The sequence below is a fragment of the Pseudoxanthomonas sp. PXM01 genome (assembly GCF_014851815.1).
GTDB lineage: Bacteria > Pseudomonadota > Gammaproteobacteria > Xanthomonadales > Xanthomonadaceae > Pseudoxanthomonas_A.
The window spans coordinates 397,384-512,726 of record NZ_JACVAJ010000001.1; the positions used below are offsets into that span (position 1 = coordinate 397,384).

Sequence of the window (115,343 nt, forward strand, 5' to 3'; positions counted from 1 at the left end):
CCGGCAGCCTGGTCACCAGCCTGCTCAGCACACTGGACCTGCACGTGGTGAACGGATCGCCCGAAGTGACGCTGCTCGGCTTGCCCATCCTTCCCCCGGGATTGCTCACGCCGATCCTCCACTCGGTCCTCACGGTGGTGGAAACCACCCTGCGCGGTGTGTCCAACGCGGTCCTGCAGCCGGTGTTCAACCTGCTGCTGCGCGACCTGACCGACAACCTGCTGGGCCTGCTCGGCATCCGTATCGGCAATGCGGTGTTCACCGTCGAAGGCGTCGCACGCTCGTGCGCGGCGACACTCACGCTGACCAAGGTGCTGCAGCCCGCGGCCGACCCCGGCCGCTTCACCCTTGCCATTACGCAAGGCGCGACACCGGTGGCGAGTGCGAACAACGTCGGCAACGGGGGTGCCACCGCACCTGCGGTCACCACGCCGGGACTCAGCTACACGTTGGCCGAAACCGCCGGCACCGGGACGCAGCTCGACCGCTACACCACCACCTGGGCCTGCCTGGACCAGGACGGCACGGCGGTCAGCTCGGGTACCGGCACCAGCTTCACGCTGAGCGCGCCCGCCACCAGTGCCACGGCGGTGGCGATCACGTGTGCCGTCACCAATACGCGCGCCCTGCGCTCGGATGTCTCGGTCGCCAAGACCGACAGCCAGGCGAGCTACACGCCGGGAGGAACCAGCACCTACGTCATCACCGTATCCAATGCCGGCCCCGATGCGGCCAGCGGCGTGGCCGTCAGCGATGCGCTGCCGGCCGGCATGCGGCTTTCAGGCCCATGGAGCTGCGCGGCGACCGGCAGCGGGAGCTGTCCCGCCAGCGGCGGCGCCGCCGGCGATGCCGCCGTGAACCTGAGCGTCAACGTCGATGCGGCGGGCACCGCCACGATCACGGTCCCCGTCGTCTACAGCGCCGATCCCGCGGCGTACTGATCCGGAACGCCGCCCCTTTCTCCGCGAGGCACCGCATGGACGAGACCGCCGCGACTCCCGCACACCCTGCCCTCCGCCCGCTGCTGCGCAGCGTGGCGCTCGGCATCGTGCTGGCCGCGGCGGCGCCGGCGTTCGCGCAGAACTACCCCGGCAGCCTGGGCAACAGCGCCACCGCCACACCGCCCGGCGGCGTGACCGATCCGGAGCCCGGCAACAACACCGGCACCGACACGAACACGCTGGCGGCCATCACCGGACTGAGCGTGCAGAAGACCGTCACCAGTGGCGCGACCGTCGGCAACGGCGGCACGGTGAGCTACCGCATCGACGTGGGGAACGCCGGTCCCTCGGCTGCGCTCGGCGCCACGCTCAGCGACATCGTGCCCCCCCAACTGACGTCGGTGGCCTGGACGTGCACTGCCAGTGCAGGCTCCAGCTGCAGCGCGGCGAACGGCACGGGCAATGTGGTGCTGACCCTCGGCCTGGCGGCGGGCGGCAGCGTCGTGGTGCAGATCACCGGTGTCGCGCCGACGCTGACGCCGGCGACGATCGGGGCGAACACGGTGACGATCACGCCGCCGCCCGGCACCAGCGATCCCACGCCCGGCGACAACACCGCGACCACGCCGACGGTTCCGGTGATACCGCGCACGCTGCTCGCCTTCGCCGATTCGGCCGGTCCCGTCGACGGCACGCCCGGGCAGCCGAACGTCGTCAACGTGCTGGCCAACGACACCCTCAACGGCGTCGCGGTGGCGCCGGGCCAGGTGGTGCTGACGTCCTCCGCGACGGCGCCGCTGACGATCAACACCGACGGCACCGTCGATGTTGCGCCGGGGACGCCGACCGGCACCTACACCGGCAGCTACCAGATCTGCGAGACCGCCGATCCCGGCAATTGCGCCACCGCACAGGTGACCGTGTCGGTGAATGCGAGCGCCACGGTGGATGCCATCGACGACGTGCTGCCGCCGCGTGCCAGCGGCACCACGGGCGCGGCCTTCAACGTGCTGGCGAACGACACCATCAACGGTGCGCCGGCCGCTGGCCTGGTCACCCTGACCGCCGACAACACCGGGCCGTTGCAGATCGCCGCCGATGGCAGCGTCACGCTCGCCGCGGGCACAGCAGCGGGCGTCTACAGCACGACCTACCGGATCTGCGAACCCGCCCTGCCCTCCAACTGCGATACCGCCAGCGCGAGCGTGCAGATCCTCGCGCCCCTCGACGCGGCCGACGACAGCCTCGGGCCCGTCAACGGCAGCACGGGCGCCGTCGCGGTGGCGAACGTGCTGGACAACGACAGCGCGGGCGGCAGCACCCCGCCCGCCGCCGGCGTGGTCACGCTGTCCGGCGGCAGCACGGCGCAGATCGTGTTCGATGCCGATGGCCGCGTCACGGTCCCGCCGGGTACCACGGCCGGCACGTACAGCGCTTCGTACACGCTGTGCTATGCCGATGCACCGACGGTCTGCGACAGCGCAACCGTGCAGCTCACCGTGGTGACGCCGGGCGCACTCGTCGCCAATCCCGACAGCTACAGCGGCGTGAACGGCAGCGTCGGCGCGGCCAATGTCGGCAACGTGCTCGGCAACGACACCCTCAACGGGGCTGGCATCACCGCAGGACAGGTCGTGCTGACGCCGGCCGTTGCGGGTCCGGTCACCATCGGCACCGATGGCGTGGTCGCGGTGGCCGCCGGCACGCCTGCGGGCACCTACACGCCCGGTTACCAGATCTGCGAAACCGCCGTGCCCGACAACTGCGCCACGGCCACCGCCACCGTCGTGGTGGCGACGATAGCGGCATCGCCGGACACCCTCGGACCGGCGCTGCCCGGCACCGTGGCCGGCAACGTGATCGCCAACGATTTCGTCGATGGCATACCGGCCAGCGATGCGACGGTCACCGTCACCCAGACCGCCGGCGCGCCCGGCTTCACGCTTGCGTCCGATGGCAGCGCAACCATCGCGCCGGGCACAGCGGCCGGCACGCTGACCGGCAGCTACCAGGTCTGCCAGGTCGCCGTGCCTGCGATCTGCGACACCGCCAGTATCAGCATCACCGTCGCCGCCGGCACGCTCATCGCCGCCGACGACACGCTGGGTCCCGTCAACGGCGTGAGCGGCGGCACCGCCACCGGCAACGTGCTGGCCAACGACACGCTCAACGGTGTCGCGGTCAGCGTGGGCCAGATCATCCTGACGCCGGCCAGTACCGGACCGGTCACCGTCGCCACCGATGGCAGCGTCAGCATCGCGCCCGACACGCCGGCTGGCACGTACCTTGCCGGCTACCAGATCTGCGAAGCACTGAACCCCGCCACCTGCGACAGCGCACAGGTGAGCGTCGAGGTCACCACGCTGGTCGCCAACGACGACAATCTCGGCCCGGTCAATGGCGACACCGGCGGCGTCGCCGGCAACGTGCTGACGAACGACCAGCTCGACGGCGTTCCGCCCGGGTCCACGCAGGTGGTGTTGACGCCGACCAACAGCGGCCCGCTGACCATCGCTGCCGACGGCACCGTGCTTGTCGCCGCCGGCACGCCCGCGGGCACCTACGTCGCCAGCTACCAGATCTGCCAGGCCGCCTCGCCATCGGTGTGCAACGGCGCCAGCGTGTCGGTCGTGGTTGTCGTCAACGCGGCGCTCAACGCGGTGGACGACGCGTTCGGTCCGGTCGATGGCACCGCCGGCAATGCCAATCTCGGCAACGTGCTGGCCAACGACACGGTGGATGGCGCCGTGCTGGCGCCGGGCAGCGTCACCCTGATCAACCAGAGCAGTGCGCCCATCGTCATCGCCGGCGACGGCACCGTGTCCGTGCCCGCCGGCACGGCGGCCGGTCTCTACGGCGGCAGCTACCAGATCTGCGAAATCGCCAACCCGTCCAATTGCGATGTCGCCACACTGACCGTCAACGTGCGTGTCGCTGCGGCGCTCGCTGCCAACGACGATGGTCCGCTGCTCGTCAACGGCACCACGGGTACCGCGGATGCGGGCAACGTGCTGACCAACGACACGTTCAATGGGGCGGCGATCGTGGCCGGAAACGTCACCGTCATCAGTGCGGCCAGCGCGCCGGTCACCATCGCCGGCGATGGCACGCTCGGCGTGGCCGCCAATGCGGTGCCGGGCACATATGCCGCGGGCTACCGGATCTGCGAGGTCGCGGCGCCGGACAACTGCGATACCGCGATAGCCACCGTGCGCGTGTCGACGATGGGTGCGATCGATGACACGCTGGGTCCTGCCGGTCCGGGCGGTGTGGCCGGCAATGTGCTGGCGAACGACGTCGTCGACGGCGCGCCCGCGACAGCGGCGACGGTCACGCTCACCCAGACGGGCGGTGCGCCCGGGTTCACCCTTGCCGCCGACGGCAGCATCACCATCGCGCCGAATACGCCGGCCGGCACGCTGTCCGGCAGCTACCAGGCGTGCCAGGTCGCGCAGCCGACGATCTGCGACACCGCGACCGTCAGCGTCAATGTCGGTGCCGCCGCGCTGGCCGCCAACGACGACGCGCTGGGCCCGGTCGATGGCACCACCGGAGGCACGGTGGCGGGCAACGTGCTCGCCAACGACACGCTCGACGGAGGCGCCGTGGCCGCTGGCCAGGTCGTGCTGACGCCCACCAATGTGGGGCCTGTGAGCATCGCCAGCGACGGCAGCATCACCGTGGCGGCAGGGACGCCTGCAGGTTCCTACGTTGCCGGCTACCAACTGTGCGAAACACTCAACCCCACCAACTGCGATACCGCCCAGGTCGTCATCGCGGTGACCACGCTGATGGCCAACGACGACGCGCTGGGCCCGGTCAATGGTGGCCTGGGGGGCGTAGCCGGGAACGTATTGACCAACGACCGGTTGGATGGCGCGCCGTTCGCCGCGGGCGCGGTCGTACTGACGCCCACCAGCAACGGGCCGCTGACGATCGGCGCCGACGGTACGGTGACCCTCGCCGCCGGCACCGCGGCAGGCACCTACACCGCCAGCTACCAGATCTGCCAGACGGCGCAGCCGTCGGTCTGCGATGGCGCCAGCGTGTCGGTCACCGTCACCGTCAATGCGGTGATCAACGCGGTGGACGATCTGCTGGGCCCGGTCGATGGCATGACCGGCAACGCCAATGTCGGCAACGTGCTGACCAACGACACGCTGGACGGGGTGGCGCTGGCGCCCGGCATCGTCACTTTGGTCAGTTCCCCGAGTGCACCGCTCGTTGTCGCGGCCGACGGCACGGTCTCGGTGCCGGCAGGCACCGCCGCCGGCGTCTACAACGGCAACTACCGCATCTGCGAAACCGCCAACCCCGGCAACTGCGATACCGCGGCGCTGACCGTCGTGGTGTCCTCGCTGGTGGCGAACGACGACACGCTCGGGCCCGTGGCGCCGGGTGCGTCGGCCGGCAATGTACTGGCGAACGATCTCGTCGACGGCGTCACCGCCACCTCCGCCACCGTCATCCTCACCCAGACCGGTGGCGCCCCCGGCTTCACCATCGCCTCCGATGGCACGGTGACCATCGCGCCCGGTACATCGGCCGGCACGCTCACGGGCGCTTACCAGGCCTGTCAGGTCGCGCAACCGACCATCTGCGATACGGCCACCATCAACATCACCGTCAGCGCCGGCAGCGTAGCCGCCAACGACGACACGCTCGGCCCCGTCGACGGCGTGACCGGTGGTGCGGTTACGGGCAACGTGCTGGCCAACGACACGGTGAACGGTGTCGCCGTGAGTGCCGGCCAGATCGTGCTGACACCGTCCAGTGCGGGACCGGTGACGATCGCGGCCGACGGCAGTGTCGTGCTCGCCGCGGGCACGTCCGCCGGCGCGTACGTCGCTTCCTATCAACTGTGCGAAGCCGTGAACCCGGGCAACTGCGACACCGCGCAGGTGACCGTCGCCGTCACCACGCTGGTGGCCGGCGACGACGCGCTGGGTCCGGTCAATGGCAGCCTCGGTGGCGTGGCGGGCAACGTGCTGACCAACGACCGCCTCAATGACGCACCGTTCGCCGCCAGTGCCGTCGTGCTGACGCCGGGCAACAGCGGCCCGTTGACCATCGCCATCGATGGCAGCGTCAGCGTCGCGGCCGGCACCACGCCCGGCACCTACACCGCCAGCTACCAGATCTGCGAAGCCGCACAACCGGCAATCTGTGATGGCGCCAGCGTGTCGGTGACGGTCGCCGGCAATGCGGCCATCAACGCGGTGGACGATGCGTTCGGTCCGGCCGATGGCACGACCGGCAACGGCAATCTCGGCAACGTGCTCGCCAACGACACGCTGGATGGCGTGACGGTCACGACCGGCAACGTCACCCTGACCAGCACCGTGGTTGCCCCGCTGTCGATCTCGCCCACCGGCGTGGTGGCGATCGCGCCGAATACCGCCGCCGGCGTCTACAGTGGCAGCTACCAGATCTGCGAAACCTCCAATCCGACCAACTGCGATGCCGCGTCGATCGCCGTCGTGGTGTCGTCGCTGGCCGCGAACGACGACATGCTGGGTCCGGTCCTGCCGGGCGCACCGGCGGGCAACGTGCTGGCGAACGACCTCAATGACGGCGTACCTGCCACACCGGCGACCGTCGTCCTCACCCAGACCGGCGGCGCGCCCGGCTTCACCGTCGCACCCGACGGCAGCGTGACCATCGCCCCGAACACGCCGGCTGGCACGCTCACCGGTGGCTACCGGATCTGCCAGGTCGCGCAGCCCACGATCTGCGACACCGCCACCGTCAGCATCACCGTCGGTGTCGGCACGCTGGCCGCCAACAACGACGCACTGGGTCCGGTCGATGGCATCACCGGCGGCACGGTCGGCGGCAACGTCCTCGCCAACGACACGCTCAACGGCAACGCGGTGACCGCGGGCCAGGTCGTACTGACGCCGATCAATGCGGGACCGGTCACGATCGCCAGCGACGGCAGCGTCAGTCTCGCGCTGAACACCGCGGCAGGCAGCTACCTTGCCGGCTACCAGCTGTGCGAAACCCTCAATCCGAGCCATTGCGTCACCGCCCAGGTGACGGTGGCGGTGGCCACGCTGGTCGCGGATGACGACGTGCTCGGCCCCGTCAGCGGCAATGCCGGTGGCGTGGGCGGCAACGTGCTGACCAACGATCGCCTCAACGGGGCGCCGTTCGCCGCGGGCGCTGTCGTGCTGACCCCCGTCAACAATGGCCCGTTGACCATTGGCGCCGACGGCACCGTCATAGTGGCGGCCGGCACGCCCGCCGGCACCTACAGCGCCAGCTACCAAATCTGCCAGGCCGCATGGTCGTCGCTCTGCAACGGCGCCAGCGTGTCGGTCACTGTCGCCGTCAACGCCGTGATCAATGCGGTGGACGACGCGTTCGGTCCCGTCGATGGTGCGACCGGCAGTGCCAGTCTCGGCAACGTACTGGCCAACGACACACGCGATGGCGCGACTGTCGTGGCGGGCAGCGTCACGCTGACCAGCACCACCGCCGCACCGCTCGCACTCGCCAGCGACGGCACCCTGTCCGTGCCGGCGGGCACGGCCGCCGGTGTCTACAGCGGCAGCTACCAGATCTGCGACATCGCCAACCCCGCCAACTGCGACGGTGCGACGCTGACCGTCGTGGTGTCGTCGCTGGCGGCGAATGACGACACGCTCGGCCCCGTTGCACCCGGCGCGTCGGCGGGCAGTGTGCTCGCGAACGACGTCGTCAACGGCGCCCCGGCCACCTCCGCCACGGTGACGCTCACCCAGACCGGCGGCGCACCCGGTTTCACCCTCGCCCCGAGCGGTGTCGTGACCGTCGCACCGAACACACCGGCCGGCACGCTGACCGGCAGCTACCAGGCCTGCCAGATCGCGCAGCCGACGATCTGCGACACCGCCACCATCAGCATCACCGTCAGCGTCAGCCCGCTGCTCGCCAACGACGACACGCTGGGTCCGGTCGAAGGCATGACCGGTGGCGCGGTCGCCGGCAACGTGCTGGCCAACGACACGCTCAACGGTGCCGCCGTCAGTGCCGGCCAGGTCGTGCTGACGCCGTCCAATGCAGGACCGGTCACGATCGCACCCGATGGCAGTGTGAGCATCGCCACGAACACACCCGCCGGCTCCTACGTCGCCGGCTACCAGCTGTGCGAAACGGTAAACCCCGCCAACTGCGATACCGCGCAGGTGATCATCACGGTCACCACCCTGGTCGCCGACGACGACGCGCTGGGTCCGGTCAACGGCGGCCTGGGGGGCGTGGCCGGCAACGTGCTGACCAACGACCGCCTCGACGGCACGCCATTCGCCGCCGGTGCGGTGGTGCTGACACCGACGAACAGCGGCCCGTTGACCATCGCCCCCGATGGAGCCGTGACCGTTGCGGCCGGCACCGCCGCCGGTACCTACGCCGCCAGCTACCAGATCTGCAACGCGGCCTGGCCGTCGATCTGCGACAGCGCCAGCGTGTCGGTCACCGTCGTCGCCAGCGCGGCGATCAATGCGGTGGACGACGTGTTCGGCCCCGTCGACGGCACGCCCGGCAGCGCCAACCTCGGCAACGTGCTCGGCAACGACACGGTGGACGGCGCACCGATCAACATCGCGGCCTTCACGCTGGTGAGCACCGCCGCATCGCCGTTGTCGATTTCCCCCGCCGGCGTGGCGGCACTCTCTCCCAATGCCCCCGCCGGCACCTATACCGCCACCTACACGCTGTGCGATGCGGGTGACACGAGCAACTGCGACACCGCCACCGTCACCGTGCAGGTCGTACGCGTGGATGCGCAGAACGACAGCTTCAGCCTGGCCAGCGGAACGGCCGGGGGCGTGGTCGGCAACGTGCTCAGCAACGACGCGCTCAACGGCGGTACCCCGAACGTGGTCACCGCCTTCTGGGGAGGACTGTTCGACAGTCACCTCAGCATCGAGCCCAACGGCGACCTGCGCGTGCTCGCGGGCACGCCGGCCGGCACCTATGCAGGCAACTACACCGTCTGCGTACGCAACGCACCGTCGATCTGCGACGCCGCCACGGTGACCGTGACCGTGGCGAGCGGCCCCAGCAGCCTGGCCGCGGCGAACGATACCGGCAGCGTGGACGGTCGCAGCGGTGGTGTGGCCGTGGCCAACGTGCTGGCGAACGACAGCCTGGGTGGCACGGCACCGACCACGGCGCAGGTGGCGCTGTCGGTCGTCACGCCACCGGCCAACCCCGGCATCGTGCTCGACCTCGCCAACGGTGCGGTGACGGTGGCCGCGGGAACGCCGGCTGGCAACTACTCGTTGCGCTACCGCGCCTGCGAACAGGCCGAGCCTGCGAACTGCGTCGAGGCGCTGGCGATCGTCGCGGTCACCGCGGTCGCGATCGACGCCATCAACGATTCCGCCGGTCCGGTCGACAGCGGAACGCCATCGGTGGTGAACGTGCTGACGAACGACACGCTCGCTGGTACGCCGGTGGCGACGGGTCAGGTGAGCTTGTCGGTGGTCACCGCCTCCCCGGCGCTGATCCTGCACGCCGACGGCCAGGTGGACGTCGTCGCGGGCACGGTGGCGGGCAGCTACAGCGCCACCTATCGGATCTGCGAAGTGCTGAATCCCGCCAACTGCGACCAGGCTACCGTGACGATAGGTGTTGCCGTCACCGCGATCGATGCCGTCGACGACGCCGCGCCGGCACCGATCGCCTCCGGGACAGGCGGCCAGGCCATCGCCAACGTCACCGCCAACGACACGCTGGGCGGCGTCGCGGTGTCGTTGAACCAGGTACTGCTGACGCAGGTGTCCAGCACGCAGGCGAACGTGCAGCTCAACGTCGCCACCGGCGCGGTCACCGTCGCGCCGCGCACGCCTGGCGGCACCTACACGCTGGTTTACCGGCTGTGCGAACGGCTCAATGTCGGCAATTGCGATGAGGCCACGGCGACGGTGACCGTCGCCCTGCCCAGCCTGGATGCGGTGGACGATGCGCCGGCGCCGGTGCCAGGCGGGAATGCGGTGCAGGACATCGTCAACGTGCTGGGCAACGATCTCTACGACGGCGCTCCCGTGCTGCCCGACCGCGTGATCCTGGCGCCGGTGACCGCAGGCCCGCTCAGCCTGCAGGCCGATGGTACCGTCGATGTCGCCGCCGGCACGCCGGGCGGCACCTACACGCTGGTCTACACGCTATGCGACGCGCTGACACCCAGCCACTGCGACAGCGCGACGGTCACGGTCGTGGTGCTCGCGACGACGCTGGTGACCGCCGACGATGCCGGGCAGACGCCGCAGGGCGAAGCCGTGGTGATCGCCGTACTGGCCAACGACACCTTCGCCGGTATCGCGGCCGATCCCACGCTCGTCGTCGTGACGGTGCCGCAGGCTCCGGCCAACGGCACTGTGGTGGTGCAGCCCGACGGCAGCCTGCGCTACACGCCGGCGCAGTACTACAGCGGACAGGACAGCTTCACGTACAGCGTGTGCGAAGCGGCGGCGCCCGACAACTGCGCCACCGGCACGGTGACCGTCACCGTCCTGCCGAACACCGTGACGGCCGTGGACGATCAGGTCAGCACGCGTACTCGGACCACCCTCATCGCCGTGCTGGACAACGACACGGTCAGCCACGCGCCCTTGAATCCGGCCTCACTGTCGGTGGTCCGCGCGCCGGCACATGGCGAAGCGAGCTGCGCGCAGGGAACCTGCACCTACACTGCCTCGGCCGGCTTCAGCGGGCAGGACCGCTTCGGCTATCGCGTCTGCGATGTGTCCGTGCCGAATGCGGTCTGCGCGGAGGCCGACGTGGTGATCGACGTGGAAGCCGCGCCGGCCGTGCTGCGCGTGGCCAAGACCGCGGTGCAGCGTACGGCCAAGGTCGGCGACATCGTCCGCTACACGATCGTCATCGACAATGTCGGCGAGGTCGATGCGCAGCAGGTATCGCTGGTCGACAGCCTGCCGCCCGGCTTCGCGGTCGTCGCGGGATCGATCCAGGTCGGCGATGCCGATGCCAGTGGCGCGCCGGCCATCGCCAGACCGTTCCGCATCGACGCACTCGACATCCCGGTCGGTCAACGCGCCACGATCGGCTATGCGCTGCGCGTCGGCGCCGGCGTTGGTCCCGGCGTGCATACCAACCGCGCCGTGATGCGCGATGCCGACGGCGCCACGATCAGCAACGAAGCCACCGCTGACGTGCAGGTCGTGGGCGATCCGCTGCTGGAAGACAGCCTGATCATCGGCACCGTCTTCCACGATGTCGATGGCGACGGCACGCAGGACCCGGGCGAACGCGGCCTGGCAGGCGTGCGCGTGGTGTCGGTGGAAGGCCTGGTCACCGAAACCGACCCCTACGGCCGCTTCCACATCACCGGCATCAGCGGCGGCCGCTGGGCGCGTGGGCGCAACTTCCTGCTGAAGGTGGACGTTGCCACCCTGCCCCCGGGCGCGCGCTTCACCACCGAGAATCCGCGCGTCCTGCGCATCACCCCTGGCGTACCGGTGCGCTTCGACTTCGGCGTGCAGGCGCCGATGCCACCCCCACGGGAGGTGCCGTCCGGTGGCGCCGCCTGTCCCGACGGCCAATGCGGAGGGCCCTGACCATGCGCGCCTCTCCGTTGATGATCGCCGTCGGCGTTGCCCTGCTGCATACGGCATTCGCCTCGCATGCGCAGCCGGTGCAAGCGCCGCCCGATACGCCCGCCGTCGCCACCCCGGGCGCGCCGGATCCCGCCTTCCAGGGACCGGCCGGCAGCCTGGGCCGTTTCGTCGTCGACCTGCCGCAGGGCGGCACGCTGTGGGCAATCGAAGATCCCACGCTCGGCGAACCTGTGCTCAACGTGCAGGCCGCTTCCATGGTGCCGTTCGAGGACGGCCGCATCACCCAGCCGGTGCGCTTCCACGGCTACAGCAACTACGCCGCGTTCTACGACCGCCTGGAAGTGCGCGTCTATCGCGGCACCGACCTCGACCGCGTGCGTCCGGTCGCGACCTTCGAGCTGCCGGTCGGCGCAGTGACGCAGGCGCAATGGGACGGCGTGCTGCCAGACGAGCTGCGCCCGCAGGTCGGCGACACGCTGCAGTACGTGGCGCGCGCCCATGCGGCGGATGGCAGTTTCGACGAGACCGCGGCGCAGATCATCCAACTGGTGACACCGGCCGACCATGCGCGCGGCGTGCAGGTGCTGCGCGACCAGTTGCAGCGCGAGCGTAACGACACCGTCGACACGCTGGGCGCCGAATCGCTGCAGGTCAGCGATTCCATCTACGGCACCAGCAACCTGCGCCTGCGCAACATCCCGGTGTACGGCTCGCGCGTGCGCATCCTCGGCCAGCAGATCCCGTCGACGATGCAGGTCACCATCGACGGCCAGGTCTTCCCGATCGACCAGGAGCGCAAGTTCGTCGCCGAATTCCTGCAGCCGGTCGGTTCGCACCGCTACGCCGTCAAGGTCACGGACGGCAAGGACGTCGTGGCCGAGACCGCACTCGATGTCGACGTCACCGGGCGCTACGTCTTCGTCACCGCGCTGGCGGACCTGACGTTGACGCGCAACGAGGCCAGTGGTTCCACCGACGCGCTGGCCGACGACATCCAGCGCGACGACGGTTTCCTCAGCGAAGGCCGGCTGGCGTTCTACGCCAAGGGCAAGTGGCGCGGCAAGTACCTGGTCACCGCGCAGGCCGATACCTACGAGAGCGAACTGGGCAACCTGTTCGATGGCTTCTTCGATGCGCAGCCGTACGACATCTTCCGCCGCCTCGATCCGGACCAGTACTACCCCGTGTACGGCGACGACTCGCGCACGTACCGCGACGTCGACAGCCAGGGCAAGCTGTACGTGCGCGCGGAATGGGACCAGAACCGCGCCGTGTGGGGCAACTTCCTCACCGGTTTCGACGGCACCGAGTACGCGCAGTATCCGCGTGCGTTGTATGGCGCCGCGCTGGACTGGCGCTCGCGCGCCGCGACGTCGCTCGGCGATCCGCGCAGCCTGCTGAAGGTGTTCGGTTCCGAGGCGCAGACCGCGATGGGCCATACCGAATTCCTCGGCACCGGCGGCAGCCTGTACTACCTGCGCCATACCGACGTGCTGCCAGGCTCGGAACAGGTGGTGCTGGAAGTCCGCGACCCCACCACCGGGCGCGTCGAGACGCGGGTCAACCTGCAGTCCGGCGTCGACTATGAGATGGACGACCTGCAGGGCCGCCTGCTGCTGACGCGTCCGCTGAGCCAGATCACCCGCGAGAACGTGCGCACGCTGACCCGGGACGCCCCGCTGGACGGGTGGCGGCACCTGCTGCTGGTCGACTACGAATACGTCCCCGCCGGTTTCGATGGCGACGACACCACCATCGGCCTGCGCGGTCGGCACTGGTTCGGCGACCACCTCGCCGTGGGCGGCACCTACGTCGACGAGAACCGCGGCGGCGACGACTATTCGCTGCGTGCCGCCGACGTGACGCTGCAGGCCGGTCGTGGCACCTACGTGCGGGTGGAGAATAGCCGCACGGAGGCGACGGTGGCACCGGTGTTCTACTCGGACAACGGCGGCCTGAGTTTCGTGCAGCGCAATCCGGCGACCGACGCGCGCTCCGGCACGGCGCGCCTGATCGAGGCGCGCGCCAACCTGCAGGAACTGGGCTGGACCGAGAACGAGTGGTCGATGGGCGCATGGCGGCGCGAGGTCGATGCGGGCTTCTCGATCAGCCGGCAGGATTCGGGCCAAGCCATCGAGGAGTACGGCGCGGAATTCCTCGGCTACCTCAACAAGAACTTCAGCCTCTACGGCCGCTACACGCATGCCGAACGCGGCGCGAACACGCTGGAGCAGACCCAGCTGACCGCCGACTGGCAGATCACGCCCGACGGTCGCCTTGGCGGCGAAGTGCGGCAACTGTCCGAAGAAGTCTCGGGCGTCGGCATCGACGCCACCTTGCTGGCGCTGAGCTACCGGCAGCGGATCGGCGCGACGTGGGAACTGTACGGCGTCGGCCAGTACACGCTGGACGATGATGGCGGACGCTACGAACGCAACGACCTGCTGACGCTCGGCGGCAAGTACCTGTTCGGCGACCGCTCCAGCGTGGGCCTGGAGGCGAGCAGCGGCAGCCGCGGCCAGGGCGCGAAGGTGGACGGCGAGTACCGCTTCGGTCCCGACCACACCGTGTACGGCGCCTACAGCTACAGCACCGACCGCACCACGCGCGACGCGCTGTTCGACCGCAGCCTGCAGACCGGCTGGACACTGGGCCAGCGCTGGCAGCTCAACTCGCAGGTCAACGTCTACAACGAGAGCCAGTTCATCCAGGAGCGCCGGCGCGGCAGCGAAGGGCTGGTGCATACGCTGGGCATGGACTTCCGCCCTGCCCCGTCATGGAATCTCGGCTTCACCGTCATGGACGGCACGCTGGACACGAGCACCGGCCGCGTCGACCGCCGCGCCTACAGCGTGAGTGGCGGCCGCACCGATGCGCGCACCGACTGGTCGAGCAAGCTGGAGTACCGGCACGACAGCGGCGCCGAGCAGCGCGAGCAGTGGGTCACCACGCATCGCCTGCTCCATCGCGTCAACGAGGACTGGCGCATCGCGCTGCGGGCGAACTATGCCGATACGCAGGACGACCTGAATCCCGCCGCCGGTGCGAAGCTGGCCGAGGCCAGCCTCGGATTCGCCTGGCGCCCGCACGACAGCACGCGCTGGGCGGCATTCGGCAAGTACACCTACCTCTACGACCGCATCTCCGCCGGGCAGATCGATGCCGACCAGTACGACCAGCGCTCGCACGTGCTGTCGCTGGAAGGTACCTGGCAGATGGCGGACCGCTGGCAGATGGCGGGCAAGCTCGCCGGCCGCTGGGGCGAGTACCGGCTGGGCCGAGGCGAGGGCGTCTGGCTGGACAGCCGGACCGATTTCGCCGCGCTGCAGCTGCGCTACCACCTGATCCGTCGCTGGGACGCGCTGGCCGAACACCGCTGGCTGCGCGTGCGCGACGGCGGCGACCGCAGCGGCTGGCTGGTCGGCGTGGACCGCCAGATCAGCGACCATTTCAAGGTCGGCGTGGGCTACAACTTCACCGACTTCAGCGGCGACCTGACCCAGCTCGACTACGACTACCAGGGCTGGTTCCTCAACATCGCCGGCTACTACTGACGACCCTGCCGGCTCACGGGGTCGTGAGCCGCTCCGGATGGCTGTAGACCACATGCCGTCCTTCGCGCAGGAAGCCCACCAACGTGAGTCCGCATCCCAGCGCCAGGTCGACGGCCAGTGCGGTAGGCGCCGATATCGCGGCCAACAATGGCATGCCGGCCATCGCCGCCTTCGCGACCATCTCGTAGCTCGCACGACTGGTCACCAGCGCGAAACCCGACGTCACGTCGACGCTTTCGTGCAGCATCGCACCGATCAGCTTGTCCAGCGCGTTGTGGCGGCCCACATCCTCGCGGACCAGCATCAGCGTGCCGTCCACGCTTGCCCATGCCGCGGCGTGGATGGCACCGGTGGCCGCATTCAAGGGCTGACGCTGTTCCAGCTGCGCGAGTGCGATGGCCAACGCCGACGATGCGATAAGGCTCCCGTTCGCCACCGCCTCCGGTTGCCTGACCACATCCTCCAGGGCGCGGTTGCCGCAGATACCGCAACCGCTGCGACCGGGCAGCCATCGGTCGGCACGCACCGGCAGCGGATCGCGTGTCCGGATGTCGATCCGGATGCCTTCAAGCAAGGTCTCCACCGTCACGGACAGCAGGCCTTCGCCGGCCACACCGAGCTCGGTCAGCGCGAAACCGCGGGCGAAGTCGGCCAGATCGCACGGCGAGCCCATCATCACCGCGAGCGGCTCGCCGTTGCCATGGACGGCGAGCGGTACTTCTTCGGCCAGATGATCCTGCCGCGGCGTGGATACGCCACCGGTGACGTCGACGACCTCGCGTCGCGCCACGCCTTCGATGCGATCAGTCGGCATGCGCATCCGCAACGGACAGCTTGCGCACCCGCACCGGGATGGACTTGTAGGCGGGCGTACCCGATTGCGGATCGTGGCTGTCCAGCGGCACCAGCCGGTTGCCTTCCGGGTAGTACATCGCGGCCGATCCGCGCGGCAGGTCGTACTCGACCGCGATGAAGCCCGAGATCGCGCGCGACGGCGCACCGTCGGCGACATGCGATGCCACCTCGATCCGGTCGCCGTGCTGCAGTCCCCGCGACTGCATGTCCTCGCGATTGAGGAACACCACGTCGCGACGTCCACTGACCCCGCGGTAGCGGTCGTCGAAACCGTAGATGGTGGTGTTGTACTGGTCGTGCGAACGGATCGTGGTCAACGTCAGCAGGTCCCTGCGCCCCGTGTCGGGATCCTCACCAACACCGGGCGCCACCAGGAAGCGCGCCTTCCTGCCCGGGCCCCAGTCGCGTTCGGACGCACCGATGTAGAGCCGGAATCCGCCCGGCTCGCGGACGCGGCGGTTGAAGTCACTGAACATCGGGAACACCGCTTCGATGTCGTCGCGGATGCGGTCGTAGTCGCCGACCAGGCCATCCCAATCCACCTTCGTCTGCGGCAACGTCGCCTTCGCGATGCCGGCAACGATGGCGGGTTCGGACAGCAGGTGCTCCGATGCCGGCGGCAGGCCGCCCTGCGAGGCGTGCACCATCGACATTGAATCCTCCACCGTCACCGATTGCAGTCCACTGGCCTGCACGTCGCGCTCGGTACGCCCCAGGCAGGGCAGCAGGAAGGCCTGCTTCGCCGGAATCAGGTGCGAGCGGTTCAACTTGGTCGCGATATGCACCGCAAGGTCGAGCGTGCGCATCGCGGGAATCGTGGTCTCGGGGTCCGGCATCGCGACGGCGAGGTTGCCGCCCATGCATACGAGCGCCCGCGAGCGGCCGTCGCGGATGGCGCGTACCGCTTCCACCGCGTCGTGACCATGCGTCAGCGGGAACTCGAAGCCGTAGCGCTGCTTGATGGCATCGACCAGCGCCTGCGTCGGCTTTTCGGTGATGCCGACGGTGCGGTCGCCCTGCACGTTGGAATGCCCACGGATCGGCGCGATGCCGGCGCCGGGCTTGCCGACGTTCCCGCGCAGCAGCATCAGGTTGGCCATCTGCTGCACGTTCTGCGTGCCGCGCCGGTGCTGGGTCATGCCCATGCCGTAGCAGAGGATCACCCGTTCCGCCTTCGCATAGAGCGCCGCGGCCGCGGCGATGTCCTCGCGCGACAGGCCGGAGTGTTCGACGATCTCGTCCCACGACGTGCGCGCCAGATCCTCGCGCAAGCCATCGAGGCCCTCCGTGTGCTCGGCGATGAAGGCATGGTCGAGCACGCCGGCGCCACCGGCGGCGAGATCGTCCGCATCGGCCTGCAGCAGCCACTTCATCATGCCTTTCAGCAAGGCCAGGTCGCCGCCGATCTTCACCTGGTAGTAGGTCTGCGCGATCGGCGTGGCGGTATTGGTCAGCATCTCCGCCGGGTGCTGCGGCGAGGTGAAGCGCTCCAACCCGCGCTCACGCAGCGGGTTCACCGCCACGATGGGCACGCCGCGCTTCGATACCTCGCGGAGCGTGGACAGCATGCGTGGGTGGTTGGTGCCCGGGTTATGGCCGAAGCTGAAGAGTGCATCGCAGTGCGCGAAGTCGTCCAGCGTCACCGTGCCCTTGCCCACACCGATGGATGCCGGCAGGCCGACACTGGTGGCCTCGTGGCACATGTTCGAGCAGTCGGGAAAGTTGTTGGTGCCGTACTCGCGCACCATCAGCTGGTAGAGGAAGGCGGCCTCGTTCGACGTTCGCCCGGAGGTGTAGAACTCGGCCATGTCGGGATGCGGCAACGCGCGCAACGCATCGCCGATACGCGCGAAGGCATCCTCCCAACTGATCGGCACATAGCGGTCCGCATCGGCGTCGTAGGCCATCGGATGCGTTAGGCGGCCTTCGTCCTCGAGTGCGTGGTCGCTCCACTCCCACAGTTCCGCCAGCGTGTGTCCGGCAAAGAATTCGGGCGTCGCCCGCTTGCCGGTCGCCTCCCACGACACCGCCTTGGCGCCGTTCTCGCAGAACTCGAAGGACGAGGTGTGCTTCGGATCGGGCCAGGCGCAGCCCGGACAATCGAAACCGGTCGGCTGGTTGACGCGGCGCAGGGCCGAGGTCTCGCGGCCGACGGCCATCTGGCTCTTCACCGCCCGCGCGACGGCAGCAAGCGCACCCCAGCCACCGGCAGCGCCTTCGTACTCGTCGATGCCCGGAATCTTGCGCTCAGTCATCGGAACATCCCGTCGTTGCATGCCATCGCCGATACCGCAGCAGGATACCCGATGGCATCGCGCAACACGCGCGACAAGCGCCTGCAGCGCATGTGAACCGGTCGCTCAGCATCGGGTTGCTAGCATGCGGAACGTCCTCGACCCGGTATCGATCCCGCCTCGTGCTCCGAATCGTGCTTCCCATCACCGCCCTGCTCGCCAGTGTCGCCCTGTTGCTGGGCGGCAACGGACTGCTGGGCACGCTGCTGGCGATGCGCAGCCAGGCCGAGGGATGGGGCGAACGGACGACCGGGCTGGTGATGTCGGGCTATTTCGTCGGCTTCTTCCTCGGCACGTTCACGGCGCCGCCATTGATCCGCCGTGTCGGCCATATCCGTGCGTTCGCCTTCCATGCCGCGCTGGCCGCTGCCGCGGTACTGGTGTATCCCCTGTGGATGGAGCCGGTGGGCTGGATGCTGCTGCGCGTGGTGACCGGCATGGCGCTGGTGGGCCTGTGCACGGTGATCGAGAGCTGGCTGAACGCGCAGGCCGCACCGGAGCATCGCAGCCGCGTGTTCGGCGTGTACATGGTGGTGTCGCTGCTGGCGCTGGCCGCTGGCCAGTTGCTGCTGGATCTGCAACCTCCCCGCAGCGCGGTGCTGTTCAGCGTGGTGGCGATCCTGTTCGCGCTGGCGATCCTGCCGGTGAGCGCCACCCGTCTGGTGCCGCCGGTGATGACGGTGGCGCCGAAGATCCATCTGCTGCAGATCTGCCGCGTCGCACCGAGTGCCGCGGCGGGCGCCGTGCTTGCCGGACTGGCGCTGGGCGCGTTCTGGGGCATGGGCGCGGTGTACGCCGCCTCGCTCGGCCTCGACCGGGCCGGGATCGGCACGTTCATGGCGGTCACCATCGTAGGCGGTGCCGCGTTGCAGCTGCCGATCGGCCGTCTCTCCGATCGTGGCGACCGGCGCAGCACGCTGGCCCTGGTCGCGGCGGCCGGTGCGGCTACCGCGCTGCTCGCGCTGCGTTTCGATGCGCAGGCGCATGCCCTGTTCTTCCTGTTCGGTGGACTGGCGTTCGCGCTGTATCCGCTGGCCGTCGCGCACCTGCTGGATCGCCTGCCGGCGGAGCAGTTGCTGGCCGGTTGCAGTGCGCTGCTGCTGCTCAACGGCATCGGTGCCGCCATCGGTCCTGCCGTGGCGGGTGCGCTGATGCAGTGGTCAGGTCCCTCGGCGCTGCCGCTGTTCTTCGCCGGCACGCTGGGCGTGCTGGCGTTGGTGGCGGGCGGCCGTCGCCTGTTCAAGGTGCGGGAGCTGCTGCATGCGGGCAGGTTCCATCCAATGCTCCGCACCACGCCGGCCGCACTGGAGATGCTGCCCGAGATTCCCGATGCGCCCGAGGCCAGGCCACACGATTCACGGGTGAATTGATCCCGATCAATGCGGCAGCAGGACGCGCGCCCTAGCCTGTGCGCCATGGGCATCGTCTCTCCCTCCCCGCTGTTCGATGCGGACCTGCTGCGGCGCTACGACACGCCGGGACCGCGCTATACCTCCTACCCGACGGCACCCCAGTTCAGTGCGGGATTCGGTGCCGAGCAACTGCGCGACCATGCCGCCGCCACCAACCGTCGGGAACATGCCCGCCCGTTGTCGCTGTACGTGCACGTGCCGTTCTGCACCAGCCCCTGCTTCTACTGCGGCTGCAACCGGGTGATCACGCGCGACAAGGCGCGCGGCGAGCTTTATCTGGACTACCTGTACCGCGAGATCGCGCGCATGGCGCCCCTGTTCGACAGCGGACGTCCGGTGGTGCAGCTGCACTTCGGTGGCGGCACGCCCAACTTCCTGACGCCGGCGCAGATCGCGGATTGCGTGGCGGAGCTGCGCAGCCAGTTCAGCTTCTCCACCGACGGCACCATGGACTTCTCCATCGAGCTGGATCCACGCTTCGTCACGCCCGCTGACATCGGCGAACTGGCGCGCGTGGGCTTCAACCGTGCCAGCCTGGGCGTGCAGGATTTCGATCCCAAGGTGCAGAAGGCCGTCAACCGGGTGCAGAGCGTGGACGAGACGCTCGCCATCGTTGCCGCGTGCCGCGACCACGGCATGCGCTCGGTCAATATCGATCTGATCTACGGCCTGCCGAAGCAGACGCGTGCCGGGTTCGAACGCACCCTGGACATCGTGGTCGGCGCGCGTCCCGACCGGATCGCGGTGTACAGCTACGCGCATCTGCCGCAACTGTTCAAACCGCAGCAGCGGATCGCGGCCGACGACCTTCCCGCGCCGGAAGAGAAGCTCGCGCTGCTGCAATGCGCGATCGAACGTCTGGTGGCTGCCGGCTATGTCTACATCGGCATGGATCACTTCGCGCTGCCGGACGACGACCTGGCGCGTGCGCAGGAGCGCGGTGGCCTGCACCGGAACTTCATGGGCTACACGACGCACGCGGAGAGCGACCTGCTCGGTTTCGGTGTCAGCGCCATCAGCCACATCGGCGACAGCTTCAGCCAGAATCCACGCGACATCGCCAGTTGGGAGCGCGCCATCGACGATGGCCGGCTGCCGGTCTGGCGCGGAATGCCGCTGGAGCGCGACGACGTGCTGCGGGCGGAGGTGATCCAGGAACTCATGTGCCACGGGCGACTCGACTTCGCGCGCATCGGCAAGCGCTTCGACATCGAATTCGCGGAGTACTTCGCCGACGCCCTGCCCCGGCTGCACGCGCTGGCCGACGATGGCCTGCTCACCTTCACGCGGGTCGGCTTCCAGGCCACGCCGAAAGGCCGGCTGCTGCTGCGCGTGATCGCCATGTGCTTCGACCGCTACCTGCCCGCGACGCCTGCCCCGGACGCACCCCGGTTCTCGCGGACCGTCTGATCGAGGGCCGTCAGCGGCAGGCCTCGTTGACGCGGTCATCGAGCTTCCGGCTCGTCGCGAAGTCGCGCTTCAGGCCCAGGCGGGCGTAGGCCTGCTCGCGCGACTTCTTCGCGCGCGCGCACGCGACCGGATCCTTGTGGAGTGAAATCACGGCGCCCTGCACGGCCCGTTGCCGGCGTCCGGTGCTGCGCGTTGCCGCGCGCGGGCGCCCCTCCCCTTTCGCCGTTCGTGGCGCAGGTGCGGGCGTAGCACGCGCGGCAGGCGGCGATGGTGCCACCGGATAATCACGAACCCATTCGGTGCGCTGCGTGGGCGCGCAGGGCGTCGACTGGTAGGACGACTGGCCATCGGGGCCCGCGCATTTGTGGATGGCGCCGCTGCCCCAGGCGGGCGAATGAGGCAGGCAGAGGACGCAGGCCAGCACGATGCACCAGGCGGTCGGGGATGGATTCGGCATGAGCGGCTCCTGCGGGAAGTCGCCTGCAGCATCCGGCCGTGGTCCACCGCGGGGTATCGGCGCATCCCGCAGCAGGCCGTCGGGATTCGTCCCGCTTTCACCGGCCCGTCACCGCTCACCCTGCATGAAGGCGGACATTCCCCAAGGAATGCTTCCATGGCGACGGCCTATCTTTACCTCAATGCCCTGGTCTACCTGCTGCTCGCCGCCTGGTGCGCGGTCGCACCGGCGCGCACCGCGGCCGCGGTGGGCTATACCTCGCTCAGCCGCTCCGGGCAGGTGGAATACCTGACGATCTACGGCGGCCTGCAACTGGGGCTGGCCATCCTGTTCGCCTGGTTCGCGTGGAGCCAGCAGATGCGCACGGGCCTGGTGCTGGCCGTCGCGCTGTACGTCCCGATCGTGCTTTTCCGCAGCATCGGCCTGGTTCGCTGGTGGCCGGTGGAGACCACCACGCTGGTGCTGGCCGCGGTCGAATGGCTGATGCTGGCGGTGGCCCTGTGGCTGTGGTGGCAGGGACGGCCCGGCTGACACGCCGTGGTCAGAAGTTGATCGGCACGCGCGCGGTGAACGTCATGTCGGGCGTGTCGCGGGTGATGCCCACGCCCAGCGCCACGTTGAGCGACATGCGGTCGCTGAAGCGGTAGGTGCCACCCAGCAGCAGCGTGCCCAGGGTGGTTCGCACGGCACCCGCGACGTCCTCGCCGTTCTGCTTGGTCTTGTCGACGATGCTGGTGTCGTAGCCGATGCTGATGGCCGCTTTCTCGTTGAGCGCCAGGCCCATGCCAAGGTTGAAGCCGAGGATGTCGCCGGCCTTGATGTCGCCGAGGAATTCGGTCTGGCCGCCCAGCACGCGCCGCGATACATCGCTGCGCTTGAAGTTGTGCAGGTAGCTGAGGCTGCCGAAAAACACGACCGGATCGGACGGGTACAGCCAGGTGATGCCGGGCTGTACCGCGTTGAAGCCGCTGCCGGTGGGCAGGTCCAGCGGCAGGCCGGTGCCGGTGGTATTGGCGACGCAGCGGGTCACGCAGTCGGTGGTCACGTCGAACAGGTCGCGGCCCGTGCGGCTCTTGTAGCGCAGCCAGCCGATGTAGAACGGTTTGTCGGCACCGCCGCGGTTGAGCTGGTAGCGGCCGGTCAGTTCCACGTCGCCCAGGCCGCTGCCGCGCGCATTGAACACACGGTCCTGCGCGGAGCCGGTAAAGATCTCGCGGCTGACCGTATCGCTGTGGATGTAGACGTAGGGCAGCTTGGCTTCCACTTCCATGCGCCGGTTGACGCCGTAGCGCCCGGTCAGCGTGGCGACGGCGGTGGTGGTCTTGACCTGGCGTACATCGATCAGGCCGATCAGGATCGCCGGAATGATGGTGTAGCCCACCAGCGCCACCCGGTCGTTCGCCGAATAGCCGTACTGGATGGCCGGCTCCACCACCAGCTTGCCCTTGGGCGTCAGCACGCCGGGCTGGTCGAAGATCTGCGCCACCTCCGGCGGCCGTGAGTCGCTCTCCGGCGCTTGCCCCACGCGCTGCGGCGCCTGTGCATCGCCGGACGTGGTCTGCACCTGCGCACCCTGCGGACTGCGTGCCGGCGCAGCGGCCTGTGCCACCTGCGCGCCGGTGTCGTAGGCAGGCGAAGTGCCGCCCGTCTCTGGTGTGGAACCCGGCGCCGGTGCGGGACCGACGACGATGTAGGTAGGCGAACCCGCAGGCGCATCGCGGAATGTCGGCGCCTGGTTCAACGAGGGCACGATGACCGGCGCGGGCGCGCCGCGCGCACGCGCGTTGGCCAGGATCTCGTCGTTCAGCGCGTTCTGCAGGCTGAAGATCTGCTGCTCCTGCGCCTGCATCAGCTCGCGCATCTGCTGCAGGCGCTGGGTCTGCTCGTTGAGCTGCCGCTGCAGGGCATCCAACCGCGCATCAGCCGTGATCTCGTACGGCTGGGTCGGCACCGGGGGGGCCTGCGTCGCCGGCAGCGGGACATCCTGCGCCCTCGCCTGCCCGGCCTGCACGCCCAGTCCGACCGCCAGTGCCAGCGGTGCGACCTCGATCAGAGACGTCCCTTTCATGATGTTCCCCTTGTCGTGTGCGATGGTCGCGGTGGACGGCGCGAGACGCGCGTCAGGGCCCGCCCGGCGAGCGGATCAGCGCATCGGTGAGCGCGCTGCCGGCATTGAGGTTCTGGTATGCGCCCAGCGTGTCGACGTCTACGTCGATGCGGGTGACGGTGCGGATGTCCTGGCCGTCGAGGGTGTTCTGGATCACCAGTCCGCCGGCGACCTGGGCGGGATCGAAGCGGTTGCCGTCGCCGATCTGCACGACGAGCCCGCGATTGAATTCGGCCAGCGCCTGCGCCTGTTCCGGTGTGATGCGCGCCACGTCCGGGATCTGCACCGCGATGCGCGCGGTCAGTTCGCCATTGAGCAGGACGACGCGTTCGATGCCGAACGACAGCATCATGCCGGTCGGCATCTGGAAGCCGCCGCGCATCTGCGCCAGCCGTGCAGGGTCCACGGGCTGCCAGTCGCCGCCGAGGTCGCCGCCGTGCCCACGCGCACCCACCGGTGCCAGCAGGATGGCGAGCAGGAGTGCCATGCGTCGTGGCGCGCGTCGTTTCCCGTCCATGTCAGATGTCTCCCGGACCGCGCCTGGGCACGGTGATGTTGCGCAGGCCATCGCGCTGGATTCCCATGTCGAGCGGCGCCGGGGGTGCGGTCTTCCAGTCGCTGGCCTGGTTGAAGCGGGCGCGTTCGCGCCGGTTGTGCACGACGAACAGCACCCGGTTGTCCCACAACGTCTCGAAGCGCGAACGCGGCATCGCGCGCGTGCCGCGGGCCGGATCGCCCAGCAGCACGCGGCCGTCGCGCAGGCCTTTCACCACCACGAAATGCCGGTAGCCGCGGTCGTTGAGCAGGACGATGGCGGGCACGCCCTCTTCCTGCAGCTTGTCGAGCGGCAGCTCGAAACCGTCGGCTTCGTAGCCCTTCGAGCGCAGGTAGCGCCGCATGTCCAGCAGCGAGAACCCTTCCTTGCGGATGCGTGCCTGGTCGCCGTTGTTGTACATCTGCACGAACACGTCGACCTCGCTGACGGGATGTCCGTACTGGTGCGTCAGCAGCGTCGCGGTGGCCGCCGAGCCGCAGCTGAAGTCGTACTGCTGCGGCAGCGTGGTCTTGAAGCGGGCTTCCTTGAGACTGGTCAGCCGCACGCTGTAGGCACCGCCGGGCACGCGCAGGTCGCTGGTCGCGGCCGACGCGCCCCCCAACCCGGCGAACGCGCAGGCCAGTGCGGCGTAGACGGGCCAACGCCAGCGTCGCGTGCCGCGTTTCATTGCGTACCGCCGGCGAAATCGACGGTCACGATCATCGCGTTCTGGATCAGCACGTTGCTGCCGGTGTTCTGGATCACCGTGTTGATGCCGCTGGCGTTGTTGAATGCGCCGTCGGCGATGCTGTTCGACCCGCTGGTGATGTGGTGGGCGGTGTTGTCGTCGACGGAGCCGTCGACATCGATCAGGTTTTCCGTCTGGCTGGCGTCGCCGCCGCGCATCGTCGACAGCCGCCCCATCGCGACGGGGTGCCCGAGCTCGCTGACTGCCGCGACGGGCACGTCCGGCGCCGGCCTGGCGACGGCCGGAGGTGGCACGTCGACCGGTGCGGCGGTGTCCTGCGCCGCTGCGCCGAACGCGACGGCGAACATTCCCCAGGTTGCGAAGCGCAGCCTGGCCTGCTGGTGCGTAAGCATGGTCGGTCTCCTTCGACATGCGTCCGCCGCGCGGCCATGCGGTGTCCCGCGTCCTGCAGGACACCGTCGCCCACGCGGAACGTCCCGGCGGTGGAGCCGGGACGTCTGCGGAGCGCTTATGGGCCTACGGTCAGGTTCGCCTGGACAGTGATGCCCTGCTGGATCAGCGAGGCCATGCCGCTGTTCTGCGCGGCCACCATGATGCCGGCGGCGGACTGGCCGACGCTCGTCATGTTGTTGGACATGTCGAACGTGCCGGCATCGACCGCCACGGAACCACCTGCACCGCCCGCACCGCCGGTCGCGCCGTTGCCGACGCCGCCGTTGCCGTCGCCGCCCATGCCGTCGCCGCCATTGCCCACGCCGCCTGCGCCGCCGGTCGCACCGACCGCGCCACTGGCGCCGTTGCCGGCCGTGGCGTCGCCATTGCTCGCGCTGGACGAGGCACTGCCGTTGGTGGCATCGCCGTTGCTGGCATCGCCACCGGCACCGCCGTTGCCTGCGGTCGCCGTCACGCTGCCGCCTGCACCGCCCCAGCCGTTGCCGGCACCGCCGGTCGCGGTCGCGTCGCCGCCCGTGCCGGAACCTGCACCGCCCGTACCGGAACCGTCGCCACCGGTGCCCGTGCCGTCGCCGGAGGTGCCCGCGCCTGCCGTTGCAGTACTGGCCCCGCCGGTCGCGGTGGCATCACCGGACGTGCCGGCCCCACCCGTCGCCGTGCCGTCGCCACTGGTGCCGTCGCCGGCGCCGCGTTCGCGCACGTTGCCGCTGCCTGCACCGGCATCGCCGCCGGATGCACCTGCCATCGCGCCACTGTCGCCGCTGACGCTGCCGGCGTCGCCGCCGGACGCACCGCTGGCGCCGTCACCGTCACCACCCCAGCCGCCGGCATCGCCGCCGCGGCCACGACCGTTGCCGGCGGTCGCGTTGCCGTCCGCGCCCCAGCCACTGCCGTCGCCGCCGTTCGCGCCGCGGGTGTCGTCGGCATTGCCACCGCGTCCACCGTTGCCGGCCGTCGCGTCGCCGATGCTGGCGCTGCCATTGGACGAGTCGCCCGCGGTCGCATCGCCGATGCTGGCGCTGCCGCCGCTGCCGCCGTCGCCACCTGCGCCTCCGTTGCCGCCATCGCCGCCACTGCCGCTGCCGCCACCGGCCTCGCCGCCGTAGCCGTCGCCGCCGTAGCCGGCACCGCCGCGGCCACCGCTTCCGCCATTGGCATTGCCCCAGTTCTGGGCGACGTTGCCGATGTCGTGCACGGTCACGCCGGACACCGAACCGATCAGCTTGGTTTCGGCCACCGCCTTGCTCTGGTTGAACGAGTTGGAGAACGTCGAGGTCGCCGTGCTGCCGTTGTTCGCGGCCGTGGAGCCATAGCCTTCCGCATTGGCACGCCCGCGGTTGTCGCGGTTGTCGCCATCGTAGGAACGGTTGTCGCTGTTGTCCGAATTGTCCGAGTTGTCCGAGTTGTCGCTGTTGTCGGAGTTGTCGGTGTTCGTGCTGTTGTTGCTCATATCCGCAGCGAGATTGACCAGGATGTCATCGCCGGTCCCGTTCTCGGTGTTGGTCTGCTGGGCGAAGGCCTGTCCCGTCATGCCGAGCGCCAGCAGTACCGCCGACGCGATCAGAGTCTTGCGTGTGCACATGTTGAGTCTCCTTGTGGCCGCTCCGGAGCCCAGGGGAAGCCCCTAAAAAGCGACGCGGGTCACACTTGCACACGATTCGTTAGCGCGTTCCGGCACCCAGGTTAAAAAAACATTAGCGGCACGACCGTCTGTCCGCAGGCAAACCGGGACCGTCAGACATGGGCGCGCCTTGGCCGGCGTGGGATCCGGTCATCGTTCCGGCAATCGGCCGTCACCAGGCCGCGGCGCGGATCGTGCCTGCGGTGCGCGCGCCCAGCCATACCAGCAGCAGGCCCAGCACAAGCGTCACGACGAGATAGCCGAAGGCGGCACCCTGCCGCTCCGACCGCGCGAACATCAGGCACTCGACCATCAGCGCCGAGTAAGTGGTCAGCGCGCCCAGCACGCCGACAACGAGGAACGCCCGCCAGTACAGCGCCGACGGCCCACGTCCTTCCAGCCAGATCGCAAGGAAACCTGCGGCGAACGAACCGATCATGTTCACCGCGAACGTGCCCCAGGGAAATCCCGTGCCCAGCTGGCGCAGCAGTACGCCGCCCAACCAGAACCGCGCCGCGGCGCCGAGTGCGCCACCGGCCATCACCAGCATCAGTTGCTGCCACCACACCCAGGCCTGTACCGGCATGCGTCGCGCCTCGTCTTCGGACTCAGTCGTCGCGACCGGCCTGCTGGCGCGCCTGCCGGCGTGCGTCGCGCAGACGATCGAGTTTTTCCTTCAGCTTGATTTCCAGCCCGCGTTCGACCGGCTGGTAGTACACCCGCTCGCCCATCGCATCGGGGAACGCGGTCTGGTCCAGCGCGATCCCGCCTTCGGCGTCGTGGTCATACTGGTAGCCCGTGCCATAGCCCAGCGACTTCATCAGCTTGGTCGGCGCACTGCGCAGGTGCATCGGCACGTCCTGCGTCCCATGCTCGCGCACGTCGGCCTTGGCAGCGTTAAAGGCCATGTAGCCTGCGTTCGACTTGGCGGTGCTGGCCAGGTAGATCACCAGTTGCGCCAGCGCCAGATCGCCCTCGGGACTGCCCAGCCTGTCATAGGTGTCCCAGGCATCGATCGCCATCTGCAGGGCGCGCGGGTCGGCCAGGCCGATGTCTTCCACCGCCATCCGCGTCATCCGTCGTGCGAGATAGGCCGGGTCGCAGCCGCCGTCCAGCATGCGCGCCAGCCAATACACCGCGCCATCGGGGTTCGAACTGCGCACCGACTTGTGCAACGCCGAGATCTGGTCGTAGAACTGCTCGCCGCCCTTGTCGAAGCGGCGCGTACGGTCGGCCAGCACCTGCGCCAGCGTCTGCGGGGTGATGCGTCCCCCTTCGTCGGCCGCGAGCTCCGCCGCGATCTCCAGCAAGGTCAGGCCACGGCGCACGTCGCCGTCGGCGGCGGTGGCGATCTCCAGCAGAGCCGCGTCGTCGACCTCCAGCGCCAGTTCGCCCAGCCCGCGCTCGGTATCCGCAAGCGCCATACGCAGTGCGTGGCGGATGTCGTCCGGCGATACGGCTTCCATCACGTGCACGCGGCAGCGCGACAGCAACGCGGAGTTCAATTCGAAGGATGGATTTTCGGTGGTCGCGCCGACGAACAGGATGGTGCCGCGCTCGATATGCGGCAGGAAGGCGTCCTGTTGCGCCTTGTTGAACCGGTGCACTTCGTCGACGAACAGCACCGTGCGACGCCCGCCTGCGAACCGCTGCGCCGCCTCCGCCAGCACCTGGCGGACCTCGGGCAGGCCCGACAGTACGGCCGAGATCGCCTTGAATTCGGCATCGGCATAGCGCGCCAGCAGCAGCGAAAGCGTGGTCTTCCCGCAGCCCGGCGGGCCCCAGAGGATCATCGAATGCACATGGCCGGACTCGACCGCGCGGCGCAGCGCGCTGCCCGGCGCCAGCAGGCGCCGTTGCCCGACCATCTCGTCCAGGGTGCGCGGACGCATGCGCTCGGCCAGCGGCCGCAGCGCATCGGTATCCGTGCTCAGCAGGTCGACCTGCGGTTCAAGAGGGGTACGTGTCCTAGCCACGCGTCATTGTAACGTCGTGGCCCACCGGGTCCCGCTCAGTGGCCCGGTCAGGGGCCGCCCACCACATCCACGCCCTTCGCGGGCGCGTACTTGAAGGTGCCGCCGGCGAACGCCGGGTTGCGCTTCCAGCCGCTGAAGCTGATCTCGGTGCGCTGGCCGACCGCGTCCTTCACTTCCATCTTCACCAGCGTGCCGCCGGAGAAGGCGAGCCGCGCGGTCTGGAAGCTGGCATCGCCTTCCTGCTTGGGCGTCAGGGTGAGCCACTGCACGCCACCCTGCCCCGCGGCTTCGGCCACATTGAACTGCTGGTCGAGCTTGCCCGGATCGATCAGTGCCGCGAGCGGGCTGTTCTCTTCTTCGATGCCCTGCTCGCGCACCGTGGCCTGCTGGAGGTCCGGATCGTAGACCCACACCTTCTTGCCATCGGCAACGATCAGCTGCTCGTACGGCTTGTTGTATTCCCAGCGGAACAGGCGCGGCGCCGACAGCGCGACCCGACCGTTCGAGGTTTCCTTCAGCTTGCCACCACCGTCGTAGACCTTCTGGGTGAACTGGCCATCCAGGCCCTTCAGGCCGGTGGTGAAGGTCTTCAGCTCGTCTCGCGCGCCGGCGAGGGCCGTGGTGGCGAACAAGGCGGTGGCGAGGACGGCGTAGCGTGCAGTGCGGAGCATGGTGCGTTCCGGGATAAGGGACGTTGGACGGAGTGTGCCGGGATGAAACTGAACAGGCTGCCGACCGCGGACGGCGGACGGCACGTCGTTCAGTCAGCGCGGCGGTGGCGGAGCCAGCACCTGGCGGTCGCCGTTGTGTTCGGGCGGCGTCACTACGCCGGCGGCTTCCATCGCCTCGATCAGGCGTGCCGCGCGGTTGTAGCCGATCTTCAGTCGTCGCTGCACGCCGGAGATCGAGGCACGACGGCTCTCTGTGACGATCTTCACCGCCTCGTCGTACAGCGGATCGGACTCGTCGCCACCGCCGCCGCCCGATTCCGGCAGGCCGGTCGGGCCCACGACGATGCCATCGCCCATGGTCTGGATTTCTTCCAGCACGCCCTCGATGTAATCGGCGCTGCCGCTGGCCTTGAGATGCTCGACCACGCGGTGGACTTCCTCGTCGCTGACGAACGCGCCATGGATGCGCTCGGGCATCGCGGTGCCCGGCGGCAGGTACAGCATGTCGCCGTGGCCCAGCAGTGTTTCCGCACCGGACTGGTCGAGGATGGTGCGGGAGTCGATCTTGGAGCTGACTTGGAATGCGATGCGCGTCGGGATGTTCGCTTTGATCAGGCCGGTGATGACGTCCACCGACGGACGCTGCGTGGCCAGGATCAGGTGGATGCCGGCCGCACGCGCCTTCTGCGCCAGGCGGGCAATCAGTTCCTCGACCTTCTTGCCGACGATCATCATCATGTCGGCGAATTCGTCGATGAAGATGACGATGAAGGGCATTGGCTCGAGCGGGCGCGGCGCTTCGGCCAGGTCCGGATTCGGCTTGAACAACGGATCCATCAAGGGTTGGCCCGCGTCCTGCGCGTCCTTCACCTTCTTGTTGAAGCCGGCCAGGTTGCGCACGCCCACCGCGCTCATCAGCTTGTAGCGGCGCTCCATCTCCGCCACGCACCAGCGCAGGCCGTTGGCGGCCTCCTTCATGTCGGTGACCACCGGCGCCAGCAGGTGCGGAATCCCCTGGTAGACGCTGAGCTCCAGCATCTTCGGGTCGATCATCAGCATGCGCAGGTCTTTCGGCGAGGCCTTGTACAGCAGGCTCAGCACCATCGCGTTGACGGCGACGGACTTGCCAGAGCCGGTGGTACCGGCGACCAGCAGGTGCGGCATGCGGGCCAGGTCCGCCACGGTGGGACGGCCGGCGATGTCCTTGCCCAGCGCCAGCGTCAGCACGCTGCCGGACTTGTCGTATTCCTTCGACCGCAGCAGCTCGGAGAGGAAGATCATCTCGCGGCTGGTGTTCGGGATTTCCAAGCCGATCACCGACTTGCCGGGAATCACGTCGACCACGCGCACGGACTTCACCGACAACCCGCGGGCGATGTCCTTGTCCAGCGAGCTGATCTGGCTGACCTTGACGCCGGGCGCAGGCTCCATTTCGAAGCGGGTGATGACTGGGCCCGGATAGGCGCCAACCACCTGCACATCGATGCGGAAGTCCTTGAGCTTGAACTCGATCTGCCGAGACAGCGTCTCGAGTGTTTCCTCGGAGTAGCCCTTGGTCTGCGGTTTGGGGTCGTCCAGCAACGAGAGCGGCGGCAGGCCGGATTCGTCACCCCCGGTGCCGTGGAACAGCGGGATCTGCTGCTCGCGTTTCGCGCGTTCGCTCTTCTCGACCACTGCTGGGGCGGGCGGCTCGATCTTCACCGGCTCACGCTTGGCGCGCGCGACGGCGTCGGTCTTGCGGACGACCTCGCGCTCCTCGCGCATCGCCCGGGTCTGCTGCCATTCGTTGGCCTGCTGGCTGCCGCGGCGGAACAGGTCGGGCAGCATCAAAACGTACTTGCCGATGCGCTCCATCACCGCGAACCACGACAGGCCGGTCGCCAGCGTTACCGAGGTCAGGAACAGCACCAGCAGGAACAGGTTGCCGCCCAGTCCGCCAAACAGCTTCAGCAGCGACTTGCCCACCAGCGTGCCGAGGATGCCGCCTGCGCCCGCAGAGAAATGTTCGGCCGGTACGCCGCGCAGGTGCAGCAGGCCTGTCGCAGAAATCAGGAAACCCACCATGCCGATCAGGCGCAACGCCGGCCCGAGGTCGGCCTCGCCGTCGCCATCGGTATCCATGCCGAACAGCGCGATCCAGGCGACCGCACCCAGGATCAGCGGCAGCAGGAATGCCACATAGCCGAACAGCCACAGCAGCATGTCGGCGAGGTAGGCGCCCGCCAGTCCCCCCATGTTGTGGACCGGTGCGGTCAGGCTGCCCGACTGCGACCAGCTGGGATCCTGCGGCGAGAAGGTAAAAAGGCTGGCCAGCAGATACAGCAGCAACGGCGCGATCGCGATCAGCGCGAGATCGCGCCACAGGCGTTGCCGGCGCGGATTCGGCGGCGATGCCTGCTTGCGTGCGGCCGCGGCGCCGCCCTTGGATTTGCCGTTGTCCGGGAGCTGCTTCGCCACCTTTGGACCAGACCTTAGGAAATTTCTGTTAGTGATTGATAGTAAACGAATCGTGCGTCCCGCAACAGCGGGGCACGCGTACCGACACAAGGGATCGCCAAAGGCCGGATAGCAAAAACGCCGCGCGGTCGCGCAGCGTCTTCGTCTGATCGGTCCAGGGTCCGGCCTGCATCACCGCTTTCCATCTGAGCGCCTTGATTCGCCGGATACGCAACGCCACTCTATGTGCCTGCGGACGATGCACGACTGCGTCATTGCCTGCCCGATCACCACCTTTTCGCGAGTATACATGAGCACTTCGAAGCACTGCCGCCTGTTGATCCTGGGCTCCGGCCCCGCCGGCTGGACCGCGGCCGTCTACGCCGCCCGCGCCAACCTCAAGCCCGTCGTGGTCACCGGTCTGCAACAGGGTGGACAGCTGATGACCACCACCGAAGTGGACAATTGGCCCGGCGATGCCCACGGCCTGATGGGTCCGGACCTGATGGCGCGCATGCAGGCGCACGCGGAACGCTTCGAGACCGAGGTGATCTTCGACCACATTCACACCGCCGACCTGTCCAAGCGTCCGTTCAAACTGATCGGCGACAGCGGCGAGTACACCGCCGACGCCCTGATCATCGCCACCGGCGCCACGGCGAAGTACCTGGGCCTGGAATCGGAAGAGAAGTTCAAGGGCCGCGGCGTGTCCGCCTGCGCCACCTGCGACGGCTTCTTCTACCGCGACCAGGACGTGGCAGTGATCGGCGGCGGCAACACCGCGGTCGAAGAGGCGCTGTACCTGTCGAACATCGCCCGCAAGGTCTACCTGGTGCATCGCCGCGACACGCTGCGCGCCGAAAAGATCATGCAGGACAAGCTGTTCGCCAAGATCCAGGCCGGCAAGATCGAACCGGTGTGGCACCACACCGTCGACGAGGTGCTGGGCAACGATGCCGGCGTTACCGGGATCCGGGTGAAGTCGGTGCAGGACGGCAGCACGCGCGACATCGACGTGCACGGCTTCTTCGTGGCCATCGGACATACGCCGAATACCGGTCTGTTCGAAGGCCAGCTGGACATGAGCAATGGTTACCTGAAGATCCGTTCCGGCATCGAGGGCAATGCCACCTCCACCACCATTCCCGGCGTGTTCGCGGCCGGCGACGTGACCGACCAGCATTACCGCCAGGCCATCACGTCGGCCGGCTTCGGCTGCATGGCGGCCCTGGACGCTGAGCGGTTCCTGGACAAGGAGGGCTGATCCTCACGGCGCCGTATCGCCAGGGATGGACAAGCTGCTGATCAAGCAATGCCTGTTCTACGGTAGCTGGCTGGTCTGGCCGTTCATCGCCTGGCTGGCCTGGCGGCTGCGGCAGCGCCGTGGCCGCACGCTGGTCGTCCTGCTGCTGGCAGGTTGCCTGCTGTTCGCGTGGGCACGCTTCGTCGAACCGCAGCGCATCCGGGTGCAGGAGACCGTACTGGCCGGCACCGGCGCACAGGCACGACTGGTGTTGATCAGCGACATCCACCTGGGTGTGTACAAGGACAGCGCTTACCTGCAGCGGCTGGTAGACCGGATCAACACGCTGCCGGCCGACGCGGTGGTGATCGCGGGCGACTTCACCTACGAGCCCGACGGCGCGTCGCTGGCGCGCCTGTTCGCGCCGTTGGCTGGCCTGCATGTTCCGGTCTATGCAGTACTGGGCAACCATGATCAGCAGGCGCCCGGTCCCGATATCGACACCGAACTGCGGGCCGCATTGGCGCAGCTCGGTGTCGGCGTGATCGAGGGGGACGTCGTCCGGGTTCGTGGATTCCGCCTCGCCGGACTCGGCGACCGCTGGGCGGGCCGGGACGATCCGGCCTTCCTGGCGTACGCTCCCTCCCCGATGCCCACCCTCGTGCTGACCCATAACCCGGACAGCGCGATCAATCTTGGGCCGGAATCGGCGTTGGTGCTGGCCGGTCACACGCACGGCGGGCAGATCCGGATTCCCTGGCTGTACCGTCATGTGATCCCGAGCCGGTATGGCTTCGACCGTGGCGAACAGGTCCTGACCACGCCGCGGGGACGCGTCCGCGTCTACACCACGGTTGGCACGGGCGAAATTGGCCTGCCGATGCGGTTGTTCAATCCACCCACCATCGACGTGCTGGAGCTGCGTCCGTAGCATCTGCATCGATGGTCGACGTCCGTTTCCTTCCTTCGCTCGCCGAGGTGCCCGCGTCTGTCTGGGACGCGCTGCACGACGGGCGCAACCCCTTCGTTTCGCACGCGTTCCTGCATGGGCTCGAGGTCCACGGCTGCCTGCGCGAAGACTGGGGCTGGACGCCTCACCACGCCACGCTGTGGGAGAACGGCCAGCTACTCGCCGCAGCACCTGGCTACCTGAAGGACAACTCGCACGGCGAATTCGTGTTCGATCACGCGTGGGCGCACGCGTACGCGCAGCACGGGTTCGACTACTACCCGAAATGGCTGGGCGCCGTGCCCTACTCCCCCGTCACCGGCCCGCGTCTGCTCGCCCGGAATGACGCGACACGCGAAGCGTTGCTTGCCGCGATACGAGAAGAGGCGGGACGGCTCGATCTGTCGTCCGCACACGTCAATTTTCCCCTGCCCGCCGAGGATGCCGCGTTCCCCGGTGCCTGGCTCCCGCGCATCGACGTGCAGTACCACTGGCGCAATCCGGGGCACTGGTCCGACTTCGCCAGCTTCCTGGCCGACTTCGACCACAAGCACCGCAAGAACATCCGCCAGGAGCGGGCCAAGGTGCAGCGCGCAGGCGTTTCGTTTCGCGTGGTGCATGGCGATGAGGCCAGCGAGGCGGACCTGCGGGCCATGTTCGGCTTTTACCTGCAGACCTTTCATGACTATGGCAATTCACCGGCACTTACGCTGACCTTCCTTCAGCATCTGGCCGCCACCCTTCCGCGCAGCCTGGTGATGTTCCTGGCGGATCATGATGGGCGCCCCGTCGCCGGCGCCCTGTGCCTCCGAGGCCCCGACACGTTGTATGGCCGTTACTGGGGCGCCACGGCCAGCATTCCCGGCCTCCACTTCGAGACGTGCTACTACCAGGGCATCGACTACTGTCTGCGCGAAGGGCTGACCGTGTTCGAGCCGGGCGCACAGGGCGAGCACAAGATCGCACGCGGCTTCCTGCCGGCGGTCGTGCACTCGCGGCACTGGATCGCCCGTCCCGACTTCGCCGCCGCCCTCGCCCGCTGGTGCGCGGAAGATGCGCTGGCGGTGCGTCGCTACGCCCGGACCCTGGAGACACAAACACCCTTCAAGCATCGAGGGTGAGATCCGGCAATCTGTGCCGGCAGCGAGCGCTTACAATCCGGGCATGCGCCAACGGCCGTTTGTCCTGTCCTCCGACCCTCACGCGCCGTTCCCGCCAGCCGCCAGCGCCATGCGTGATCCGGATGGCCTGCTGGCGATCGGTGGCGATCTTTCGTTGCCGCGTCTGCTCAACGCCTACCGGCACGGCATCTTTCCGTGGTTCTCGCCCGGCCAGCCCCCGCTGTGGTGGTCGCCTGACCCGCGGATGGTGTTCCATACCGATGGCGTGCGCCTGTCCTCACGTTTCCGTCGCGCCCTCAGGCACAGCACCTGGCAGGTCCGCACGGATACCTGTTTTGATCAGGTCATCACCGCGTGCGCGCATGCGCCGCGCCCCGGACAGCACGGCACGTGGATCACGTCCGGCATGCGGCAGGCCTACCTTGATCTGCATCGGCAGGGACATGCCCACTCGGTAGAGGTGTTCGACGGTGACGCGCTGGTGGGCGGTATCTACGGGGTCGCGATCGGCCGGATGTTCTTTGGCGAAAGCATGTTCAGCAGTCGCTCCGGGGGGTCAAAAATTGCGCTTGCGGCCTTGGCGTCGCGCCTGCACGACTGGGGATGGCCGTTGATCGATGCCCAAGTGGAAAACGATCACCTCCACTCTCTGGGGGGACGCCTGATGCCGCGCGAGGCCTTCCTCGAGCGGGTCGCCGAGCTGGTGGATCAGCCCGCGCCGGAAGACGGCTGGGTCGAACGATTCGGCCTGCTGCCGGCTTCCGCGTTGTCGCAACCCTCGGTCTCATAACGGAATTTTTGCACCGGGGACGCAGCTGGCGTACAATGCCCGGCTTCATGGCACCCGCCATCCCTCGCGGCACACACAGGTCTACATGTCGAAAGACGATTCCATTGAATTCGAAGGCACCGTTGCCGAAACGCTGCCCAACACCATGTTCCGGGTCAAGCTGGAGAACGGGCACGAAATCATCGCCCACATCTCCGGCCGCATGCGCAAGAACTACATCCGCATCCTGACCGGCGACAAGGTGAAGGTCGAAATGACCCCGTACGACCTCACCAAGGGTCGAATCACCTACCGCATGAAGTAATTGTGGTAAGTAATTGATTGAAAAGCGGCCAATGGCCGCTTTTCGCGTTCTTGGAGAACGCGTGTCCTCCATGACCATCGACACCCGGCCGGTCGTCATGCGGACTTCAGGCAGATTCCACGTGATGGCGACGCCTTCAGCATGGCGCAGCGTCCACTCCGGGCGCGGACCCAGAAGAGAGCCGCCATGAACTCCCGTCGTCCTACCCCCCTGATGTTCGCGCTGGCATTGGCCATCGCTCCGAGCGCCGCATTCGCTGGCGAAGCCATCACCGATTGCGTCGATCTCGGCGATGACCAGGAAATCGTGCGTGCCGCTGGCGGACAGCAGTTTTTCCTCCGCAACGGCAGCGATCACTATCGCGTCGCCTTCCAGCACAGCTGCGACTCGATCCTGATGACGCCCCGGGTCGACATCAGCACGGGTGGCCAGGCCAATCGCCTGTGCGCCGCCGATACCCGCGTGAAGACCACCCGCGACACCTGCCGGGTGGCGTCGGTGGAGACCATGACAGCCGAGGAGTTCGCCAAGCGGAAGAAGCGCTCGTCACGCTGATCGCCTGCAACGAAAAGGCGGCCATGGGCCGCCTTTTCTTTTCTACCCGTTCTGTTCCTGCACCCGGGTCGTCATGACACGGTGGCGGGCAGCAACCGCTCCGGCTCCGCCTGCGCATCGACAACCAGTTCGCCGTCGCGTACGTCGATGCTGACCCGGCCGCCGTTGACCAGCTTGCCGAACAGCAGTTCGTCGGCGAGCGGACGTTTGACCTTGTCCTGGATCAGACGCGCCATCGGACGCGCACCCATCAACGGGTCGAAACCGTGCTGTGCCAGCCAGTCGCGCGCCGTCGGGGTCGCCGACAGGCTGACGTGCTTCTCCTGCAGCAGCATTTCCAGTTCGATGACGAACTTGTCCACCACCCGCAGGATGTGGTCGAAGCCCAGCCCCTGGAACTGCACGATGGCATCCAGCCGGTTGCGGAACTCCGGGGTGAAGCTGCGGCGGATCACTTCCATCGCGTCCGTCGAATGATCCTGCTGAGTGAAGCCAATGGTGCGGCGCGATGCCTGCGCTGCGCCGGCGTTCGTGGTCATCACCAGGATGACGTTCTTGAAATTCGCCTCGCGGCCGTTGGTATCCGTCAGCACGCCGCGGTCCATGACCTGCAGCAGGATATTGAAGATGTCCGGGTGCGCCTTCTCCACTTCGTCCAGCAGCAGCACGCAGTGCGGTGTCTTGACGATCTTCTCGGTCAGCAGGCCACCCTGGTCAAAACCGACATAGCCCGGAGGCGCGCCGATCAGTCGGCTGACCGAATGCGGCTCCATGTACTCGGACATGTCGAAGCGCACCAGTTCGATGCCCAGTTGCAGCGCCAGTTGCTTGGTCACCTCGGTCTTGCCGACGCCGGTGGGGCCGGCGAACAGGAAGTTGCCGATCGGCTTTTCCGGATTGGCCAGGCCGCTGCGCGCCAGCTTGATCGACGACGCCAGCGTCTCGATCGCCGGATCCTGCCCGAAGATCACCATCTTCAGGTTGCGCTCCAGGTGCTGCAGCACGTCCTTGTCGGACGAGGACACCTGCTTGGCCGGGATGCGCGCCATCTTGGCCACGATGGTCTCGATCTCCTCGACGTCGATCAGCTCCTTGCGCGTGCCTTCCGGCAACAGGCGCTGGCGGGCACCCGCCTCGTCGATGACGTCGATGGCCTTGTCGGGCAGCAGGCGGTCGCCGATGTGCTTGACCGACAGGTCGACGGCCGCCTGGAGGGCGTCGTCGGCGTAGGTCACGCCGTGGTGCGATTCGTACTTGGGCTTCAGGCCCTGCAGGATCTCGTAGGTCTCGCCCACGGTCGGCTCGACGATGTCGATCTTCTGGAAGCGGCGCGCCAATGCACGGTCCTTCTCGAAAATGCCGCGGTACTCCTGGAACGTGGTCGAACCGATGCAACGCAGGTCACCCGACGCCAGCGCCGGCTTGATCAGGTTCGACGCATCCATCGTGCCGCCACTGGCCGACCCGGCGCCGATGATGGTGTGGATCTCGTCGACGAACAGGATGGCGCCCGGGATCTTCTTGATCGCCGCCAGAACGCCCTTCAGGCGCTTCTCGAAATCGCCGCGGTATTTGGTGCCCGCGACCAGCGCGCCGAGGTCCAGCGAGTAGATGACGGCGTCCAACAGGACATCCGGCACCTCGCCCTCGACGATGCGCTTGGCCAGGCCCTCGGCCAGCGCGGTCTTGCCGACGCCGGCTTCGCCGACATAGAGCGGATTGTTCTTGCGGCGGCGACAGAGCACCTGGATGGTCCGCTCGATCTCGTCGCCACGGCCGACCAGCGGATCGATCCGGCCCTGGCGCGCCATGTCGTTCAGGTTGCTGGCGAACTCGGTCAGGGCGTCGCCCTTGCCCTCGCCGTCCGCTCCTTCAGCCTTGCCTTCGCCCTCCGGCTGCCCGCCGGTCTCGTTCTCCTCGCCTTGCTTGGCGATGCCGTGAGAGAGGTAATTGACGATGTCGAGGCGGGTGACGTCCTGCTGGTTGAGGAAGTAGACCGCGTGCGAGTCCTTCTCGCCGAAGATCGCCACCAGCACGTTGGCGCCAGTGACTTCCTTCTTGCCCGAGGACTGCACGTGGTAGACGGCGCGCTGCAGTACACGCTGGAAGCCGAGTGTCGGCTGGGTATCGCGGCCGTCGTCCTCCGCCAGTCGCGACACCGAGGCCTCGATCGCTTGCTCGAGGTCCGCGCGCAGGCGGTTGGCGTCCGCGCCGGTCGCCTTCAGGACGGCCTGCGCCGACGGGTTTTCGAGGAGCGCGAGCAGCAGGTGCTCGACGGTCATGAATTCGTGCCGAGCTTCACGGGCGCGCTTGTAGCACTGGCCAATGGTCTGCTCGAGGTCTTTGCTGAACATGGTTGCCTCCGGGGCCTATGCCGACAATATGCGGCTTGGCGGGCGGTTTTCCATCACCCTACCGGATTTCAGTGTTCAGGGATCGTTGCCTTGCGTCGACCTGGCGGTGCCCCCACACCGTAACCGGCCCGGCGTACCCGCGCCGGTCCCCTCAGGACTTCTCCATCGTGCACAGGAGGGGATGCTGGTTCATACGCGAAAACTCGTTGACCTGGGCCACCTTGGATTCGGCCACCTCGCGGGTGTACACGCCGCAGACGCCGCGGCCGCGCGTATGGACGTGCAGCATCACCTGGGTGGCTTTCTCGAGATCCATGACGAAGAACTGCTGCAGGACGGTGACCACGAAATCCATCGGGGTGTAGTCGTCGTTGAGCAACAGGACCTGGTACAGGGGCGGTGGCGCGACCTCGGGCCGGCTGGCTTCCACCATCAGGCCATGATCGCGTTCGTTTTCGTTCTTGCGGGACATGCGGCAATTATAGGCGCCAGCCGCCGTCGCCCGCATGGACGCCATGCGTGACCCCCGCCACAATGTACCCTCCTGCACAGAAGAATCGATCGTGAAGCCGATGCTGTCCCGTTTGCCCGCCATTTTCCTGATCTGCGCCGCCGTCTTCGCCGCGCCGGTCCTGGCTGCCGATGCCTCGGTGGACGCCCGCCTGAAGGCGAGTGGCATCCCGTTCGAGGTGGACGGCGATGGCGACTACAAGGTGACGTACTCCTACACGGAGGACAACCGCACCCAACTGGTCTTCGTATCGGGGCGCACCGAGCAGGTCGGAGGCATTGAAGTCCGCGAAATCTTCTCGCCCGCCGCCCGTGTGGCCGCCGACAGCATCGACGGCGCCAAGGCGCTGGCATTGCTCGCGGAGAGCCGCACCAAGAAGATCGGTGGCTGGGAACTGTCCGGCGACGTCCTTTACTTCGTCATCAAGCTGCCCGACACCGTCGACGCCGCAGGTCTCGAAGCCGCCATGGACATCGCGGCGGAAACCGCCGACAACAAAGAGCTGGAACTTTCCGGCGACAAGGACGACCTGTAAGTGAGCTACCGCGAGGGACGCTTCTGGCAACCCGATGTCACCGTGGCCACGGTCGTGGTGCGTGACGGCAGGCTTCTGATGGTGGAGGAGCGCGCGCAGGGCCGACTGGTGTTCAACCAGCCTGCCGGGCACCTGGAGCCGGATGAAAGCCTGCTGGAGGCCGCCCTCCGCGAGACGCTCGAGGAAACCGGCTGGGAGGTCGCGCTCACCGCCTTCATCGGTGCCTACCAGTGGAAGGCCGAAACCGGCCGCCATTACCTGCGTTTCGCCTTCGCCGCCGAACCGGTGCGCCACCTGCCGGAACGCCCGCTCGACGATGGCATCGTGCAAGCCGTGTGGCTGACGCCAGCGGAACTCCAGGCGCAGTCCGAGCGCCATCGCAGCCCACTGGTATGGCAGGTCGTGCAGGATTATCTGGCCGGACGTCGCCTGCCGCTGTCGACGCTGCAGCAGATCGGATGAGCACGCCACGCGTCATCGTCGGCGTATCCGGGGGCGTGGATTCGTCCGTCGCCGCCCTGCAGCTGGTGCAGCAGGGCGAGCCGGTCGCGGGCCTCTTCATGCAGAACTGGGCCGATGACGGCAGCGGCGACTGCCGCGCCGAGGATGACCGCCGCGACGCCGTCGCGGTGTGCGGTCGCCTGGGGATCCCGTTCCACTTCCGCGACTTCTCCAGCGAATACTGGCAAGGCGTGTTCGAGCACTTCCTTGCAGAGTACGCCGCCGGCCGCACACCCAATCCCGATGTGCTGTGCAATCGCGAAGTGAAGTTCAAGCACTTCCTCGATGCCGCGCGCGAACTGGGTGCCGAGAAGATCGCGACTGGCCACTATGCCCGCGTCGATCGGCACGGCGACCGCTGGCGTCTGCTGCGCGGTGTGGACCGCAGCAAGGACCAGAGCTACTTCCTGCACCAGCTCGGCCAGGCGCAGCTGTCGGCCACGCTGTTCCCGATCGGCGAACTGCAGAAGACCGAGCTGCGCCGCATCGCGCGCGATGCCGGCCTGCAGACGCACGACAAGAAGGACTCCACGGGCATCTGCTTCATCGGCGAACGCGATTTCCGCGAGTTCCTCGGACGTTATCTGCCGGCGAAGAAGGGCGAGATGCGTGATCCGCAGGGCCAGGTGATCGGTGAGCACCCCGGCGTGTTTTATTTCACGCTCGGCCAGCGCGAGGGCCTGCAGATCGGCGGCGTGCGTGGTCGACCGCAGGCGCCGTGGTACGTGGTCGGCAAGGATGTCGCCGGCAACGTGCTGTACGTCGACCAGGACACGCAGAGCCCTTACCTGATGTCCACGCGACTGTGGACGGAAACCACCCACTGGATCGCCGGCAGTCCGCCGGCGGCCCGCTTCACCTGCACCGCGCAGACGCGCTATCGCCAGCCCGACGAGGACTGCGACGTCGAGGTGCAGGACGATGGCAGCGTGGCGGTGCGGTTCCTGCGTCCGCAACGTGCCGTCACGCCGGGCCAGTCGCTGGTCCTTTACGCTGGCGACGAATGCCTCGGGGGCGCCGTGATCGCACGCACGGACGCCCCTCTCGAAACGAAACTCGCGGAGCAAGCAGCTTGAGCAATCGATATTCCGACCGTGTGCTGGCCCTCGCCGGGCTGGCGCAGGCCCTTCACCAGGTCCGCCGCATCGCCGAAACGGGACAGTCCGAAGGCGCTGCCGTACAGGCGGCACTGGACAGCGTGTTCCGTATCGACGCGGCGACGCCGATGGCCGTGTACGGCCGCGTTGGCGACATCACGCCAGGCCTGCGCGTCCTGCGCGGCTACCTGGCCAAGGAAGCGCAGGACGACGGCCTGTCGCGCCTGGCGATGGCCGTGCTGCAACTGGAGCGCCGCTTCGTACGGGAGGAGAACACGGTGCATGCGGTCACCCGCGGGCTGGCCGAGATCGCGCCGCGTGCCGAGCAACAAGGCAGCACGCATCCCGATGTGCTGTCGGCATTGGGCGGCCTGTATGCCGATACCATCAGCCACCTGCGCCCTCGCGTGATGGTCCAGGGCAACCCCCACTACCTCGGTCAGCCGGGCGTGGTCGCTGAAATCCGCGCGATCCTGCTTGCCGCCGTGCGCTCGGCGGTGCTGTGGCGCCAGATGGGCGGCACGATGTGGGACTTCGTCTTCGGCCGCCGGCAGATGCTGGAAGCGGTGGACGACTGGCTGCCCTGACAGCCCAGCGCGTCCATGAAAAAGGCCCGGCAATGCCGGGCCTTTTCTTTTTCTTTGCTGCCGTGATCAGGCCGCGACGGTCTTCGCCACGTCCTGGTACTCCTCGATCTGGTCGAAGTTCATGTAGCGGTAGATCTCGGCGCCCTTCTCGTTGATCACGCCGATGTCGGCCATGTACTCGGCCTTGGTCGGGATCTTGCCCAGGCGCGAGCAGATCGCGGCCAGTTCCGCCGAACCCAGGAACACGTTGGAGTTGCGGCCCAGGCGGTTCGGGAAGTTGCGGGTCGAGGTGGAGAACACGGTCGCGCCCTCGCGCACCTGCGCCTGGTTGCCCATGCACAGCGAGCAGCCCGGCATTTCCATGCGCGCACCGGCGGTGCCGAACGTGCCGTAGACGCCTTCCTTGGTCAGTTCCGAGGCATCCATCTTGGTCGGCGGCGCGACCCACAGACGGGTCGGGATATCGCGCTTGCCTTCCAGCAGCTTGGCAGCTGCACGGAAGTGGCCGATGTTGGTCATGCACGAACCGATGAACACTTCGTCGATCACCGTGCCGGCGACGTCCGACAGCGTCTTCACGTCGTCGGGATCGTTCGGGCAGGCCAGCAGCGGCTCGTGCACGTCGGCCAGGTCGATGTCGATGATCGCGGCGTACTCGGCATCGGCATCCGGCTCGAGCAGCTGCGGGTCGGCCAGCCACTCTTCCATCTTCGCGATGCGGCGGGCCAGCGAGCGTGCGTCGGCGTAGCCTTCGGCGATCATCCACTTCAGCAGCGTGATGTTGCTGGTGAGGTACTCGATGATCGGCTCCTTGTTCAGACGCACGGTGCAGCCGGCGGCGGAACGCTCGGCCGACGCGTCGGACAGTTCGAACGCCTGCTCCACCTTCAGGTCCGGCAAGCCTTCAATCTCGAGGATACGGCCGGAGAAGATGTTCTTCTTGCCCGCCTTGGCCACCGTCAGCAGACCGGACTTGAGCGCGTAGTACGGGATGGCATTGACCAGGTCACGCAGGGTGACGCCGGGCTGCATCTCGCCCTTGAAACGGACCAGCACCGACTCCGGCATGTCCAGCGGCATGACGCCGGTGGCCGCGGCGAACGCGACCAGGCCCGAGCCGGCCGGGAACGAAATGCCCACCGGGAAACGCGTGTGCGAGTCGCCGCCGGTGCCGACGGTGTCGGGCATCAGCATGCGGTTGAGCCAGCTGTGGATCACGCCGTCGCCCGGGCGCAGCGAGATGCCGCCGCGGGTGGAAATGAATTCCGGCAGCGTGTGGTGGGTCTTGACGTCGACCGGCTTCGGATACGCGGCGGTGTGGCAGAACGACTGCATCACCAAATCAGCGGAGAAGCCCAGGCAGGCCAGGTCCTTCAGCTCGTCGCGGGTCATCGGGCCAGTGGTGTCCTGCGAACCCACCGAGGTCATCTTCGGTTCGCAGTACGCGCCCGGGCGCACGCCCTGGCCTTCCGGCAGGCCACAGGCGCGGCCGACCATCTTCTGCGCCAGCGAGAAGCCCTTGCCGCTGTCGACCGGCTGCTGCGGCTGGCGGAACAGCTCCGTCGCCGGCAGTTTCAGTGTTTCGCGTGCCTTCGCGGTCAGGCCACGGCCGATGATCAGCGGGATGCGGCCACCGGCGCGCACTTCGTCGAACAGCACGTCGGACTTCACCTGGAACTCGGCGATCACCTGCCCGTCCTTCAGCGCCTTGCCGTCGTACGGGCGCAGTTCCACCACGTCGCCGTGGTTCATCTGCGACACGTCGAGCTCGATCGGCAGCGCGCCGGCGTCTTCCATCGTGTTGTAGAAGATCGGGGCGATCTTGCTGCCCAGGCAGACGCCACCGAAACGCTTGTTCGGGATGAACGGGATGTCCTCGCCGGTGAACCACAGCACGCTGTTGGTCGCCGACTTGCGCGAGGAACCTGTACCGACCACGTCGCCGACGTAGGCGACCAGGTGGCCCTTGTCCTTCAGCGACAGGATTTCCTGGATCGGGCCGCGCTTGCCGTCTTCTTCCGGCACGAACGGCGCGTCGGGGCGCTTGTTCTTGAGCATCGCCAGCGCGTGCATCGGGATGTCCGGGCGCGTGGTGGCGTCCGGTGCCGGCGACAGGTCGTCGGTGTTGGTCTCGCCCGGCACCTTGAACACGGTGATGGTCAGGCTCTGCGGCACTTCCGGCTTGCTGGTGAACCACTCGGCGTCGGCCCAGCTCTGCAGCACGGCCTGCGCGTGGGCGTTGCCCGCCTCGGCCTTTTCCTGCACGTCGTGGAAGCTGTCGAACATCAACAGCGTGTGCTTCAAGCCCTCGGCGGCGGTGGCGCCCAGCTCGGCGTTGTCCAGCAGCTCGATCAGCGGATGGATGTTGTAGCCGCCCAGCATCGTGCCCAGCAGTTCGGTGGCGCGCTGCGCGGTGACCAGCGGGGTCTTCTCGCTGCCGAAGGCAACGGCGGCCAGGTACGACGCCTTGACCTTGGCGGCATCGTCGACGCCGGCCGGGACGCGGTTCGTGATCAGGTCGACCAGGAAGGCTTCTTCCCCGGCGGGCGGGTTCTTCAGCAGCTCGATGACCTCGGCCGTCTGCTGGGCCGACAGCGGCAGCGGCGGGATGCCCAGCGCGGCGCGCTCGGCTACGTGGTGGCGATAGGCTTCCAACATGGGTGACTCCGGTCGTTCGATGGTGCGGTGGAAAGGGAAAACGGTAAGGCTTATTCGGTAACGGGCACGATCAGCTTCAGGCCCTTGAAATAATCGCGGTGGAAGGCGGTGTCGAAGGTGATCAGCCCGTCGCACTGCAGCAGCGCGTGGGCGCCGACCAGGAAGTCGGCGATCGGCCGCGCATCGCCATCCCGCTGGCGATGCCGGCGCTGCATCTCGCCGGCACGCAGCGCGGACTTGGCTTCGACGGCGTTGAAATGCACGCCCATCTCCTCCAGCGCGGCCAGCGCGTCGGCGCCGTTGCGCAGCGAGGCGCACAGCTGCGCCAGCGCGGCATCGCAGACCACCACCCGGCCACTGCCCAGACTCTGGCGCAGGCCGGCTTCGACGGCGTCTGCACGGGCGCCATCGGTCAGCAGCTCGATCAGGACGGGGGCGTCGACGGCGATCATTCGTTCGTGGCGCCCGGCGTGCCGTCGGCATCGAGGGCGAACTTGCCGCGCACGCGCGAAATCGCGTCGTCGACGCTCTTCCGCAACACGATGCGGCTACCTTCCAGTTCGACCTTCAGCACGCTGCCCTTGGTCAGACCCAGCGCATCGCGCACGGCCTTCGGCAGGGTGATCTGGCCGCGCTCTGCAACGGTGGCTTCCATCGGCGGACCCTCTTGAGTATGGAGAAATTATACATACTTTACTTGGCATACCCCAGCCCGGACGCCCGCCATCCCGCCCGATCCCTGCCCCTTTGGTCGGATCACCACCGTCTCACTCATGACGGATAATCCGGGCAAGCCTCAACAAGACACGCAGCGCCAGCGGCTTATGCTGACCCCTGCCCCTTCTTCCCCAGCTACAGGAGCCTCCGCGATGAGTGATTCCTTCGCCACCCGCCGTTCCCTCGAGGTCAACGGCACGTCCTACGCCTACTACAGCCTGCCGGCCCTGGCCGATCGACTGGACCCGACGGGCGGCTTTGCCCGCCTGCCCTACTCCATGAAGATCCTGCTGGAGAACCTGCTGCGCTGCGAGGACGGCGTGACGGTCCTGCCCGAGCACATCCAGGCCGTCGCCGGCTGGGAAGCCGCCAAGGAGCCGGACACCGAGATCGCCTTCATGCCAGCCCGCGTGGTGCTGCAGGACTTCACCGGCGTGCCCTGCGTGGTCGACCTGGCCGCGATGCGCGATGCCGTGGTCAAGCTGGGCGGCAGCCCGGACCAGATCAACCCGCTGATCCCCTCGGAGCTGGTGATCGACCACTCGGTGCAGGTGGACGTCTTCGGCAGTCCGGACGCGCTGGACCTCAACGGCAAGATCGAGTTCGACCGCAACAAGGAACGTTACGGCTTCCTGCGCTGGGGCCAGAAGGCGTTCGACAACTTCAAGGTGGTGCCGCCGAACACCGGCATCGTCCATCAGGTGAACCTGGAAAACCTCGCCCGCGTGGTGATGACCGGCGAGAAGGACGGCCAGGCCATCGCCTACCCCGACACCGTCTTCGGCACCGACAGCCACACCACGATGATCAACGGCATCGGCGTGCTTGGTTGGGGCGTGGGCGGCATCGAGGCGGAAGCCGCGATGCTGGGCCAGCCGTCGTCGATGCTGATTCCGCAGGTGGTCGGCTTCAAGCTGACCGGCAGGCTGCCGGAAGGCGCCACCGCCACCGACCTGGTGCTGACGGTCACCCAGATGCTGCGCAAGCTGGGCGTGGTGGGCAAGTTCGTCGAGTTCTACGGCGACGGCCTGCAGCACCTGCCGCTGGCCGACCGCGCCACCATCGGCAACATGGCGCCGGAATACGGCGCCACCTGCGGCATCTTCCCGATCGACCACGAGTCGCTGAACTACCTGCGCCTGTCCGGCCGCAGCGAAGAGCAGATCGCGCTGGTCGAGGCCTACGCGAAAGCGCAGGGCCTGTGGCATACGCCGGACAGCCCGCATGCCGAGTACAGCGCCACGCTGCACCTGGACATGGGCGATGTGAAGCCGTCGCTGGCAGGCCCGAAGCGCCCGCAGGACCGTGTGCTGCTGCAGGACGTGAAGCAGAACTTCCGCGACAATCTGGTGCCGTTCGCCGATGCGCGTCGCAAGCGCATCGACCTGGTGCAGGAAGACCGGCTGAAGAACGAAGGGGGGGGCGGAACGGCGGTCGGCGCGCACGCATCGGCGCACGAATCCTCACCCGACAGCGGCGCGGCGCTGAAGCTGCGCGACGGCGATGTCGTCATCGCCGCCATCACCTCCTGCACGAATACGTCCAACCCGGCGGTGATGCTGGGCGCCGGTCTGCTGGCCCGCAATGCGGCCGCCAAGGGCCTGAAGGCGCAGCCGTGGGTGAAGACCTCGCTCGGACCGGGGTCGCGCGTGGTGACGGACTACCTGGAGAAAGCCGGCGTGCTGGACGATCTGGAGAAGCTCGGCTTCTACGTGGTCGGTTACGGCTGCACCACCTGCATCGGCAACTCCGGCCCGCTGCCGGATGACGTGTCGGCGGCGATCGCGGCCGACGATCTCGTCGCGGCATCCGTGCTGTCCGGCAACCGCAACTTCGAGGGCCGTGTGCATCCCGAAGTGAAGATGAACTACCTGGCCAGCCCGCCGCTGGTCGTGGCCTACGCCATCGCCGGTACCACCAACATCGACCTCACCACCGAGCCGCTGGGTACCGGCAGCGACGGCCAGCCGGTCTTTCTCAAGGACATCTGGCCGAGCAACAAGGAGATCGGCGACTTCATCGCCAAGACCATCGGTCCGGAGATGTTCGCCAAGAACTACGCCGACGTGTTCAAGGGCGATTCGCGCTGGAACACCATCGCCTCGCCCGACGGCGATCTGTACGCCTGGGATGGCGATTCCACCTACATCAAGAACCCGCCCTACTTCGACGGCATGTCGATGGAGATCGGCAGCATCGATGATGTGCACGGCGCGCGCGTGCTCGGCCTGTTCGGCGATTCCATCACCACCGACCACATCTCGCCGGCCGGCAACATCAAGAAGGATTCGCCTGCGGGCCGCTTCCTGATCTCGCGCGGCGTGCAGCCGGCGGACTTCAACAGCTACGGCAGCCGCCGCGGCAACGATGATGTGATGGTGCGCGGCACTTTCGCCAACATCCGCATCAAGAACCTGATGTTCGGTGGCGAAGAAGGCGGCAACACGCTGTACTTCGGCAGCACCCCGCCGGAGAAGATGTCCGTCTACGACGCGTCGATGAAGTACCAGGCCCAAGGCGTGCCGCTGGTCGTGATCGCCGGCAAGGAGTACGGCACCGGCTCGTCGCGCGACTGGGCCGCCAAGGGCACCAACCTGCTGGGCGTGAAAGCGGTGATCGCCGAGAGCTTCGAGCGCATCCACCGCTCCAATCTGGTCGGCATGGGCGTGCTGCCGCTTCAGTTCAACGACGGCGAGAACGCGCAGTCGCTGGGCCTGGATGGCTCGGAGGTTTTCGATGTCACCGGCCTGCAGGACGGCGCAGCGAAGACTGCCAAGGTCACCGCCCGCAAGGCTGACGGCAAGACCGTCGAGTTCCAGGTCAAGGTACTGATGCTCACGCCGAAGGAAGTCGACTACTTCCGCCACGGCGGCCTGCTGCACTACGTGCTCCGCCAACTCGCGGCACGCAATGCCGCCTAAAAAAGGCATCGCCGGAAACAGGAAGGCCGCCCTCGGGCGGCCTTCTTCTTGCTTGAAGGGGCGGCGTCAGCGGGTTCCTGCGGCAGGCGCGGCCCCGGCAGCCTGCCCCTTGTTCTTCACGTAGCGCTCCAGCCACTGGTCCTGTTCCCATAGCAGATGGAGGATCGATTCCTTCGCCGCATAGCCGTGGCTTTCTTTCGGCAGCAGCACCAGCCGCGTCGGTGCGCCGAAGCCCTTCAGCGCATTGAAGTAGCGCTCGCTCTGCATCGTGAACGTGCCCGAGTTGTTGTCCGCCTCGCCGTGCACCAGCAGCAGCGGCGTCTTCATCTTGTCCACATGCATGAAGGGCGACATGCCGTTGTAGACCTCCGGCGCCTCCCAGTAGTTGCGCTCTTCCTGCTGGAAGCCGAACGGCGTCAGCGTGCGGTTGTAGGCGCCGCTGCGCGCGATGCCGGCCGCGAACAGGTCCGAGTGCGTCAGCAGGTTCGCGGTCATGAAGGCGCCGTAGGAATGCCCGCCGACGGCCACGCGCGTGCGGTCGATGTAGCCCAGGGCATCCACGGCATCGATCGCCGCCTTCGCGTTCGCCACCAGTTGGGTGACGAAGGAGTCGTTCGGCTCCTCCTTTCCCTCTCCGACGATCGGGAACGCGGCATCGTCGAGCACCGCGTAACCGCGCGTCACCCAGTACACCGGCGAACCGTAGCTCGGGAAGATGAACTCGTTCGGGTTGGTCGTGTTCTGGCCCGCGCTGTCGCGGTCCTTGTACTCGGCCGGATAGGCCCACATCACCAGCGGCAGCTTCTGCGTCTTTGCGGCACGGTCGTAGCCCGCAGGCAGGTAAAGCGTGCCGGTGAGCGGCAGGCCATCGGCACGCGCGTAGGTCAGGACTTCCTTGTGCACGCCCTGCAGGCCCTTGAACGGATTCTCGAAGTGCGTCACCGGGACCGGCGCGATGCGCTGCTTGAGATGGCGGATGTAGTAGTTCGGGAACTCGGTCGGCGACTCCAGTCGCACCAGCACGGTACCGGCCGCCGGATCCAGCAGTGCCTGGATCGCTTCCTTCTGGCCGGTCAGGCGCGAGGTATAGACGCGCTCCTTCTTGCCCGTCGCCAGTTCCATGCGGTCGATGAACGGGAACTGGCCCTCCGGGGTGAAGCCGTCGCCGATCAGGTGCGCCTGGCCGGCGTCCAGCGCCAGCACGCGCTGGCCCGCCGCGTTGCGCCGGGTCTCGAACTCGCCCGGATCGCTGTACTGGTCCTGGTAGTTGCGGCTGGCGAGTTCGCGTAGCGGCGCACCGGCTTGCGAGGGATCGAAAAGATAGGTGCGCGTGTTGCGCGTGTTCCACCAGTAGTCGGTCACGATGGCGTGGCGATCATCGCCCCACAGCACGCCCTGCACGCGATCGATGGTCTTGAAGATCGAACGTGGCGCCGCGGTGAACGGCGCTTCCCACGCGAAGGCCTCGTCGCGGAACGGCACGTTCACTCCCGGATCGCCCTTGTCCAACGCCTCCGCCCATACCAGCGTCGCCGGCTGGTCCGCGCGCCAGTCGATGTCGCGACGGCCCGCGCGCACGGCCATGAAACCTTTCGGCAGGTTTTCGGCGAGCGGCGCGTCGACGACCGTCACGGCCGGCTTGCCGGTGGTCTCCACGACGTCGGCGCTGAATGGGAAACGGCTGTAGGGCACCAGATACGAGAACGGCTTCTTGAGCGTCCGCAGCAGTACATAGCGGCCGTCCGGCGAAAACGACTCGCCGGTGTACATGCCGGCGCTGCGCCACAGGGTCGCGCGCCCCTTCAGTGGAACACGGTGCAGTTCGGACGTGGCGAGGACGGAGAAGTTCGCTTCATCCTGCGGGTTCTTCAGCAGGTCCTGGTAGGTACGGTTCTGCGCCTTGCTGCCGTCACTGATCGACACGGTGGGGCCGGTGGGCACCTGGCGAGACGTGTCGATCAAGGCGGGACGTTGCACCGGCAGCATGCGGACCAGCAGCGCCTGGTTGTCGCGGAACCAGGTGAGCGGATTGCCGACGTTTCCGTTCACGCGCGCTTCGGTCAGGCGCGTCGCCCGTGCCGACGCCAGCTCGAGCACCCACACTTCGACGCCGGTACGCGTGGTGTGGGTGAAGGCCAGCCGCGTTTCATCGGGTGACCAGACGAAGTTGGCCAGGCGTGGCAGCGCCGGAAGGCCGGTCACCTGCCGCGCCGGGCCTCCGGCGAGTTCCTGCACCTGCAGGTTGTTGAAGTAGGTGGCGGTGCTGGCGATGTTGGTTCGCGGATTGACCCGCAGGCCGCCCAGCCGCAGTTCCTCGTCGGACAGTTCGGCCAGCGATTTGAACGCATCCCGATAGAACAGCACCAGCCGCGTCTTGCCGCTGTCCGCCACGACGCTGGGGGGACGCTGTACGTCTGCCAGTTGCAGGATCTCCGCAGGCGGCGTCTGGTAAGGCAGCGCGTCCTGCGCAACGGCGTTGCCGGCGGCCAGCCACAGGCATGCCAGGATCTTCCAGCGAATCGACATGGATCTCTTCCCCTTTTCTGTAAGGCTCGATGATCCCGTCCCGAGCGCGCGCGGGCAACCCGACCTATTGCCGGTTGCTCGCCCTCCTTGCGTTGCGGCTGTTGAAGGCCTTCTTCCGAAGGCCGTAGGGGACGGGCATTGAAGACCAAGCTTCCGCGCGCACTCATCGGGTGCGCCTGCCTCTGCATCGGCATGCTGCCGGCCACGCGTTTCGCCGCCGCTTCCGGCGCGGACGCGTCGAAGAAGATCGCCGACCAGTTCGTCGCCGGCAAACAGGCGGGCCACATGGAAAGCTATGAAGCCACCGAGGTCCTTGCGGCCGATCTCAATGGAGATGGCCAGGATGAAATCGTCGTCCTGTGGACGATGTACGGCCCTACCTATTCGAACAACGGTGTCGCAGTGCTGGCCAAACAGGGGGCACGCTACGCGGCAGCGGGCGAAACGCACGATCCCCTGGGGCTGGTCGAAGGCATGACGGTCGCAGACGGCCTTATCCAGCTCACGACGAAGTGGCCTGGCCCCAACGATCCCCGCTGCTGCCCGAGCGTCAGCAAGACGCTGCGCTATCGCTGGACGCCCGGGAAGCTCACGCCGGTGAAGTGATCACTGCCCGCGCTCCCAGCGGGCGTGGTACACGCGCCAGTCGCCATCCTCGCGCCGCCAGGCGGTCGTGACGCGATAGGTGCCGGCCTGGTTCGGCAGCAGGCGTCCGCTGCTGGAGGTCAGCAGCACGTTGAACGCGAGCTCTGCGTTGTCGCCCTCCACCCTGACGTCGAGCGGTCCCGTGGTGGCGCCGATGCGCGCATTCATCAGCGTGTGGGCCCGGATCATGTTGTGCAACGCAGCACGATCGATCCCCTCCTCACCGGTGAAATCCGGACTGACGCCGTCGATGAAATCGCCTGCCTTGCCGGCTTCGACCGCCGCCTGCATCGCATCGAACTGCCGCCGCAACTGCGCTTCCGGCGCATCGCCTGCGCAGGCGGCCAGCATCAGCATGCAGGCGAGCAGCCACCCGCACGCGGTGAATCCGGTCTTCGTCATCGAAACCTTCGCCTTTTCCATCCGGAACGGTATGCTCCCAGCAGGCGCCATCTCCGGCGTTTGCCCATTGAACGCCGCGAGGCGGCCCGAAGACCCTGGGGAGGGAATGGAACGATGAGTCAGGAACGTCCGTGGTTCAAGAGCTACCCGCAAGGCGTGCCGCAGCAGGTGGACCTGGAGCAGTACCGCTCCATCGTCTCCGTCTTCGATGAGGCCATCAGCAAGTACCGCGACCGCCCCGCGTTCCGCAACTTCGGCAAGACCCTGACCTACGGCGAGATCGACAAGCTCAGCCGGCAGTTCGCCGCGTACCTGCTCGGCGAGCTCAAGCTCAAGAAGGGCGACCGCGTCGCCATCATGATGCCGAACTGCCTGCAGTACCCCATCGCGATCTTCGGCGTGTTGCGCGCCGGCCTGACGGTGGTCAACGTCAATCCGATGTACACCCCGCGCGAGCTGAAGCACCAGCTGGTGGATTCGGGCGCCAGCGTGCTGCTGGTCGTCGACAACTTCGGCAAGACCGCACAGGAAGCCCTCGCCGGGACGCAGGTCAAGCAGGTGGTCACCACCGCGCTCGGCGACCTGGTCGGGTTCCCGAAAGGCGCCATCGTCAACTTCGTCCTCAAGTACGTGAAGAAGATGGTGCCGGACTACGACATTCCCGGCACCGTGCGTTTCAAGGACACGCTGACGCTCGGCCAGTTGCACACGCTGCCCGAGGTCGACATCGACTCCGGCGACATCGCGTTCCTGCAGTACACCGGCGGCACCACCGGCGTCGCCAAGGGCGCGATGCTGACGCACCGCAACCTGGTGGCGAACATGCAGCAGGCCGGCGTGTGGGTGGGCACCGGTCTGGACTACGGCAACGAGGTGATCATCACCGCGCTGCCGCTGTACCACATCTTCGCATTGACGGCGAACTGCCTGGTCTTCATGAAGCTCGGCGGCCTCAACCACCTGATCACCAACCCGCGCGACATGCCGGGCTTCGTGAAGGAACTGAAGGCCACGCGCTTCACCGCGATCACCGGCGTCAACACGTTGTTCAATGGCTTGCTCAACACACCGGGCTTCGACGAGGTGGATTTCTCCAACCTCAAGATGACGCTCGGTGGCGGCATGGCGGTGCAGCGCGCCGTCGCGGAGAAATGGAAGAAGGTCACCGGCGTCACGCTGGTCGAGGCCTACGGCCTGACCGAAACCTCACCCGCCGCCTGCATCAATCCGATGGATCTGCACGATTACAACGGCGCCATCGGCCTGCCGGTGCCGTCCACCGATGCCTGCCTGAAGGACGACGACGGCAACGTCGTGCCGCTGGGCGAAGTGGGCGAACTGTGCATCAAGGGGCCGCAGGTGATGAAGGGCTACTGGCAGCGTCCCGAAGAAACCGCGAACGTCATGGACGCCGATGGTTGGCTGCACACCGGCGACATGGCGAAGATGGACGAGAACGGGTTCTTCTACATCGTCGACCGCAAGAAGGACATGATCCTGGTCTCCGGCTTCAACGTGTACCCGAACGAAGTCGAGGACGTGATCGCGGGCCTCGAGGGCGTGCTGGAAGTGGCGGCGATCGGCGTGCCGGACGACAAGTCGGGCGAAGCGGTGAAGGTCTTCATCGTGAAGAAGGACCCTGCCCTGACCGCCGAGCAGGTCAAGGCGTTCTGCCGCGACAACCTGACCGGCTACAAGCAGCCGCGCCACATCGAGTTCCGCACGGAACTGCCGAAGACCAACGTCGGCAAGATCCTGCGCAAGGAACTGCGCGAGCCCGCCAAGACCTCCTGAAAGCCCTGTTCAGCTTTATCGGAAAGGCCGGCCTTGTGCCGGCCTTTTTCTTTGGGTTCAGGACTTTAGGGGTGGATTCTAGACGCCTGTCACAAATATCGAGACTGGTGGCGACTTGACGCCGGCAACATGCCGCAAGCGCGCGTGTGCACTGGATTTTAATTATTCGTTCAGGTGTAGGATCGGCGCGTGATGCCACCTGCGTCACATTAATCCGTCACCCGCTTCCCCTGCCGCGCGGGCAATACCCCTCCAAGGAGCTCTCCATGAACAACGTCGAAAAACTGCAGCGTACCCGTGCCTTCCCGACCATCCGCGTCGAATCCGAACCGAGCGGTGACGCGCACTGGATGTACATGCATTCGGATGTCGCACCGGGCGTGCGCCCCTGCTTCCGCAGCCAGATGCTCGACGACGTGCTGAGCTTCATGAACTCCATCACCCTGCGCGAATCCCAGCGCCAGCCGGGCAAACTGCGTCATCTCGTCGTCGCCTCCGACGCGAGCGCGTTCAACCTGGGCGGCGACCTGGAACTGTTCTCCCAGCTGATCCGCGAGAACAACCGCGACCGCCTGCTGAGCTATGCGCGTCGCTGCATCGATGGCGTCCACCATCTCAACACCGGCCTCGGCGGCGACGTGCGCACCATCGCGCTGATCCAGGGCGACGCACTGGGCGGTGGTCTGGAAATCGCGCTGTCCTGCCACACCATCGTGGCCGAAGAAGGCGTGGACATGGGCCTGCCGGAAGTGCTGTTCGGTCTGTTCCCGGGCATGGGCGCCTACTCGTTCCTGTGCAAGCGCGTGTCGCCGCAGGTCGCCGAGAAGATCATCCTGGAAGGCAACATCTACACGAGCGACGAGCTGTACAAGCTGGGCGTGGTCGATGTGCTCGTGCCCAAGGGCCAGGGCGCGGCCGCCGTGCAGACGATCATCGACAAGCAGCGCCGTTCGCCGCACGCGCACCTGGCGCTGAACGCCTGCCGCAACCTGGCGCAGCCGGTCGGTTATGACGAACTGATGGGCATCACCGAAGTGTGGGTCGACACCGCCCTGACGCTCGGCGACAAGTCGCTGAAGATGATGGAGCGTATCGTGCGCGCGCAGGAAAAGCGCTCCATCCGCGCGGCCTGAGTACATCCTGCAACGCTGCTTTCACCGCAGACGACCACAGGGGAAATCAGGGGGTTGAAGCGCATTCTGCGTCTTCAAGGGCGAGTCCGGGTCACCGTACTCGCCAGGGACCCGCCACCGGCGGACCCAATACCACACCGCTCCACCATTGCCACCCACCGCCGTCATGGGCGGCGGGCAGCCGCGTCACGGCGACGTGCTTTCGCTGCCCTTGTCCACCGCACCACGGATACGTTGCCGGGCATCGAGTGCAGCACGGCCGTGACTCAGGTGGGAGTTCAGCGCCGCCAGGCGATGACGCCATTCGCGTGTGATCTGCCAGTCGGCCAAACTCATCATTTCGCCCGCCGCGGCCGCCAGTTTCACCAGGCCCAGGTTGCTGGCCACGCCTTTCAGCGCATGCGCATGCTCGCGCAGGTGCTCGCCATCGCCACGCTCCATCGCATGCGCCATGGCGCCGATGCATCCGTCCGCGTCGTTGAGGCACTGCTCGATGAATTCGCGCTCGAACGCCTCGCCCATGCCGAGCGCTGTCAGTTCGTCCAGTACGCTGACATCGAGCACGCCGTCCGAGACTTCCGCAGCACGCGCGGGTGCCATGGAAACCGCGGTGGCGGTGACCCGGCCGGAGGTGGCGATATCGGCCAGTGCATCCAACAGGCGCGTCGCGACGACCGGCTTGGCCAGGAACGCGCGTGCGCCGGCCTGCTCGCAGCGCTGGATCGATTCGGGCGTGACATCCGCGCTGAGGATCAGCACCGGAGTGCGGCTGCCGCTGCCGGCCTCCATCACGCGTAGCTGCTTCAATAGGTCCAGGCCGCTCAACCCGGGCATGTGCAGATCGCAGATGACGGCGTCATAGGAAGCCGACTCCAGCGCATCCAGCACTTCTTCGCCGCCGTTGACGCAGGTAATGCGATGGCCCGCCTTCTGCAGCAGCCGCTGGACGACCATGCGATTGGCTTCGTGGTCGTCGGCCACGAGGATCTGCATGCTGCGCACGCGTGCGCGATGGCGCAGGAACGGATCGGAGAACGCGATGATGTTTTCCGCGCTCGACGTTTCCGGTTCTTCCCGCAGCCACTCCGCATGGCCGTGCACCGCAGGTACCACAACGCGCTCGGGCACCGCTTCGAACGGCAGCTCGACCCAGAAGCAGCTGCCACGCTGTTCATGGCTCTCGAACCCGATGGTGCCGCCCATCGCCTCGGTCAGGCCCTTGGCGATCGTCGTGCCCAGACCGGTACCGCCGTAACGACGCGACAGGCTGACGTCGGCCTGCTCGAAGGCCTCGAACAGGCGCTCGCGCAGGGCGACCGGCACGCCGATGCCGGTATCGGTCACGGTGAAGCGCAGGCGCACCTGGCTGCCCTCGACCAGGGTCGGCGTGACGACCACGCGTACTTCGCCCTCGTCGGTGAACTTGACCGCGTTGCCGGCCAGGTTCAGCAGCACCTGCCGCAGGTGGCCGGCGTCGCCGCGCAGCTTCAGCGGGATCGCATCGTCGACGACGCCTTCGTAGCGCACCTGCTTGCCACGTGCCTGCGGCATCAGGATCAGACCGATGTTGTCGACCAGTTCGCGCGGCGAGAACTCCACCACGTTGAGCTTGACCTTGCCCGCCTCGATCGCGGAGATGTCCAGCACGTCCTCGACCAGGCCCAGCAGGGTGCGCGTGGAGGCCTGGATCGTGGACAGGCACTCGCGCTGCTCCGCATCCAGACGCGTTGTCGCCAGCAGTTCGGACATGCCCGCCAGGCCGTTCAGCGGCGTGCGGAACTCATGGCTCATGTTCGCGAGGAAGCGGCTCTTGGCCTCGTTCGCGCGGCGCGCTTCGTCGGTGGCGCGGGTCAGGTCGCGCAGCAGGCCGGACAGATACATCGGCACCGCGATGAGGCCGAGCACCAGGCCCACGCCCAGCGTCAGGTTGGCGTGCCAGTAGTCGTTCATGGCGACCACCGCGGCGAACGCGGTGCTGGCCATCGCCACCGCGACGACCAGGTAGCGGTTGCCGTAGCGCAGGCCGTTGCCCACCGTGATCCACATCAGCACGACGTACGCCCACGATAGCGGCTCGCCCATGCCGTTCATCGCCGCGGCCAGCAGGCCGTAGTCGGCGACCATGCCCAGGCCGCGCCGGACGTGCGACTGGCCCGGTTGCACCAGCAGCCACGCGAAAATGCCCAGGCCGTTGACCAGGCCGGAGGTGATGATGGTCAGGACGATGGTGTACTGGTCAGCCGGCAATGCGGCGCGCGAGGACGGCAGCAGCGCGTAGGCCAGGATGATGGAGATCAACGCGACGCGGATCAGCGCCTGGCCGTGCTCGCTGTCGCCGCGATGCGCCAGTCGCGACTTGATCCAGCTGATGGGATTGGTCATGGCTCACTCCATCCCTGGACGGCTCTGCACCGTCGAATAGCGTTCGCAGATGTCGTCCAGCCGCGCCCGCCCACGGATCAGCGCGTCGACACATGCGGGATCGAACAGGCGACCGCGCTGGGCGTACAGGTAAGCCAGCGCGGCGTCCTTTTCCCATGCCTTCTTGTACGGTCGCGGCGAGATCAGGGCATCGAACACGTCCGCAACCGCCACTATCCTCGCTTCCAACGGGATCTGCTCGCCGACGAGGCCATCGGGATAGCCGCTGCCGTCGTAGCGCTCGTGGTGCCGCAGCGCGATCAGCGCACCGGTCTGGATGAAGCGGTTCTGGCTGCCGGACAGCAGCTGGTGGCCGATCTTGGGGTGGCGGCGCATGACCTCGGTTTCGTCCGCGGTCAGCGGACCGGCCTTCATCAGTACCGAATCCGGGATCGCGATCTTGCCCATGTCGTGCAGCGGCGCCGCCATCTCGATGGTGCGCACCTCGTCTTCCGGCAGGCCGAGCTGTTCGGCGATCAGGCCGGCCACGTGGGCCATGCGTTCCAGGTAGGCGCTGGTACCGCTGTCGCGGTACTCGATGGCGCGCGCCAGGCGCGACAGGGTCTCGCGTTCGCGCTCCTCGACCTCGTGCATGCTGGACAGCAGGCGCTGCTCCAGCGACAGGGCGCGCTGCTTGACGTTCTCGGACTGCTGGCGGAGCTGAAGCAGGTTGCGGCAGCGGGCGCGCAGTTCGCGCGGCCGCACCGGCTTGACCAGGAAGTCGATGACGCCCGCTTCCAGCGCCGCCTGGCGGATCGGTTCGTCGCCGACCACGGTGATCAGGATGATCGCGATGTCGCGGTGCATCGGCAGCCGGCGGAAGCGCCGCGCGAACTCCAGCCCGTCCATGCCCGGCATGCGGTAATCCAGCAGCAGCAGGTCGGTACGGTTCTTCTCGCACCATTCCAGTGCGGCCAGCGGATCGCCGAAATCATGGACGGCCAGCTCGGACGCGATGTCCTCGATGACATGGCGCAGCATCGTGCGCGCAGACGTCTGATCGTCGACGATGACGATGTTCAAAGCGTTACCCACCCCTTGTGGCCACATCGCGTGGCTGTCGGGCAAGGATACTCCGGCGGGGCTCGCATCCAACATGTCGTCAGTCCTGTCCGGCGGCACGGTCCCGGGCGGGGTCCGTGAACCACGAAGGGAACCGATGCGAATCACGGGGCCCCCTCCCCTGATCTCTATCGGCGCGGGCGGCGGAAAATTGACCGTCCTGCGCGTAAAGCGACGCAGGAAGCGTGCCAGCCGCCGCCACGGCCTGTCGGGACTCAACAAATTGACCTCCGTCACGGATTTGCCGCCCTCCCAGCCGGTCCGTGGCGGGTAGCTGGCGGCAGAACGGCCATCCGACGACCGTCCTTTCCGCAGCAGTGGCCCCGCCGCGTCATCCGGACGGGTGCGTATTCTGCCCCGGAGCGTCACTTCGTTGGCGCGCCGGGACGTCGTGTTCAGCCTTGGCTTTCAGGACGCATGTACGGGAACAGCAAGACGTCACGGATCGAATCGGAGCCGGTCAGCAGCATGACCAGGCGGTCGACGCCGATACCCAGGCCGCCGGTCGGCGGCAGCCCGACTTCCAGTGCGCGGATGTAGTCGGCATCGAAGTGCATCGCCTCGTCGTCGCCGCCTTCCTTGGCCTGTACCTGCGCCATGAAGCGCGCCGCCTGGTCCTCGGGATCGTTGAGTTCGGAGAAGCCGTTGGCGATCTCCTTGCCGTTGATGAACAGCTCGAACCGATCCGTATAGCCCGGCTGGTCGTCGTTGGCGCGGGCCAGCGGCGACACTTCCACCGGATGGTCGGTGATGAAGGTCGGCTGCACCAGGGTGTGCTCCACCGTCTTTTCGAAGATCTCCAGCAGCAGCTTGCCCCAGCCGTACGACGGCTTCACATGGATCTTCAGGCGCTCGCAGTGCCGCACGAGCGCGTCGCGATCGGTGCAGTCGGCGGCGCTGATCTCGGGGTTGTGGTGGCGGACGGCCTCGTCCATGCGCCAGCGGCGGAACGCCGGCTCCAGATCGATGTCCTGCCCGTCCCAGACGACCTGCCCGGTACCCAGCACCTCGTGCGCCACATCGCGGATGACGCCTTCGGTCAGGTCCATGATCTCGGTGTACGAGGCATAGGCCTCGTACAGTTCGAGCATGGTGAATTCGGGGTTGTGGCGGGTGCTGACACCCTCGTTGCGGAAGTTGCGGTTGATCTCGTACACGCGCTCAAGCCCGCCGACCACCAGGCGCTTCAGGTAGAGCTCCGGCGCCACGCGCAGGTACAGGTCCAGGTCCAGCGCGTTGTGGTGGGTGGTGAACGGCTTGGCCGCGGCGCCGCCGGGGATGTAATGCATCATCGGCGTCTCGACTTCGAGGAAGCGTCGGGTATCCAGCCATTCGCGGATCGCGCGGATGATGCGCGAGCGCTTGATGAACACCGCGCGTGCTTCCGGGGTGACGATCAGGTCGACATAGCGCTGGCGGTAGCGCTGCTCCACGTCCGACAGGCCATGCCACTTGTCCGGCAGCGGGCGCAGCGACTTGGTCAGCAGGCGGAGGCCCTCGGCCTTCACCGACAGCTCGCCGGTGCGGGTGCGGGTCAGGCCGCCTTCGACGCCGATGATGTCGCCGATGTCCCAGCCCTTGAACGCGTCGTAGGTGTCGCTCAGGGTATTGGACTGGAGGAACAGCTGGATGCGGCCGGACTCGTCCTGGATCTGCACGAAGCTGGCCTTGCCCATCACACGCTTGGCCATCAGGCGGCCGGCCAGCTTCACCTGCCGGCCGCTGCCTTCCAGTGCCTCGCCGGACCACAGATCGGCATCCTCGTACTGCGTCTGCAGATCGCCGGCGTAGTCGGTGCGGCGGAAATCGTTCGGGAACGCGATGCCCTGCCCGCGCAATGCGGTCAGTTTGGCGCGACGCTCGGCGATGAGGCTGTTCTCGTCCTGCGGAGCGGCTTGTTCTGTCATGGGGTCGTGTCGTCTTCTGGAACGTGGGAGCGACGTCAGTCGCGAGCTTTCTCGGTGGCCATTCGCGACTGACGTCGCTCCCACAGGGGGATTGGCCGAATCAAGCGTCGATGCGTTTGGAGCCCGCTTCCAGGCCGGATTTCAGGCTGGCCTCGACGAACTCGTCCAGGTCGCCGTCCAGGACCTTCTGCGTATCCGAACGTTCGATACCGGTGCGCAGGTCCTTGATGCGGCTCTGGTCCAGTACGTAGTTGCGGATCTGGCTGCCCCAGCCGATGTCGGACTTGGTGGCTTCCACCGCGTCGCGCTCGGCGTTGCGCTTATGGATTTCCAGCTCGTACAGCTTGGCGGCCAGCATCTTCATCGCGTTGTCGCGGTTCTGGTGCTGGCTGCGGCCGGTCTGGCAGGCGACCACGATGCCGGTCGGCACGTGGGTGATGCGCACCGCCGATTCGGTCTTGTTGACGTGCTGGCCACCGGCGCCGGACGAGCGGTACACATCGGTCTTCAGGTCGGCCGGATTGATGTCGATGTCGATGTTGTCGTCGACTTCAGGCGACACGAACACCGAGGTGAAACTGGTATGGCGGCGGTTGTCCGAGTCGAACGGCGACTTGCGCACCAGGCGGTGGACGCCGGTCTCGGTCTTCAGCCAGCCGTAGGCGAAATCGCCTTCCACCCGCAGCGTGGCCGATTTGATGCCGGCGACGTCTCCACCGCTGGCCTCCATCAGCTCGGTCTTCCAGCCACGCGATTCGCACCAGCGCAGGTACATGCGCAGCAGGATTTCCGCCCAGTCCTGCGCCTCGGTGCCGCCGGCGCCGGCCTGGATGTCGACGAAGGCGTTGGAGCTGTCCATCTTGCCGGAGAACATGCGCTGGAATTCCAGCTTGCCGACATGCACGGCATAGCGCTCGACATCGGCCACCACGGCCTGCGCGGTGTCCTCGTCGTTCTCCATCTCGGCCAGTTCCAGCAGCTCGCTGCCACCGGCCAGGCCTTCCTCGATGTCGCGGATGCCGTTGACCGTCTTGTCCAGCAGCGAGCGCTCGCGACCGAGCTGCTGGGCGTACTCGGCGTTGTTCCAGATGTCCGGGCTTTCCAGCTCGCGGTTTACTTCTTCCAGGCGCTCGCGCTTGGCATCGTAGTCAAAGATACCCCCGGAGCGAGGCCAGCCTGTCCTGCAGGTCGGCGATGCGCTGGCGGATGGGATTGAGCTCGATCATGGGGTGTGGGGCGGGGGCTGGAAACGGTCGGCAAGGATACCAGAGGCTCACGCGACGACGAGCCGACGCCCGGCGGCTGGAACGGGACTTGCATCGCTGCAGGCGCGTCCTCCCGAGAGCCGTCCGCACATGCCGACTCCCGCCACTCCCCTGCCCGTCCCGCTGCTGCCTTGCCTGCTCGGCCTCGTCTTGCTGCTCGGCCTGCCGTCTTCACGTGCCCAAGGCACGCAGCCGGTCGTCGACCGGCGCGCGGACGAGGTGAAGCGTTGCCTGCAGTTGCGACGCGATGCGCCTCCGGTCGCCGTCGCGCTGGCGGAGTCGCTGCTGCGCGAGCCCGACCTGGCGGTCGAGGATGAAGTGAAGGTCTACAGCTGCCTCGGCATCGCGGCCGGGCTCGCGGGCGACAGGACCCGCGCCGTGGAGGCCGGTGCGCAGATGGAGCGGCTGGTGAAGGAGCACCCCCGCCTGCCCGCGCAGTTCCGTGCACGCGCCTACTCGCAGGCCGGCTCCGTGTTCCACGGCGCAGGCCAGATCCATCGCGCGGAAGCCGCCTACCTGCATGCGCAGGGCCTTGCCGCGCAGCTGCCGGCCGAGGAGGCCGCCCTTTTCCAGGCCACCACGCTGACCAACATCGGCCTGATCCATGCGGACTACCTCGATTCGCCGGAAGTCGCGGATGGCTACTACCGCAAGGCGCTGGCGGCCGCGGGTTCGGTCGGCCTGGAGGATCCGCTGATCCTGCACAACCACGCGCTCAACCTGGTCCGGCTCGGCCGCACCGAGGAGGCGATGGCCGTGATCGACGAAGGCGAGGCGCTGGCGCGCCGCAAGCAGGCGCAGTCGGTGGTCGACCGTCTGCGCGCCGAGCGGGCCGGCCTTTGGATCGCACAGGGCCGCCTCGCGCAGGCCCGGCCTTTGCTCGACGCCGCGATCAAGGCACAGCAGGACAGTGCCGACAAACCCGGCCTGGCGGGATCGCTAGCGAAGTTGTCGACGTTGCAACGCCTGTCGGGCGACTACGCGGGCGCGTTGGCGACCGCGAAGCGTGCCTGGTCGAACGTGGACGGCACGCCGCAGCCGCAGAAGCAGCGCGAAGTGCTGCGCGCCTGGATGGCCGCACATGCCGCTCAGGGCCAGGCGGACGACGCCATGGACGTCGGCGCGCGCCTGCACGCGCTTGAAATGCAGACGCTGAAGGAACAACGGCTGGAGTTGCTGGCCGACCTGCAGGCCCGCAGCGAGAGCGCCGCCGCGCAACGCGAACTGGCGACCATGCGCCACCAGGCGCAGATCCGCGTGCTGAACGACGAGAAGTCGACGCTGCTGCGCCGCTATGGGGTCGCCCTGCTGGTGCTGCTGGTGCTTGCCGGTGTCGGATTCGGCCTGTTGCAGCGTCGCAAGAACCGGCAGCTGCGCAAGGTCAGCGCCACCGACTCCCTCACCGGCCTGCGCAACCGGCGGGCCGCGACCGAAGCGATGAAGGCGATCTCGTCGCAACGCCCGGTGGCCGGCACCCGGCACGTCCTGTTCCTTATCGACATCGACCATTTCAAGAAGGTCAACGACGGCTTCGGCCACCATGCCGGCGACCAGGTGCTGGTCGCCCTGGCGCGCCGCCTGCGCGACATCGGTCGCGTCGACGACGTCATCGCCCGCTGGGGCGGCGAGGAGTTCCTGATGGCCTGCGCCGACCTGACCGAGGCGCAGGCCTGCACCGTGGCCTCGCGCCTGCACGAAGCGCTGTGCGAAGTGCACGAGCTGGCACCGCGGCAGCAGTGGCCGTTGACCGTATCGCTGGGCTTCGCGCCATTCCCGTTCTTCGACAACGCAGCTGGCGGCTGGGACTATGCGCTGCGCATGGCGGACCGTGCCCTGTATGCCGCCAAGGACCGCCGCAACGCCTGGGCCGGCCTGTGGGGACGCGCGTTGCCGGCCGGCGCCACGCTGCAGGCATTGCTGGAAGCGCCCGAGGAAGCCGTCCGCGGCGGCGCCATCGAGCTAGTCGCCAGCTATGCGGTGGAACGCCTGCCGCAGGTGCCGGCGACGCGCGCGGCGTAGCTAGGCGTCGGCAGCGCCGGTGCGTTGGCGCAGGTCCTGCCGGTAGCGCCGACTGCATGGCAGGGCGCTGCCGTCCTTCATGTGCACGCGCGCATCGCCGGTGTCCAGCGGCTCGATCGAGGCCACCTGGTCCAGGCTGACGATGTAGCTGCGGTGGATACGGGCGAACATCCGCGGATCCAGTCGCGTCTCGATGCCGCCGATGGTGCTGCGCAACGGATAATCGTGCCCGCGTACGCGCAGATTGACGTAGTTGCCGGCGGCCTGCATCCACTCGATGTCGTTGGCGGCCACCAGGAATTCCCGCCCGAGCTTGCGGATGAGGAAGCGTTCCGGCCTGTCCACCGGTTCCAGCGGCGGACCTTCGTCGGGTTCGGCGAGCAGACTGGCCTCGCCCTGCCAGCGACGCAACAGCAGGCGATACGCCTCCATGGTCAGCACGATGTAGGCGAAGCTGCGGATGTCCTTCAGGTACTCGTAGAACAACTCGCGCGGCCATGGCCCAAAGTCGTAGGTCATCCCCTGGGTCCGGTAGGCCAGCATGCGCAGCGCCACCATGCCGACCACGTGTACCAGGCAGACGATGACGCTGGCAGCCGCGTAGCGCACCAGTTGCCGCCGCCAGTCACCCCATTGGAAGGGATAGCGGCGGGTGAACCAAGCCATCGCCGGTAGCACCACCAGCAGCCACATGACCGCACTGCTGGCCTCCCACACCGCAGGCTCCCAGGCTTGCACGCCCGAGTCTCCCCGGCGGAAGTCCATCAGCGTGGTGATGCTGTTGGCGATGCAGTTCGCCCCGATCATCGCGACCCAGAAGCCGATCTCGGCCCAGCGGCGCCAAGGCAGATACCGTTCGTACGTCAGCGTGGCCTGCTCGGTCATGCCCGCATTCTAACGTTCGTGACAACGCATACCGTCCGCGATTGGTCCCTCACCACCCGCCACTGGCCCCTGCGCGACCGCGACGCATCCCTTTGCGATGGCCTCGAGATAGCCGACCGGCGACGCTGGTCATCCGCAATGAAGAGAGACCACCATGCAACGCCGCCACGATCTGGACTGGGTCCGCGTCTGCGCCTTCGGGCTGCTCGTGCTGTACCACGTGGGCATGTACTACGTGACCTGGGACTGGCACGTGAAGAGCCCGGCCGCCAGCGATGCCCTGGAACCGTTCATGATGCTCAGTTCGCCGTGGCGACTGTCCTTGCTGTTCCTGGTGTCCGGCACGGCCACCGCGTTCCTGCTCGGCAAGGCCCGGAGCGCAGCGGACGCCGGCGGCACGCGCACGGGTTTCCTCGGCCCGCGCTCATGGCGGCTGCTGGTGCCACTGGTCTTCGGGATGCTCGTGATCGTGCCCCCGCAGGCGTACTACGAACTGCTCGATTCGCGATATCCCGGTGGCTACCACGACGGCTACCTCGCGTTCTGGGGGCGCTACCTTGCGGCCGACGGCAGCTTCTGCGACGACGACGGCTGCCTGCGGTTGCCGACCTGGAACCACCTGTGGTTCGTCGCGTACCTGTGGGTCTACACGGTCCTCGTCTGGGCGCTGACGCGATGCGCGCCAGCCGCGATACAGCGCATGTCGGACCGGCTCGCCGCCGTCCTCGCCTCGAATCTCGGGATTCTGCTCTGGCCGGTGCTGTTCTTCGCCGCAGCAAGGATCGCCCTGATCGGCACCTTCGGCTCGACCCATGCCCTCATCGACGACGGGTACAACCACGTCCAGTACTTCGGCATCTTCCTGTTGGGCTTCCTTGTCGCACGTTGCGACGCGGTGTGGCGTGCGTTCGTGCGCGTGCGCTGGGCGGCGCTGGCCCTGTGGCTGATCAGTTGGGCTTCCATCGTCCTCTACTTCTCTGCCTTCGCCGATGTCGAACCCCCGCAATGGCTGCGCATCGTGATGCGGGGCGCATGGGGACTGAACCAATGGTGTGCGATCGCCGCGATCCTCGGCTTCGCGCGACGCTGGAATCCCGGTGACAGCCGCGCGTTGCGCTACCTGTCGCAGGCGGTGTTCCCGGTCTACATCCTGCATCAGACGATCATCGTGCTGCTGGCCTACAACGCCCAACGGTTCGAACTGCCCCCGCTGCTGGAAGGCCCTGCACTCGTGGTCCTGACCCTGGGCTTGTGCTTCGCCGGTTACGAAGTGGTGCGTCGTGTCCCTCCGCTTCGGCCGCTGTTCGGATTGAAGCGCAACGCACCGACGACGCATCCCTCCGCCACACGGGATCCGCAGCCGTCCTGACGCGTGCTCAGGCGGCCGGTGTCCAATGGCGCAGCAGCAACTGGATGCCGCGGCGGTCGCGCCAGTCGTCGGTATCCAACTGGTAGGCCGCGTGGATGCGCGCAGGAGGCGGATCGTCGTGCCAGCCGTTGAACTGGATGGCGCTCAGCGGCACGGCGTGTCCGGCGGCCCGGAGCGAGAATTTCAGGTGCTTTTCCCCGACCACACGCCAGTCCAGTACGTCGAACTCGCCATCGAATACCGGTTCGGGAAAGCCCTGCCCCCACGGCCCGGCGCTGCGCAGCACGTCGGCATGCGCGCGATCGAGCTCGCCCGAGGCCAGCTCGCCATCGCTCAGCACTTCCTCGCGCAGCAGGTCGTCGTCGAGCATTGCCGCTGCGTGCTGGTGAAAGGCGGCCCGGAACTGCGGCAGCGCGCTTTCGTCCAACGACAGTCCCGCCGCCATGGCGTGGCCGCCGAAGCGCTGAACCAGGCCGGGATGCGCGGCATCGACGGCGGCCAGTGCATCGCGGATATGGAAACCCGGGATCGACCGCGCGGAACCCCGCAAGGTGGTGCTGCCCGGCTCGGCCGGCGCGAACGCGATCACCGGGCGGTGCAGCCTTTCCTTGATCTTGGACGCGACCAGGCCGACGACGCCGGGATGCCATTCCGGATCGAACAGGCAGGGCGCCAGCGGCACCGGCGCATCCTCGCCGGTCTCGATACGGGACAGCGCCGCCTGCGCCTCGTCGACCATCTGCTGCTGCACGCCGCGGCGTTCGGCGTTGATGCCCTCCAGCACGCGTGCCATCTCGTCGGCCTGGGTGGCGTCGTCCGTCAGCAAACACGCGATGCCCAGCGCCATGTCCTCCAGGCGACCGGCCGCATTCAGGCGCGGAGCGATGGCGAAGCCAATGTCGGCCGCGGTCAGGCGTGCAGGATCGCGGCCGGCCGCCCGCATCAGCGCCTGCAAGCCGGTGCACCCCTGCCCTGCGCGCAAGCGGCGCAGGCCGGCACCGACGAGCGCGCGGTTGTTCGCGTCCAGTGGCACGAGGTCGGCGACCGTGCCGATGGCGACGAGATCCAGCAGCGTGGAGAGATCCGGTTCGGCGCCCACGAACGCGCCGCGCTCGCGCAGCACGCGGCGCAACGCCAGCAGTACGTAGAACATCACGCCGACGCCGGCCAGCATCTTGCTGGGGAACGGATCGCCACGCAGGTTCGGATTGACGATGACGTCGGCCGGCGGCAATACCTCGCCCGGCAGGTGGTGGTCGGTGACCAGCACCTGCCAGCCGCGTGCTTTCGCTTCGGCGATACCGGCATGACACGCAATGCCGTGGTCGACCGTCACCAGCAGGTCGGGCTGCAACGCGGCCAGTTCGTCCACCAGCGACGGCGACAGGCCGTAGCCATGCACCATGCGGTTGGGCACGGCCGGCGTCACCCGCGTCGCGCCCAGCAGACACAGGCCGCGCACACCGACCGCGCACGCGGTGGCGCCATCGCAATCGAAGTCGCCGACGATGACGATGTGCCGGTCCTGCGCGATCGCGTCTGCCAGCAGCGCGGTGGCCTCGCCCAGTCCGCCCAGCAGGTCGGGCGGCAACAGCTGCGCCAGCCGGGGCTGTGCCTGGTCGATCGACAAGGCGCCACGCGCTTCGTAGATGCGCCGCAGCAAGGGGGGCACGCTGTCCGGCCACTGCCCGCCCGTCGCGATGGCACGACGGCGGATACGCGGGCACGGCGTCATGCCGGCACGTGGTCGGGGCGCACCGTGTCCAGTCGCTGCAAGGCGCCTCGCCACAGTCGCCAGCGTTGTTCGCGACGCAGGGAAAACAGGGCACCGTCCTCGAAATCGAGGTTCAGCGCATCCAGTTCGCGCTTGCGCAGCGCATCGAGCAATGGGCGCAACGCATCGCTGCACAGCAGATCGAGATTGCGCAGGTGACGCAGGTCGATCAAGGCATCGACACCGCCCTCGCCATTGGCGTGACCTGCCTCGATGCCCGCGACCTGCGCGAGCGACTGCAGTAGCACGTCATTGCCCTTCACCTGGCGGAACCCGGTACGCACCGCGTCCGGCAGCACGCCGCCCCCCCAGAACCACAGCGAGTTCACCGGCGGCTTGCCTTGTGCCGCACGCTGTGCGTTCCACGGGTGGTTGTGCAGCAGCACCTGCGCCTCGCTGAGCAGCGCACGCCACCGGCGCCCGGCATCGCCTTCGGGCAGGTGGGCGAACAGATCGTCGCCGAGTACGTCGCTGGCCGGTGCAAAGGCGGGCAACTTCGCTTCCACGGGAAGGCGCAGATACCAGCGCGACGCGTTCGGCGCATCGAGCAACATGCCGGCATCGCCGAACAAGGGCTTCAAGGCCGGCAGCAACTGGACGGTGTCCTCATCGGTCAGCCCCAGCGCTTCGCCATAGGCAAGCATGCGGGCACCGGTCATGTCGGGCGACACGCGCGCCGGATCGGCACGCAGCCACATGGCGCCGGCCGCATCGCGCGCGTCGCGTTGCCGCGTCAATGCGGCGACCGGCCAGTGGTCGGGCACCAGCTGGAACTGGCGACGCAGCTGCGCGCGTTCGCCGGCGTCGCCCTCGCTACGGTCGGCACGCCCGAGCGCCTTGGCGATATCGGGCGGCAGGACCTGCCCGACCAGGCGGGTACGCGCAGGCAGCAGCAGGGTGGCCTGGGCCATCGGTCCGTCAGTCGGCGTAGGAGACGCTGACGATTTCGTACTCGCGCTGTCCGGCGGGCGCATCGATGGTGACGCTGTCGCCCTCGTGCTTGCCGATCAGGGCGCGGGCCAGCGGCGACGAGATCGCGATCAGGCCCAGCTTGATGTCGGCTTCGAGGTCGCCGACGATCTGGTAACGCTTCTCTTCGTCCGTATCCACGTCGGCCAGCACCACCTTGGCGCCGAACACGATGCGCGAACCCGCGTTGAGCTTGCTGACGTCGATGATCTCGGAGTGCGACAGCTCGCCTTCCAGCTGCTTGATGCGGCCTTCGATGAAACCCTGCTGCTCGCGCGCAGCGTGGTACTCGGCGTTCTCCTTGAGATCGCCGTGCGCACGCGCTTCGGCGATGGCGGTGATTACTTCAGGGCGCTTGACCGTCTTCAGCAGGTCCAGTTCCTGGCGCAGGCGCTGTGCGCCTTGCATCGTCAATGGGGCTCTCACCCTTGAAGCTCCTTGTGCAGTTCCTGCAACGCCAGGACCGGGCCGGTGCCGCGGAACTCCAGCGAATGCACCAGCGCCTTGGCACCGGCGACGGTGGTTGAATAGGTGACGCGGTGCTGCAGGGCCTCGCGTCGGATCGAGAAGGAGTCGGCGATCGCCTGGCGTCCTTCCGTGGTGTTGACGATATACACGATTTCGCCGTTCTTGATCAGGTCGACCACATGCGGACGGCCCTCAAGCACCTTGTTGATCTGCTCGCAGGCGATGCCGTGCTCACCGAGCCATGCCGCCGTGCCCGCCGTAGCCACGATGCTGTAACCCCGGCCGACCAGCTCCTGCGCCACCGGCAGCACGCGCTTCTTGTCCGGGTCGCGCACCGAGATGAACACCTTGCCGACCGGCGGCGCCTTGATGCCGCCGGCTTCCTGCGCACGCGCCATGGCGGCACCGAAACTGCGGCCCACGCCCATCACCTCACCGGTGGAGCGCATTTCCGGGCCGAGGATCGGGTCCACGCCCTGGAACTTGGCGAACGGGAAGATCGCCTCCTTGACCGAGTAGTAGTCCGGCACGATTTCCTTCGTGGCGCCCTGCCCGGCCAGCGTCTTGCCGGCCATGCAGCGGGCCGCGATCTTGGCCAGCGGCATGCCGGTGGCCTTGGACACGAACGGCACGGTGCGCGACGCGCGCGGGTTCACTTCCAGCAGGTAGACGATGTCGTCGCTGCCGTCTTCGCTGGACTGGATGGCGAACTGTGTGTTCATCAGGCCGACGACCTTCAGGGCCTTCGCCAGCTCGACCACCTGGCGGCGCAGTTCGTCCTGCGTCTTGGCCGACAGCGAATACGGCGGCAATGAACACGACGAGTCGCCCGAGTGCACGCCAGCTTCCTCGATGTGCTCCATCACGCCACCGATCAGCACGTTGCCGTCGGCGTCGGCGATGATGTCCACGTCCACTTCCACCGCGTTGTCGAGGAAGCGGTCCAGCAGCACCGGCGAGTCGTTGGAGACCTTCACCGCGTCGCGCACGTAGCGCGCCAGGTCGGATTCGCCATAGACGATTTCCATCGCGCGGCCGCCCAGCACGTACGACGGGCGCACGACCAGCGGGTAGCCGATCTCGCGCGCCAGCAGCAACGCTTCCTGGTCGTTGCGGGCGATGCGGTTCGGCGGTTGCTTCAGGCCCAGCTTGTCGACCAGCTGCTGGAAACGCTCGCGGTCTTCGGCCAGGTCGATGGAATCCGGGCTGGTGCCGATGACGGGCACGCCATTGGCTTCCAGCGCACGCGCCAGCTTCAGCGGCGTCTGGCCGCCGTACTGCACGATGACGCCCTTCGGCTGTTCAAGCTCGACGATCTCCAGCACGTCTTCCAGCGTCAGCGGTTCGAAATACAGACGGTCGGAGGTGTCGTAGTCGGTGGAGACGGTTTCCGGATTGCAGTTGACCATGATGGTCTCGAACCCGTCCTCGCGCAGCGCGAGTGCCGCGTGCACGCAGCAGTAGTCGAACTCGATACCCTGGCCGATGCGGTTGGGACCACCACCGAGGATCATGATCTTGTCGCGGTTGGTCGGCTGCGCTTCGCATTCGTCCTCGTAGGTCGAATACAGGTAGGCCGTGCCGGTGGCGAACTCGGCCGCGCAGGAGTCCACGCGCTTGTAGACCGGCTTCACGCCCAACGCCTTGCGCAGCACGCGCACGGCGGCTTCATCGGTGCCGGCCAGTTGCGCCAGGCGCGCATCGGAGAAGCCCATGCGCTTCAGCTTGCGCATGCGCGCCTTGTCCAGCGAACCCAGCCCATCGGCAGCGAGCTGCTGCTCGGTGGCGATGATCTCTTCCATCTGGTCGAGGAACCATGGGTCGATGAACGACAGGGCATGCACCTGCTCCACCGTCATGCCGGCGCGGAACGCATCGGCCACGTAGAACAGGCGCTCCGGTCCCGGTGCCTTCAGTTCGCGGCGCAGCTTGGCCAGATCGTCCTCGTCCGCCAGATCCAGGCCGGTGGGGTCGAGGCCGACCTTGCCGGTCTCCAGGCCGCGCAACGCCTTCTGCAGCGATTCCTGGAAGGTCCGACCCATCGCCATCACCTCGCCCACCGACTTCATCTGGGTGGTCAGGCGCGCGTCGGCCTGCGGGAACTTCTCGAACGCGAAGCGCGGGATCTTGGTGACCACGTAGTCGATGGCCGGCTCGAACGAGGCAGGCGTCAAGCCGCCGGTGATCTCGTTCTTCAGTTCGTCCAGCGTGTAGCCGACGGCCAGCTTGGCCGCAACCTTGGCGATCGGGAAGCCGGTGGCCTTCGATGCCAGCGCCGACGAGCGCGACACGCGCGGGTTCATCTCGATGACGACCACGCGGCCAGTCTGCGCGTTGATGCCGAACTGCACGTTCGAACCACCGGTATCCACGCCGATCTTGCGCAGCACCGCGATGGAGGCGTCGCGCAGGCGCTGGTATTCCTTGTCGGTCAGGGTCTGCGCCGGCGCGACGGTGATGCTGTCGCCGGTGTGCACGCCCATCGGGTCGAGGTTCTCGATCGAGCAGACGATGATGCAGTTGTCCGCGGTGTCGCGGACCACTTCCATCTCGAATTCCTTCCAGCCCAGCACCGACTCTTCCACCAGCACTTCGGTAGTCGGCGACAGCTCCAGGCCGCGGGTGACGATGTCGACCAGCTCTTCGCGGTTGTAGGCGATGCCGCCGCCGCTGCCGCCCAGGGTGAAGCTGGGGCGGATGATGGTGGGGTAACCGACGCGGGTCTGGATCTCCAGCGCTTCTTCCAGCGTGTGGGCGACGGCGGCCTTCGGGCACTCCAGACCGATCTCGCCCATCGCCACGCGGAACAGCTCGCGATCCTCGGCCATGCGGATGGCTTCGCGCTTGGCGCCGATCAGTTCGACGTTGTACTTCTCCAGCACCCCGTTGTCGGCCAGGTCCAGCGCGCAGTTCAGCGCGGTCTGGCCGCCCATCGTCGGCAGCAGCGCATCGGGCTTCTCCTTGGCGATGATCTTCTCGACCGTCTGCCAGTTGATCGGCTCGATGTAGACCGCGTCCGCCATTTCCGGGTCGGTCATGATGGTCGCGGGATTGCTGTTGACCAGCACCACCCGGTAACCCTCTTCGCGCAGCGCCTTGCAGGCCTGCGCGCCGGAGTAGTCGAACTCGCAGGCCTGGCCGATGACGATCGGGCCTGCGCCGATGATCAGGATGGTTTTAAGGTCGTTGCGCTTGGGCATGCTGTCCTCGATCTCTTGCGTGGCCGTCGCGCGCGATGCGCAGCGCGACGGTGTGGGTATTCAGCGCATCCGGTGGATGCTCAGAGGGTGGCGTCCTCGATGCCGCAATGGGTCCGCGCGTCGTCCTTGAAGGCTTCGAGCTCGGCGTCGGTCATATCCAGATCCGGAAACTCGCGCTCCAGCACCTTGGCCGCCGGTGTGCCCATGAATTCGACCACCTGCGCCATCTGCGCCTGCGGCATTCCGCCCAGAACCGATTCGGCTTCGGGAGCCGGCTGGCCGCTGATGCTGGCCTCCACCCCCTTGCGCACGAACTGCATGAGCTTGCCGCCGCCGTCGGTCTGCGCGAAGGCGATCCACTGCCCCGCCGTCTGCTCATCGCCGAACAGGGTACGGAACGCGTCGACGAGTTTCACCGACATGATCGGTTCGATACGCGCCAGCAGGCACGTGCGCTGCGTGGGCGTCAACGCGGCGAACGCGGGCTCCTTGCCGACCTCCGTTTCCATCACCCGCACGATCGCGCTGTCGAAACCGAACAACTGCTGCAGCTGCTTCACCTGCTCATGGGTGGGCACGGCCGCGGCGGCCGGCAACGCCAGGGCGGCCAGCAGAAGCCCGAGACCGTTGCGTCGCAGGCTCATCGCGATGCATCCATGGACTGCACGAAGCGGTCGAACAGCGGCGCCACGTCGTGCGGGCCGGGCGATGCTTCGGGATGTCCCTGGAACGAGAAGGCCGGTGCATCGGTCAGTTCGATGCCCTGGTTGGTGCCGTCGAACAGCGAGCGGTGGATCACGCGCACGTTGGCCGGCAGCGAAGCCTCGTCGACGGCGAAGCCGTGGTTCTGCGAGGTGATCATCACGCGGCCCGTATCGAGGTCCTGCACCGGGTGGTTCGCACCGTGGTGACCGTGGCCCATCTTCATGGTCTGCGCACCGGCGGCGAGCGCCAACAGCTGGTGGCCCAGGCAGATGCCGAAGGTCGGGATCTTCTTGGCGATGAACTCGCGGATGGCGGTGATGGCGTAGTCGCACGGCGCCGGATCGCCCGGGCCGTTGGACAGGAACACGCCATCCGGCTGCAGCGCCAGCGCGTCGGCGGCGCTGGTCTGCGCGGGCACCACGGTGACGTCGCAGCCACGCTCGGCGAGCATGCGCAGGATGTTGTGCTTCACGCCGAAGTCGTAGGCCACGACCTTGAACTTCGCCGGCGCCTGCACGAAGGCATTGCGGTCCAGATCCAGCTGGCCGTCGCGCCACGGATACGGCGTGTCGGTGGTCACCACCTTGGCCAGATCCATGCCCTTCAGGCCGGGGAACTTGCGTGCCGCCTCGAGCGCCTTTTCGACATCGAGATCGTCGCCGGCCATCAGCGCGCCGTTCTGGGCGCCGCGCTCGCGCAGGATGCGGGTCAGCTTGCGGGTATCGATACCGGCGATGGCGACGATGCCGCGCGTGGACAGCCACTCGGGCAGTGCCTGCTGGTTGCGCCAGTTGCTGGGACGACGCGGCACGTCGCGCACGATCAGGCCGGCGCACCAGACCTTCGATGCTTCGTCGTCCTGGTCGGTACAGCCGGTGTTGCCGATATGGGGGTACGTCAGAGTGACGAGCTGGCGGGCGTAGGACGGGTCGGTCAGGATTTCCTGATAGCCGGTCATCGCGGTGTTGAATACCACTTCGCCGACCGAAAGGCCGGCTGCGCCTACGGATTCGCCCTCGAATACGGTGCCGTCTTCGAGTACGAGAATTGCGGGTCGTGTCACGGGGTTCGCCTTGGGGTGGAGGAACCCTGTCCCACCGGCTTGCGGCTGCAAGAAACCGCAGACGCGGCGTTCATCCGGTCCGTGGCGATGGGTAACAGGCGAGCGGGAATTGTACGGAAACGGCCTGTTCAGCGCTACCGTTTTTTCGCCCGCTGGCGCACCGGAAGCTTGCCGAGCGCGTCGTATTCAGGTTCAGCGGCCGCGCAGGCATCGCCGGGATGCCCGTCAGTCCAGCAGATCGCGCACCCGGTAGGCGCCTGGCGTGCGACCGCGCACCCTTCCCGCCACGTGCAGGGCACCGCGGGCGAAGATGTCGCGGTGCGTGGCCCGATGCGTCAGTTCGATGCGCTCGCCGAGGCCGGCGAACTGCACGGTATGTTCGCCGACGATGTCGCCGGCCCTCAGGCTGGCGTAATGCACCTGCGCACCCGCACTGCCGGCGGCCTGGCCCAGGGTCAGGGCGGTGCCGGAGGGCGCGTCCTTCTTGTGCACGTGGTGCGACTCCACAACATCGACGTCCCAACCTTGCAACGCCGACGCTGCGCGCTCGACGAGTTCCGCCATGACGGCAACGCCGAGGCTGAAGTTGGTCGCCCAGACCAGCGGAATGGTGGCGGCCGCAGTGGCCAGCGCGTTCTGCTGCGCGGACGAGATGCCGGTGGTGCCCGACACCAGCGCCGCCTTGCGCTCGACGCACAGCGCGAGGAGCGGATCGAAGCCTTCCGGCAGGCTGAAATCGATGGCGACATCGAACGCGGGCACGCCCGCCAGTTCACTCGCCGCGAAATGAGGTACGCCGTCGACGACGCGCGGCGACGGTGTCCGCCGCGTCACTGCGCCAACGATCTGGTAGCGCTCGGGCTCGACTGCCGCAAGACGGAGCAGCGCCTGCCCCATCCTGCCGGATGCGCCATGGATCAGGAGACGGGTCGGTGAGGTATTCATGGCCGCATGGTAGCCCCGGTCCGCCGGGCTGGCGACCGCCAGGGCACGCTCCCGGGTCAGGGCACCTGCGGGTGGCCCAGATGGTAGCCCTGCGCGTAGGGCACGCCGAGGTTCTTCAGGGTGTCGAGCTGCTCCGCGGTTTCCACGCCCTCGGCCACGAGTTCGGCCTGGGTACCGCGGGCGAACGTCAGCAACGCCGCGATCAGGGCCTGCATGCGCGGCCGCTGGTCGACCTCGCGCACCAGCGTGAAGTCGAGCTTGATGATATCCGGCGCCAGGCGCAGCACATGCCGAAGGCTGGAGAAGCCGGCACCGGTATCGTCCACCGCGATGCGCAGGCCCAGGGCCTGCAGGGCGGACAGGCAGGCATTGAGCCGCTCGTAATCTTCCACCGGCGTGTGCTCGGTGATCTCCAGTACGAGGCGGCGCATGTCGTGCGCCTGGATCATCGACTTCAACGCGTCGCTGCAGACCGTTTCCGGCGATACGTTGATCGCCAGGTAAGCGTCGGCCGGAAGCCGTTCAAGCTGATCCAGCGCGACCCGGGCCGCCGCCAGCTCCAGCTGGATGCTCATTCCGTGGCGTGCGGCTTCCTCGAACCAGCGTCCGGTCGACAGGTCGTACTCCACCGGGAAGCGCGCGAGCGCCTCGTATCCGACGATCGCGCCATCGGCGAGGCGCACGATGGGTTGCAGGGCGGCCGTGAGCTGCGCACCCTCCAGCACGGCCTCCAAGCGTTCGCGGCCTTCCCGGGATTGCTGGCGGTCGCGATCGCCCTGCCCTTTCCTCTGTTCCAGCGCAGCCCGCATCTGCGCGTGCTCGATGGCCTTGTACAGGCTGGCGGCCACCAGCGTGCTCAGTTGGTCGAGCGTGCGCTGGTCGGTATCGCTGTATGCGTCCGGCGTCGTCGAGACCACCTTGAGCACGCCCACGGCCTGGCGACGGAAATACAGCGGCGCGACCAGCATCGAACGTAGCCCGACGTTGCGGCAGGCTTCGCGGTTGACGCGGGGGTCGGTCTCGCTGTCGTCACAACGCATGACGCGCCCTTCCTCCAGGCACCGGCCCGACAGGCTGCCTTTCACCGGAAGCATCAGGCCGACCTGGTTGCCCGCGATGCCGCTCGCCGACCAGTAGCGCATGTTCTCGCCATCCCGGATCTCGAGCACGGCACCCGCCGATCGCGTCAGTTCTTGCGCGCGATACGTGATCGCATCCACGACGTCCTGCGGGTCCGGGCCGGCAGCGGCGATCTCGCTCTGCGCCGACACGATCCGCGTCAACAGCGCGACCGCATCCTCGTCAGCCATCGCCGGGACCGGTGGCCGCGCCGACGAGAGCGAAATCAGTTTGTTGTTGCGAGCCATCTCCGTCGCTCCCTGCGGATGATGATGGGATGCGCACACGTCCACGCATCACGATGGGACCGATGCTAGGCCTCTCATCTCACAGTTGTCGAGTAAACGAATTTACTACGCAGCAGGTTGTCCAGAATCGCTAAACACGACGCTACGAAAGGACGCGCCCGAGCCCCTGCGCCACGATGTCGAACACTGTCTTTTCCAGGGCAACGGGATCGACTTCATCGAATCCGATGCGGAAGTGCACTTCTCCCCCGGGCGTACGCGAGGAATGGATCGACGAAAGACTGACACCATGCCGCTCGAAGACATGCAGCAAGGCGCGCAGCGATCCGGGGCGATCCTCGGGCAGGTGCACGCTGAGCGCCCGGCCCGCCGCGAGATCGGCCAGCAGGTAACCGATCCGTTCGTAACTGTAATTGCCGGCGGCCAGCGTGGCCTCGCCGATCGCGCTGCGGTTGTCGCGCAGGAACTCATCGCGGAATGCCGCGCGCGCAGCATCGCTGCCCTCACCCACCAGGGTCGCCATGCGCGTGATCTGCGCGCCGAGTGCCTGCAGGACCTCGCCGGCGTGCGGATTGCCGAACTGGATGTCCTCGTAGATTGCGGGATTCAACGACAGGATGCGCGCGACGATGGCGGCATCCATCTCGAAGGACGCCGAGCGGAACGGCATCACGGCGGCCAGGCTGCCCACGTGTGGCGCCTGCCCCTTCAGCACACCGGCCTGCGCGAGATGCGTGGCGTGCACCATGGCCTGCACCAGTGCCATCACGCGGTCGTGCTGCTCGGGCGACGCCTGCACGCACTCGGCCTCGAGGGCGAGCAGCAGGCCGTCCAGCCAGGGACGCCAGCGCTCGAGGCGCGCGTCGCAGACGACCATCACCCTGCCCTTCAGCGTAGGCGACTTGGGCGGCGCGGTCATCGGATGCAGGCCGACAACCTCGGCGCGCGAGCGCAGCATCGCGTCCACCGGCACGGTCTTGATCGAGGTGACGTCGAGCCACAGCTTGCCGGCTTCGTTGCCGTCCGCCAGCGACACGTACCGGGCGATGAGCGATGCGGTTTGGCGGATCGGCGCGGAGAACACCAGCACGTCGGCGCGACGCACCAGCTCGGACTCCCCCGTCGACGACGCGTCCGCAGGGTCATGGCCGATGACGTCCAAACCCATCCGGGTACGGAAGAACTGCTGCAGCCAGCGACCGTAGGCGCCGGCACTGCCGACGATGCCAATGAGGGGTCCGGACACGAAATGGGCTCCGCGAAGGAGCCCTATTCTAGAAGCTTGCCGGGACGGCCGCGCCTCAGGAGGTCATGCGGTCCCAGAACCCCTTCACGCCATCGAGGAACGTCGCCGACTTCGGCGAATGCTTGCGTGCTTCGTCGCCGATGAAGGTGGCCTCGAACTTCTCGAGCAGTTCGCGCTGCTCGTTGGTCAGGTTCACCGGCGTTTCGACCACGACGCGGCAGTACAGGTCGCCTTCGCTGCGGCTGCGCACGGACTTGACGCCCTTGCCGCGCAGACGGAACAGCTTGCCGGTCTGGGTTTCGGCCGGAATGCGGATCTCCGCCTCGCCATGCAGCGTCGGCACACGCACCGTGTCGCCGAGTGCAGCCTGGGAAATGCGGATCGGCACTTCGCAATGCAGGTCGTCGCCATCGCGCTGGAAGATGTCGTGCTCACGCACGCGCACTTCCACGTACAGATCGCCCGCCGGCGTGCCGGGCGGTCCTGCTTCGCCTTCGCCGCTCAGGCGGATGCGGTCGCCGCTGTCCACGCCGGCCGGAATCTTGACCGAGAGGACCTTCTCTTCCTCGACCCGTCCAGCGCCGTGGCAGCTGGTGCAGGGATTGTTGATGGTCTGGCCACGCCCGCCACAGGCAGGACAGGCCTGCTGCATGGCGAAGATGCCGCGCTGCATGCGCACGTTGCCGCGTCCGCCGCAGGTGGTGCAGGTCTCGATCTTGCCATCCGCCGAGCCCGAGCCCTTGCAGGGCTCGCAGGGTGCCAGCGACGGAATTTCGATGCGCTTCTCGACACCGGCGACGGCCTCTTCCAGGTCCAGCTCCATCACGTAGCCGACATCGGCACCACGCCGCGCCGCGCGTGCGCCACCGCCGCCGAAAATGTTGCCGAAAATGTCGCCGAAAATGTCGCCCATGTCCGGGCCGCCCGGACCGCCGCCGCCGCCCATGCCATGTTCGAAGGCGGCATGACCGTGCGCGTCGTAGGCGCGGCGCTTGGCGCCGTCCGACAACACTTCATAGGCCTCCTTGCACTCCTTGAACGCGGCTTCGGCCGCCGCGTCGCCCGGGTTGCGATCCGGGTGGTGCTTCATCGCGCAGCGGCGATAGGCCTTCTTCAGGTCTTCGTCGCTGGCGTCCCGGGCCACACCCAGGACTTCGTAGTAGTCGCGCTTGCTCATGTGCTGTCAGGCTGATCTCGCTGGGTCGCCGGATGGCAAAACGGGAGGCCGTGGCAGGCCACGTCTCCCGTCCGCCGCATCCCGTGGGCCGGGATTACTTCTTGTCGTCCTTCACTTCGGTGAACTCCGCGTCGACCACGTCGTCGGCCGCCGCCGAAGCACCGCCGGCCGGACCGGCACCACCGCCCGGCTGGTCGGTCGATGCCGCTGCCGCATACAGCGACTGGCCGGCTTCTTCCAGCGCCTTGGCCTTGGCCTCGATCTGGGTTTTCTCGTCGCCCTTCATCGCGGTTTCCAGTTCGGCGATGGCGGACTCCACGCGGCCGATCACATCGCCCGGCACCTTGCTGCCGTGCTCGGTGATGGCGCTGCGGGTGGCGTGGATCAGGCCGTCGGCGTGGTTGCGCGCCTGGACCAGCTCCTGGAACTTCTTGTCCTCCTCGCGGTGCGCCTCGGCATCGGCGACCATGCGCGCGATTTCGTCCTCGGACAGGCCCGAACCGGCCTTGATCTCGACCTTCTGTTCCTTGTTGGTCTTCTTGTCCTTGGCCGACACGTGCAGGATGCCGTTGGCGTCGATGTCGAACGACACCTCCACCTGCGGCATGCCACGCGGCGCGGCGTCGATGCCGGACAGGTCGAACTTGGCCAGCGACTTGTTGAAGCGGGCCTGCTCGCGCTCGCCCTGCAGCACATGCACCGTCACCGCGGACTGGTTGTCCTCGGCGGTGGAGAAGGTCTGCGAGGCCTTGGTCGGGATGGTGGTGTTCTTCTCGATGATCTTGGTGAACACGCCGCCCAGCGTCTCGATGCCCAGCGACAGCGGGGTCACGTCGAGCAGCAGCACGTCCTTGACGTCGCCGGCCAGCACGCCGCCCTGGATCGCGGCGCCCAGCGCCACGGCCTCATCGGGGTTGACGTCCTTGCGCGGCTCCTTGCCGAAGAACTCGGCCACCGCCTGCTGCACCTTCGGCATGCGGGTCTGGCCGCCGACGAGGATCACCTCGCCGATGTCGCTGGCGCGCAGGCCGGCATCGTTCAGCGCGATGCGGCACGGCTCGATGGTCTTCTTCACCAGGTCTTCGACCAGGGCTTCCAGCTTGGCGCGGGTCAGTTTGATGTTCAGGTGCTTCGGACCCGACGCGTCGGCCGTCACGTACGGCAGGTTCACTTCGGTCTGCTGCGAGCTGGACAGTTCGATCTTGGCGCGCTCGGCCGCGTCCTTCAGGCGCTGCAGCGCCAGCGGATCCTTGCGCAGGTCGATGCCCTGGTCCTTCTGGAATTCCTCGACGAGGTAGTCGATGACGCGCTTGTCGAAGTCTTCGCCGCCCAGGAAGGTGTCGCCGTTGGTGGCCAGCACTTCGAACTGCTTCTCGCCATCGACGTTGGCGATCTCGATGATCGACACGTCGAACGTGCCGCCGCCCAGGTCATAGACCACGATCTTGCGGTCCGCCCCACCCTCGCCCTTGTCCAGGCCGTAGGCCAGCGCGGCCGCGGTGGGTTCGTTGATGATGCGCTTGACGTCCAGGCCGGCGATCTTGCCCGCGTCCTTGGTGGCCTGGCGCTGGCTGTCGTTGAAGTAGGCCGGCACGGTGATGACGGCTTCGGTGACGGTCTCGCCGAGGAAGGCTTCGGCCGTCTTCTTCATCTTCTCCAGGATGCGCGCGGAGATTTCCTGCGCCGAAAGCTTCTTGCCGTCGCTCGTCTGCACCCAGGCATCGCCGTTCTCATGCGCGATGATGTCGTACGGGACCAGGTCCAGGTCCTTCTTCACTTCCGCGTCGGTGAACTTGCGGCCGATCAGGCGCTTCACCGCGTAGAAGGTGTTCTTCGGATTGGTCACGGCCTGGCGCTTGGCCGAGGCGCCGACCAGCACTTCGCCGTCCTTCGTGTAGGCCACGATGGAGGGGGTGGTGCGGTCGCCTTCCGAATTCTCGATGACGCGGGCCTTGCCGCCGTCCATGATCGCCACGCACGAATTGGTCGTGCCCAGGTCGATGCCGATGATCTTGCCCATTTGAATCTCACTCCCTAGCGAATTCTGATGTTGGACCCGGCGATCGGCCGGGTGGATGGTCCCGATATAGGGGTGCGATGACGCCGTTCAAGCGCCGTCGCGCAGGCGTTCAGTCGTGCTTCGCGACCACCACGAGCGCCGGGCGCAGCAGACGGCCGTTGAGCACGTAGCCCTTCTGGAACACCTGCACGACGCTACCGGGCGCCGCACCGGGTGCATCGGCCTGGCTGATCGCCTGGTGGTGTTCCGGATCGAAGGCTTCGCCGGTGGGGTCGACCAGGGTCAGGCCGTTGTCGCCGGCGACCTTCAGCAACTGCTTGAAGGTGAGCTCCAGACCGTCCTTCAGCGGACTGGACTCGGCGCCGGCGGCGGCCAGGCCAGCGTCCAGGCTGTCGAACACCGGCAGCAGGTCGCCCAGCAGGCGCTCGTTGGCGAACTTGCGGGCCTGCTCGATATCGCGGGCCACGCGCTTACGCTGGTTTTCCAGGTCGGCGCGCTCCAGCAGCGTGGTGGCGCGCAGCTGGTCCAGCTCGTTGCGCAGCGTTTCCAGCTCTGCCAGCAGGGCGGCGTCGGTCTCGGCGGTATCCGGCGCCTGGCCGGACGGAAGGTCGTATTCGTGCTGCTCGTTCATTTCGGTTCCCTGGCGGCAGGTCCAGCCGCCCAACCGGGAACCTATGGGGCCGTAGATTCCGGATTCAAGGCCGCACCCAAGACATCGGCCGCTGCCTGCACCACCGGAATCACCCGATCGTAGGCCATGCGCGTGGGCCCGATGACGCCCAGCACGCCCAGCACCTGCCCGCCCGCCATGTACGGCGCGGTGACCACCGAAACCCCGTCATGCGGCGCCAGCCCCGTGTCCTCGCCGATGAAGATGCGCACGCCGGGTGCCCGGATCGTGCGTTCCAGCAGCTGCAGGATCTCGCGCTTGCGGGCGAAGGCCTCGAACAGGTCGCGCAGCCGCTCCAGGTCGGACAGCTCCTGCACGCCCATCAACCGGGTCTGGCCTGCCAGCACCACGTCGTCGCCGGGCGGGGCCAGTGCCTGCTCGGCCAGTTCGATGGATTCGGCCAGCAGCCCCTCCATTTCGGTCTGCGCCCGGCGCAGGTCGCGCAGCAGGTTGGCGCGGATCTCGGACAGCGGCCGGCCCGCGAACTGGGTGTTCAGGTAATTGGAGATGCGCTCAAGCTCGGAGCGCTCGTAGGGGCGCCGCGTCTCGATGACCCGGTTCTGCACATCGTTGTCGGCGAACACCAGGATGGCCATCACCCGCTGCCCGTCCAGCGGCACGAAGTCGATGTAGCGGAAGGCGAACTGCTCGCGCCGCGGCACGCTGACCACACCGACGAAATGGGTCATGGCCGACAGCAGCTCGGAAGCATTGCCCAGCAGCGCCTGGGTGCCGGCGCCGGCGGACAGTTCGGCGCGCAGGCGCGCCACCTCGCCGTCCCCCAGCGACTTCACCTGCACCAGGCTGTCGACGAACACGCGGTAGCCCTGTGCCGTCGGGATCCGGCCGGCCGAGGTGTGGGGCGAGCTCAGCAGCCCGACTTCCTCCAGCTCGGACAGGATGTTGCGGATGGTCGCCGGACTGACCTCCAGCCCCGCGTGGCGGGCCAGCGTCTGCGACCCCACCGGTTCGCCATCGTGGATGTAGCGCGAGATCAACGTGCGCAGCAACTGGCGGGCACGCGGATCCAGCGGGGGCGATGGCGTATTCATGGCAGCTAGATAACGTCGCGCCCTCGCCTTTGCAAGCCGGCCGCCGGGTGTCTCAGTCGGTGAGCCGGCTCCGCTTACAATCCGCCGCATGCTCAGACATCTCGCCCTGAAGGATTTCGCCGTGGTCCGCGCCGCCGAACTGGAGTTCGGTGACGGCATGACCGTCATTTCCGGTGAAACCGGCGCCGGCAAGTCGCTGCTGGTGGATGCCCTCGGCTTCCTGTCCGGCCTGCGTGCCGACAGCGGAGTGGTCCGCCATGGCGCCGAGCGTGCCGAACTGTCCGCCGAATTCGCCGCCGCCCCCGGTTCGCCGGCGCAGGCCTGGCTGGCCGACAACGAGCTGGACGATGACGGCCAGTGCCAGTTGCGCCGGGTGATCCGGGCCGACGGCGGCTCGCGGGCCTGGATCAACGGCCGCAGCGTGACCCTGTCGCAACTGGCCGAACTGGCCGGCCGCCTGGTCGAGATCCATGGCCAGCACGAGCACCAGGCGCTGCTCGCCCGCAACAGCCAGCTGGACCTGCTCGACGCCTTCGCCCGCAACGACCGCGAGCGCGCCACGGTCCGCGACGCCGCCCGTTGCTGGACGACCCTGCTGCGCGAACGCGAGCAGTTGTCGGGCCAGGGGGATGTGTCCGACCGGATCAATTATCTGGAACATCAACTGGTCGAGCTGCAGTGCGAGGATCTTTCACCCGCCGCGCTGGACGCGCTGGTGGCCAGCCACCGCCGCCAGGCGCACGCGGCCGGCCTGATCCAGGCCTGCGACGCGGCGCTGGGCCAGTTGGCCGGCGACGATACGCCCTCATTGACGCGCCAGTTGCAGCAGGTCAGGGCCGATCTCGCCCGACAGGCCGAACACGAGCCGCGCCTGCGCGACGTGGATGCGCTGCTGGATGGCGCCGCGATCCAGATCGAGGAAGCCCTGTCCCTGCTCGGCCAGGTGCGAGACGACCTAGACGCCGAACCGATGCAGTTCGATGCACTGGAACGCAAGCTCGCCCGCGTGCACGACCTCGCGCGCAAGCACCGCGTGCCGCTGGACGGCCTGCAGGAGCAGAGCGACCGCCTGGCCACCGAACTGGATTTGCTGCGCGGCGCCGGCGAGCGCCTGCTCCTGCTCAACGGTGAGATCGAGACGGCCAGGGCGCAGTGGCGCGATGCCGCGGCCACGCTGACCCGTACGCGTCAGCAAGCCGCGAAGTCCCTGAGCGACACGACCACGGTGCTGATCGCCGAGCTGGGCATGGGCGGAGGCCGGTTCGAGATCGCGCTGGAACCCCTGGAAGGCGAACGTCCCGATCCTACCGGTGCCGAGCGTGTCGAATTCCTGGTCTCGGCCAATGCGGGTCAGCCACCGCGCCCCCTGCGCAAGGTCGCTTCAGGCGGCGAACTCGCCCGCATCTCGCTGGCGATCGAAGTCGCCGCGCTCGGCCTGGACGCCGTGCCCACCATGATCTTCGATGAAGTGGACACCGGCATCGGCGGCGCCGTGGCCGAGATCGTCGGCCAGAAACTGCGTGCACTCGGTGCCGAGCGGCAGGTCCTGTGCGTCACCCACCTGCCCCAGGTCGCCGCGCAGGGCCATGCCCACTATCGGGTCAGCAAGGCACCCGTGGACGGCATGACCCAGAGCGCCGTCGAGAAGCTGGGCGCGAAACAGCGCGAAGAGGAGCTGGCCCGCATGCTGGGTGGCGTGGAAGTCAGCAAGGAAGCCCACGCGGCCGCCAAGCGGCTATTGGCCAACGCGGTCTGAAGGCATCCCACCCTTCTTCCGGTGGGAGCGACGCAAGTCGCGATGAGGTTTCACCGGCGACGCTGCTTCACGACTTACGTCGCTCCCACACCTGCCGCCACGAATCTCCCGCTGTCAGCGCTTCTTGCGGACGTAGAGCACCAGCGAGTGCTCTTCCAGGATATAGCCGTGCTTGGCCGCGATCTCCCGCTGGAGTTTTTCGATCTCGACGCTTTCGAACTCGATGATCTTGCCGGTGTCCACGTCCACCATGTGGTCGTGATGCCCGCCACGATCGAGTTCGTAGACGGCCTGGCCGCCCTCGAAGTTGTGCTTCAGCACCAGGCCCGCGGCCTCGAACTGGGTCAGCACGCGATACACCGTCGCCAGGCCGATCTCATCGCCGTGCTCGAGCAATTGGCGATAGATGTCTTCCGCGCTCAGATGGTGCTGGGCGTTCTTCTGCTCCAGCAACTCCAGGATGCGCATGCGCGGGTGGGTGACCTTGAGGCCGACTTTGCGTAGATCCTGCGATTCCATGGCGTCTCCGTTCACTCTCGGTTTAGCGCCAGCTGCCTGAAGCTCGGTTGCGGCGGTCCGCGGGAGTGTATCATCGGCCCGGTTTCCCACCGTACCTGTCCCAATGCGCAAATTCCTGCTGGTTGCCGTCCTCGCTTCCGCCACCACTGGCTGCGGCATCCTCTACAAGCAGCCGATCTACCAGGGCAACCTGATCGAGAAGACGGCCGTGGACCAGCTGCAGGCAGGACAGAGCAAGCAGCAGGTGCAGTCGCTGCTGGGCAGCCCGTCGATCGCCGACCCGTTCCACGCCGACCGCTGGGACTACACCGCGAGCAACCGCACCAACCGCCGCGGTACCAGCGAGATCAAGAACCTCACGCTGATCTTCAATGGCGGCGTGCTGGCCAGTTGGGAAGGCGAGTATTTCCCCGAGGCGGACCTGCAGCTATCGCGCGACGTGCGCAAGTTCGGTCCGAACCTCGCCAAGGAAAAGAAGAAGGGCGGCCGCCGCCGCTAAGCGCTCAACCGCGCGCCCGACGCCGGCGCGCCTCTTTCGGGTCGATCAGCAACGGCCGCAGCACTTCCACGCGGTCGCCTTCGTTCAATACGGTGGCGCTCGTGGCATTCACACCGTGCACCGCGACGCCCGTATGCTCCGCATCCGCAAAGCCGCTGGCCGCGAGCGCATCCGCCACGGTGTCCCCCGCTGACATCTCCAGCGCCACCGATTCGAACCGGTGCGGCCATGCCCGGATCACTTCCACCCGCACGTCATTCGCCCCGATCGGCGGCACGCACGAAGTCGTCCACCATGCGGTCCGCCAGCCCCTGAAAGCCCAATGCCATTGCCGGCGCCAGCAGGCGGCTGGACGGCTCGAATTCCAGCGTCAGCGTGACCTTGCAGGCCGATTCGTCCAGCGCGTGGAAGTCCCAGCGCCCGTGCAGCTTGCGGAAAGGCCCGTCGACCAGGTTCATGTCGATGCGGTGCGGGCGGTCCAGCGTGTTTTCAGTGGTGAACCAGGTCCGCAGCGAGCCCAGCCCAAGGTCGAGCCGGGCGACCAGCCTCGCCTCACCCTGCTCGATCAGGTCGGCGGCGCTGCACCAGTCGAACCGGCGCGGATAGGCGGCCACGTCGTTGACCAGGTCGAACATCCGGGTGGCCGAGTGTTCGACCAGGGCGCTGCGGCGGATCGTTTGCATGTGGCTCGCGTAGGGTTCCGCCTTCGGCGACAATAGGACGGATGGCAAAGAAACCGGACAAGAATAAAGCAACGGGCACGATCGCGCTGAACAAGCGCGCCCGTCACGAGTACCACTTCGAGGAGCGCTACGAGGCGGGCCTCGCCCTGCAGGGATGGGAACTGAAGGCGATCCGCGCCGGTCGCGCCAACATCACCGAGGCCTATGCGATCGTCCGTCATGGCGAGATCTTCCTGTTCGGCGCGCAGATCACGCCGCTGATCCAGGCCTCCAGCCATGTGGTGGCCGACGACCGTCGTACCCGCAAGCTGCTGCTGCACCGGAACGAGATCGACAGCCTGATCGGCAAGGTCGAGCGCGACGGCTACACGCTGGTGCCGACCTCGCTGTACTGGAAGGGCAACAAGGTGAAGGCCGAGATCGCCCTGGCCAAGGGCAAGCAGACCCACGACAAGCGTGCGAGCGAGAAGGACCGCGACTGGGCACGCGAGAAGTCGCGCGTGATGCGCCAGCACAACAAGGATGCGTGAGACCCCGGATCGGATGTGGATGTTGGGTGTGGGAGCGACGTAAGTCGCGAGCGCTTCGGCCAGCGCTCCCCCTATCAACCGGGCTTGCATCCCTGGCGTGCCTATCGGGAACAGCGATCGCGACTTACGTCGCTCCCACAACCGGCCTCCACTAGGTGAAGCCCGGTTGACCCCCGCCCACCCCGAGCCTTGTCACCTGCCTACCCCGCCCCTACACTGGTCTTCGTCAGGACGTTTCTGACTCCCGGGGGTGCACTGGCTTCGACGGGGGTTGCGAAGTTGCCTGGTGCATGCCGAGGGGGCAGCTTTCCTCGTAAATCCAGCGGCAAAACTCTAGTTGCCAACGACGACAACTACGCTCTCGCCGCTTAAGGCGTAAGCCCTGAAACTGCTTGTGTCCGTGCTCGCAGCGTAAGGTCATCATCACGGAATCGCCGGGAGTGGCTGCCTGTCAGCTTCCGGTTAACCTAAAACAGGCTGGTCCTGCGGTGCGCTTCGCCCACCGTGCTGTCGCAGGACGAGATCCAACGGTGGGATAAGCATGTAGTACCGGGGATGGAGTGCCTTCGGACGGCGGTTCAATTCCGCCCACCTCCACCATTCAGAAAGCCGGAACCGCGAGGTTCCGGCTTTTTCTTTGCCCGTCGGTTCGCTCGCCTCAGATTGAGCCCGGATCCGGCCTGCCGGCTTGGTGCTTCCTGTAAAATTGCCGTCTTTTTTGAGTGTCAGCGTGGCATTACCGCAATCCCGGGTCGCCGTCTCGGCCCCCGCCTTCGTCCGGCGCCTCGCCCGGCTGGGCGACCTCGACCTCCCTGCTGCCCCCGCATTGTCCGAGCGACTCGGCCAGTGGCTCGACTGGAACCGCGCCATCGCGCTGTCGCGGGCCCTCGACGGATCGACGGCTGGACCCAGCGACGCGATCCCGGTCGATGCAGAGGAAGCCGCCTGCGCGCGTGCTCGCGCGACCCTGACCACCGCGATCCTGCGCCGAGACCGGCTGGACCTGCTGGCTGGGGACGACGTAGCGCCGTTCCACCGCCACTGCCTGGACCTGCAGCGCTCGATGCAGGCCGCTACCGGCCAGCTGCGTGGGCGCCTGCGCGATGCATTGGCGAAGGGCACCGCCGACCAGGCGCGGCTGGCCGAGGTCGACGCGGTCATGGAGATGACCCTCAGCCCGCGCGAGCAGACCCTGCTGGCCGCCACCCCCACCCTGCTCGGCCAGCATTTCGACCGGTTGAAGCAGACCAACGCCGACGCGGCGGACGACACGTGGCTGGCCACGTTCCGCCGCGACCTGCAGGACGTACTGCTCGCCGAGCTCGACGTTCGCTTCCATCCCATCGAAGCGCTGCTCGCCGCGCTTCGTTCTTCACCTGTTTCCGGAACACCATGAACCGACATTTCCTGTTCGCGCCCCTTTCCCTGCTGGGCCTCGCCATCGTCACCTGGATCGGGGCCGGCTACGTCGGTACGCATGCGCTGGGCGTGGTCGTCACCCTGGTGATCGGCGCCTGCTACCTGGCGGGCGTGCTGGAACTGCATCGCTACCGGCAGGCGACCGACACCCTGCTGCGCGCCGTCGCGGACACCTCGGCCGCCAAGGACGGACTATCGGCGTGGCTGTCGTCACTGCACGCGAGCCTGCGCCCCTCGGTGCGCCAACGCGTCGAAGGCGAACGCGTCGCGCTGCCCGCTCCGGCCCTGACGCCGTACCTGGTCGGTCTGCTGGTGCTGCTGGGCATGCTCGGCACGCTGCTAGGCATGATGGCCACGCTGCGCGGCACCGGCCTGGCGCTGGAAAGCGCCACCGACATCGACGCTATCCGCGGCTCTCTGGCGGCACCGGTGAAAGGCCTGGGCTTCGCGTTCGGCACCTCGATCGCCGGTGTGGCGGCTTCGGCCGTACTCGGCCTGCTTGCCGCGCTCAGCCGTCGCGAGCGGCTGCAAGCCGTGCATCTGCTCGATGCGGAAATCGCCTCCTCACTGCACACGCATTCGCAGGCATTCCAACGGGAGGAATCGTTCCGCCTGCTGCAGCAGCAGGCTGCGCTGATGCCGGACCTGGTCGAACGCCTGCAGGCGATGGTGGCGTCGATCGAAACGCAGAACGCCGCCGCTGGCGAACGCCTGGCCACACACCAGCAGGCCTTCCACGAACGTACCGAAGCGGCACAGGCGCAGTGGGCCACGTCGTTCGAGCAGGCACTGAAGTCAGGGGTCGACGCGAGCGCGCGTGCCGTGGTCGCCGCACTGCAACCGTCGACCGAAGCGACGCTGGCCGGGCTCGCCCGCGAAAGTGTGGCGATGCAGACCACCGTCACCGAGGCCGTACAGCGCCAACTGGATGGACTGAGTGCTGGCTTCGGTGCCGCCGCAACGGCGGCAGCGGCCAGTTGGACGACAGCGCTCGAGCAGCAGCAGCGCTCGAACGCTGCGCTCACCGGCGACATGCAGGCGCTGACCGAGCGCCTGTCCCTTGCATTCGACACGCGCGCCTCCGCGCTGATCGACGGCGTGTCGTCGCAGCTGGAACGCAGCGCCGCAACACAGTCGGACCGCTGGAACCAGGTGCTCGCACAGCAGGAAGCCACCAGCGCCGGCATCGCCGCGCGCAACGAGCAGGCCCTGGCCGCCAACGCCGACGACATGCGGCGCCACGCCACGTCGCTCCTCGACGCGATCGCGTCGTCGCATGCCGATGTCCAGCAGGCGCTCGTCGCGCAGGATGAACCACGTCTCGCAGCGTGGGCGGAGCGGCTGGCGACGACCGGCGCCATCCTGCAGACGCAGTGGGAACAGGCCGGCGCACGGACTGCAACTCTGCAGCAGGACATCTGCGACGCCCTGTCGCGCAGCACGCAGGACATCACCGCGCAGGCGCAAGCGCATTCCGCCCAGACCATCGCCGAGATCTCGCAACTCGTGCAGGTCGCGTCGGAAGCGCCGCGTGCGGCGGCGGACGTCATCGCCGAACTGCGGCAGAAGCTGTCCGACAGCATGGTCCGCGACACCGCGATGCTGGAAGAGCGCAATCAGCTGATGGGCACATTGCAGACCCTGCTCGACGCGGTGAACCACGCCTCCACCGAACAGCGCGGCGCCATCGATGCGCTGGTTGCCACCTCGGCCGACCTGCTCGACCGCGTAGGCACCCGCTTCACCGACCATGTCGAAGCCGAGACCGGCAAGCTGGGCGGCATCGTCGCGCAGGTCGCCGCCGGCGCCACCGAAGTCGCCAGCCTCGGCGACGCGCTCGGCACCGCGGTGCAAGCCTTCGGCCAGTCGAACGAGGAGCTGCTGGTTCGGCTGCAGGGCATCGAAAGCGCGCTCGACCGTTCGCTGGCGCGCAGCGACGATCAGCTCGCGTACTACGTGGCGCAGGCTCGCGAGGTCATCGACCTCAGCCTGTCCGCGCAGCGGCAGATCACTCTCGACCTGCAGCAGTTGGGCGGCGCGCAGCCGGCAGAAGCCGCGTGAGCGTCGAGACCGGAGACGACGCCGAGCTCGGCGCGCCTGTCTGGGCCAGCTTTGGCGACCTGATGTCGGTGCTGTTGGGCGCATTCGTGCTGGTGCTGGTCGGTGTGATCGCCGTGCAGGCGCAGCTGTCGCAGCGACTGGACGAGGAAGTGAAGCGCCGCGAGCTGGAAGCGCAGCAGCGCAAGGCACTGGAAGAGGCGCTTGCCGAACCGCTGGCCGAAGGCCGGGTGACGATCGTGGACGGCCGCATCGGCATCCGCGGCAACGTGCTGTTCGCGCTGAACTCCGACCAGTTGCAGCCGGAAGGCCGCGAACTGCTGAAGGGCCTGGCCGCGCCGCTGGCCGGCTACCTGCGCACGCGCGACGAGATCCTGATGGTCAGCGGCTTCACCGACGACCGCCAGGTGAGCGGCAACAACCGCCAGTTCGCCGACAACTGGGAGCTGTCCGCACAGCGTTCGCTGACCGTCACCCGCACGCTGATCGCCGACGGCGTGCCGTCGTCGTCAGTCTTCGCGGCCGCGTTCGGTGCCGAGCAGCCGGTCAGCGCGAACGACAGCGAGGACGGTCGCGCACGTAACCGTCGCGTCGAGATCGCGCCGATCGCGCGTCCCGCCAAGCGCCAGGCCACGCCCTGATGGACGGCGACGCCCTGTCCGCCGCCGCGCAGCTGGCAGGCTGGCGCGCTCGCGGCGCCGAGCGCATGGACCCGGTGCGCTTCGCCTTCATCGACGCGCTGGCGACACGGGCGCGCGCCCACGAAGGCGCGGCCCGACGCCTGCTGGACGCACGCCTGTCCGGCCTGATCGCGACCTATGCCAGCGATCTCGCAACATGGACGCCGAGGTCGCCACGCGAGACCGCGCCATCCGAAGACAGCGCACTGCGCCTGCTGGTGACCGCATTGCAGTCGCGCACCCCTGGGCAGCCGACCGCGGACACGCACACCGGTACGCCGGCCGGCCACGCACCAGCGGTGCTCGAGGAGGCCCGCCGCGTGTGGACCCAGGTGCGCACCGACAGCCAGCTGCGCGCGTCGCTGGACGATCTGCCTGCCGACGCCGGCCCGCTCAACTCCGGCAAGCTGGTGCACCGTGCGCTGCACTTCATGCGCGATGTATCGCCGGGTTATCTGCAGCATTTCATCGCCTACACCGACACGCTGTCGTCGCTGGAGCGCCTGCAGCAGGAACGCAGTCCCGTGGCGCCGCTCGGCGCGGACAGCGGCAGGCCCGCTCGCCGCAGCCGGACCCGCAAGCGCCCGGCCTGAGTCCGGGCGCTCATCGCGGGCGCGATCTCAGTCGCGATGAATCATCCGTAGCGCGTCATCGTGACCGACATCGCGCCCACGGCACGTCTTCCCTACCGTTCACGCTCCGGGTACAGCAGATGGCGCTGCCGCAGTGTCCGGAACTGTTCGAGTGCAGGCGCCCAGCGGGCCTCGATGACATCGATGCCCTCTCCGCCCGTGATGGCCCCGCGCAGCCACGGCACGCCGGCAAGCCGGTCGAAAAACGGCGGATCGCCGGGCAGGAACGCGAAATCCTTCGGATGCTGATCGTGCAGCGCCTTCAGCACGGCAACACCGGTACGCACCGGACGGAAGGCGGTGCGCTCGGTGACATGCAGCTGGATGCCCGCGCAGGCCTCGCCGGCATGCTTGGAGAACGTAGGCGTGAACCAGGTGGGACGGAAATGCACGCCCGGCAGTTGCATGGCGTTGAGTCGTTCTGCGAGCGCTCGCGCATCTACCCAGGGCGCACCCACGGTCTCGAACGGTCGCGTTGTGCCACGGCCTTCGGAGACGTTGGTGCCTTCCAGCAGGCCCGTACCCGGATAGACCAGCGCGGTGTCGGGTGTCGGCATGTTGGGGGACGGCGGCACCCAAGGCAGCGCGCTTCGCAGCGGTTCGTCGCCCCGCTGCCAGCCGTGCATCGCCACCACGTGCAACTCGGCGCCGATGCCGAACTCGCTGTTGAACAGCATGGCCAGTTCGCCGAGCGTCATGCCGTGCCGCAGGGGAATCGGGAACAGGCCTACGAACGAGGCCAGCGGGGGCTCGAGCACCGGGCCTTCCACCAGGACCCCGCCCATGGGATCGGGACGGTCGGCGACAACGACGGGAATGCCCGCGCGCTTAGCGGCGTGCATCACCCCGGCCAGCGTATACGGGTACGTGTAGAAGCGCGTGCCGACGTCCTGGATGTCGAACACCAGCACGTCGATGCCTTCCAGCATGGCCGGCGTCGGTTCGCGATGCTCCCCGTACAGACTGTGCACCGGCAGGCCGGTGACGGCATCGCGCGTGGACGCGACCTTGTCGCCGGCCTGCACGTCGCCGCGCACGCCGTGTTCGGGACCGAACAGCGCCACCAGCTTGAAATCCGACTGCCCGGCGAGGCGATCCACGCTGCTGCGCAGTTGCGCATCCACGCCGGTGGCGTTGGTCACCAGCCCCACCCGCTTGCCCCGCAGCAGGTCGAGGCGCTGCTCCAACAGCACCTCGATACCAAGGCGTGGCGCGGTGACGGCGCAGTCGCAGACGGGTTCGTCGACCACAGATTGGGCCGACAGCGCGGGCGCCACAGCACCGGCGCAGAGCAAGGCAAGCATCAGTCCGCGCGCCGTGGGGCGCAGTGCAGCATGCAGCGGACGAGGGAACCGGGGCATAGTGTCGCGACCGTTTGCTATCGTTGTCGCGACGATAGCAGCCTGCGTCCGGCACCGTGCGAAGGGGATCTGCCGCCGGTACCGACGCATTCTTCCGTTGTCAGGTGAGGGATCCGATGTCCCGTATGGCGAAACGCATCATGCACAGCATGTCTTTCCTTGTCATGGCCGGCGTGCTGGCCCCCGCGGCGGCCCAACCCGCATCGAACCGCCTGGGGGTGTCGCCGTCAGCGCAATCGCAGGATTTCGTGGCGAACAAGCAGCAGTTCCAGTTGCACAGCCTGCTGACCGAGCAGCGCCATCCACGCAGCTTCGACCTGAGCACGCGCATCGCCGCCGATACCACCGATGGCCTGGCCTCGCTGCTGGCGGTGGACGAAGACATCGCCAAGGCGCTGCGGGGCGTGGCTGACGATCCGGCCCGGCTGGCCGCGCTGGAGACCGCTTCGCACGAGATCACCCGCGCATTGCGCGAAGGCCACCGCCTGTACTTCTACGGAACCGGTTCCACCGGCCGTCTGGCCGAAACCATCGAGAGCGGCCTGTGGCGGCCCTTCTGGCAGCGCACCGCGCAATCGCCGCTCTCGGCGAAGATCGATGCACGCTATCCCGCCCTTGGCGAGCGCGTGCGCGGCGAGATCACCGGCGGCGACCGTGCACTGATCGCTTCGCTGGAAGGCTTCGAGGACATTCCCGAGATCGGCCGACTGCAGCTGCAGGACAATGGTATCCGGCCGCACGATCTGGTGTTCGCGGTCACCGAGGGCGGTGAAACGTCCGCCGTGATCGGCACCGCACTGGCCGCCGCCGACCAGGCAGGTACGGACGCGCGGCGCACCTGGTTCGTCTACAACAATCCCGATGACGTGCTGCGCCCGTTCGAACGCAGCCGCCGCGTGCTCGACGATGCGCGTATCACCAAGATCGCGCTGCCGACAGGTCCGCAGGCGATCACGGGTTCCACCCGCATGCAGGCCACCACCACCAGCCTGTACGTGCTGGGTGTCGTGCTGGAAGACGCCACCCGCGCACTGCTGCGCGACGTGTTGTCGGCCGACGAACTGGCGTCGCTCAGCTTCGGCGAGGCCAGCATCGCTGACCGCCTGCGCGGCTTCACCACGCTGCAGCAGACCGCCGCGGCCGCTGCGCCCAGGCTGGCCGCATGGACCGATCGCGAGGCCGCGAGCTACGCGAACGGCCACCGCGCCACCTACCTGGCCACGCGCGCACTGATGCCGGTGTTCGTGGACGTGACCGAACGCGCGCCGACATTCCGCCTGGGGCCGCTGGATGCGGTCAATGCGACCGAGCGTCGTTCCTGGATCCAGGTGTGGACGCCGGCCGACGACGGCGCGCAGGCCTGGCAGGCACTGCTGCACCGGCCGTTCCATGGCCTCGACAAGGCGCTGTACCTGCCGCCGTTCGAGAACGGCATCGCCGATCCCTACCTGAAGGAAGCCGCGCTGCGTGGCCTGTCCAATGCCGGCGACGAACAGCAGGCGCTGTACGACCTGTCGTACTCCGCGGCGAACATGCAGCGCAATGCGCCCGCCGCAGGCGATTCCGGCGCGCTGATCCTGCTCGGTGACGAAGCGCACCAGGCTGCCAACCGCACGTGGCTGGAGGCGGCGACGGCGGCCGGTGCGGAACTGGTCCTGTTCTCGGTGTCCGCGCGACCGCTGGATTCGGACGTGCTGCGCGATGTCGCCGCCCTGCCCCGTCCGGTGCCGGTGATCGCGGTGACGGTACCGCAGCGCGATGCCTTCGAGCTCAACCAGACCATCGTGCTGAAGATGCTGCTCAACGCGCATTCCACCGGCGTGATGGCCAAGCGGGGCCGCGTGGTCGGCAACACCATGACCAGCGTACAGCCCGGCAACCTGAAACTGATCGGCCGCGCGACGTGGCTGATCCTCTCGCACGTCAACGGCGTGCTCGCCACGCCGACGTGGCGCGATGCGCACGGCACGACCGCAGCGTTGTCCTATGCGGAGGCCAACGCCGTGCTGTTCGAGGCCATCGAACAGCGGCGCAGCGCCACCGGTGCATCCGCACTGCCGGAAGTGGAGTTGTCCGTGGTCGCGGTGCTGGACGCACTGAAGGCCGGCAAGCCGGTTGACTGGAGCGCCGCGGCGGCGACGTTGCGCGGTGGCGGCCTGAACCGCTACCTCGCGCCCTACGCGGCTTCCACGCCCTGAGGAAACGCGCTCCCTGTCCGGGAGCGCGCCTTGATCAGCCCTGCCCCTTTGCGCGGGCGAACGCCGCGGCCAGCGCGTTGTCCGCGGGTGCCGCCGTCGTTTTTGCAGGAGCCGGGCCACGCCGCTGGTCACGCGGATTGCCGCGGTCCTGTCCGCGCGGCGGTCGCGGATCGTTGTTGCGGGCTTCGCGCGGGGCCTGCGGGGCCGGCGCGTCGTCCAGGCGGCGCGTCAGCGCGATGCGCTTGCGGGCCACGTCGACCTCCAACACCTTCACCTTGACGATGTCGCCGGCCTTCACCACCTCGCGGGGATCCTTCACGTAGCGGTCGGCCAGCGCGGAGATGTGGATCAGGCCGTCCTGGTGCACGCCGATGTCGACGAACGCACCGAACGCGGCCACGTTGCTGACCACCCCTTCCAGGATCATCCCTTCGCGCAGGTCCTTGATGTCCTCCACGCCGTCGGCGAAACGCGCGGCCTTGAACTCGGGACGCGGGTCGCGGCCGGGCTTCTCCAGTTCCTTCAGGATGTCGCGGATGGTCGGCACGCCGAACTTGTCGTCGGTGTACTGCTCGGCCTTCACCGCACGCAGAAACACGATGTCGCCGACAATCTGCTTCACCTGCCGGCCGCTGCCGGCGAGGATGCGTTCCACCACCGGATAGGCTTCCGGGTGCACCGACGAGGCGTCCAGCGGCTCGTCGCCATCGGCGATGCGCAGGAAGCCGGCACACTGCTCGAAGGTTTTCTCGCCCAGACGCGGCACGCCCAGGAGCGCTTTTCGGGTGCGGAAGGCACCGTGCTCGTCGCGGAAGCGGACGATGTTCTCGGCTACCGTCGACGACAGACCGGACACGCGCGTCAACAGTGCCGCCGACGCCGTGTTGACGTCCACACCCACCGCGTTGACGCAGTCCTCGACGCGCGCGTCCAGCGCACGCGCCAGGCGGAACTGGTCGACGTCGTGCTGGTACTGGCCGACGCCGATCGCCTTCGGCTCGATCTTGACCAGCTCCGCCAGCGGATCCTGCAGGCGGCGCGCGATGGACACTGCGCCACGGATGCTGACGTCCAGATCAGGAAACTCCTTCGCCGCGAACTCGGACGCCGAGTAGACCGACGCGCCCGCTTCGCTGACGACGATCTTGTCCATCTTCAGCTCGGCGGCCTGCTTGATGAGATCGCCGGCCAGCTTGTCGGTCTCGCGGCTGGCGGTGCCGTTGCCGATGGCGATCAGGTCGACCCGGTGCTTCGTGCACAGCGCGCGCAGCACGTGCAGCGACTGGTCCCACTGACGCTTGGGTTCGTGCGGATAGATGGTCGCGGTGTCGACCAGCTTGCCGGTACGGTCGACCACGGCGACCTTCACGCCGGTGCGCAGTCCGGGATCGAGACCCAGCACGGCTTTCGGTCCTGCTGGCGCGGCCAGCAGCAGATCTTTGAGGTTGTCGCCGAACACGGTGATGGCCTCGGCTTCGGCCTTCTCCCGCGCCTGGTTGAACAGGTCGAGCAGCAGGTGCATGTGCAGCTTGGCGCGCCAGGTCAGGCGGCAGGCATCCAGCAGCCACTTGTCGGCGGCGCGGCCCTGCGCGGAGACCCCGGCGTGCACCGCCACGCGACCTTCTGCCTGCTGATGGCCTGGCTCGGCCTCCATGCCCGGATCGAGATCGAGCAGCAGGATCTCTTCGCGGCGCGCACGGAACAGCGCCAGCAGGCGGTGCGAGGGAATCTTCGCCAGTGATTCGGCGTGGTCGAAGTAGTCGCGGTACTTCGCACCTTCGTTTTCCTTGCCCTCGGCGACCTTGGCGCGGATCACGCCCACGTCGGCCATCCAGCCGCGCAGCTCGCCCACCAGCCCGGCGTTCTCGCCCCAGCGCTCCATCAGGATCGCGCGCGCGCCATCGAGCGCCGCCTTTGCATCGGCGACACCCTTCTCGGCATCGATGTAGGCGGCCGCTGCGGTCTCGGGCACCTGCGTCGGGTCTGCGAGCAGACCGTCGGCCAACGGCTCCAGACCGGCTTCGCGCGCGATCTGCGCGCGGGTGCGGCGCTTGGGCTTGTACGGCAGATAGAGATCTTCCAGCCGCGACTTCGTGTCCGCGGCCTCGATCTCCGCACGGAGTACATCGGTCAGCTTGCCCTGCTCATCGATGCTGGCAAGCACGGCAGCGCGGCGGTCTTCCAGTTCGCGCAGGTAGGTCAGGCGCACTTCGAGGTTGCGCAACTGGGTGTCGTCGAGGCCGCCCGTGACTTCCTTGCGATAGCGTGCGATGAACGGCACCGTGGCGCCCTCATCCAGCAGCACAATGGCAGCCTTGGCCTGGGCAGTCTGCGCGCCGATCTCGGTGGCGATGGTGGCAGCGATGTGCTGGGCGATCTGGGGATTGCGGTCTTGCATTGCGTCCGTACTTGAATGACCCGATGGATCGGGTGGGACCCCGATTGTGGCAACGGATGGCGGTGCTGGAAACGGGTTGACAGCGGATGGCAGACCCGCCAAAGAAAACGGGCCGCTTGCGCGGCCCGTTTCGCCCATCTCGCGTTGACGTGTTACGAACGCACCGGCAGCACGCGAACCTCGACGCGGCGGTTGGCGGCACGCCCCGAGTCGGTGTCGTTGCTGGCGATCGGATAGCGCTTGCCCATGCCGACGATCTCGAAACGCTCGCGCTGCAGGCCCTGGCCGATCAGGTAGTTGCCGACCGATGCGGCGCGCTGCTCGGACAGGCGCTGGTTGACGGCATCGGAGCCGACACTGTCGGTGTGGCCGCTGACTTCCACGATCGTCTGGTTGTACTCGCGCAATGTCGACGCCACGTTGTTGAGCGCCGGATAGAACTGCGACTTCAGGTCGGCCTTGCCGAAGTCGAAGGTCACGCCGTCAGGCAGGTTGAGCTTGATGACGTCGCCATCGCGGCTGACGTCGATGCCGGTGCCGGCGGTCTGGCGTCGCAGTTCGGCTTCCTGGCGGTCCTGGTAGGCGCCGATGGCGCCGCCGGTGAGGCCGCCCACGCCGGCACCGACCAGCGCACGCTGGCGGCGCTCGGTGGCATCGCCGCCACTGAGCAGGCCGGCGACCGCGCCGATGCCGGCGCCGATCAGCGCGCCGCGCTGGGTGCGGTTAGGGTCGTTGGGATCGTTGGTCTGGCCGGTGTAGCTGGCGCAACCGCCAAGCATCGTGACGGTTAGTGCCGCAAGGGCGCCGGTCTTCAGCATCGCATTCATGAGTCCTCCTGGGTGGCTTGCGGGGTGACGCGGAACGGGGGCAAGCCTAACCAGCGGAGTGTTCACTTCATGCGATTTGAGCCCTGTTCATTCAGGTGGCGGCGGGGATCAGGACAACAGCGCGGTGGCCGCCGGCGCATCCAATGTCTGCCCCCAGTCGCCCATCAGCGACAGGTACAGCAGCTTCTCGAACTCCGGACCGAAGCGGCGGATCACCGCATCCGGATCGGGGATCAGCTTGGCATCGGAGATCAGGCCGAAATGCACGCGACCGTTGTAGCTGAGGATCGACACGCCAATGCCGATCGAGCCGGTCTGCGGCACCCAGAACATCATGTCCCTGAGTCGCGAACCACCCATGTAGAGCGGCTGCTGGGGGCCTGGCACGTTGGTCGCCACCGCCGTTGCTTTGCGCGAGAACAGCTCCAGCGCGACGCTCTGGATGGCCGATGGCGCCATGCCGAGCGCAGCAAGAAGTCCAAATGCAACAATGGCTTGACGCGAGTTCTTGAGATCCCGCATGCACTCGGCAACCCGTTCGAGGCGACGGATCGGGTTGTCCTCGCCGACCGGCAGGTCGAGGAACACGAGGCCGAAGTGGTTGCCCAGCTTGCGGGCGTGCTCGAGCGGTCGCAGGTTGACCGGCACCGTTGCGCGCAAGGTCACGCCGTCGAGCTGCTCGCCGCGTTCCAGCATGTAGCTGCGCAACGCACCGGCCGCGGCGGCCATCAGCACATCGTTGACCGTGCAGTCGCAGGCACGGCCGACCGCTTTCACTTCCTCCAGATCCAGCGGCTCGGCCCACGCCACGCGCTTGCTCACCCCCAGCTTGCCGCGCAGCAGCGTCGGCGGGTCGTCCGACAGCGACAGCGCATGCAGCAGCTCTCGGCCGATCTCGCCGCCCTCCTTCGCCAGCATCGTGGCCAGCGTGGGGTCCTGCATCATCTCCATGCCCTTGCCGATCACCTTGCCGCCGATCTGCACGTAACGGTCGATGGCACCGACGCGGCGCACGACCTCCGCGCCATCCTTCTTCAGCCAGCTCGAACGCAGATCCTTGCCGGCATCGGGTTTGCGGCTGGTATCGGTCAGCGACAGCAACACCTGGACCAGCGCGATGCCGTCCGCATAGCTGTGATGGATGCGTGCGACCAGGGCCGAGCCGGTGCCATAGCGTTCGATCAGGTGGAACTGCCAAAGCGGCTTGGTCTTGTCGAGCGGCGTGGAGGCCATCTGGCTGGTGAATCGCTCCAGCGCCTTCTTCTCCGATTTGGGATCGTGACGCCCCGGCAATGCGGACAGGCGCACGTGCCAGTCGAGGTCGAAGTCGGGATCGGTCACCCACGACGCGCCCGCTGGCGTGTCGACGGCCTTCTGGAGGAAGCGCGGATAAGCTAGGAAGCGCTTCTTGATGACCTGCTTCAGCGTGTCGAGCGTCATCGGCTCGTCAAACATCAGCACGCCGGTGATCATCATCGGGTTGGTCGGACGGCACATCCGCAACCAGGCGGTATCGACTCGCGACATCGGCTCGCGACGCGGCTTTGCCGACGCTTTCTTCGTGGCCATGCTTGCCCTCCTGTCCCGCGCCGAGTGAAGCACGCGGCGCCGAAAGGCGTCAACGCGGCCTAGTCGGCGGTCTTGCGGTAGGCGGCCAGCGCGCCTTCGCGACCGGCCGCCAGATCGGCGATCGGGAGCCAGGGATAGCCGGGCGCGAGCCTGGCCAGCACGTCGGGCTTCTGCCACGGCGCGAAACGCAGCGGCAGCGGCACCTCCGCCAGCTCCGGCACCCAGCGCGCGATGTAGCTGCCCTTCGGATCGAACTTCTCGGCCTGCGTGACCGGATTGAAGACGCGGAAGTACGGCGCGGCATCGGCCCCGGTGCCCGCGACCCACTGCCAGCCCAGCGTGTTGTTGGCCAGGTCGGCGTCGACCAGCGTGTCCCAGAACCAGCGCGCACCGTGCAGCCAGTGGTAGCGCAGGTGCTTGGTCAGGTAGCTGGCGACGATCATGCGCACGCGGTTGTGCATGTAGCCGGTAGCCCACAGCTCGCGAAGGCCCGCGTCGATGATCGGCACGCCGGTACGACCCCGCTGCCAGGCCTGCATGGCGTCCGGATCCAGCTTCGCCCAGTCGAAATGCTCGAAGCGTGGATTGAGGTTTTGCGTGGTGGTCTGCGGGAAGTGGTGCAGCAGGTGGTACGCGAACTCGCGCCAGCCCAGCTCGCGAATATAGCCATCCATGTCGGCGCTGTTGGACGCAGTGCGCGCGCGTTCCAGTTCAGCGACGATGCGCCAGGGGGCGACCTCGCCGAAGTGCAGGTGCGGCGAGATCCGTGACGTGCCGACGCGGTCCGGACGATCGCGATCGCTGCGGTAGCCGTTGAGCGCGCCGTCGACGAAGATTTCGAGCGCTTCACGCGCGCCCGTTTCTCCGGGCATCCACGTCTCCCAGAAGCCTGCATCCCAGCCGAGCGCCGGCACCAGCTTCCAGCTATCGAGTGTGTCGCTGTGCAGGGCGGCGTCCACGTTCGGCAGCGTAGCGGGCGCGTCCCACGGCGACGGCGCGCGCCACTGGGTCAACGCCGATCGCCAGAAAGGCGTGAACACCTTGTACGGATTGCCTTGTTGCGTGGCCAGGTCCCAGGGCTCGAACAGCAGGCTACCGTTGAAGCTCTCCACCTGCAGCCCGCGTTCGCGCAGGGTCTTCTTCAAGGCCGCATCGCGCGGCTGGGTGGCGGGCTCGTACTTGCGGTTCCAGAACACCGCTTCAGCGCCCGTCTGTTCCAGCAACAGGTCCAACGCGGCCGCACTTCCTCCTCGGCGCAGCAGCAGGCGGGATCCACGCACCTGCAGGTCCGCATCGAGCGCGGCCAGCGACTTGTGCAGCCAGGCCATCGATGCTCCGCCCGGCGCCCACTCGCCCTCCTCTTCCGGCGCGAACACGTACACCGGGATGGGCGTGAACCCGCCCTCGAGCGCGGCGCGCAGCGCGGGCTGATCGTCCAGGCGGAGATCGTGGCGGAACCAGACGAGCGCGTGAGGCATGCGGGCGAAACTCTCGGCGAGAACCCTACCGCTTACGCGGCGGACGTCCCGGTGGATGCACCGCCGACATACTCGCGTGGGATGCGCGCATTGAGGCCGGTCAGGATCTCGTACGGGATCGTGCCGGCGGTCTGCGCCACGGCCTCGCAGGTGATCGCGTCGTCATCCTGCCGGCCGATCAGGACCACTTCGTCCTCGTTGTACGCCGTGCCCGACGGGCCGAGGTCCACCATGAACTGGTCCATGCAGACCCGCCCCACGATGGGATGGCGCTCACCGCGCACCAGCACCTCGCCGCGCGAGGACAGCGAACGCGGATAGCCGTCGCCGTAGCCGATGGGCACGGTGATCACCCGCGTGTCCGTCGAGGCCGTCCAGGTGGCGCCGTAGCTGACGGTGCGGCCCGCCTTCACCACCTTGAAGTACACCACCTTGGACACCAGCGACAGCGCGGGCTTCAGCGCAACGGTCGGGCGCGACGCGGGATCCGGCATCACACCGTAGAGCGCGATGCCCGGACGCACCATGTCCAGGCAGGTGTCGGGAAAGTGCAGTACGCCGCCGGAGTTGGCGAGATGGCGGATCGGCATGGGCGCACCGACGCGATCAAAGTACCCGCACGCATGCAGGAAGCGCTGCAATTGCTCCTGCGTCATCGGCGACGCCGGGTCATCCGAACATGCGAGATGCGAGTAAATGCCCTTCAACTTGCACCAGGGCGACGCCAGCGCGGCCTCGATCAGTGGCGCGGCGTTCTCGCTGTGCACGCCGATGCGTTCCATGCCGGTGTCGATCTTGAGATGGATCACCGCCTTGCGGCCCAGCGCCTCCGCCGCCTGGGCCACTTGGCCAAGCTTGGCGATCGATGACACCGTCACTTCGAGATCACAGGCGAGGAACTGGCTGACCTGGGGTGCGTGGATGCCACCCATGACAAGGATGGGCACGGCGACACCCGCACGACGCAGCGCCAGCCCCTCCTCCACCAGTGCAACACCAAGCTGGCCGATACCCTGTGCCTGCAAGTGGAGCGCGACCGGCACCAATCCATGCCCGTAGGCATTGGCCTTGACGATGCCCATGACAGGTACGCCTGCGTGGGCCTCCAACACATGGAAGTTGTGGCCGATCGCCTCCAGGTCCACCCGGATTCGCGTGGGCCGGTCGTTCGCCTCGGGGCGTTCGTGCAGGGGTAACACAGCGTCATCAGCCGGGAGGGTCATGAGCGGATTGTAGCGTCAGCGATTCCCATCACTGCCACCGTGCGCTCAGGGATGCGCTAGGCTGCGGGCAGACCTCAAAAGGACTGGCCTCCATGGAACCGCGCTCCAGGTCGCATGCAATGATCGTGCTCGCCGTACTGCTCGTCGCTGGTGTCGGCACATGGCTGTGGATGCGCACGGCGAGCATGGATGCGGTATCGAAGCCCGATAGCGCGCGCCCTGTGCGTGTCACCACCCCCTCCATCGAGGCCTCCGGCGCACCAGCCGCCGCCGCGGACGCACCGATGCCGGCATCGGGCCATCCCGACGTAGCCGGTGAAACGATCGCTGCGGCACAAGATGCAGCACGACCGCCGGCATTGGGCTCAGACACCAGCGCTGGCGTGCGTCCACTGTCTGTGGAAGGGGAGCGTCGGGTGGACAAGTTCCTCGCAGGACTGCGGACCACCAGCACGGACGCGAAGGACTACGAAACACTGGGCCGTTCGGAGCCTGCGGACCCCGACTGGTCTCCGCGGCTGGAGGCCCTCATCCAACAGGTGATCGAGCGCCATGCCCGCGAGTTCTCTCGTCTGGAAATCAGTCGACCCCGTTGCAGCAAGAGCTTGTGCATGCTGACGGCTGTGGCGACCACGCGGAACCCGCAGCAGCTCGCCAAGACCGACTTCCAGCGTCTGGTCGGCTACATGATGCAGGAAACCTGGTTCCGGGAGTCGTTCTTCGATGTCAGCACGACCGTGGCCGGCGATGCCACGGGCGATGTATACGTGAGCTACTTTATCCGCAAGTAGTGGTCACTCGAACGCGCCGATATTGTCGTGGCTTAAGTTGTCGAAGCGGGTGTACTCGCCGAAGAACCGCAGCTTGCATGAGCCGGTCGGGCCCGAACGCTGCTTGCCGATGATGATCTCGGCAAGGCCTTTGTCCGGCGAGGTTTCCTTGTTGTAGTAGTCGTCGCGGTAGATGAAGACGATCATGTCGGCGTCCTGCTCGATGGCGCCCGATTCGCGCAGGTCGGCCATCACCGGGCGCTTGTCGGTACGCGTTTCCAGCGAGCGGTTGAGCTGCGACAGCGCGATCACCGGCACGTTGAGCTCTTTCGCCAGGCCCTTCAGCGAGCGCGAGATCTCCGAGATCTCGGTGGCGCGGTTCTCGCTGTTGCCGGGCACCGACATCAGCTGCAGGTAGTCGATGACGATCAGTCCCAGATCGTGCTCGCGCTTCAGCCGGCGCGCCTTGGAGCGCAGCACATCGGGCGACAGGCCGGGCGTGTCGTCGATGAAGACCTTGGCCTGGTCCTTGAGGATGCGGATGGCGCTGGTCACGCGACTCCAGTCCTCGTCTTCCAGCGCGCCGGTACGCAGACGGGTGGCGTTGATGCGGCCGACCGACGAGATCAGGCGCATGGCCAGCTGGCCGGCCGACATTTCCATCGAGAACACCGCGACGGCCTTCTTCGATTTGATCGCGGCGTACTCGGCGATATTCAGCGCGAACGTGGTCTTGCCCATCGCCGGGCGCGCCGCCAGGATCACCAGATCGGTGGGCTGCAGGCCCGCGGTCATCTGGTCGAACTCGGTGTAGCCTGTCGGCAGGCCGGTCACCGTGCCGCCGCTCTCCGAGCGCACGCGCAGGACTTCGAAGGCGTCCTTCAATGCGTCGTTCATCGCCACGAAGTCGGTCCGCCCGCGCGCGCCCTGCTCGGCGATGGCGAACACCTTCTGCTCGGCCACGGCCAGCATCTCGTCGCTTTCCTTGCCGTCGGGCTGGAACGCGTCGTTGACGATCTCGGTGCCGACCTCGATCAGCTGGCGCATCACCGCCTTGTCGCGGACGATCTCGGCGTAGGCGGTGATGTTGGCGGCGGACGGCGTGGTGCTGGCCAGTTCGACCAGATAGGCGCCGCCGGCGATCAGCTCCATCTGGCCTTGCGATTCGAACCATTCGCCCAGCGTCACCGCGTCGAACGGCCGGTTGCGCTCGGCCAGCTCGCCGATGGCGCGGTAGATCAACTGGTGATCGCGCCGGTAGAAGTCGTTCGGCGTCAGCTTGTCGTTGATGCGGTCATAGGCTTCCGGCGCCAGCATCAGGCCGCCCAACACCGCCTGTTCCGCCTCGATGGAGTTCGGCGGCACGCGCAACTGTTCGATGCGCGCATCGTGGGGATCGGAGCGGAAGCCGGGGCGTGCGGACATGGGCAGTGACAACCAGAGCGTGGAAGGCCGGACCCGACATGCTAGGAGCCCTGCCTGTGGGCTCGCGACGGAACAACCTGTGGATAAGTGACAGCAGACTGGTCGCCTGCCGTCTCAGTTCCTGCGACGGCATACATCGCCGGCCGGCAGAAACAGGACGGGCGCCTTTCGGCGCCCGTCTGTCGGCATCACGGATGATGCGCGGGGTGGATCAGGCTTCGGCCTGCACCACGACCTTGACGGTCGTCTGCACGTCGGCGTGCAACTTCACGACGATGTCGTACTCGCCGATGTTGCGCAGCGCGCCTTCGCCCATGATGACTTCGCTCTTCTCGAGCGGCAGGCCAGCGGCGGTGAAGGCATCGGCGATGTCGCGCGGGCCGACCGAACCGAACAGCTTGCCTTCGGTCGCGGCATTGGCGGTGATCGTGACGCTGGCGCCTTCCAGCTTGGCGGCGCGGCTTTCGGCGTCGTCATGCACGGCCTTGGCCTTGGCTTCGTAATCGGCGCGCTTGGCTTCGAACTCGGCGACGTTGGCGGCGGTGGCCGGCACGGCCTTGCCCTGCGGCACCAGGTAGTTGCGGCCGTAGCCCGGCTTCACGTTGACCTTGTCACCCAGGACGCCCAGGTTGGTCACTTTCTGCAGAAGAATCAGTTCCATCGTATTGCTCCGTATTCGTTAGCAGGCAGGGCCTGCAGCGATTGGCTGTCCGAATGACAGTGGGAAAAAAGAGCCTCCCCGTGCGGGGAGGCCCTGGATTACACGTCGTGGTTGTCCGTGTACGGGATCAGCGCCAGGAAACGGGCGCGCTTGACCGCGGCGGACAGCTGACGCTGGTAACGGGACTTGGTGCCGGTGACGCGGCTCGGCACGATCTTGCCGTTCTCGGTCAGGTACTGGCGCAGGGTGTTGAGATCCTTGTAGTCGATCTCTTTCACGCCTTCGGCGGTGAACTTGCAGAACTTGCGGCGGCGGAAGAACTTGGACATAGGTGTGCTCCTCAGGCGGCTTCGGCGTTGTCGGAATCGGTCGAGGCAGCGGGGGCCTCGCCTTCTTCGTCGTCACGGCGGCGACGCTCGCCACGTTCGGGCTTGTCGCCCTTCTCGTCCTTGTTCTTCATGATCAGGGACTGCTCGGTGTCCGGACCATCGCGCTTGATGACCAGGTTGCGCAGCACCGCATCGTTGAAGCGGAAGCTCTCGACCAGCTCGTTCAGCACGGCCTGGTCGGCCTCGATGTTGAGCAACACGTAGTGGGCCTTCACCAGGTTCTGGATCGGGTAGGCCAGCTGACGGCGGCCCCAGTCTTCCAGACGGTGGATGGTGCCGTTGCCGCCTTCGATCAGCGCCTTGTAGCGCTCGATCATGGCCGGCACCTGCTCGCTCTGGTCCGGGTGGACCAGGAACACGACTTCATAGTGACGCATCGTTTTTACCTTTCGGATGTATGCCCGGCCAGGAAAACGGCCGGACGGGACAGCCCCCCGATGCCTGGATCGGACACGGTGGGGCGAGGAACCGGTGACCAGCAGGCCTCCGGGAGCCGGAAATTATGGCAGGTCAATCACTTAGGGGCAAGTCGTGCCCCGGGACGCGATCAGGCGGCGTCCGCGGCCGTGGTGAAGCTCTCGCCGCAGCCGCATTCCGCGGCCGCATTGGGGTTCCTGAAGACGAATGTCTCGGACAGCCCCTGCTTGGCGAAGTCGATCTCAGTGCCGTCGACCAGCGGCAGGCTGGTGGCATCCACATAGATCTTCACGCCGGCGAACTCGAACACGGTGTCGCCCTCGCGCTCGTCGCGGGCCAGGTCGGCCACATGACCCCAGCCCGAGCAGCCGGTACGGGTCACGCCGAAGCGCAGACCCAGCGCAGCCGGGGTCTGCTCGACGAAGCGCTGCACGCGCTCGAGTGCGACCGGGGTCAGGGTGATGGCCATGCGTGTCTCCTGTGCAACGCGGACGATTATAGCCGCCGGCATGCCGAGGGCTGCGCAGCTCTTGTAAACTCCGCGTTCCATTAATAAGTCTGTTATCGAAGGATTCAAGCCATGACGGTGGTGAGCGTCGAACATGCGCTGGCGGGCAAGCTCCCGGCCGGCGGCGAAGTCACGGTGCGCGGCTGGGTGCGCACGCGGCGCGATTCCAAGGCGGGTCTGTCCTTCGTCAACGTCAGCGACGGCTCGTGCTTCGCGCCGATCCAGGTGGTCGCACCCGATTCGCTGAGCAACTACGAAGCCGAGATCAAACACCTGACCACCGGCTGCGCGGTCGTCGCCACCGGCACGCTGGTTGCCTCGCAGGGCCAGGGCCAGAGCTTCGAAATCCAGGCCTCGTCCCTCGAGGTAGTGGGCTGGGTGGAAGATCCCCTCACCTATCCCATGCAGCCCAAGCAGCATTCGCTGGAGTACCTGCGCGAGTTCGCCCACCTGCGGCCGCGTACCAACCTGTTCGGCGCGGTCACCCGCATCCGCAACTCGCTCGCCCAGGCCGTGCACCGTTTCTTCCACGAGAACGGCTACTTCTGGATCAGCACGCCGATCATCACCACCTCCGACGCCGAGGGCGCCGGCCAGATGTTCCGCGTGTCGACGCTGGACCTGGTCAACCTTCCCCGCGACAAGGAAGGCGCGGTGGATTTCTCGCGCGACTTCTTCGGCAAGGAAACCTTCCTGACCGTGTCCGGCCAGCTCAACGCCGAGGCCTACGCGCTGGCGATGAGCAAGGTCTACACCTTCGGCCCGACCTTCCGCGCCGAGAACAGCAACACCACGCGCCATCTGGCCGAGTTCTGGATGATCGAGCCGGAGGTCGCGTTCAACGACCTGGCCGCCAACGCCCAGTTGGCCGAGGACTTCCTGAAGTACCTGTTCCGCGCCGTTCTCAGCGAGCGTGCGGATGACCTGGCCTTCATCGCTGAGCGCGTCGAACCGACCGCGCTGACCCGCCTGGAAGCCTTCGTCAATTCGCCGTTCGAACGCATCGACTACACCGATGCGATCTCGCTGCTGCAGAAGTCGGGGCAGAAGTTCGAGTTCCCGGTCGAATGGGGCCTGGACCTGCAGACCGAACACGAGCGCTGGCTGACCGAGCAGCACGTCGGCCGGCCGGTGGTGGTGACCAACTACCCCGAGCACTTCAAGGCCTTCTACATGCGCCTGAACGACGACGGCAGGACCGTCGCCGCGATGGACGTGCTGGCGCCGGGCATCGGCGAGATCATTGGCGGCAGCCAGCGCGAAGAGCGCCTGGACGTGCTGGACGCACGCATGGCGCAGTTCGGCCTGGATCCGGCGCACTACGGCTGGTACCGCGACTTCCGCCGCTATGGCTCGGTGCCGCACGCCGGTTTCGGCCTCGGCTTCGAACGGCTGGTGGTGTACGTCTGCGGGCTGTCCAACATCCGTGACGCCATCGCCTACCCGCGTGCGCCGGGCAACGCGGAGTTCTGATGATCCTGTTCTTCGCCCTGTGCTTCATCGGCGTGGCGATCGCCGGGTTCTGCGCGTTCGTGATCTTCTGGCCGCTGACGCTGGTGCATGTGCGTGACCGCCACGGTGCGCTCGGCGCGCAGTGGGGTGAGGGCGCGTTCCTGAAGCCTGCCGCACTGCGCTGGCTGCTGGCGGGCGACTACCGCCGCATCGCGGACACCTCGCTGTCGGGCCTGGCGACGCCGGCCCGCATTTCGCTGTGCGTCATCATGTTAGGCCTGTCGATGGCAGGCCTGCTCGCGCTGTGGGCGGAGGCCTTCGCATGAATCCGTACACTCGTGAAGACTGGTACCTCACTTCGCTCGGCCGCACGTTGATCTGGGCGCGCCTGCGCCTGCTGGAGGCCGGTACCGCAGAGGTGCTGGACAGCGACGGCAATACGCTGGCCTACGACAGCGAAGACAGTGCCCGCGCCGCATTGTTCGATGCGGAGTTCGTCGCGTTCGACGGCCTGGACGAGGACGATGCGCTGGCGCGCGGGTTCTCGCTGACGGGCGTGCAGCCCCCGCAGGGCGAAGACGATGCCGCCCTGGTGCCACAGATGGTGCAGTCGCTCGGCGCTCGCGCCTGAGTCCATCATGTACACGCCGCGCGCGTTCGTCGAAACCGATCTGGTCGAACTCGACCGCTTGGTCGCGCGCGATGCGTTCGTCACGCTGGTGACCGTGGCCGATGGACTGCCTGTCGTCACCCACCTTCCCGTGCTTTACGCGCGTGAAGGCGACCGGATCGTCATCGAGGGTCACTGGGCGCGTCCGAACCCCCAGGCACGCCATGCCGGTCCCGCGCTGATGATCGTGCACGGTCCGCATGCCTATGTGTCCCCTGGCTGGTACACGGACAAGGAAGAAGCCGCGCGCGTCCCGACTTGGAACTACGCGGTCGCGCACCTGCATGGCGTGCTGGAGATCACCGACGACACGGCCACGCTGGCGTCGATCGTCGACCGGCTCAGCCAGGTCAACGAGGCCCAGGTCGGCAACGACTGGCGCTTCGAACACGACCGCGACGACCACCTCCGCCAGCTGCGCGGGATCATCGGTTTCCGCTTCGAGGTCCAGCGCGTCGAGCTGAAGTTCAAGCTCAGCCAGAACCATCCGGTCGCCAACGTCGAGGGCGCGGCAGGCGCGCTGCAGCGATTGGGTGGCGAAGACAACACGGTGGTCTCCGAGCTGATGCTTGAGCGCCTGGGCCGTCGGAAGCAGGATGTGGGAGCGACGTAAGTCGCGAAGCGGGATCTGTCCCGCAACCGGTTGGCATAAAAGCATCGCGACCTGCGTCGCTCCCACGCCCCACATCATGCAGGGCTACACTCGACGCCCAGTTCTTTCCGGGAATGACGCATGGACCTCAATCTCGCCGGCCGGCACGCGCTGGTCTGTGGCGCCTCCGAGGGCATCGGCCGCGCGGCGGCCCATGAGCTGGCCCTGCTGGGCGCGGACGTGACCGTGCTGGCCCGACGCCCCGAGGCGCTGGCCGAGGTGGCGGCTGCACTGCCCCGCGTCGCGACCAGCCAGCAGCACGCAACCGTCGCCCTCGATGTGGCCGATGCCGCGACATTGCGGGAGAACGTCGGCCGTCTCGTGGAGGCGCGCCCGGTGCACATCCTCGTCAACAACACCGGTGGCCCGCCAGGTGGACGCGCCATCGAGGCCGATGCGGACGACTACCTGGCGGCATTCCAGCGCCATCTCCTGGCCAACCAGGCGCTTGCGCAGCTGACAGTACCTGCCATGCGCGCCGCCGGCTGGGGCCGCATCGTCAACGTCGTCTCCACGTCCGTGAAGGAACCGATCGCCAACCTCGGCGTCTCCAACACCATCCGTGGTGCCGTCGCCAGCTGGGCCAAGACGCTGTCGAAGGAACTGGGCGCGGACGGCATCACCGTCAACAACGTGCTTCCTGGCTACACCCGTACGCAGCGGCTGGAGCAGATCCTGCGCGACCGTGTGCAGTCCACCGGCAAGGATGAGCCGGCCATCAGCGCCGCCATGCTGGCCATCGTGCCGGCCGGCCGCTTCGCCGAGGCGCACGAGATCGCCGCCGCCATCGCCTTCCTCGCCTCACCCGCCGCCGGCTACATCACCGGCGTCAGCCTCGCGGTGGATGGCGGCCGCATGCAGTCGATCTGAGGTTGCGGGACGGGGGGCTTGCCAGCCGGGTTAAGCTAGTGGGCATGGACCGCTTCGGCCACATCATCGAAGGCGAACCGCGCCCCGGCAGCGCCTGGCGTCCCGTGTTCGAACCGGCCTCGGGCCAGATCTATGCCGAGGTCGCCGATGGCAGCGAGAACGACGCGCTGCTGGCCGTGCAGGCCGCCGAGGTGGCATTCCCCGCGTGGGCAGCACTCACGACGAGCGAGCGGTCACGCTGGCTCGAGAAACTGGCCGACGCCCTGGAACAGCGGCGCGACGCCTTCGCCGCCGTGGAGTCGCGCGACACCGGCAAGCCGTTGGCGCTGGCGCGCGACATCGAGATCCCGCGCGCCATCGCAAACCTGCGCTTCTTCGCCCACGCGACCACCCAGTTCGCCAGCGAGTCGCACCACGGTGAGGCGGGCCTGAATTACACGTTGCGGCAACCGCTGGGCGTAGTCGCGACGATCTCGCCATGGAACCTGCCGCTCTACCTGTTCACCTGGAAGATCGCGCCGGCCCTGGCAGCAGGCAACACGGTGGTGGCCAAACCGTCGGAGATCACCCCGGCGACCGCCACCATGCTGGGAGCCTTGGCCGCCGAGATCGGCCTGCCACGCGGCGTGCTGAACATCGTGCATGGCACTGGGCCGGCCGTCGGCGAACCGCTGGTACTGCATCCCGCCGTCAAAGCCGTCTCCTTTACCGGCAGCACGACGGTGGGCCGGCGCATCGCCGGACTCGCCGGACCTGAGCTCAAGAAAGTGTCGCTGGAACTGGGCGGCAAGAACGCGACGCTCGTGTTCGCCAACAGCGACTGGCGCGCGCACCTGGACACCCTGCTCCGCTCAGCGTTCCAGAACGCGGGACAGATCTGCCTGTGCGGTTCGCGCCTGCTGGTGCAACAGGCGATTTACGACGAGTTCCGGGACGCCCTGCTCGAGCGCGTGCGCGACCTGAAAGCCGGTCCGCTCGACGATCCCGCCACGCGCCTCGGTGCGATGGTGTCGCAGGCGCAATTCGACAAGGTACTGGCCTGCATCCAGCGCGCCCGCCTCGAAGGTGGCCGCGTCCTCGCCGGCGGCCACGCACTGGAGCGGCCGGGCTGGTACATCGCACCGACCGTGATCGAGGGCCTAGGCCCCGAAGCCACCACCAACCGCGAGGAGATCTTCGGGCCGGTGGTGACCTTGCAGCCCTTCACCGACGAGGCGCATGCGCTTGCACTCGCCAATGCCAGCGACTACGGACTGGCCGCGACCGTGTGGACGCGCGACCTGGACCGCGCCCACCGCCTGGCCGCGCAACTGCGCGCCGGCATCGTCTGGATCAACACCTGGATGACGCGCGACCTGCGCACGCCGTTCGGCGGCACGGGCTCGTCGGGCCTGGGCCGCGAAGGCGGGCTGGAGGCCATGCGTTTCTTCACCGAACCCAAGAACGTCTGCGTGGCGTTGCGCTGAGGATCACCGAACCGAATGTCCGACCTTTCCGAACTCGAGAAACTGCTGCAGAACAACCGCGACTGGGCCGACCGCATCAAGCAGGAGGACCCCGGCTTCTTCAAGCGTCTGTCTCAGCAGCAGTCGCCGCGATACCTGTGGATCGGCTGCTCCGATTCGCGCGTGCCGGCCAACCAGATCCTGGGCCTGGACCCGGGCGAAGTCTTCGTCCACCGCAACATCGCCAACGTGATGTCGCACGGCGACCTCAACGCGCTGTCGGTAATCCAGTTCGCCGTGGATATCCTCAAGGTCGAACACATCCTGCTGGTCGGCCACTACGGCTGCGGCGGCGTGCACGCGGCGATGACCGGCCTGCGCGTGGGCCTGGCCGACAACTGGCTGCGCCACGTGGCCGACGTCGCACTCAAGCACCAGGCGCTGCTGGAGCAGGTCGACACCGAGTCGCTGCGTCACGCCCGCCTGTGCGAACTGAACGTCATCGAGCAGGTCTTCAATGTCTGCCAGACCACGGTCGTGCAGGACGCATGGGCGCGCGGCCAGCCGCTGGCGATCCATGGCTGGGTCTACAGCCTGTTCGACGGGCGCGTGCGCGAACTGGGCATGGATGTGGCGGCGCAGGACGAACTGCAACCCTCCTACCAGCGTGCCCTCGCCGGTGTACCGCCGAAGGGCAAGCGCGATGAGTGACGTCGTGCAGGCTGGCGGCGCGCCGAAGCCCGTGGGGCACTATCCGCATGCGCGGCGTGTCGGCGACCTGCTGTTCCTGTCCGGCATCGGCCCGCGCGAGCCGGCGACCAACGCGATTCCTTCCGGTATCGAAGCGCAGACGCGTGCCGTCTTCGCCAACGTGCGTGCGGTGCTCGACGCCAGCGGTGCCCGCTGGGAAGACCTGGCCGACGTGACGGTCTACCTGACCGACATGGCGGGCGATTTCACCGGCTACAACCGGGTGTGGGCGGAGTACTTCCCGGAGGCCGCCAGCGCACCCTGCCGCACCACGCTGGGTATCACCGCCTTGCCCACGCCGATCTCCATCGAGCTGAAGTGCATCGCGCACGTGCCGGAGCGCCGCTGACATGCTGCCCACCCCGCTCAACTTCCAGGCCTGGATCGACGAACATCGCCACCTGCTGAAACCACCGGTCGGCAACAAGGTCATCTACGACGGCGACTTCATCGTGATGGTGGTGGGCGGGCCGAATGCGCGCACCGACTACCACTGGGACGAAGGCCCGGAGTGGTTCTACCAGTTGGAAGGCGAGATGGTGCTGCGAATCCAGGAAGACGGCGCCGTCCGCGATATCCCGATCCGCGCCGGCGAAATCTTCCTGTTGCCGCCGCGCGTGCCACATTCGCCGCAGCGCATGCCGGGCTCGGTCGGACTGGTGATCGAGCGCAAGCGCCTGCCGCACGAGGACGACGGCCTGCTCTGGTTCTGCGAGCGCTGCAACCACAAGGTGTATGAGGAGTACTTCCACCTCAACGACATCGAGCAGGATTTCTTCCGCGTGTTCGAAGCCTTCTACCGCAGCGACGACCTGCGGACCTGCAAGGCCTGCGGTCACCTGAATCCCCGCCCCAGCCGCTACGAGATGCAGGCGGACTCGCAGGCCGACATCACCTGAGCTTGCACTTACCCAATCTGGGCATTATCGTGCCCGATATGGGCATGAACGACACCCCCGGATCCGGCAAGGTCAGCGAGGCGGCCGCGCGCTACGCCACCGCCAGCCTGTCGGGCGCCCTGTTCACCACCACGCAGCAGCGGGTGCTGGCCTGCCTGTTCGGGGAGTCCGGGCGCTCGTACGCCGTCAACGAGCTGATCCAGGCCACCGGCGCCGGCAGCGGTGCGGTCCAGCGCGAGTTGGCCCGGCTGGCTGGCAGCGGGCTGCTGACCGTCGAGCACGTCGGCAACCAGAAGCGCTACCGCGCCAATCCCGACGCGCCGATCCACGACGAACTGGTGTCCATCGTCCGCAAGACCTTCGGCCTAGCCGAACCGCTGCGCGAAGCGCTGGCACCGCTCGCCGACCGCATCCACGCCGCGTTCCTGTACGGCTCGATCGCCAAAGGCAACGACACTGCCCGCAGCGACATCGACCTGATGGTGGTCGCCGACGACCTGGCCTATGCCGAACTCATGCTGGCCCTTCATCCGGTGGCCGAGCGTCTGGGCCGGCAGGTCAATCCCACGGTGTATGACCGCGACGAGCTACGCAGTCGCCTTGATGCCGGGAACAGCTTCGTCACCCGCGTGATGGCACAGCCGCGGCAATGGTTGATCGGGGGCGAACATGACCTCGCCGCTTGAGAAACTGGCCACGCACAGCGGCCCGCTCAGTGCCGAACCGCCCGACAAGAAGGAAACTGCCGGCCTGCTGCGCTCGGGACTTGCACGGCTGGCCGATGCCCATAACGAGGCGCTCTCGCTGGAGAGCCGCTTCGACCTGGCCTACAACGCCGCCCATGCCCTGAGCCTGGCGGCGCTGCGCCGTGCGGGCTTCCGTGCGCGCCACCGCTACATCGTCTTCCAGGTATTGCCGCATACGCTGGGGCTTGGCCCCGAGGTCTGGCGCGTGCTGGCCAAGGCACACGACCTGCGCAACCTCGCCGAGTACGAAGGTCACGTCGAGGTGGACCGCCGCCTGGTCAACGACCTGGTCGCCGCATGCGAGCGCGTCTCCGACGCACTGGAACGATGAACGCCGACGCCGCGCACGTTCCTGTTACATCGCGGCACTGCAGCGCGAATCCCCGGCGGGCAGCCCCTACAATCCGACGATGCTGAAGATCGACACCCACGCGCATTTCCTGCCCCGCGACTGGCCCGACCTCGCGGCCAAGTACGGCGACCTGCGCTTCCCGGTGATCCACCACGGCGACGACGGTCGCCACCGCATCTACAAGGACGGCAAATTTTTCCGGGAAATCTGGCCCAAGACCTGGGATCCGGAAGAACGCATCGCCGACTACGCCCGGTTCGGCGTGCAGGTGCAGGTCATCAGCACGGTGCCGGTGATGTTCAGCTACTGGGCCAAGCCGCATCACGCGCTGGAACTGCACCAGGCGCTCAACGACCACACCGCTGTCGCATGCCGCGACTATCCACGCCACTACGCGGGCATCGGCACCGTGCCGCTGCAGTCGCCGCGCTTGGCGGTGCAGGAACTGGAACGCTGCATGGACCAGCTGGGCCTGCAGGGCGTGCAGATCGGCAGCCACGTCAACGACTGGAACCTGGATGCGCCGGAGCTGTTCGAGTTCTTCCAGGCCGCGAGCGAACTGGGCGCTGCGATCCTGGTGCACC

93 protein-coding genes, 1 other RNA gene and 1 pseudogene (2 of these 95 only partly in view) are annotated in these 115,343 nt (G+C 67.4%); 44 read left to right on the forward strand and 51 right to left on the reverse strand.

What is annotated here, in order from left to right; all coding sequences use genetic code 11:
* The 3 genes in view from IB230_RS01805 to IB230_RS01815 are tightly spaced (at most 35 nt apart) and all read left to right on the forward strand, a layout consistent with a single transcriptional unit that may run on beyond the window.
* On the forward strand, nucleotides 1-941 hold the 3' end of the coding sequence (locus IB230_RS01805; RefSeq protein ID WP_192268155.1) for a DUF11 domain-containing protein. Its footprint begins 1,069 nt before the window's first position; only the last 941 of its 2,010 coding nucleotides appear in the window; the start codon falls outside the window, past its left edge; its stop codon occupies nucleotides 939-941.
* A 35-nt stretch (nucleotides 942-976) separates the two neighbouring features.
* Nucleotides 977-11,506 (forward strand): Ig-like domain-containing protein, encoded by a 10,530-nt coding sequence (locus IB230_RS01810; protein ID WP_192268157.1) that lies wholly within the window; start codon nucleotides 977-979, stop codon nucleotides 11,504-11,506.
* Nucleotides 11,507-11,508: 2 nt separating this feature from the next.
* Nucleotides 11,509-15,060, forward strand: coding sequence for a hypothetical protein (locus tag IB230_RS01815; protein ID WP_192268159.1), 3,552 nt, complete (start codon nucleotides 11,509-11,511; stop codon nucleotides 15,058-15,060).
* 13 nt (nucleotides 15,061-15,073) lie between these two features.
* Here IB230_RS01815 and fdhD read toward each other — a convergent pair whose 3' ends face one another.
* Together fdhD and IB230_RS01825 are read right to left on the reverse strand one after the other, a co-directional pair.
* Nucleotides 15,074-15,874, reverse strand: a complete 801-nt coding sequence (gene fdhD / locus IB230_RS01820; protein ID WP_192268161.1) for a formate dehydrogenase accessory sulfurtransferase FdhD — start codon at nucleotides 15,872-15,874, stop codon at nucleotides 15,074-15,076.
* Nucleotides 15,864-18,170, reverse strand: a complete 2,307-nt coding sequence (locus tag IB230_RS01825) for an FdhF/YdeP family oxidoreductase (protein ID WP_192268163.1) — start codon at nucleotides 18,168-18,170, stop codon at nucleotides 15,864-15,866. Before IB230_RS01825 ends, fdhD begins: the two co-directional genes overlap by 11 nt.
* Nucleotides 18,171-18,343: 173 nt before the next feature.
* Here IB230_RS01825 and IB230_RS01830 point away from each other — a divergent pair, with 173 nt between their 5' ends.
* Nucleotides 18,344-19,579 carry an MFS transporter gene (locus tag IB230_RS01830; RefSeq protein WP_192271206.1) on the forward strand — a complete coding sequence of 412 codons (1,236 nt, stop codon included), beginning with the start codon at nucleotides 18,344-18,346 and terminating at the stop codon, nucleotides 19,577-19,579.
* Nucleotides 19,580-19,624: 45 nt separating this feature from the next.
* On the forward strand, nucleotides 19,625-21,031 hold the full coding sequence (gene hemN / locus IB230_RS01835; RefSeq protein WP_192268165.1) for an oxygen-independent coproporphyrinogen III oxidase: 1,407 nt from the start codon (nucleotides 19,625-19,627) through the stop codon (nucleotides 21,029-21,031).
* Nucleotides 21,032-21,041: 10 nt separating this feature from the next.
* Here hemN and IB230_RS01840 read toward each other — a convergent pair whose 3' ends face one another.
* Nucleotides 21,042-21,488, reverse strand: a complete 447-nt coding sequence (locus IB230_RS01840) for a hypothetical protein (protein ID WP_192268167.1) — start codon at nucleotides 21,486-21,488, stop codon at nucleotides 21,042-21,044.
* A 156-nt stretch (nucleotides 21,489-21,644) separates the two neighbouring features.
* Here IB230_RS01840 and IB230_RS01845 point away from each other — a divergent pair, with 156 nt between their 5' ends.
* Complete coding sequence (locus IB230_RS01845) at nucleotides 21,645-22,019, forward strand: DUF4345 domain-containing protein (protein WP_192268169.1); 375 nt, start codon at nucleotides 21,645-21,647, stop codon at nucleotides 22,017-22,019.
* A gap of 10 nt (nucleotides 22,020-22,029) precedes the next feature.
* On the opposite strand, the gene IB230_RS01850 is transcribed toward IB230_RS01845, so the two are convergent.
* From IB230_RS01850 to IB230_RS01890, 9 genes are all read right to left on the reverse strand, one after another.
* Nucleotides 22,030-23,556, reverse strand: a complete 1,527-nt coding sequence (locus IB230_RS01850; protein WP_225589130.1) for a transporter — start codon at nucleotides 23,554-23,556, stop codon at nucleotides 22,030-22,032.
* Between the two features lie 52 nt (nucleotides 23,557-23,608).
* Nucleotides 23,609-24,112 (reverse strand): hypothetical protein, encoded by a 504-nt coding sequence (locus IB230_RS01855; RefSeq protein WP_192268171.1) that lies wholly within the window; start codon nucleotides 24,110-24,112, stop codon nucleotides 23,609-23,611.
* A 1-nt stretch (nucleotide 24,113) separates the two neighbouring features.
* Nucleotides 24,114-24,818 (reverse strand): C39 family peptidase, encoded by a 705-nt coding sequence (locus tag IB230_RS01860; RefSeq protein WP_192268172.1) that lies wholly within the window; start codon nucleotides 24,816-24,818, stop codon nucleotides 24,114-24,116.
* Entirely contained in the window at nucleotides 24,815-25,231 is a 417-nt protein-coding gene (locus IB230_RS19660; protein ID WP_225589131.1) for a hypothetical protein, read from the reverse strand. Before IB230_RS19660 ends, IB230_RS01860 begins: the two co-directional genes overlap by 4 nt.
* A gap of 116 nt (nucleotides 25,232-25,347) precedes the next feature.
* On the reverse strand, nucleotides 25,348-26,874 hold the full coding sequence (locus IB230_RS01870; RefSeq protein ID WP_192268173.1) for a hypothetical protein: 1,527 nt from the start codon (nucleotides 26,872-26,874) through the stop codon (nucleotides 25,348-25,350).
* Between the two features lie 211 nt (nucleotides 26,875-27,085).
* Nucleotides 27,086-27,499: a fluoride efflux transporter CrcB gene (crcB, locus tag IB230_RS01875; RefSeq protein WP_192268174.1), complete on the reverse strand. Its 414-nt coding sequence runs from the start codon at nucleotides 27,497-27,499 to the stop codon at nucleotides 27,086-27,088.
* Between the two features lie 22 nt (nucleotides 27,500-27,521).
* Nucleotides 27,522-28,889 (reverse strand): replication-associated recombination protein A, encoded by a 1,368-nt coding sequence (locus IB230_RS01880; RefSeq protein ID WP_343227240.1) that lies wholly within the window; start codon nucleotides 28,887-28,889, stop codon nucleotides 27,522-27,524.
* A gap of 47 nt (nucleotides 28,890-28,936) precedes the next feature.
* Nucleotides 28,937-29,560, reverse strand: coding sequence for an outer membrane lipoprotein chaperone LolA (gene lolA / locus IB230_RS01885; RefSeq protein WP_192268175.1), 624 nt, complete (start codon nucleotides 29,558-29,560; stop codon nucleotides 28,937-28,939).
* Between the two features lie 93 nt (nucleotides 29,561-29,653).
* On the reverse strand, nucleotides 29,654-32,017 hold the full coding sequence (locus tag IB230_RS01890; RefSeq protein WP_192268177.1) for a DNA translocase FtsK: 2,364 nt from the start codon (nucleotides 32,015-32,017) through the stop codon (nucleotides 29,654-29,656).
* A gap of 289 nt (nucleotides 32,018-32,306) precedes the next feature.
* Between IB230_RS01890 and trxB the strand changes: the two genes are divergently transcribed.
* The 6 genes from trxB to IB230_RS01920 all read left to right on the forward strand — a co-directional run bounded on the left by trxB (nucleotide 32,307) and on the right by IB230_RS01920 (nucleotide 36,958).
* Nucleotides 32,307-33,260, forward strand: a complete 954-nt coding sequence (gene trxB / locus IB230_RS01895; RefSeq protein ID WP_192268179.1) for a thioredoxin-disulfide reductase — start codon at nucleotides 32,307-32,309, stop codon at nucleotides 33,258-33,260.
* 25 nt (nucleotides 33,261-33,285) lie between these two features.
* Nucleotides 33,286-34,170 (forward strand): metallophosphoesterase, encoded by an 885-nt coding sequence (locus tag IB230_RS01900; RefSeq protein WP_192268181.1) that lies wholly within the window; start codon nucleotides 33,286-33,288, stop codon nucleotides 34,168-34,170.
* An 11-nt stretch (nucleotides 34,171-34,181) separates the two neighbouring features.
* Entirely contained in the window at nucleotides 34,182-35,309 is a 1,128-nt protein-coding gene (locus IB230_RS01905; protein ID WP_192268183.1) for a GNAT family N-acetyltransferase, read from the forward strand.
* Between the two features lie 43 nt (nucleotides 35,310-35,352).
* Nucleotides 35,353-36,099, forward strand: coding sequence for a leucyl/phenylalanyl-tRNA--protein transferase (aat, locus tag IB230_RS01910; RefSeq protein ID WP_192268185.1), 747 nt, complete (start codon nucleotides 35,353-35,355; stop codon nucleotides 36,097-36,099).
* Nucleotides 36,100-36,184: 85 nt separating this feature from the next.
* A complete protein-coding gene (gene infA / locus IB230_RS01915) occupies nucleotides 36,185-36,403 on the forward strand; it encodes a translation initiation factor IF-1 (RefSeq protein ID WP_055943174.1) in 219 nt (72 codons plus the stop codon).
* Nucleotides 36,404-36,589: 186 nt separating this feature from the next.
* Entirely contained in the window at nucleotides 36,590-36,958 is a 369-nt protein-coding gene (locus IB230_RS01920) for a hypothetical protein (protein WP_192268187.1), read from the forward strand.
* Nucleotides 36,959-37,029: 71 nt separating this feature from the next.
* Here IB230_RS01920 and clpA read toward each other — a convergent pair whose 3' ends face one another.
* The gene (gene clpA, locus IB230_RS01925) at nucleotides 37,030-39,312 is read right to left on the reverse strand and encodes an ATP-dependent Clp protease ATP-binding subunit ClpA (protein ID WP_192268189.1); all 2,283 of its coding nucleotides are present in this window, start codon (nucleotides 39,310-39,312) and stop codon (nucleotides 37,030-37,032) included.
* 151 nt (nucleotides 39,313-39,463) lie between these two features.
* Nucleotides 39,464-39,784: an ATP-dependent Clp protease adapter ClpS gene (gene clpS, locus IB230_RS01930; RefSeq protein WP_192268191.1), complete on the reverse strand. Its 321-nt coding sequence runs from the start codon at nucleotides 39,782-39,784 to the stop codon at nucleotides 39,464-39,466.
* A gap of 43 nt (nucleotides 39,785-39,827) precedes the next feature.
* Between clpS and IB230_RS01935 the strand changes: the two genes are divergently transcribed.
* From IB230_RS01935 to hflD, 4 genes are read left to right on the forward strand one after another with little or no spacing between them, the layout of a single operon-like run.
* Nucleotides 39,828-40,358 (forward strand): hypothetical protein, encoded by a 531-nt coding sequence (locus IB230_RS01935; RefSeq protein ID WP_192268193.1) that lies wholly within the window; start codon nucleotides 39,828-39,830, stop codon nucleotides 40,356-40,358.
* Nucleotides 40,359-40,820 carry an NUDIX hydrolase gene (locus IB230_RS01940; RefSeq protein WP_192268195.1) on the forward strand — a complete coding sequence of 154 codons (462 nt, stop codon included), beginning with the start codon at nucleotides 40,359-40,361 and terminating at the stop codon, nucleotides 40,818-40,820. It abuts the gene before it with no gap.
* Nucleotides 40,817-41,935: a tRNA 2-thiouridine(34) synthase MnmA gene (gene mnmA / locus IB230_RS01945; protein WP_192268197.1), complete on the forward strand. Its 1,119-nt coding sequence runs from the start codon at nucleotides 40,817-40,819 to the stop codon at nucleotides 41,933-41,935. Before IB230_RS01940 ends, mnmA begins: the two co-directional genes overlap by 4 nt.
* A complete protein-coding gene (hflD, locus tag IB230_RS01950; protein ID WP_225589132.1) occupies nucleotides 41,932-42,543 on the forward strand; it encodes a high frequency lysogenization protein HflD in 612 nt (203 codons plus the stop codon). The genes mnmA and hflD overlap by 4 nt, the downstream gene beginning before the upstream one ends.
* A gap of 66 nt (nucleotides 42,544-42,609) precedes the next feature.
* Here the strand turns inward: hflD and acnB are convergent, their stop codons facing one another.
* The 3 genes from acnB to IB230_RS01965 are packed head-to-tail and all read right to left on the reverse strand — an operon-like array spanning nucleotide 42,610 to nucleotide 45,856.
* Nucleotides 42,610-45,201 carry a bifunctional aconitate hydratase 2/2-methylisocitrate dehydratase gene (acnB, locus tag IB230_RS01955; protein ID WP_192268201.1) on the reverse strand — a complete coding sequence of 864 codons (2,592 nt, stop codon included), beginning with the start codon at nucleotides 45,199-45,201 and terminating at the stop codon, nucleotides 42,610-42,612.
* Between the two features lie 50 nt (nucleotides 45,202-45,251).
* Nucleotides 45,252-45,653 (reverse strand): type II toxin-antitoxin system VapC family toxin, encoded by a 402-nt coding sequence (locus IB230_RS01960; protein WP_192268203.1) that lies wholly within the window; start codon nucleotides 45,651-45,653, stop codon nucleotides 45,252-45,254.
* A complete protein-coding gene (locus tag IB230_RS01965) occupies nucleotides 45,650-45,856 on the reverse strand; it encodes an AbrB/MazE/SpoVT family DNA-binding domain-containing protein (RefSeq protein WP_162337357.1) in 207 nt (68 codons plus the stop codon). The genes IB230_RS01960 and IB230_RS01965 overlap by 4 nt, the downstream gene beginning before the upstream one ends.
* A gap of 214 nt (nucleotides 45,857-46,070) precedes the next feature.
* Here IB230_RS01965 and acnA point away from each other — a divergent pair, with 214 nt between their 5' ends.
* Nucleotides 46,071-48,839 (forward strand): aconitate hydratase AcnA, encoded by a 2,769-nt coding sequence (gene acnA, locus IB230_RS01970; protein WP_192268205.1) that lies wholly within the window; start codon nucleotides 46,071-46,073, stop codon nucleotides 48,837-48,839.
* A 66-nt stretch (nucleotides 48,840-48,905) separates the two neighbouring features.
* Here acnA and IB230_RS01975 read toward each other — a convergent pair whose 3' ends face one another.
* Nucleotides 48,906-51,365: a prolyl oligopeptidase family serine peptidase gene (locus tag IB230_RS01975; protein ID WP_192268207.1), complete on the reverse strand. Its 2,460-nt coding sequence runs from the start codon at nucleotides 51,363-51,365 to the stop codon at nucleotides 48,906-48,908.
* Nucleotides 51,366-51,557: 192 nt separating this feature from the next.
* Here IB230_RS01975 and IB230_RS01980 point away from each other — a divergent pair, with 192 nt between their 5' ends.
* Nucleotides 51,558-51,971: a hypothetical protein gene (locus tag IB230_RS01980; RefSeq protein WP_192268209.1), complete on the forward strand. Its 414-nt coding sequence runs from the start codon at nucleotides 51,558-51,560 to the stop codon at nucleotides 51,969-51,971.
* Here the strand turns inward: IB230_RS01980 and IB230_RS01985 are convergent, their stop codons facing one another.
* Nucleotides 51,972-52,412 carry a nuclear transport factor 2 family protein gene (locus IB230_RS01985; protein WP_192268211.1) on the reverse strand — a complete coding sequence of 147 codons (441 nt, stop codon included), beginning with the start codon at nucleotides 52,410-52,412 and terminating at the stop codon, nucleotides 51,972-51,974.
* A gap of 114 nt (nucleotides 52,413-52,526) precedes the next feature.
* On the opposite strand from IB230_RS01985, the gene IB230_RS01990 reads away from it, so the two are divergent.
* Complete coding sequence (locus IB230_RS01990; protein WP_192268213.1) at nucleotides 52,527-54,206, forward strand: long-chain fatty acid--CoA ligase; 1,680 nt, start codon at nucleotides 52,527-52,529, stop codon at nucleotides 54,204-54,206.
* A gap of 266 nt (nucleotides 54,207-54,472) precedes the next feature.
* Nucleotides 54,473-55,339 (forward strand): crotonase/enoyl-CoA hydratase family protein, encoded by an 867-nt coding sequence (locus tag IB230_RS01995; RefSeq protein WP_192268215.1) that lies wholly within the window; start codon nucleotides 54,473-54,475, stop codon nucleotides 55,337-55,339.
* Between the two features lie 186 nt (nucleotides 55,340-55,525).
* Here the strand turns inward: IB230_RS01995 and IB230_RS02000 are convergent, their stop codons facing one another.
* The 4 genes from IB230_RS02000 to prfB form a co-directional block, all read right to left on the reverse strand.
* Nucleotides 55,526-57,721, reverse strand: a complete 2,196-nt coding sequence (locus tag IB230_RS02000; RefSeq protein WP_192268217.1) for an ATP-binding protein — start codon at nucleotides 57,719-57,721, stop codon at nucleotides 55,526-55,528.
* Between the two features lie 3 nt (nucleotides 57,722-57,724).
* A complete protein-coding gene (locus tag IB230_RS02005; protein ID WP_225589368.1) occupies nucleotides 57,725-58,810 on the reverse strand; it encodes a two-component system response regulator in 1,086 nt (361 codons plus the stop codon).
* A gap of 407 nt (nucleotides 58,811-59,217) precedes the next feature.
* Nucleotides 59,218-60,729, reverse strand: a complete 1,512-nt coding sequence (gene lysS, locus IB230_RS02010; RefSeq protein WP_192268221.1) for a lysine--tRNA ligase — start codon at nucleotides 60,727-60,729, stop codon at nucleotides 59,218-59,220.
* Between the two features lie 100 nt (nucleotides 60,730-60,829).
* A protein-coding gene (prfB, locus tag IB230_RS02015) for a peptide chain release factor 2 (protein ID WP_192268223.1) occupies nucleotides 60,830-61,955 on the reverse strand; the annotation gives its coding sequence in 2 pieces (ribosomal slippage) (nucleotides 60,830-61,879 and nucleotides 61,881-61,955; 1,125 coding nt in all).
* A 129-nt stretch (nucleotides 61,956-62,084) separates the two neighbouring features.
* On the opposite strand from prfB, the gene IB230_RS02020 reads away from it, so the two are divergent.
* Nucleotides 62,085-64,013: a GGDEF domain-containing protein gene (locus tag IB230_RS02020; protein WP_192268226.1), complete on the forward strand. Its 1,929-nt coding sequence runs from the start codon at nucleotides 62,085-62,087 to the stop codon at nucleotides 64,011-64,013.
* On the opposite strand, the gene IB230_RS02025 is transcribed toward IB230_RS02020, so the two are convergent.
* Nucleotides 64,014-64,898: a LytTR family DNA-binding domain-containing protein gene (locus tag IB230_RS02025; protein ID WP_192268228.1), complete on the reverse strand. Its 885-nt coding sequence runs from the start codon at nucleotides 64,896-64,898 to the stop codon at nucleotides 64,014-64,016. It lies immediately after the preceding gene.
* Between the two features lie 154 nt (nucleotides 64,899-65,052).
* Here IB230_RS02025 and IB230_RS02030 point away from each other — a divergent pair, with 154 nt between their 5' ends.
* Nucleotides 65,053-66,267 carry an acyltransferase family protein gene (locus IB230_RS02030; protein WP_192268230.1) on the forward strand — a complete coding sequence of 405 codons (1,215 nt, stop codon included), beginning with the start codon at nucleotides 65,053-65,055 and terminating at the stop codon, nucleotides 66,265-66,267.
* 7 nt (nucleotides 66,268-66,274) lie between these two features.
* Here the strand turns inward: IB230_RS02030 and recJ are convergent, their stop codons facing one another.
* The 13 genes from recJ to hrcA all read right to left on the reverse strand — a co-directional run bounded on the left by recJ (nucleotide 66,275) and on the right by hrcA (nucleotide 82,923).
* Nucleotides 66,275-68,002 carry a single-stranded-DNA-specific exonuclease RecJ gene (gene recJ, locus IB230_RS02035; RefSeq protein WP_192268232.1) on the reverse strand — a complete coding sequence of 576 codons (1,728 nt, stop codon included), beginning with the start codon at nucleotides 68,000-68,002 and terminating at the stop codon, nucleotides 66,275-66,277.
* Nucleotides 67,999-68,952, reverse strand: a complete 954-nt coding sequence (locus IB230_RS02040; RefSeq protein ID WP_192268234.1) for a phosphoglycerate mutase — start codon at nucleotides 68,950-68,952, stop codon at nucleotides 67,999-68,001. The genes recJ and IB230_RS02040 overlap by 4 nt, the downstream gene beginning before the upstream one ends.
* Before the next feature lie 7 nt (nucleotides 68,953-68,959).
* Nucleotides 68,960-69,424: a transcription elongation factor GreA gene (gene greA, locus IB230_RS02045; RefSeq protein ID WP_192271214.1), complete on the reverse strand. Its 465-nt coding sequence runs from the start codon at nucleotides 69,422-69,424 to the stop codon at nucleotides 68,960-68,962.
* 8 nt (nucleotides 69,425-69,432) lie between these two features.
* Nucleotides 69,433-72,678, reverse strand: a complete 3,246-nt coding sequence (gene carB / locus IB230_RS02050; RefSeq protein WP_192268236.1) for a carbamoyl-phosphate synthase large subunit — start codon at nucleotides 72,676-72,678, stop codon at nucleotides 69,433-69,435.
* An 80-nt stretch (nucleotides 72,679-72,758) separates the two neighbouring features.
* The gene (locus tag IB230_RS02055; protein ID WP_192268238.1) at nucleotides 72,759-73,322 is read right to left on the reverse strand and encodes a hypothetical protein; all 564 of its coding nucleotides are present in this window, start codon (nucleotides 73,320-73,322) and stop codon (nucleotides 72,759-72,761) included.
* On the reverse strand, nucleotides 73,319-74,446 hold the full coding sequence (gene carA, locus IB230_RS02060) for a glutamine-hydrolyzing carbamoyl-phosphate synthase small subunit (RefSeq protein ID WP_192268240.1): 1,128 nt from the start codon (nucleotides 74,444-74,446) through the stop codon (nucleotides 73,319-73,321). Before carA ends, IB230_RS02055 begins: the two co-directional genes overlap by 4 nt.
* 225 nt (nucleotides 74,447-74,671) lie before the next feature.
* Nucleotides 74,672-75,391 (reverse strand): 4-hydroxy-tetrahydrodipicolinate reductase, encoded by a 720-nt coding sequence (gene dapB, locus IB230_RS02065; protein ID WP_192268242.1) that lies wholly within the window; start codon nucleotides 75,389-75,391, stop codon nucleotides 74,672-74,674.
* Between the two features lie 56 nt (nucleotides 75,392-75,447).
* Complete coding sequence (locus IB230_RS02070) at nucleotides 75,448-76,758, reverse strand: EAL domain-containing protein (RefSeq protein WP_192268244.1); 1,311 nt, start codon at nucleotides 76,756-76,758, stop codon at nucleotides 75,448-75,450.
* A 142-nt stretch (nucleotides 76,759-76,900) separates the two neighbouring features.
* Nucleotides 76,901-78,004, reverse strand: a complete 1,104-nt coding sequence (locus tag IB230_RS02075; protein WP_192268246.1) for a prephenate dehydrogenase — start codon at nucleotides 78,002-78,004, stop codon at nucleotides 76,901-76,903.
* A gap of 55 nt (nucleotides 78,005-78,059) precedes the next feature.
* On the reverse strand, nucleotides 78,060-79,181 hold the full coding sequence (gene dnaJ / locus IB230_RS02080) for a molecular chaperone DnaJ (protein ID WP_192268248.1): 1,122 nt from the start codon (nucleotides 79,179-79,181) through the stop codon (nucleotides 78,060-78,062).
* 94 nt (nucleotides 79,182-79,275) lie between these two features.
* Complete coding sequence (gene dnaK / locus IB230_RS02085; RefSeq protein ID WP_192268250.1) at nucleotides 79,276-81,201, reverse strand: molecular chaperone DnaK; 1,926 nt, start codon at nucleotides 81,199-81,201, stop codon at nucleotides 79,276-79,278.
* A 109-nt stretch (nucleotides 81,202-81,310) separates the two neighbouring features.
* Nucleotides 81,311-81,832: a nucleotide exchange factor GrpE gene (gene grpE / locus IB230_RS02090; RefSeq protein WP_192268252.1), complete on the reverse strand. Its 522-nt coding sequence runs from the start codon at nucleotides 81,830-81,832 to the stop codon at nucleotides 81,311-81,313.
* Between the two features lie 41 nt (nucleotides 81,833-81,873).
* Entirely contained in the window at nucleotides 81,874-82,923 is a 1,050-nt protein-coding gene (gene hrcA, locus IB230_RS02095) for a heat-inducible transcriptional repressor HrcA (protein ID WP_192268254.1), read from the reverse strand.
* Nucleotides 82,924-83,011: 88 nt separating this feature from the next.
* Here hrcA and recN point away from each other — a divergent pair, with 88 nt between their 5' ends.
* On the forward strand, nucleotides 83,012-84,679 hold the full coding sequence (gene recN, locus IB230_RS02100) for a DNA repair protein RecN (protein WP_192268257.1): 1,668 nt from the start codon (nucleotides 83,012-83,014) through the stop codon (nucleotides 84,677-84,679).
* Nucleotides 84,680-84,793: 114 nt separating this feature from the next.
* Here the strand turns inward: recN and fur are convergent, their stop codons facing one another.
* Nucleotides 84,794-85,198, reverse strand: coding sequence for a ferric iron uptake transcriptional regulator (gene fur, locus IB230_RS02105; protein ID WP_192268259.1), 405 nt, complete (start codon nucleotides 85,196-85,198; stop codon nucleotides 84,794-84,796).
* A 103-nt stretch (nucleotides 85,199-85,301) separates the two neighbouring features.
* Between fur and bamE the strand changes: the two genes are divergently transcribed.
* Entirely contained in the window at nucleotides 85,302-85,697 is a 396-nt protein-coding gene (bamE, locus tag IB230_RS02110) for an outer membrane protein assembly factor BamE (RefSeq protein WP_192268261.1), read from the forward strand.
* Nucleotides 85,698-85,701: 4 nt separating this feature from the next.
* Here the strand turns inward: bamE and IB230_RS02115 are convergent, their stop codons facing one another.
* Together IB230_RS02115 and IB230_RS02120 are read right to left on the reverse strand one after the other, a co-directional pair.
* Nucleotides 85,702-85,950, reverse strand: coding sequence for an RnfH family protein (locus IB230_RS02115; RefSeq protein WP_192271216.1), 249 nt, complete (start codon nucleotides 85,948-85,950; stop codon nucleotides 85,702-85,704).
* A 1-nt stretch (nucleotide 85,951) separates the two neighbouring features.
* Entirely contained in the window at nucleotides 85,952-86,380 is a 429-nt protein-coding gene (locus tag IB230_RS02120; RefSeq protein WP_192268263.1) for a type II toxin-antitoxin system RatA family toxin, read from the reverse strand.
* Nucleotides 86,381-86,421: 41 nt separating this feature from the next.
* Between IB230_RS02120 and smpB the strand changes: the two genes are divergently transcribed.
* From smpB to IB230_RS02150, 6 genes are all read left to right on the forward strand, one after another.
* Entirely contained in the window at nucleotides 86,422-86,910 is a 489-nt protein-coding gene (gene smpB / locus IB230_RS02125; RefSeq protein WP_192268265.1) for an SsrA-binding protein SmpB, read from the forward strand.
* 246 nt (nucleotides 86,911-87,156) lie between these two features.
* Nucleotides 87,157-87,510: a transfer-messenger RNA gene (gene ssrA / locus IB230_RS02130) on the forward strand.
* Nucleotides 87,511-87,640: 130 nt separating this feature from the next.
* Nucleotides 87,641-88,306, forward strand: coding sequence for a DUF3348 family protein (locus IB230_RS02135; RefSeq protein WP_192268267.1), 666 nt, complete (start codon nucleotides 87,641-87,643; stop codon nucleotides 88,304-88,306).
* Entirely contained in the window at nucleotides 88,303-90,390 is a 2,088-nt protein-coding gene (locus IB230_RS02140) for a DUF802 domain-containing protein (protein ID WP_192268269.1), read from the forward strand. Before IB230_RS02135 ends, IB230_RS02140 begins: the two co-directional genes overlap by 4 nt.
* Entirely contained in the window at nucleotides 90,387-91,028 is a 642-nt protein-coding gene (locus IB230_RS02145) for an OmpA family protein (protein WP_192268271.1), read from the forward strand. The genes IB230_RS02140 and IB230_RS02145 overlap by 4 nt, the downstream gene beginning before the upstream one ends.
* Complete coding sequence (locus tag IB230_RS02150) at nucleotides 91,028-91,660, forward strand: DUF2894 domain-containing protein (RefSeq protein WP_192268273.1); 633 nt, start codon at nucleotides 91,028-91,030, stop codon at nucleotides 91,658-91,660. Before IB230_RS02145 ends, IB230_RS02150 begins: the two co-directional genes overlap by 1 nt.
* 92 nt (nucleotides 91,661-91,752) lie before the next feature.
* Here IB230_RS02150 and IB230_RS02155 read toward each other — a convergent pair whose 3' ends face one another.
* Complete coding sequence (locus IB230_RS02155; RefSeq protein WP_192268275.1) at nucleotides 91,753-93,003, reverse strand: DUF1343 domain-containing protein; 1,251 nt, start codon at nucleotides 93,001-93,003, stop codon at nucleotides 91,753-91,755.
* Nucleotides 93,004-93,209: 206 nt separating this feature from the next.
* Here IB230_RS02155 and IB230_RS02160 point away from each other — a divergent pair, with 206 nt between their 5' ends.
* Nucleotides 93,210-95,258, forward strand: coding sequence for a hypothetical protein (locus IB230_RS02160; protein ID WP_225589137.1), 2,049 nt, complete (start codon nucleotides 93,210-93,212; stop codon nucleotides 95,256-95,258).
* Nucleotides 95,259-95,292: 34 nt separating this feature from the next.
* Here the strand turns inward: IB230_RS02160 and IB230_RS02165 are convergent, their stop codons facing one another.
* The 5 genes and pseudogenes from IB230_RS02165 to alr form a co-directional block, all read right to left on the reverse strand.
* Nucleotides 95,293-97,656 (reverse strand): Tex family protein, encoded by a 2,364-nt coding sequence (locus IB230_RS02165; protein ID WP_192268279.1) that lies wholly within the window; start codon nucleotides 97,654-97,656, stop codon nucleotides 95,293-95,295.
* A 152-nt stretch (nucleotides 97,657-97,808) separates the two neighbouring features.
* Nucleotides 97,809-98,381: pseudogene (locus tag IB230_RS02170) on the reverse strand (OmpA family protein); the annotation flags it as partial.
* Nucleotides 98,382-98,591: 210 nt separating this feature from the next.
* Nucleotides 98,592-100,052, reverse strand: a complete 1,461-nt coding sequence (locus tag IB230_RS02175; protein ID WP_192268282.1) for a wax ester/triacylglycerol synthase family O-acyltransferase — start codon at nucleotides 100,050-100,052, stop codon at nucleotides 98,592-98,594.
* A 59-nt stretch (nucleotides 100,053-100,111) separates the two neighbouring features.
* Nucleotides 100,112-101,530: a deoxyribodipyrimidine photo-lyase gene (locus tag IB230_RS02180; RefSeq protein ID WP_192268284.1), complete on the reverse strand. Its 1,419-nt coding sequence runs from the start codon at nucleotides 101,528-101,530 to the stop codon at nucleotides 100,112-100,114.
* 32 nt (nucleotides 101,531-101,562) lie between these two features.
* The gene (gene alr / locus IB230_RS02185; protein WP_192268286.1) at nucleotides 101,563-102,753 is read right to left on the reverse strand and encodes an alanine racemase; all 1,191 of its coding nucleotides are present in this window, start codon (nucleotides 102,751-102,753) and stop codon (nucleotides 101,563-101,565) included.
* Nucleotides 102,754-102,872: 119 nt separating this feature from the next.
* On the opposite strand from alr, the gene IB230_RS02190 reads away from it, so the two are divergent.
* A complete protein-coding gene (locus IB230_RS02190) occupies nucleotides 102,873-103,544 on the forward strand; it encodes a hypothetical protein (RefSeq protein ID WP_192268288.1) in 672 nt (223 codons plus the stop codon).
* Between the two features lie 3 nt (nucleotides 103,545-103,547).
* On the opposite strand, the gene IB230_RS02195 is transcribed toward IB230_RS02190, so the two are convergent.
* From IB230_RS02195 to IB230_RS02215, 5 genes are all read right to left on the reverse strand, one after another.
* Entirely contained in the window at nucleotides 103,548-104,948 is a 1,401-nt protein-coding gene (locus IB230_RS02195) for a replicative DNA helicase (RefSeq protein ID WP_192268290.1), read from the reverse strand.
* Between the two features lie 211 nt (nucleotides 104,949-105,159).
* Nucleotides 105,160-105,609, reverse strand: coding sequence for a 50S ribosomal protein L9 (rplI, locus tag IB230_RS02200; protein ID WP_192268292.1), 450 nt, complete (start codon nucleotides 105,607-105,609; stop codon nucleotides 105,160-105,162).
* Between the two features lie 98 nt (nucleotides 105,610-105,707).
* Nucleotides 105,708-105,938 (reverse strand): 30S ribosomal protein S18, encoded by a 231-nt coding sequence (rpsR, locus tag IB230_RS02205; RefSeq protein ID WP_056880329.1) that lies wholly within the window; start codon nucleotides 105,936-105,938, stop codon nucleotides 105,708-105,710.
* A gap of 11 nt (nucleotides 105,939-105,949) precedes the next feature.
* Nucleotides 105,950-106,375, reverse strand: a complete 426-nt coding sequence (gene rpsF, locus IB230_RS02210; RefSeq protein ID WP_192268294.1) for a 30S ribosomal protein S6 — start codon at nucleotides 106,373-106,375, stop codon at nucleotides 105,950-105,952.
* Between the two features lie 170 nt (nucleotides 106,376-106,545).
* Complete coding sequence (locus IB230_RS02215) at nucleotides 106,546-106,884, reverse strand: iron-sulfur cluster assembly accessory protein (RefSeq protein ID WP_192268296.1); 339 nt, start codon at nucleotides 106,882-106,884, stop codon at nucleotides 106,546-106,548.
* A gap of 111 nt (nucleotides 106,885-106,995) precedes the next feature.
* Between IB230_RS02215 and asnS the strand changes: the two genes are divergently transcribed.
* The 12 genes from asnS to IB230_RS02275 all read left to right on the forward strand — a co-directional run.
* Nucleotides 106,996-108,396 carry an asparagine--tRNA ligase gene (gene asnS / locus IB230_RS02220; protein ID WP_192268298.1) on the forward strand — a complete coding sequence of 467 codons (1,401 nt, stop codon included), beginning with the start codon at nucleotides 106,996-106,998 and terminating at the stop codon, nucleotides 108,394-108,396.
* Nucleotides 108,396-108,701 carry a hypothetical protein gene (locus tag IB230_RS02225; RefSeq protein WP_192268300.1) on the forward strand — a complete coding sequence of 102 codons (306 nt, stop codon included), beginning with the start codon at nucleotides 108,396-108,398 and terminating at the stop codon, nucleotides 108,699-108,701. The genes asnS and IB230_RS02225 overlap by 1 nt, the downstream gene beginning before the upstream one ends.
* Nucleotides 108,698-109,006: a hypothetical protein gene (locus IB230_RS02230; protein WP_192268302.1), complete on the forward strand. Its 309-nt coding sequence runs from the start codon at nucleotides 108,698-108,700 to the stop codon at nucleotides 109,004-109,006. The genes IB230_RS02225 and IB230_RS02230 overlap by 4 nt, the downstream gene beginning before the upstream one ends.
* Before the next feature lie 7 nt (nucleotides 109,007-109,013).
* Nucleotides 109,014-109,658, forward strand: a complete 645-nt coding sequence (locus tag IB230_RS02235) for an FMN-binding negative transcriptional regulator (RefSeq protein ID WP_192268305.1) — start codon at nucleotides 109,014-109,016, stop codon at nucleotides 109,656-109,658.
* Between the two features lie 120 nt (nucleotides 109,659-109,778).
* Nucleotides 109,779-110,567, forward strand: coding sequence for an SDR family oxidoreductase (locus IB230_RS02240; protein WP_192268307.1), 789 nt, complete (start codon nucleotides 109,779-109,781; stop codon nucleotides 110,565-110,567).
* A gap of 44 nt (nucleotides 110,568-110,611) precedes the next feature.
* Nucleotides 110,612-112,033 carry an aldehyde dehydrogenase gene (locus tag IB230_RS02245; protein WP_192268309.1) on the forward strand — a complete coding sequence of 474 codons (1,422 nt, stop codon included), beginning with the start codon at nucleotides 110,612-110,614 and terminating at the stop codon, nucleotides 112,031-112,033.
* A 15-nt stretch (nucleotides 112,034-112,048) separates the two neighbouring features.
* A complete protein-coding gene (can, locus tag IB230_RS02250; protein WP_192268311.1) occupies nucleotides 112,049-112,723 on the forward strand; it encodes a carbonate dehydratase in 675 nt (224 codons plus the stop codon).
* Nucleotides 112,716-113,111: a RidA family protein gene (locus tag IB230_RS02255; protein ID WP_192268313.1), complete on the forward strand. Its 396-nt coding sequence runs from the start codon at nucleotides 112,716-112,718 to the stop codon at nucleotides 113,109-113,111. The genes can and IB230_RS02255 overlap by 8 nt, the downstream gene beginning before the upstream one ends.
* Before the next feature lies 1 nt (nucleotide 113,112).
* Nucleotides 113,113-113,661, forward strand: a complete 549-nt coding sequence (locus IB230_RS02260; protein WP_192268316.1) for a 3-hydroxyanthranilate 3,4-dioxygenase — start codon at nucleotides 113,113-113,115, stop codon at nucleotides 113,659-113,661.
* A 44-nt stretch (nucleotides 113,662-113,705) separates the two neighbouring features.
* A complete protein-coding gene (locus IB230_RS02265) occupies nucleotides 113,706-114,347 on the forward strand; it encodes a nucleotidyltransferase domain-containing protein (protein ID WP_225589139.1) in 642 nt (213 codons plus the stop codon).
* Entirely contained in the window at nucleotides 114,331-114,738 is a 408-nt protein-coding gene (locus IB230_RS02270; protein WP_192268318.1) for a hypothetical protein, read from the forward strand. Before IB230_RS02265 ends, IB230_RS02270 begins: the two co-directional genes overlap by 17 nt.
* A 79-nt stretch (nucleotides 114,739-114,817) precedes the next feature.
* On the forward strand, nucleotides 114,818-115,343 hold the 5' portion of the coding sequence (locus IB230_RS02275; protein WP_192268320.1) for an amidohydrolase family protein. The gene runs 485 nt beyond the window's last position; 526 of the gene's 1,011 nt are visible here — the first part of the coding sequence; the start codon lies at nucleotides 114,818-114,820; its stop codon lies off the right edge, out of view.

Bases quoted from the DNA above. Each gene is read 5' to 3' on its own strand.
- IB230_RS01980 (WP_192268209.1), top strand. From the start codon at position 51,558: ATGCTGCCGGCCACGCGTTTCGCCGCCGCTTCCGGCGCGGACGCGTCG.
- IB230_RS02020 (WP_192268226.1), top strand. From the start codon at position 62,085: ATGCCGACTCCCGCCACTCCCCTGCCCGTCCCGCTGCTGCCTTGCCTG.
- carB (WP_192268236.1), bottom strand. From the start codon at position 72,678: ATGCCCAAGCGCAACGACCTTAAAACCATCCTGATCATCGGCGCAGGC.
- IB230_RS01840 (WP_192268167.1), bottom strand. From the start codon at position 21,488: ATGCCGAATCCATCCCCGACCGCCTGGTGCATCGTGCTGGCCTGCGTC.
- IB230_RS01850 (WP_225589130.1), bottom strand. From the start codon at position 23,556: ATGAAAGGGACGTCTCTGATCGAGGTCGCACCGCTGGCACTGGCGGTC.
- lysS (WP_192268221.1), bottom strand. From the start codon at position 60,729: ATGACAGAACAAGCCGCTCCGCAGGACGAGAACAGCCTCATCGCCGAG.
- clpA (WP_192268189.1), bottom strand. From the start codon at position 39,312: ATGTTCAGCAAAGACCTCGAGCAGACCATTGGCCAGTGCTACAAGCGC.
- recN (WP_192268257.1), top strand. From the start codon at position 83,012: ATGCTCAGACATCTCGCCCTGAAGGATTTCGCCGTGGTCCGCGCCGCC.
- IB230_RS02040 (WP_192268234.1), bottom strand. From the start codon at position 68,952: ATGGCCCAGGCCACCCTGCTGCTGCCTGCGCGTACCCGCCTGGTCGGG.
- asnS (WP_192268298.1), top strand. From the start codon at position 106,996: ATGACGGTGGTGAGCGTCGAACATGCGCTGGCGGGCAAGCTCCCGGCC.
- acnB (WP_192268201.1), bottom strand. From the start codon at position 45,201: ATGTTGGAAGCCTATCGCCACCACGTAGCCGAGCGCGCCGCGCTGGGC.
- IB230_RS02180 (WP_192268284.1), bottom strand. From the start codon at position 101,530: ATGCCTCACGCGCTCGTCTGGTTCCGCCACGATCTCCGCCTGGACGAT.
- IB230_RS02000 (WP_192268217.1), bottom strand. From the start codon at position 57,721: ATGACCAATCCCATCAGCTGGATCAAGTCGCGACTGGCGCATCGCGGC.
- IB230_RS01985 (WP_192268211.1), bottom strand. From the start codon at position 52,412: ATGACGAAGACCGGATTCACCGCGTGCGGGTGGCTGCTCGCCTGCATG.
- IB230_RS02160 (WP_225589137.1), top strand. From the start codon at position 93,210: ATGTCTTTCCTTGTCATGGCCGGCGTGCTGGCCCCCGCGGCGGCCCAA.
- IB230_RS02140 (WP_192268269.1), top strand. From the start codon at position 88,303: ATGAACCGACATTTCCTGTTCGCGCCCCTTTCCCTGCTGGGCCTCGCC.
- can (WP_192268311.1), top strand. From the start codon at position 112,049: ATGTCCGACCTTTCCGAACTCGAGAAACTGCTGCAGAACAACCGCGAC.
- IB230_RS02270 (WP_192268318.1), top strand. From the start codon at position 114,331: ATGACCTCGCCGCTTGAGAAACTGGCCACGCACAGCGGCCCGCTCAGT.
- rpsR (WP_056880329.1), bottom strand. From the start codon at position 105,938: ATGTCCAAGTTCTTCCGCCGCCGCAAGTTCTGCAAGTTCACCGCCGAA.
- recJ (WP_192268232.1), bottom strand. From the start codon at position 68,002: ATGACGCCGTGCCCGCGTATCCGCCGTCGTGCCATCGCGACGGGCGGG.
- hemN (WP_192268165.1), top strand. From the start codon at position 19,625: ATGGGCATCGTCTCTCCCTCCCCGCTGTTCGATGCGGACCTGCTGCGG.
- IB230_RS01965 (WP_162337357.1), bottom strand. From the start codon at position 45,856: ATGGAAGCCACCGTTGCAGAGCGCGGCCAGATCACCCTGCCGAAGGCC.
- IB230_RS01870 (WP_192268173.1), bottom strand. From the start codon at position 26,874: ATGTGCACACGCAAGACTCTGATCGCGTCGGCGGTACTGCTGGCGCTC.
- bamE (WP_192268261.1), top strand. From the start codon at position 85,302: ATGCGCAAATTCCTGCTGGTTGCCGTCCTCGCTTCCGCCACCACTGGC.
- IB230_RS01855 (WP_192268171.1), bottom strand. From the start codon at position 24,112: ATGGACGGGAAACGACGCGCGCCACGACGCATGGCACTCCTGCTCGCC.
- hrcA (WP_192268254.1), bottom strand. From the start codon at position 82,923: ATGAATACGCCATCGCCCCCGCTGGATCCGCGTGCCCGCCAGTTGCTG.
- IB230_RS02005 (WP_225589368.1), bottom strand. From the start codon at position 58,810: ATGTGGCCACAAGGGGTGGGTAACGCTTTGAACATCGTCATCGTCGAC.
- IB230_RS01920 (WP_192268187.1), top strand. From the start codon at position 36,590: ATGAACTCCCGTCGTCCTACCCCCCTGATGTTCGCGCTGGCATTGGCC.
- IB230_RS01900 (WP_192268181.1), top strand. From the start codon at position 33,286: ATGGACAAGCTGCTGATCAAGCAATGCCTGTTCTACGGTAGCTGGCTG.
- IB230_RS02215 (WP_192268296.1), bottom strand. From the start codon at position 106,884: ATGGCCATCACCCTGACCCCGGTCGCACTCGAGCGCGTGCAGCGCTTC.
- crcB (WP_192268174.1), bottom strand. From the start codon at position 27,499: ATGCCGGTACAGGCCTGGGTGTGGTGGCAGCAACTGATGCTGGTGATG.
- fdhD (WP_192268161.1), bottom strand. From the start codon at position 15,874: ATGCCGACTGATCGCATCGAAGGCGTGGCGCGACGCGAGGTCGTCGAC.
- IB230_RS01960 (WP_192268203.1), bottom strand. From the start codon at position 45,653: ATGATCGCCGTCGACGCCCCCGTCCTGATCGAGCTGCTGACCGATGGC.
- acnA (WP_192268205.1), top strand. From the start codon at position 46,071: ATGAGTGATTCCTTCGCCACCCGCCGTTCCCTCGAGGTCAACGGCACG.
- dapB (WP_192268242.1), bottom strand. From the start codon at position 75,391: ATGAATACCTCACCGACCCGTCTCCTGATCCATGGCGCATCCGGCAGG.
- IB230_RS01815 (WP_192268159.1), top strand. From the start codon at position 11,509: ATGCGCGCCTCTCCGTTGATGATCGCCGTCGGCGTTGCCCTGCTGCAT.
- IB230_RS02235 (WP_192268305.1), top strand. From the start codon at position 109,014: ATGTACACGCCGCGCGCGTTCGTCGAAACCGATCTGGTCGAACTCGAC.
- IB230_RS02225 (WP_192268300.1), top strand. From the start codon at position 108,396: ATGATCCTGTTCTTCGCCCTGTGCTTCATCGGCGTGGCGATCGCCGGG.
- IB230_RS02190 (WP_192268288.1), top strand. From the start codon at position 102,873: ATGATCGTGCTCGCCGTACTGCTCGTCGCTGGTGTCGGCACATGGCTG.
- IB230_RS02245 (WP_192268309.1), top strand. From the start codon at position 110,612: ATGGACCGCTTCGGCCACATCATCGAAGGCGAACCGCGCCCCGGCAGC.
- fur (WP_192268259.1), bottom strand. From the start codon at position 85,198: ATGGAATCGCAGGATCTACGCAAAGTCGGCCTCAAGGTCACCCACCCG.
- infA (WP_055943174.1), top strand. From the start codon at position 36,185: ATGTCGAAAGACGATTCCATTGAATTCGAAGGCACCGTTGCCGAAACG.
- IB230_RS02175 (WP_192268282.1), bottom strand. From the start codon at position 100,052: ATGGCCACGAAGAAAGCGTCGGCAAAGCCGCGTCGCGAGCCGATGTCG.
- grpE (WP_192268252.1), bottom strand. From the start codon at position 81,832: ATGAACGAGCAGCACGAATACGACCTTCCGTCCGGCCAGGCGCCGGAT.
- IB230_RS02055 (WP_192268238.1), bottom strand. From the start codon at position 73,322: ATGAGCCTGCGACGCAACGGTCTCGGGCTTCTGCTGGCCGCCCTGGCG.
- IB230_RS02030 (WP_192268230.1), top strand. From the start codon at position 65,053: ATGCAACGCCGCCACGATCTGGACTGGGTCCGCGTCTGCGCCTTCGGG.
- IB230_RS01990 (WP_192268213.1), top strand. From the start codon at position 52,527: ATGAGTCAGGAACGTCCGTGGTTCAAGAGCTACCCGCAAGGCGTGCCG.
- IB230_RS02255 (WP_192268313.1), top strand. From the start codon at position 112,716: ATGAGTGACGTCGTGCAGGCTGGCGGCGCGCCGAAGCCCGTGGGGCAC.
- IB230_RS02265 (WP_225589139.1), top strand. From the start codon at position 113,706: ATGAACGACACCCCCGGATCCGGCAAGGTCAGCGAGGCGGCCGCGCGC.
- IB230_RS02260 (WP_192268316.1), top strand. From the start codon at position 113,113: ATGCTGCCCACCCCGCTCAACTTCCAGGCCTGGATCGACGAACATCGC.
- IB230_RS02025 (WP_192268228.1), bottom strand. From the start codon at position 64,898: ATGACCGAGCAGGCCACGCTGACGTACGAACGGTATCTGCCTTGGCGC.
- IB230_RS01935 (WP_192268193.1), top strand. From the start codon at position 39,828: ATGCGTGACCCCCGCCACAATGTACCCTCCTGCACAGAAGAATCGATC.
- IB230_RS01995 (WP_192268215.1), top strand. From the start codon at position 54,473: ATGAACAACGTCGAAAAACTGCAGCGTACCCGTGCCTTCCCGACCATC.
- IB230_RS02165 (WP_192268279.1), bottom strand. From the start codon at position 97,656: ATGCAAGACCGCAATCCCCAGATCGCCCAGCACATCGCTGCCACCATC.
- IB230_RS02195 (WP_192268290.1), bottom strand. From the start codon at position 104,948: ATGTCCGCACGCCCCGGCTTCCGCTCCGATCCCCACGATGCGCGCATC.
- IB230_RS02155 (WP_192268275.1), bottom strand. From the start codon at position 93,003: ATGCTTGCCTTGCTCTGCGCCGGTGCTGTGGCGCCCGCGCTGTCGGCC.
- trxB (WP_192268179.1), top strand. From the start codon at position 32,307: ATGAGCACTTCGAAGCACTGCCGCCTGTTGATCCTGGGCTCCGGCCCC.
- IB230_RS01905 (WP_192268183.1), top strand. From the start codon at position 34,182: ATGGTCGACGTCCGTTTCCTTCCTTCGCTCGCCGAGGTGCCCGCGTCT.
- IB230_RS02070 (WP_192268244.1), bottom strand. From the start codon at position 76,758: ATGGCTCGCAACAACAAACTGATTTCGCTCTCGTCGGCGCGGCCACCG.
- alr (WP_192268286.1), bottom strand. From the start codon at position 102,753: ATGACCCTCCCGGCTGATGACGCTGTGTTACCCCTGCACGAACGCCCC.
- IB230_RS01860 (WP_192268172.1), bottom strand. From the start codon at position 24,818: ATGAAACGCGGCACGCGACGCTGGCGTTGGCCCGTCTACGCCGCACTG.
- dnaK (WP_192268250.1), bottom strand. From the start codon at position 81,201: ATGGGCAAGATCATCGGCATCGACCTGGGCACGACCAATTCGTGCGTG.
- aat (WP_192268185.1), top strand. From the start codon at position 35,353: ATGCGCCAACGGCCGTTTGTCCTGTCCTCCGACCCTCACGCGCCGTTC.
- IB230_RS19660 (WP_225589131.1), bottom strand. From the start codon at position 25,231: ATGCTTACGCACCAGCAGGCCAGGCTGCGCTTCGCAACCTGGGGAATG.
- IB230_RS02240 (WP_192268307.1), top strand. From the start codon at position 109,779: ATGGACCTCAATCTCGCCGGCCGGCACGCGCTGGTCTGTGGCGCCTCC.
- IB230_RS01810 (WP_192268157.1), top strand. From the start codon at position 977: ATGGACGAGACCGCCGCGACTCCCGCACACCCTGCCCTCCGCCCGCTG.
- IB230_RS01825 (WP_192268163.1), bottom strand. From the start codon at position 18,170: ATGACTGAGCGCAAGATTCCGGGCATCGACGAGTACGAAGGCGCTGCC.
- lolA (WP_192268175.1), bottom strand. From the start codon at position 29,560: ATGCTCCGCACTGCACGCTACGCCGTCCTCGCCACCGCCTTGTTCGCC.
- rpsF (WP_192268294.1), bottom strand. From the start codon at position 106,375: ATGCGTCACTATGAAGTCGTGTTCCTGGTCCACCCGGACCAGAGCGAG.
- IB230_RS01845 (WP_192268169.1), top strand. From the start codon at position 21,645: ATGGCGACGGCCTATCTTTACCTCAATGCCCTGGTCTACCTGCTGCTC.
- mnmA (WP_192268197.1), top strand. From the start codon at position 40,817: ATGAGCACGCCACGCGTCATCGTCGGCGTATCCGGGGGCGTGGATTCG.
- IB230_RS02150 (WP_192268273.1), top strand. From the start codon at position 91,028: ATGGACGGCGACGCCCTGTCCGCCGCCGCGCAGCTGGCAGGCTGGCGC.
- rplI (WP_192268292.1), bottom strand. From the start codon at position 105,609: ATGGAACTGATTCTTCTGCAGAAAGTGACCAACCTGGGCGTCCTGGGT.
- dnaJ (WP_192268248.1), bottom strand. From the start codon at position 79,181: ATGAGCAAGCGCGACTACTACGAAGTCCTGGGTGTGGCCCGGGACGCC.
- IB230_RS01975 (WP_192268207.1), bottom strand. From the start codon at position 51,365: ATGTCGATTCGCTGGAAGATCCTGGCATGCCTGTGGCTGGCCGCCGGC.
- clpS (WP_192268191.1), bottom strand. From the start codon at position 39,784: ATGTCCCGCAAGAACGAAAACGAACGCGATCATGGCCTGATGGTGGAA.
- smpB (WP_192268265.1), top strand. From the start codon at position 86,422: ATGGCAAAGAAACCGGACAAGAATAAAGCAACGGGCACGATCGCGCTG.
- IB230_RS02120 (WP_192268263.1), bottom strand. From the start codon at position 86,380: ATGCAAACGATCCGCCGCAGCGCCCTGGTCGAACACTCGGCCACCCGG.
- IB230_RS02230 (WP_192268302.1), top strand. From the start codon at position 108,698: ATGAATCCGTACACTCGTGAAGACTGGTACCTCACTTCGCTCGGCCGC.